General features: G+C 73.0%; 80 protein-coding genes (1 of these 80 running past the window's edge). 35 read left to right on the top strand and 45 right to left on the bottom strand.

Annotated features, from left to right (window positions below):
• Positions 1-198: 198 nt before the first annotated feature.
• The 3 genes from ACFYXE_RS35715 to ACFYXE_RS35705 all read right to left on the bottom strand — a co-directional run bounded on the left by ACFYXE_RS35715 (position 199) and on the right by ACFYXE_RS35705 (position 4,672).
• Positions 199-1,764, bottom strand: a complete 1,566-nt coding sequence (locus ACFYXE_RS35715; protein ID WP_389319882.1) for an APC family permease — start codon at positions 1,762-1,764, stop codon at positions 199-201.
• A 120-nt stretch (positions 1,765-1,884) separates the two neighbouring features.
• Positions 1,885-2,847, bottom strand: a complete 963-nt coding sequence (locus tag ACFYXE_RS35710; protein ID WP_389319879.1) for a hypothetical protein — start codon at positions 2,845-2,847, stop codon at positions 1,885-1,887.
• A gap of 169 nt (positions 2,848-3,016) precedes the next feature.
• Positions 3,017-4,672 (bottom strand): FAD-binding dehydrogenase, encoded by a 1,656-nt coding sequence (locus tag ACFYXE_RS35705; RefSeq protein ID WP_389319876.1) that lies wholly within the window; start codon positions 4,670-4,672, stop codon positions 3,017-3,019.
• A 235-nt stretch (positions 4,673-4,907) separates the two neighbouring features.
• Here ACFYXE_RS35705 and ACFYXE_RS35700 point away from each other — a divergent pair, with 235 nt between their 5' ends.
• The 6 genes from ACFYXE_RS35700 (at position 4,908) to ACFYXE_RS35675 (ending at position 8,673) form a co-directional block, all read left to right on the top strand.
• Complete coding sequence (locus ACFYXE_RS35700; RefSeq protein ID WP_389319873.1) at positions 4,908-5,801, top strand: DMT family transporter; 894 nt, start codon at positions 4,908-4,910, stop codon at positions 5,799-5,801.
• 132 nt (positions 5,802-5,933) lie between these two features.
• Complete coding sequence (locus ACFYXE_RS35695; RefSeq protein ID WP_361168238.1) at positions 5,934-6,587, top strand: TetR family transcriptional regulator; 654 nt, start codon at positions 5,934-5,936, stop codon at positions 6,585-6,587.
• Positions 6,584-7,354, top strand: a complete 771-nt coding sequence (locus ACFYXE_RS35690; RefSeq protein WP_389319870.1) for a glucose 1-dehydrogenase — start codon at positions 6,584-6,586, stop codon at positions 7,352-7,354. The genes ACFYXE_RS35695 and ACFYXE_RS35690 overlap by 4 nt, the downstream gene beginning before the upstream one ends.
• 49 nt (positions 7,355-7,403) lie before the next feature.
• On the top strand, positions 7,404-7,940 hold the full coding sequence (locus tag ACFYXE_RS35685) for an NUDIX hydrolase (protein ID WP_389319867.1): 537 nt from the start codon (positions 7,404-7,406) through the stop codon (positions 7,938-7,940).
• Positions 7,941-7,963: 23 nt separating this feature from the next.
• Positions 7,964-8,356 (top strand): YidH family protein, encoded by a 393-nt coding sequence (locus tag ACFYXE_RS35680; protein ID WP_389319864.1) that lies wholly within the window; start codon positions 7,964-7,966, stop codon positions 8,354-8,356.
• Positions 8,353-8,673 (top strand): DUF202 domain-containing protein, encoded by a 321-nt coding sequence (locus tag ACFYXE_RS35675; RefSeq protein ID WP_389319861.1) that lies wholly within the window; start codon positions 8,353-8,355, stop codon positions 8,671-8,673. Before ACFYXE_RS35680 ends, ACFYXE_RS35675 begins: the two co-directional genes overlap by 4 nt.
• A gap of 49 nt (positions 8,674-8,722) precedes the next feature.
• Here ACFYXE_RS35675 and ACFYXE_RS35670 read toward each other — a convergent pair whose 3' ends face one another.
• Positions 8,723-9,658: an NADP-dependent oxidoreductase gene (locus ACFYXE_RS35670; protein WP_389319858.1), complete on the bottom strand. Its 936-nt coding sequence runs from the start codon at positions 9,656-9,658 to the stop codon at positions 8,723-8,725.
• A 116-nt stretch (positions 9,659-9,774) separates the two neighbouring features.
• Here ACFYXE_RS35670 and ACFYXE_RS35665 point away from each other — a divergent pair, with 116 nt between their 5' ends.
• The 3 genes from ACFYXE_RS35665 (at position 9,775) to ACFYXE_RS35655 (ending at position 12,433) form a co-directional block, all read left to right on the top strand.
• Positions 9,775-10,071 carry a hypothetical protein gene (locus tag ACFYXE_RS35665; RefSeq protein WP_361168256.1) on the top strand — a complete coding sequence of 99 codons (297 nt, stop codon included), beginning with the start codon at positions 9,775-9,777 and terminating at the stop codon, positions 10,069-10,071.
• A gap of 88 nt (positions 10,072-10,159) precedes the next feature.
• Entirely contained in the window at positions 10,160-11,191 is a 1,032-nt protein-coding gene (locus ACFYXE_RS35660; protein WP_389319855.1) for a phosphotransferase family protein, read from the top strand.
• A gap of 9 nt (positions 11,192-11,200) precedes the next feature.
• On the top strand, positions 11,201-12,433 hold the full coding sequence (locus ACFYXE_RS35655; RefSeq protein WP_389319852.1) for an acyl-CoA dehydrogenase family protein: 1,233 nt from the start codon (positions 11,201-11,203) through the stop codon (positions 12,431-12,433).
• 46 nt (positions 12,434-12,479) lie between these two features.
• Here ACFYXE_RS35655 and ACFYXE_RS35650 read toward each other — a convergent pair whose 3' ends face one another.
• From ACFYXE_RS35650 to ACFYXE_RS35640, 3 genes are read right to left on the bottom strand one after another with little or no spacing between them, the layout of a single operon-like run.
• Entirely contained in the window at positions 12,480-13,073 is a 594-nt protein-coding gene (locus tag ACFYXE_RS35650) for a TetR/AcrR family transcriptional regulator (RefSeq protein ID WP_389319849.1), read from the bottom strand.
• Between the two features lie 21 nt (positions 13,074-13,094).
• A complete protein-coding gene (locus ACFYXE_RS35645; protein ID WP_389319846.1) occupies positions 13,095-14,777 on the bottom strand; it encodes a class I adenylate-forming enzyme family protein in 1,683 nt (560 codons plus the stop codon).
• On the bottom strand, positions 14,774-15,538 hold the full coding sequence (locus ACFYXE_RS35640) for an SDR family oxidoreductase (RefSeq protein WP_389319843.1): 765 nt from the start codon (positions 15,536-15,538) through the stop codon (positions 14,774-14,776). The genes ACFYXE_RS35645 and ACFYXE_RS35640 overlap by 4 nt, the downstream gene beginning before the upstream one ends.
• A 128-nt stretch (positions 15,539-15,666) precedes the next feature.
• Between ACFYXE_RS35640 and ACFYXE_RS35635 the strand changes: the two genes are divergently transcribed.
• Positions 15,667-16,923 (top strand): exo-beta-N-acetylmuramidase NamZ domain-containing protein, encoded by a 1,257-nt coding sequence (locus tag ACFYXE_RS35635; protein WP_389319840.1) that lies wholly within the window; start codon positions 15,667-15,669, stop codon positions 16,921-16,923.
• A gap of 8 nt (positions 16,924-16,931) precedes the next feature.
• On the opposite strand, the gene ACFYXE_RS35630 is transcribed toward ACFYXE_RS35635, so the two are convergent.
• Positions 16,932-17,633 carry an alpha/beta fold hydrolase gene (locus tag ACFYXE_RS35630; protein WP_389319837.1) on the bottom strand — a complete coding sequence of 234 codons (702 nt, stop codon included), beginning with the start codon at positions 17,631-17,633 and terminating at the stop codon, positions 16,932-16,934.
• 136 nt (positions 17,634-17,769) lie between these two features.
• Here ACFYXE_RS35630 and ACFYXE_RS35625 point away from each other — a divergent pair, with 136 nt between their 5' ends.
• Both ACFYXE_RS35625 and ACFYXE_RS35620 read left to right on the top strand, forming a co-directional pair.
• Positions 17,770-19,098, top strand: a complete 1,329-nt coding sequence (locus tag ACFYXE_RS35625; RefSeq protein WP_389319834.1) for an MFS transporter — start codon at positions 17,770-17,772, stop codon at positions 19,096-19,098.
• An 80-nt stretch (positions 19,099-19,178) separates the two neighbouring features.
• Positions 19,179-20,444: a serine-threonine protein kinase gene (locus tag ACFYXE_RS35620; protein ID WP_389319831.1), complete on the top strand. Its 1,266-nt coding sequence runs from the start codon at positions 19,179-19,181 to the stop codon at positions 20,442-20,444.
• A gap of 183 nt (positions 20,445-20,627) precedes the next feature.
• On the opposite strand, the gene ACFYXE_RS35615 is transcribed toward ACFYXE_RS35620, so the two are convergent.
• Positions 20,628-23,468, bottom strand: a complete 2,841-nt coding sequence (locus ACFYXE_RS35615) for a penicillin acylase family protein (protein ID WP_389319828.1) — start codon at positions 23,466-23,468, stop codon at positions 20,628-20,630.
• A gap of 315 nt (positions 23,469-23,783) precedes the next feature.
• On the opposite strand from ACFYXE_RS35615, the gene ACFYXE_RS35610 reads away from it, so the two are divergent.
• Positions 23,784-24,392, top strand: a complete 609-nt coding sequence (locus ACFYXE_RS35610; RefSeq protein ID WP_389319825.1) for a hypothetical protein — start codon at positions 23,784-23,786, stop codon at positions 24,390-24,392.
• A gap of 12 nt (positions 24,393-24,404) precedes the next feature.
• Here the strand turns inward: ACFYXE_RS35610 and ACFYXE_RS35605 are convergent, their stop codons facing one another.
• Together ACFYXE_RS35605 and soxR are read right to left on the bottom strand one after the other, a co-directional pair.
• A complete protein-coding gene (locus ACFYXE_RS35605) occupies positions 24,405-24,923 on the bottom strand; it encodes a hypothetical protein (protein WP_389319822.1) in 519 nt (172 codons plus the stop codon).
• 136 nt (positions 24,924-25,059) lie between these two features.
• Positions 25,060-25,530 (bottom strand): redox-sensitive transcriptional activator SoxR, encoded by a 471-nt coding sequence (gene soxR, locus ACFYXE_RS35600; RefSeq protein WP_389319819.1) that lies wholly within the window; start codon positions 25,528-25,530, stop codon positions 25,060-25,062.
• Positions 25,531-25,668: 138 nt separating this feature from the next.
• Between soxR and ACFYXE_RS35595 the strand changes: the two genes are divergently transcribed.
• Positions 25,669-26,133: a MaoC family dehydratase gene (locus ACFYXE_RS35595; protein ID WP_361168295.1), complete on the top strand. Its 465-nt coding sequence runs from the start codon at positions 25,669-25,671 to the stop codon at positions 26,131-26,133.
• Here the strand turns inward: ACFYXE_RS35595 and ACFYXE_RS35590 are convergent.
• From ACFYXE_RS35590 to ACFYXE_RS35580, 3 genes are all read right to left on the bottom strand, one after another.
• Complete coding sequence (locus ACFYXE_RS35590; protein ID WP_361168298.1) at positions 26,124-26,762, bottom strand: TetR/AcrR family transcriptional regulator; 639 nt, start codon at positions 26,760-26,762, stop codon at positions 26,124-26,126. The genes ACFYXE_RS35595 and ACFYXE_RS35590 overlap by 10 nt on opposite strands.
• A 101-nt stretch (positions 26,763-26,863) precedes the next feature.
• On the bottom strand, positions 26,864-27,151 hold the full coding sequence (locus ACFYXE_RS35585; RefSeq protein WP_361168301.1) for a YiaA/YiaB family inner membrane protein: 288 nt from the start codon (positions 27,149-27,151) through the stop codon (positions 26,864-26,866).
• 99 nt (positions 27,152-27,250) lie between these two features.
• Positions 27,251-28,402, bottom strand: a complete 1,152-nt coding sequence (locus tag ACFYXE_RS35580; protein ID WP_361168402.1) for an acyl-CoA dehydrogenase family protein — start codon at positions 28,400-28,402, stop codon at positions 27,251-27,253.
• A gap of 154 nt (positions 28,403-28,556) precedes the next feature.
• On the opposite strand from ACFYXE_RS35580, the gene ACFYXE_RS35575 reads away from it, so the two are divergent.
• Together ACFYXE_RS35575 and ACFYXE_RS35570 are read left to right on the top strand one after the other, a co-directional pair.
• The gene (locus ACFYXE_RS35575) at positions 28,557-29,204 is read left to right on the top strand and encodes a TetR/AcrR family transcriptional regulator (RefSeq protein WP_389319814.1); all 648 of its coding nucleotides are present in this window, start codon (positions 28,557-28,559) and stop codon (positions 29,202-29,204) included.
• Positions 29,205-29,247: 43 nt separating this feature from the next.
• On the top strand, positions 29,248-29,964 hold the full coding sequence (locus ACFYXE_RS35570) for an ArsR/SmtB family transcription factor (protein ID WP_389319811.1): 717 nt from the start codon (positions 29,248-29,250) through the stop codon (positions 29,962-29,964).
• On the opposite strand, the gene ACFYXE_RS35565 is transcribed toward ACFYXE_RS35570, so the two are convergent.
• Positions 29,954-30,529 carry a TetR/AcrR family transcriptional regulator gene (locus ACFYXE_RS35565; protein ID WP_389319808.1) on the bottom strand — a complete coding sequence of 192 codons (576 nt, stop codon included), beginning with the start codon at positions 30,527-30,529 and terminating at the stop codon, positions 29,954-29,956. The genes ACFYXE_RS35570 and ACFYXE_RS35565 overlap by 11 nt on opposite strands.
• A 69-nt stretch (positions 30,530-30,598) precedes the next feature.
• On the opposite strand from ACFYXE_RS35565, the gene ACFYXE_RS35560 reads away from it, so the two are divergent.
• The 3 genes from ACFYXE_RS35560 to ACFYXE_RS35550 all read left to right on the top strand — a co-directional run bounded on the left by ACFYXE_RS35560 (position 30,599) and on the right by ACFYXE_RS35550 (position 33,335).
• Positions 30,599-31,189 carry a dihydrofolate reductase family protein gene (locus ACFYXE_RS35560; protein WP_389319805.1) on the top strand — a complete coding sequence of 197 codons (591 nt, stop codon included), beginning with the start codon at positions 30,599-30,601 and terminating at the stop codon, positions 31,187-31,189.
• Between the two features lie 113 nt (positions 31,190-31,302).
• Positions 31,303-32,265 carry a DMT family transporter gene (locus tag ACFYXE_RS35555; RefSeq protein WP_389319802.1) on the top strand — a complete coding sequence of 321 codons (963 nt, stop codon included), beginning with the start codon at positions 31,303-31,305 and terminating at the stop codon, positions 32,263-32,265.
• A gap of 116 nt (positions 32,266-32,381) precedes the next feature.
• Positions 32,382-33,335, top strand: a complete 954-nt coding sequence (locus ACFYXE_RS35550) for an urea transporter (protein WP_389319799.1) — start codon at positions 32,382-32,384, stop codon at positions 33,333-33,335.
• A gap of 22 nt (positions 33,336-33,357) precedes the next feature.
• On the opposite strand, the gene ACFYXE_RS35545 is transcribed toward ACFYXE_RS35550, so the two are convergent.
• On the bottom strand, positions 33,358-34,437 hold the full coding sequence (locus ACFYXE_RS35545) for a zinc-binding dehydrogenase (RefSeq protein ID WP_389319901.1): 1,080 nt from the start codon (positions 34,435-34,437) through the stop codon (positions 33,358-33,360).
• A 47-nt stretch (positions 34,438-34,484) separates the two neighbouring features.
• Positions 34,485-35,873 (bottom strand): aldehyde dehydrogenase family protein, encoded by a 1,389-nt coding sequence (locus tag ACFYXE_RS35540; RefSeq protein WP_389319796.1) that lies wholly within the window; start codon positions 35,871-35,873, stop codon positions 34,485-34,487.
• Between the two features lie 582 nt (positions 35,874-36,455).
• Here ACFYXE_RS35540 and ACFYXE_RS35535 point away from each other — a divergent pair.
• Positions 36,456-37,673, top strand: a complete 1,218-nt coding sequence (locus ACFYXE_RS35535; RefSeq protein ID WP_389319793.1) for a S8 family peptidase — start codon at positions 36,456-36,458, stop codon at positions 37,671-37,673.
• Here the strand turns inward: ACFYXE_RS35535 and ACFYXE_RS35530 are convergent.
• The 3 genes from ACFYXE_RS35530 to ACFYXE_RS35520 form a co-directional block, all read right to left on the bottom strand.
• Positions 37,657-38,922: an MFS transporter gene (locus tag ACFYXE_RS35530; RefSeq protein ID WP_389319790.1), complete on the bottom strand. Its 1,266-nt coding sequence runs from the start codon at positions 38,920-38,922 to the stop codon at positions 37,657-37,659. The genes ACFYXE_RS35535 and ACFYXE_RS35530 overlap by 17 nt on opposite strands.
• Positions 38,922-40,376, bottom strand: coding sequence for a CitMHS family transporter (locus tag ACFYXE_RS35525; protein WP_389319787.1), 1,455 nt, complete (start codon positions 40,374-40,376; stop codon positions 38,922-38,924). Before ACFYXE_RS35525 ends, ACFYXE_RS35530 begins: the two co-directional genes overlap by 1 nt.
• 172 nt (positions 40,377-40,548) lie before the next feature.
• The gene (locus ACFYXE_RS35520) at positions 40,549-41,244 is read right to left on the bottom strand and encodes a TetR/AcrR family transcriptional regulator (protein WP_389319784.1); all 696 of its coding nucleotides are present in this window, start codon (positions 41,242-41,244) and stop codon (positions 40,549-40,551) included.
• A gap of 100 nt (positions 41,245-41,344) precedes the next feature.
• Here ACFYXE_RS35520 and hmgA point away from each other — a divergent pair, with 100 nt between their 5' ends.
• From hmgA to ACFYXE_RS35505, 3 genes are read left to right on the top strand one after another with little or no spacing between them, the layout of a single operon-like run.
• A complete protein-coding gene (gene hmgA, locus ACFYXE_RS35515; RefSeq protein WP_389319781.1) occupies positions 41,345-42,694 on the top strand; it encodes a homogentisate 1,2-dioxygenase in 1,350 nt (449 codons plus the stop codon).
• 12 nt (positions 42,695-42,706) lie between these two features.
• Positions 42,707-43,456 carry a GntR family transcriptional regulator gene (locus ACFYXE_RS35510; protein WP_361168337.1) on the top strand — a complete coding sequence of 250 codons (750 nt, stop codon included), beginning with the start codon at positions 42,707-42,709 and terminating at the stop codon, positions 43,454-43,456.
• Positions 43,457-43,492: 36 nt separating this feature from the next.
• Positions 43,493-44,698, top strand: coding sequence for a type ISP restriction/modification enzyme (locus ACFYXE_RS35505; RefSeq protein WP_389319777.1), 1,206 nt, complete (start codon positions 43,493-43,495; stop codon positions 44,696-44,698).
• 338 nt (positions 44,699-45,036) lie between these two features.
• Here ACFYXE_RS35505 and ACFYXE_RS35500 read toward each other — a convergent pair whose 3' ends face one another.
• Positions 45,037-45,306 carry a hypothetical protein gene (locus tag ACFYXE_RS35500; protein WP_361168343.1) on the bottom strand — a complete coding sequence of 90 codons (270 nt, stop codon included), beginning with the start codon at positions 45,304-45,306 and terminating at the stop codon, positions 45,037-45,039.
• Positions 45,307-45,706: 400 nt separating this feature from the next.
• Between ACFYXE_RS35500 and ACFYXE_RS35495 the strand changes: the two genes are divergently transcribed.
• Positions 45,707-47,386, top strand: coding sequence for a serine/threonine-protein kinase (locus ACFYXE_RS35495; protein ID WP_389319773.1), 1,680 nt, complete (start codon positions 45,707-45,709; stop codon positions 47,384-47,386).
• A gap of 18 nt (positions 47,387-47,404) precedes the next feature.
• On the opposite strand, the gene ACFYXE_RS35490 is transcribed toward ACFYXE_RS35495, so the two are convergent.
• The gene (locus ACFYXE_RS35490; protein WP_389319770.1) at positions 47,405-48,226 is read right to left on the bottom strand and encodes an SGNH/GDSL hydrolase family protein; all 822 of its coding nucleotides are present in this window, start codon (positions 48,224-48,226) and stop codon (positions 47,405-47,407) included.
• Positions 48,227-48,428: 202 nt separating this feature from the next.
• Here ACFYXE_RS35490 and ACFYXE_RS35485 point away from each other — a divergent pair, with 202 nt between their 5' ends.
• Positions 48,429-49,523, top strand: coding sequence for a DUF5925 domain-containing protein (locus tag ACFYXE_RS35485; RefSeq protein ID WP_389319767.1), 1,095 nt, complete (start codon positions 48,429-48,431; stop codon positions 49,521-49,523).
• Positions 49,524-49,631: 108 nt separating this feature from the next.
• Here the strand turns inward: ACFYXE_RS35485 and ACFYXE_RS35480 are convergent, their stop codons facing one another.
• Positions 49,632-50,012 (bottom strand): GntR family transcriptional regulator, encoded by a 381-nt coding sequence (locus ACFYXE_RS35480; RefSeq protein WP_389319764.1) that lies wholly within the window; start codon positions 50,010-50,012, stop codon positions 49,632-49,634.
• A gap of 145 nt (positions 50,013-50,157) precedes the next feature.
• On the opposite strand from ACFYXE_RS35480, the gene ACFYXE_RS35475 reads away from it, so the two are divergent.
• From ACFYXE_RS35475 to ACFYXE_RS35465, 3 genes are all read left to right on the top strand, one after another.
• The gene (locus tag ACFYXE_RS35475) at positions 50,158-51,099 is read left to right on the top strand and encodes a GNAT family N-acetyltransferase (RefSeq protein ID WP_389319761.1); all 942 of its coding nucleotides are present in this window, start codon (positions 50,158-50,160) and stop codon (positions 51,097-51,099) included.
• Positions 51,080-51,583 (top strand): DUF402 domain-containing protein, encoded by a 504-nt coding sequence (locus ACFYXE_RS35470; RefSeq protein ID WP_389319758.1) that lies wholly within the window; start codon positions 51,080-51,082, stop codon positions 51,581-51,583. The genes ACFYXE_RS35475 and ACFYXE_RS35470 overlap by 20 nt, the downstream gene beginning before the upstream one ends.
• Positions 51,584-51,699: 116 nt before the next feature.
• Positions 51,700-51,840 carry a hypothetical protein gene (locus ACFYXE_RS35465; protein ID WP_361168364.1) on the top strand — a complete coding sequence of 47 codons (141 nt, stop codon included), beginning with the start codon at positions 51,700-51,702 and terminating at the stop codon, positions 51,838-51,840.
• Positions 51,841-51,880: 40 nt separating this feature from the next.
• Here the strand turns inward: ACFYXE_RS35465 and ACFYXE_RS35460 are convergent, their stop codons facing one another.
• From ACFYXE_RS35460 to ACFYXE_RS35445, 4 genes are read right to left on the bottom strand one after another with little or no spacing between them, the layout of a single operon-like run.
• The gene (locus ACFYXE_RS35460) at positions 51,881-52,363 is read right to left on the bottom strand and encodes a GNAT family N-acetyltransferase (RefSeq protein WP_389319754.1); all 483 of its coding nucleotides are present in this window, start codon (positions 52,361-52,363) and stop codon (positions 51,881-51,883) included.
• The gene (locus tag ACFYXE_RS35455) at positions 52,360-53,868 is read right to left on the bottom strand and encodes a tripartite tricarboxylate transporter permease (RefSeq protein WP_389319751.1); all 1,509 of its coding nucleotides are present in this window, start codon (positions 53,866-53,868) and stop codon (positions 52,360-52,362) included. The genes ACFYXE_RS35460 and ACFYXE_RS35455 overlap by 4 nt, the downstream gene beginning before the upstream one ends.
• A 1-nt stretch (position 53,869) precedes the next feature.
• Positions 53,870-54,403, bottom strand: coding sequence for a tripartite tricarboxylate transporter TctB family protein (locus ACFYXE_RS35450; protein ID WP_389319748.1), 534 nt, complete (start codon positions 54,401-54,403; stop codon positions 53,870-53,872).
• A complete protein-coding gene (locus tag ACFYXE_RS35445; RefSeq protein WP_389319898.1) occupies positions 54,400-55,383 on the bottom strand; it encodes a Bug family tripartite tricarboxylate transporter substrate binding protein in 984 nt (327 codons plus the stop codon). The genes ACFYXE_RS35450 and ACFYXE_RS35445 overlap by 4 nt, the downstream gene beginning before the upstream one ends.
• A 131-nt stretch (positions 55,384-55,514) precedes the next feature.
• On the opposite strand from ACFYXE_RS35445, the gene ACFYXE_RS35440 reads away from it, so the two are divergent.
• Both ACFYXE_RS35440 and ACFYXE_RS35435 read left to right on the top strand, forming a co-directional pair.
• Positions 55,515-56,201: a response regulator gene (locus ACFYXE_RS35440; RefSeq protein WP_361168376.1), complete on the top strand. Its 687-nt coding sequence runs from the start codon at positions 55,515-55,517 to the stop codon at positions 56,199-56,201.
• A gap of 222 nt (positions 56,202-56,423) precedes the next feature.
• Positions 56,424-57,437, top strand: a complete 1,014-nt coding sequence (locus ACFYXE_RS35435) for a lytic polysaccharide monooxygenase (RefSeq protein WP_389319745.1) — start codon at positions 56,424-56,426, stop codon at positions 57,435-57,437.
• 76 nt (positions 57,438-57,513) lie between these two features.
• Here ACFYXE_RS35435 and ACFYXE_RS35430 read toward each other — a convergent pair whose 3' ends face one another.
• The 3 genes from ACFYXE_RS35430 to ACFYXE_RS35420 form a co-directional block, all read right to left on the bottom strand.
• Positions 57,514-58,386 carry an esterase/lipase family protein gene (locus ACFYXE_RS35430; RefSeq protein ID WP_389319742.1) on the bottom strand — a complete coding sequence of 291 codons (873 nt, stop codon included), beginning with the start codon at positions 58,384-58,386 and terminating at the stop codon, positions 57,514-57,516.
• 191 nt (positions 58,387-58,577) lie between these two features.
• Positions 58,578-59,585, bottom strand: coding sequence for a hypothetical protein (locus ACFYXE_RS35425; protein ID WP_389319739.1), 1,008 nt, complete (start codon positions 59,583-59,585; stop codon positions 58,578-58,580).
• Positions 59,582-63,046: a DNA polymerase III subunit alpha gene (locus tag ACFYXE_RS35420; protein ID WP_389319736.1), complete on the bottom strand. Its 3,465-nt coding sequence runs from the start codon at positions 63,044-63,046 to the stop codon at positions 59,582-59,584. The genes ACFYXE_RS35425 and ACFYXE_RS35420 overlap by 4 nt, the downstream gene beginning before the upstream one ends.
• Positions 63,047-63,211: 165 nt before the next feature.
• On the opposite strand from ACFYXE_RS35420, the gene ACFYXE_RS35415 reads away from it, so the two are divergent.
• The 3 genes from ACFYXE_RS35415 to ACFYXE_RS35405 are packed head-to-tail and all read left to right on the top strand — an operon-like array spanning position 63,212 to position 66,124.
• Positions 63,212-64,264 carry a DUF3533 domain-containing protein gene (locus ACFYXE_RS35415; protein ID WP_389319733.1) on the top strand — a complete coding sequence of 351 codons (1,053 nt, stop codon included), beginning with the start codon at positions 63,212-63,214 and terminating at the stop codon, positions 64,262-64,264.
• A complete protein-coding gene (locus tag ACFYXE_RS35410) occupies positions 64,261-64,923 on the top strand; it encodes an acetate uptake transporter (protein WP_361168393.1) in 663 nt (220 codons plus the stop codon). The genes ACFYXE_RS35415 and ACFYXE_RS35410 overlap by 4 nt, the downstream gene beginning before the upstream one ends.
• Before the next feature lie 52 nt (positions 64,924-64,975).
• Positions 64,976-66,124, top strand: coding sequence for an AAA family ATPase (locus ACFYXE_RS35405; protein ID WP_389319730.1), 1,149 nt, complete (start codon positions 64,976-64,978; stop codon positions 66,122-66,124).
• An 88-nt stretch (positions 66,125-66,212) separates the two neighbouring features.
• Here ACFYXE_RS35405 and adhE read toward each other — a convergent pair whose 3' ends face one another.
• From adhE to ACFYXE_RS35345, 12 genes are all read right to left on the bottom strand, one after another.
• Positions 66,213-68,825: a bifunctional acetaldehyde-CoA/alcohol dehydrogenase gene (gene adhE, locus ACFYXE_RS35400; RefSeq protein WP_389319727.1), complete on the bottom strand. Its 2,613-nt coding sequence runs from the start codon at positions 68,823-68,825 to the stop codon at positions 66,213-66,215.
• Positions 68,826-69,085: 260 nt separating this feature from the next.
• Positions 69,086-70,165, bottom strand: coding sequence for a S1 family peptidase (locus ACFYXE_RS35395; RefSeq protein ID WP_389319724.1), 1,080 nt, complete (start codon positions 70,163-70,165; stop codon positions 69,086-69,088).
• Between the two features lie 277 nt (positions 70,166-70,442).
• Complete coding sequence (locus tag ACFYXE_RS35390; RefSeq protein ID WP_389319721.1) at positions 70,443-71,309, bottom strand: slipin family protein; 867 nt, start codon at positions 71,307-71,309, stop codon at positions 70,443-70,445.
• 177 nt (positions 71,310-71,486) lie between these two features.
• A complete protein-coding gene (locus ACFYXE_RS35385; RefSeq protein ID WP_389319718.1) occupies positions 71,487-72,392 on the bottom strand; it encodes a S1 family peptidase in 906 nt (301 codons plus the stop codon).
• A 270-nt stretch (positions 72,393-72,662) separates the two neighbouring features.
• Positions 72,663-73,484, bottom strand: a complete 822-nt coding sequence (locus tag ACFYXE_RS35380) for a DUF1684 domain-containing protein (RefSeq protein ID WP_389319715.1) — start codon at positions 73,482-73,484, stop codon at positions 72,663-72,665.
• Positions 73,485-73,500: 16 nt separating this feature from the next.
• On the bottom strand, positions 73,501-74,805 hold the full coding sequence (locus ACFYXE_RS35375) for an NtaA/DmoA family FMN-dependent monooxygenase (RefSeq protein ID WP_389319712.1): 1,305 nt from the start codon (positions 74,803-74,805) through the stop codon (positions 73,501-73,503).
• Positions 74,802-75,890 carry an LLM class flavin-dependent oxidoreductase gene (locus ACFYXE_RS35370; protein ID WP_389319709.1) on the bottom strand — a complete coding sequence of 363 codons (1,089 nt, stop codon included), beginning with the start codon at positions 75,888-75,890 and terminating at the stop codon, positions 74,802-74,804. The genes ACFYXE_RS35375 and ACFYXE_RS35370 overlap by 4 nt, the downstream gene beginning before the upstream one ends.
• 66 nt (positions 75,891-75,956) lie before the next feature.
• Positions 75,957-76,931, bottom strand: coding sequence for an ABC transporter substrate-binding protein (locus ACFYXE_RS35365; RefSeq protein ID WP_389319707.1), 975 nt, complete (start codon positions 76,929-76,931; stop codon positions 75,957-75,959).
• Positions 76,932-76,941: 10 nt separating this feature from the next.
• A complete protein-coding gene (locus tag ACFYXE_RS35360; RefSeq protein WP_389319895.1) occupies positions 76,942-77,694 on the bottom strand; it encodes an amino acid ABC transporter ATP-binding protein in 753 nt (250 codons plus the stop codon).
• 59 nt (positions 77,695-77,753) lie between these two features.
• A complete protein-coding gene (locus ACFYXE_RS35355) occupies positions 77,754-78,650 on the bottom strand; it encodes an amino acid ABC transporter permease (RefSeq protein ID WP_389319705.1) in 897 nt (298 codons plus the stop codon).
• Positions 78,651-78,664: 14 nt separating this feature from the next.
• Positions 78,665-80,446, bottom strand: a complete 1,782-nt coding sequence (locus tag ACFYXE_RS35350; protein ID WP_389319703.1) for an FAD/NAD(P)-binding protein — start codon at positions 80,444-80,446, stop codon at positions 78,665-78,667.
• Positions 80,443-81,309 (bottom strand): amino acid ABC transporter permease, encoded by an 867-nt coding sequence (locus ACFYXE_RS35345; protein ID WP_389319701.1) that lies wholly within the window; start codon positions 81,307-81,309, stop codon positions 80,443-80,445. The genes ACFYXE_RS35350 and ACFYXE_RS35345 overlap by 4 nt, the downstream gene beginning before the upstream one ends.
• Before the next feature lie 532 nt (positions 81,310-81,841).
• On the opposite strand from ACFYXE_RS35345, the gene ACFYXE_RS35340 reads away from it, so the two are divergent.
• The gene (locus tag ACFYXE_RS35340; protein ID WP_389319699.1) at positions 81,842-82,801 is read left to right on the top strand and encodes an ABC transporter substrate-binding protein; all 960 of its coding nucleotides are present in this window, start codon (positions 81,842-81,844) and stop codon (positions 82,799-82,801) included.
• 32 nt (positions 82,802-82,833) lie between these two features.
• On the opposite strand, the gene ACFYXE_RS35335 is transcribed toward ACFYXE_RS35340, so the two are convergent.
• Positions 82,834-84,129 (bottom strand): DUF5685 family protein, encoded by a 1,296-nt coding sequence (locus ACFYXE_RS35335; RefSeq protein ID WP_389319697.1) that lies wholly within the window; start codon positions 84,127-84,129, stop codon positions 82,834-82,836.
• 291 nt (positions 84,130-84,420) lie between these two features.
• On the opposite strand from ACFYXE_RS35335, the gene ACFYXE_RS35330 reads away from it, so the two are divergent.
• Positions 84,421-84,870 carry a cell division protein SepF gene (locus ACFYXE_RS35330; RefSeq protein ID WP_389319695.1) on the top strand — a complete coding sequence of 150 codons (450 nt, stop codon included), beginning with the start codon at positions 84,421-84,423 and terminating at the stop codon, positions 84,868-84,870.
• A gap of 60 nt (positions 84,871-84,930) precedes the next feature.
• Here ACFYXE_RS35330 and ACFYXE_RS35325 read toward each other — a convergent pair whose 3' ends face one another.
• Positions 84,931-86,127: an acyl-CoA dehydrogenase family protein gene (locus ACFYXE_RS35325; RefSeq protein ID WP_389319693.1), complete on the bottom strand. Its 1,197-nt coding sequence runs from the start codon at positions 86,125-86,127 to the stop codon at positions 84,931-84,933.
• A gap of 120 nt (positions 86,128-86,247) precedes the next feature.
• Positions 86,248-87,767 carry the 3' portion of an MFS transporter gene (locus ACFYXE_RS35320; protein ID WP_389319691.1) on the bottom strand. Its footprint extends 142 nt past the window's final position, so the window shows 1,520 of its 1,662 coding nt (coding positions 143-1,662); its start codon lies off the right edge, out of view; it ends in the stop codon at positions 86,248-86,250.

Genomic DNA, 87,767 nt, shown 5'->3' with positions numbered 1-87,767 from the left:
CTTCTTCGGGGGGGGGGGGGGGGGGCGGGGCCCGGCTCCGGCCCTTCAAAACCTCCCCACCCCCAACCCCCGGGGGCGCCGGCGCGGCTCCCGCCGGGCGCGGCCTCCGCGTTCAAGCCCGTCCGGGCCCCCTCCAGCCCGTCCGGCGTTTGAGGACGAACCCGGCGAAGCCGGTGACAGACCGAGCCCCGTACACCGTCACGCCCCCGGCGAGCCCGACGCCTTCTCCAGCTGGAACGCCTCGTTCCCCAGCCCGATGCGGGCATGCGCCTCCGGGTTCCTGGAGCGCAGGAACGCCCCGTACAGCACGCCGACCGCCGCCGCCGCGAAGATGACGCCGGGCAGCACCCAGCTGAGCGTGGAGCCCTCGCCCGCGCCGACCAGCACGTCGAAGTCCTTGACGGTGTAGCCCGCGATCACGAGCAGGCCGACCGCGGCGAGCCCCGACGCGGCGATCCGCCAGGCCTGGGCGCGCGCGGCGCCGCGCCGGGCGAAGAAGACGATGACCGCGACGGAGGCCGTGGCCATCAGGAGGATCACGCCGAGCGCACCGATGTTGCCGCCCCAGGTGAACAGGTGCAGGACCGGCGCGGTCGGGTCGCCCGCCTTCCCGTCGTCGGCGACGGCGAAGCCCATGACGACCACGACCGAGATCACGGTCTGCAGCAGCGAGCCGGTGCCCGGGGCGCCGGTGGAGGTGTTGGTGCGGCCGAACGCGGCGGGCAGCAGCCGCTCCCGGCCCATCGCGAAGGCGTACCGCGCGACGACGTTGTGGAAGCTGAGGATCGCCGCGAACATGCCGGTCACGAAGAGCACGTGCAGGACGTCCGTGAAGGTCCCCCCGAGCCGGTCCTCGGTGAGGCCGAACAGAAGCCCGGCGCTCTGCTCCCGGGCCGCGGGGACGATGCCGGACGGCCCGGCCGCCACCGTGAGCGCCCACGAGCTGAGCGCGAAGAACACGGCCACGAAGCCCACCGCGAAGAACATGACGCGCGCGACGACGACCTGCGGCCTGCTGGTCTCCTCGGCGTACACCGGGGCCTGTTCGAAGCCGGTGAAGGCGGCGATGCAGAAGCACAGCGAGGTGGCCACGCCCGCGCCGGTGAGCGTGTCCGGGTTGAAGGCGTGCAGCGACAGGCCCTCCTTGGCCGGGTCGACGACCGCGGCGATGTCGAAGATGACGACCAGCGCGACCTCGATGAGCAGCAGCACGCCGAGCACGCGCGCGTTGAGGTCGATCTTCAGCCAGGCGAGGACCGCGACGACGGCGACGGCCACCAAGGCCGGGATCCACCAGGCGACCTCGACCTCGAAGTAGGTCTGCAGGAGCCCGGACACCTCGAAGCCGAGCAGCCCGTACAGGCCCGCCTGCAGGGCGCTGTAGGCGACGAGCGCGACCAGCGCGGCGCCCGCGCCCGCGGTGCCGCCGAGGCCGCGGGATATGTACGCGTAGAAGGCGCCGGCGTTGTGCACGTGCCGGCTCATCTCCGCGTATCCCAGGCTGAAGAGCGCGAGGACGACACCGAGGATGAGGAAGAGCAGCGGCTGGCCGACGATGCCCATCACGCCGAAGGTGGTGGGCATGACACCGGCGACGACCATGAGGGGGCCGGTCGCGGCGAGCACGGAGAGCAGCAGCCCCGCGGTGCCGAGCCGGCCGGCGCGCAGGGCGCGCTCCTGCCCCTTGTACGTGCTGATCCCGGTGTCACCCGTCGGCGCGCCGGAGGACCTGGTGCCGCTCGGTGTCGAACTTCCCGTCGCCATGGCGCGGTTGTCCTTTCGGAGGTACGGATCGGGGACGAAGTGTGAAGCGGTGAAGCGGTGAAGCGGGTGGATCTGAGGGGGGAGGGTGAGAGGGGGGAGAGGGGGGAGAAGGGGGAGGGCTCAGGCCGAGCCGAACGCGAGGGCCCGGGCCGCGGCGAACGCCTCGTACGGGTCCCGGTCCGGGTACGACCAGGGGGCCGGGGTGGCGTGCCGTCCGATGCGGTGGAAGAGCGCGGCGGCCTCGGCCGCCCGGCCCTCGCAGGACTTCGCGTGGGCCAGGAAGTTGAGGTCGACGTGGCAGCGCGGGTGGCCCGCCTCGCCGGGCGTCTCCCACTCCAGCCACCAGTCGAAGGCCGCCTTCATGACGCCGCGGGCCCGCCGTCCGACCCAGTGCAGGGAGGCCGCGGGGTCGACCGCCTCCAGGCCCGCGGCGGCGAGCACCCGGTAGCGCTCGGCGTGCGCGACGACCGGGAGCACGGCCAACGGTGAGTCGGCGGGCGCCTGTTCGGCGGCCCAGGACGCGAAGTCGTACACCTCGTGCATCGGGTCCTGCCCTGCGCCGGGGCGCCGTTCGGCGAGCCGGGCCACCATCAGGTGGTGGGCGTGGTGGTGTTCGGGGTGGCGGTGGCGGATCTCGTCGAAGAGGCGGACGACGTCCTCCTCGCGGCCCAGCGAACGCTCCAGGAGGAGCAGCGCGAGCCACGGGGTCGGGTCGGCGGGCACCCGCGCCGCCGCGTCCCGGCATCTCGCGCGCACCCGGTCCGAACGCTCCTTGCCGCGCAGCGCCTTGTGCACGGCGGCGAAGGCGAGCAGCACCTCCGCGTCGTGGCTCTCGGGCTCGGCGAGCCGCCAGTCGCGCGCCCACGCGGTCGTGGTGGGCTCCCGTCCGAGCACGTCGAAGCGGTGCCCCCTGCGGTCCCAGTCGTCGCCGGTGGCCGCGAGCAGCGCGCGGACCTCGGTCCAGCGGCCCTGCGCCAGGGCGGCTCGGGCGGTGACGAGTGCGGCGTCGTCGAGGGCGGCGTCGAAGGCGTGTCCCGCGGACTTCTTGCGGGAGCGGCCCAGTGGGGGCGGGGGTGGTGACACCGCGGGACGTCCTCCCCGGCGCGGCTTGCGTACGGATGATCACGCACAGCAAAGCGGTAGGCACCGCTCCACGTCAAGGCCGCGCGGTGTCCCGCTCTTCACCAACTCGTCGCACAATCTGCCGACTTCGCCCCTCACCTGGGATGACACCGCGTCACGGAGGCGGCGGTCAGCTCACGTCGCGGGCGGCGGCGCGGCCCGCGGCGCGCCCCGAGAAGAGGCAGCCGCCGAGGAAGGTGCCTTCGAGCGAGCGGTAGCCGTGCACTCCCCCGCCGCCGAATCCGGCGGCCTCCCCGGCCGCGTACACGCCCGGCAGCGGCGCGCCGCCCTCGGTCAGGACCCGGGAGGAGAGGTCGGTCTCCAGGCCGCCGAGGGTCTTGCGGGTCAGGATGTTGAGGCGCACGGCGATCAGCGGGCCGGCCTTCGGGTCGAGGACGCGGTGCGGGGCGGCGGCCCGGATGAGCCGGTCGCCGAGGAACTTGCGGGCCCCGCGGATGGCCGTGACCTGGAGGTCCTTGGTGAAGGGGTTGGCGATCTCCCGGTCGCGCGCGGCGAGGGTGCGGGCGAGCGCGGCCTCCTCGATGAGCGGCTTCTCGGTGAGCGCGTTCATGCCGCGCACGAGGGCGCCCAGGTCCTTCTCGACCACGAAGTCGACGCCGTGGTCCATGAACGCCTTGACCGGGCCCGGCACGTCGGCCCGCGCCCGGTCGATGACGCCGCGCACGGACTTGCCGGTCAGGTCGGGGTTCTGCTCGGACCCGCTGAGGGTGAACTCCTTGCCGATGATCCGCTGGTTGAGGACGAACCAGGTGTGGTCGTGACCGGTCTTCATGATGTGGTCGAGGGTGCCGAGGGTGTCGAAGCCGGGGAAGAGCGGCACGGGCAGCCGGTTGCCGCGTGCGTCGAGCCACAACGAGGAGGGGCCCGGCAGGATGCGGATGCCGTGCCGGTCCCAGATGGGGTTCCAGTTCTCGATGCCCTCGGTGTAGTGCCACATGCGGTCGCGGTTGATCAGGCGCGCCCCGGCGTCCTCGGCGATGCCGAGCATCTTGCCGTCCACGTGCGCGGGCACCCCGGAGATCATCTTCCGCGGCGGGGTGCCGAGCCGCTCGGGCCAGTTGGCGCGGACCAGGTCGTGGTTGCCGCCGATGCCGCCGGAGGTGACGATCACCGCCTGGGCACGCAGCTCGAAGGTCCCGGTCACCTCGCGGCTGCTGGCCCCGCCGCGCTCGACGGAGGACGCCTGGAGGACCTCGCCGGTGACCGTGTCGACGCTGCCCGCGCTGCGCGCGAGGCCCGTGACGCGGTGCCGGAAGCGCAGCTCGACCAGGCCGCGGGCCACCCCGGCGCGCACCCGGCGCACGAACGGCGCGAGCAGACCGGGGCCCGTCCCCCAGGTGATGTGGAAGCGCGGCACGGAGTTGCCGTGGCCCTGCGCGTCGTACCCGCCGCGCTCGGCCCAGCCGACCACGGGGAAGAACCGCACGCCCTGGCCGTGCAGCCAGGACCGCTTCTCACCGGCCGCGAAGTCCACGTACGCCTCGGCCCACTGGCGCGGCCAGTGGTCCTCCGGCCGGTCGAAGGCGGCCGTGCCCAGCCAGTCCTGGAGGGCGAGGGCGTGCGAGTCCTTGATCCGCAGCCGGCGCTGCTCCGGCGAGTCCACGAAGAAGAGCCCGCCGAAGGACCAGTGCGCCTGCCCGCCGATGGACTGCTCGGGCTCCTGGTCGACGAGGACGACCCGGCGGCCCGCGTCCACCAGCTCCGCGGTCGCCGCGAGTCCGGCCAGCCCCGCCCCGATCACGATCACATCTGCGTCGTACGCCATTGAGGTCGTCCTCCTCGACAAGGTCCCGCAAGGTTACCGGCGGGTCAGAACCCGGACAGGTCAGATCCTGGACAGCCGAGTGACGCACGTCAACCGGCAGCGGGGAGCAACCCCGTCGAGAGCGAGTGCGCGGGTGCGCGGGGGGACGGATGGCCGCTATCGTCGGCAAAGTCTCCTTTCTCCTCCGCCGGGGCCCGGCCCCGCACCCCCGCCCCCCCGTCTCCAGGTATGTGACGTGTCGGTTCTGGTCCTCGCCCTCGCCGTCGGTGCCGCCTGCTGCCTCGGCCTCGGCTTCGTCCTGCAGCAGAACGCGGCGCGGCAGGCCCCGCTGGGCGACTTCCTCTCGCCGCGGCTGCTGCTCGACCTGGTGCGGGTGCCGCGCTGGCTGGCCGGGATCGGCCTGATGGTGTGCGGGATGGCGCTCGGCGCGGTCGCCCTGGGCCGGGGCGAGGTCTCGCTCGTCGAACCGCTCCTCGCCACCAACCTCCTGTTCGCCCTGGCCCTGTCCCGTCACCAGACGAAGCAGCCGCTGGGTCGCCAGGGCTGGGCCGGGCTCGCGCTGCTCGCGGGCGGCGTCACGGCGTTCATCGTGGCGGGCGAGCCGCGCGGCGGCGACGCCGTGACCGACCCGGTCCGGCACTGGCTGATCATCGGCGTGATGGCGGGCACCGCGCTGCTCCTCGCGGCGTACGCGAAACGCTCCCCGCTCGGCTCCGGACCGGTGCTGCTCGCCCTCGCGGCCGGGCTGCTGTACGGCGTGCAGGACGCGCTGACGCGGGTGAGCGGACAGCGGTTCTCCGCGGGCGGCCTCGCCGAACTCCTCACGGGCTGGCAGCCGTACGGGGTGCTGGCGCTCGGCGTCGTCGGGCTGGTCCTGGTGCAGAGCGCCTTCGAGACGGCGCCCCTGCGGATGTCGCTGCCCGCCCTGACCGCCGCGCAGCCGCTGGCCGGGATCGCGTGCGGCGTCGGCTTCCTCGGCGACCGGCTGCGGACCGACACGGCGGCGCTCGCGTGGGAGGCGTCGGGGCTCGCGGCGATCGTGGCGGGGGTGGTGCTGCTCGGGCTGCACCCCGCGATGCCGGGCGCCGGGCACGGGCCGGGGCGGGAGCGGCTTCCGCTGCCGGGGTGACCCGGCGCCGGTCGCCGGCCTCATTGGCCTCACCGGCCTCACCGACGCCCCCTCCCACTCCCACTCCCCCCCCACACGCACGAGCTCGCTGAGCGCTCGCTTTTTAATAATGGTCGGCATTAGAATGAAGCCATGGCCAGAACATCGGGTCCCGAGACCCGGGAGAAGCTCATCCGGGCCGGCGAGGAGGTCTTCGCCGCCCAGGGCGTGGACGGCGCCCAGCTCAGGGACATCGTCCGGCTCGCGGGCCAGAGCAATCCGTCCGCCGTCCAGTACCACTTCGGCTCCCGCGGCGGCCTGCTCGACGCCGTGATGGCCGAGCGCCAGCGCCGCACCGAGCAGGTCCTCACCGCCGAGCTGGAGCGCGCCGGGGGCACCGCGGCCGACCTGCGCGGGCTGCTCACCGCCCTGATGAACGCCGAGGCCAGCGAGTTGCGCACCGAGCGCGGGCGACGCTGTCTGCGGATCTCCGCGCAGCTCAGCCACGAGAGCGGCGTGCGCACCCGCACCCCGCACCCCACCCTCGACGGCACCGTCTACTGGACGCTGATCGGGCGCGTGGAGGACCGCGTGGCCCGGCTGGCGCCCGGACTCCCCGAGCCGGTCCGCCTGGAGCGCCTCGACCTCGCGCTGACCATGGTCGGCGCCGCCCTGGGCGACCGCGCCCGCCAGTACCTGACCGGCGCCACCCCCCTGACCGGCGAGGACGTCTTCCTCGCGGATCTCGTCGAGACCACCGCAGCCCTGCTGCGGGCCCCGCAACCCACCCTTGGAGACCCCTCATGACCCAGCACGACCTCACCGGACGGACCGTCATCATCACCGGCGCCGCGCGCGGCCTCGGCGCGGAGGCCGCGCGCCAGGCGATCGCCGCGGGCGCCCACGTCGTCCTCACCGACGTCCTGGACGAGGAGGGCAGGGCCACCGCCGCCGAGCTCGGCGAGCGCGCCCGCTTCGCGCACCACGACGTGACGTCCGAGGAGGACTGGCAGCGCGTCACCGATCTCGCGGTCGCCGAGTTCGGGGCGGTCCACGGCCTGGTGAACAACGCCGGGATATCCACCGGCCAGTTCCTGGAGTCGGAGTCCGTCGAGCACTTCCGCAAGGTCCTCGACATCAACCTGACCGGCGTGTTCATCGGCATGAAGACCGTCGTGCCCGCCATGAAGGAGGCCGGCGGCGGCTCGATCGTCAACATCTCGTCCGCCGCGGGCCTGATGGGCCTCGCGCTCACCGCCGGGTACGGCGCCTCCAAGTGGGGCGTGCGCGGCCTGACCAAGATCGGCGCGGTGGAGCTCGGCACCGCCCGCATCCGGGTCAACTCCGTGCACCCCGGCATGACGTACACCCCGATGACCGCCCAGGTCGGCATCGAGAAGGGCGAGGGCAACTACCCCAACACCCCGATGGGCCGGGTGGGCGAGCCGCACGAGATCGCGGGCGCCATGGTCTTCCTGCTCTCGGACGCCGCGTCCTACGTGACCGGCGCGGAGCTCGCCGTCGACGGCGGCTGGACCGCGGGTCCCACGGTCAAGTACGTCATGGGGCAGTGACGGCGCCCCGCGCCGGGGTCGCGTGCGGCCGTGGGGTTGGATGGTCGCCATGAGCGATCCCGCGGCCGGACCGGCCGACCCCCGCGACGAGATCCTGGCCGTCGTCGACGAGCACGACCGGGTCGTCGGCGAGGCGCCGCGCGGCGAGGTCTACGCGCGGGGCCTGCGCCACCGCTGCGTGTTCATCGAGGTGCGGGACGCCCGGGGCCGGGTGTTCGTGCACCGCCGCACCCCGGTCAAGCTGGTCTTCCCCTCGCTGTACGACATGTTCGTGGGCGGTGTGGTCGGGGCGGGCGAGTCGTGCGACGACGCGGCCCTGCGCGAGGCGCAGGAGGAGCTGGGCGTCGAGGGACTGCCGCGCCCCACACCGCTGTTCACGTTCCTCTACGACGACGGCGCCGGGCACTCCTGGTGGTCCCACGTCTACGAGGTGCGCTGCGACCTGCCGGTGGACCCGCAGGCCGAGGAGGTCGCCTGGCACGCCTTCGTCACCGACGAGGAGCTCGCGCGGCGGCTCGACACGTGGGAGTGGGTGCCGGACGGGCTCGCCGCCCACCACCGGCTGAGGGCGTTCCGCGCGGGCTGATCACCACGGCTTATGGTGCGGACGTGAGCAACTTCGTACAGAGCCTGCGGCTGTGGTTCGCCCCCGGGCGCGTCCGCGAGGAGGGCGACACCCCCGACTACCGCTTCTCCCTCGCCAACGAGCGGACCTTCCTGGCCTGGCTGCGCACCGCCCTCGCGCTCATCGGGGGCGGCTTCGCCGTCGACCAGTTCCTGCCGGACCTGCGCTGGGGATGGCGGATCGGACTCGCGCTCGCGCTGCTCGGCGCGGGCGTGCTGAGCTCGCTGCGCGCGGTCAACCACTGGGTGCGCTGCGAACGCGCGATGCGGCGCGGCGACGACCTGCCGGCCAGCCGCTTCCCCGCGGTGCTGAGCCTCGCGGTCGCGGTGGTGGCGCTCGCCATGGTCGTGGTCGTGCTCTTCGGGTGGGAGGGATGACGCGGGCCGGGGAGGGGGTCCGCGACCCGGGGCTCCAGCCGGAGCGGACCCGGCTCGCGTGGCGGCGTACGACGCTCTCCTGCACGGTCGCCGCGGTCCTCGCGGCGCGCGCCGTGCTGCACGGCGGGGCGAGCACGACCGGGCTGCTCGCCGGCGCCCTGTGCCTGCTGCTCTGGCTCGGCTTCCTCGCGGTCGCGCACCGCAGGATGGTCGCCCTGACCGCGGCCAGGCCCCGGCCGCTGACGGTGCGGGGCGCGCGGACGGCGGCGCTGTGCACGCTGGCGCTCGCGGTGTGCGCCGCGGCGATGGTGTTCTGAGCGGCGCCCGGGTCAGTCCGCCCAGAGGGTGTGCTGAGCCGCGCCCGGGTCAGTCCGCCCAGTCGACGGTCACGACGATCTTGCCCCGGGTGCGGCCCTCCGCGCTCAGCCGGTGCGCGTCGTCCGCCCGCTCCAGCGGGAACGTCGCGTCGACGTGGACGGTCACGACGTCCTGCTCGGCGAGCTCGGCCAGGCGCCGCAGGTCGGTCGCGTCGGGGCGTACGAAGCAGTAGTGGCCGCCCAGGCCGATCACCCCGCCGTCCGCGATGGACGCGAGACGGCCGCCCGGCGCGAGGAGTTCGACGGAAGCCTTCAGCGCGTCGCCGCCGACCGTGTCGAAGGCGGCGTCGACCCCCTCGGGGGCGAGCGCGCGGACCCGGTCCACGAGCCCGTCCCCGTAGGTGACCGGCTCGGCGCCGAGCTCCCGGAGGAAGGCGTGGTTGCGCTCGCTCGCGGTGCCGATGACGCGGGCGCCCGCGTGCCGGGCGAGCTGCACCGCGATCGAGCCGACACCGCCGGCCGCCGCGTGCACGAGGACGACGTCGCCCTCGGTCACCGCCAGCGCCTGCGTGACGACCTGGTAGGCGGTGAGCCCGGCGAGCGGCAGCCCCGCGGCCTCCTCGAAGCCGAGGTTGCGCGGCTTGCGGGCCAGGGTGCGCACCGGCGCCGCCACGTACTCGGCGAAGGTGCCGCGCGAGAGGAAGTCCTCGCGGACGTACCCGATGACCTCGTCCCCGACGGCGAACTCCGGGACGGCGGCGCCCGGCTGGACCACCACACCGGCCACGTCCCAGCCCGGGATCACCGGGAAGACCGGGTCGAGCGCGCCGTCGAGGTATCCCTCGCGGCACTTCCAGTCGACGGGGTTCACGGCGGCGGCCCGCACCTTCACCAGGACGGAGTCGGGCCCGACCTTGGGGTCGCGCACCTCCCCGTACTCGAGGACTTCGGGTCCGCCGTAACTGCGGTAGCTGATCGCCTTCATCACGGTCGCCTTCGCGGAGGTCGGGGCATCGACGACAAGGGTCCCATAACGCCGATAACGGGGCATCGGGGGCTAGCCTGAGAGGGTCAGCCCCCACGTCACGGAAGGTGTGCGTCATGACCGCGCTCCACCACGAACACCCGGTGCACGACCACGTCCACGGCCCGGCCTGCGGCCACCCCGAGGTGCCGCACGGCGACCACGTCGACTACGCGCACGACGGACACCTGCACCGTCTGCACACCGACCACTACGACGAGTGCGAGCCCAGCGGCCACACCACGCACCAGGGCCACGACCACCGGCACGGCGACGGCTGCGGGCACGACGCCGTCACGCACGGCGACCACGTGGACTACCTGCACGACGGGCACCGGCACGCGGAGCACGACGGCCACTGGGACGACCACTGAGCACCGGGCACGGCAGCCTCTGGACGGCATACCGACTGGTCGGCATCATGGGGTGACACGTCACCACCACGCCGATCAGGAGCGACCGATGAGCTCAGTCCACCCACCGGGCCTCGACCTCGACCAGGTGCGCGGCCACCTCGACCGCGAGCGGCCCGGCCTGGTCGGCGGGCCGCTGTCGGCCCGGCTCATCGAGGGCGGCCGGTCCAACCTCACCTACGCGGTCACCGACGGCGTCTCGCGGTGGGTGGTCCGGCGGCCCCCGCTGGGCCATGTGCTGGCCACCGCGCACGACATGAAGCGCGAGCACCGGGTCATCGAGGCCCTGCACCGCACCGACGTCCCGGTGCCCGCGCCCGTCCTGCTCTGCGAGGACGAGGCCGTGCTCGGCGCGCCGTTCTACGTGATGGAGTTCGTCGACGGGACGCCGTACCGCACCGCGCAGGAGCTCGCCCCGCTCGGCCCCGAGCGCACCCGCGCCGCGGTGCTCGGGCTCGTCGACACCCTGGTCGACCTGCACGCCGTCGACCCCGTCGCGGCAGGGCTCGGCGACTTCGGACGCCCCGAGGGCTTCCTCGACCGGCAGCTGCGCCGCTGGGGCAAGCAGCTGGACGCGTCCCGCAACCGCGAGCTCCCCGGCATCGACGAGCTGCACGCCGCCCTCGGGCGGGCGCTGCCCGCCTCCCCCGCCGCCACCGTCGTGCACGGCGACTACCGCCTGGACAACGTCCTGATCGGCGACGACGACCGGATCAAGGCCATTCTCGACTGGGAGATGTCCACGCTCGGCGATCCCCTCACCGACCTGGGCCTGCTCGTGATGTACAGCGCGAAGCTGGAGGTGCCCGACTCCCCCGTCAGCACCACCGCGGGCGCGCCGGGCCACCCCGACCCGGCCGAGCTGATCGAGCGGTACGCGGCCCGCTCAGGGCGCGACGTGTCGGCCGTCTCCTGGTACACGGCGTTCGCCTGGTTCAAGCTCGCCGTGATCCTGGAGGGCATCCACTACCGCTACACGCTCGGGCAGACCGTCGGCGCGGGATTCGACCGGATCGGCGAGCTGGTGCCCGTCTTCATCGAGCACGGCCGCCGCACGCTCCAGGCACGGCAGGAAGGCTGACCCGGCGTCATGGACTTCGCATTCGACGCGCGCACCGAAGAGCTGCGCGAGAAGCTGCTCGCCTTCATGGACACGCACGTGTACCCGGCCGAGGCGGTCGCCGACGAGCAGCGCGCCGCACTCGCCTCGCCGTGGGACACCCCGGCCGTGGTCGAGGAGCTGAAGGCCGAGGCCCGCAGGCAGGGCCTGTGGAACCTGTTCTTCGTGGACCACCACGGCGGGCCGGGCACCGGGCCCGGCGCGGGGCTCACCAACCTCCAGTACGCGCCGCTCGCCGAGATCACCGGCCGCTCCCCGCAGCTCGCGCCCACCGCTCTGAACTGCGCGGCGCCCGACACCGGCAACATGGAGCTGCTCGCGCAGTTCGGCACCGACGAGCAGCGCAAGCGGTGGCTGGAGCCGCTGCTCGCCGGTGAGATCCGCTCGGCCTTCGCGATGACCGAGCCGGAGGTGGCCTCCTCGGACGCCACGAACATCACCACGCGCATCGAGCGGGAGGGCGACGAGTACGTCGTCTCCGGCCGCAAGTGGTACATCTCCGGGGCGATGAACCCGGACTGCGCCGTCTTCATCGTGATGGGCAAGACCGATCCGGACGGCGCCGACATCCGCCGCCAGCAGTCCATGGTGCTGGTCCCCCGCGACACCCCCGGGGTCGAGGTCCGGCGCGCCATGCGGGTGTACGGGTACGAGGACCACTACCACGGCGGGCACGCCGAGGTGGTCCTCGACCGGGTCCGGGTCCCCGTCGCGAACCTCGTCGGCGAGGAGGGCGGCGGCTTCGCCATCGCCCAGGCGCGGCTGGGCCCCGGCCGCATCCACCACTGCATGCGGCTGATCGGCATGGCCGAGCGGGCCATCGAGCTGATGTGCCGGCGCGCGGTCGCGCGTACCGCGTTCGGCAAGCCGCTGGCGCGGCAGGGCGTCGTGCAGGAGTGGATCGCGGACGCCCGGGTCGCCGTGGAGCAGCTGCGGCTGCTCGTCCTCAAGACGGCCTGGCTGATGGACACGGTCGGCAACAAGGGGGCGCACACGGAGATCCAGTCGATCAAGATCGCGACTCCGCGCGCGGTGGTCGACATCCTCGACAAGGCGGTGCAGCTGCACGGCGCGGGCGGGGTGAGCCAGGACTTCCCGCTGGCGGAGCTGTGGGCGGCGGCGCGCACGCTGAGACTGGCCGACGGGCCCGACGAAGTGCATCAGCGGTCCCTGGCCCGGCGGGAGCTGAAGAGGTACCTGTAGCCGCGGGTGTGCCGTGGCTCGGTGGGCCGTCCCCCGCGCCCCCGGCTCAGGGTCTGAGCGCCCGCAGCAGCAGGTCCGCGAGGTGGTCGGCCAGTTGCCGGGGGGTCAGGGGGCCGTCGGGGCGGTACCAGGTGGACAGGTGGTGGACCGAGCCGAAGTGGTAGTCGACCACCAGGTCCGCCGGGGTCGCCGTGGAGAAGACGCCGGACTCCTGGCCCTCCTCGATCAGCGCCCGGAAGCGCTCGTGGTAGCGGCGGCGCTCGGCGCGGACCTGCTTGTTCTTCTCCGGCCCCAGGTGGTGCATGGAGCGGAAGAAGATCGACGCGTCGTCGAGGTTGTCGATGATGGTGACCACGACGTCCGCGGCCGCGTCGCGGACCCGGTCGGCGACCGGCGCGTCGGCGTCCGCGATGGCGTCAAGACGCTCCTGCTGGACGCGCAGCAGCCGGGCGTAGACCTCGTGCAGGAGGTCGTCCTTGGAGCCGAAGTAGTGGTACAGGGCGCCCTTGGTGACCCCGGCGGCCTCCACGATCTCCTGCACCGACGTCCGGTCGTAGCCCTGGTCGGCGAAGAGCCGGGTGGCGGCGGCCAGCAGCCGCTGCGGGACGGGCGTGCCGTCACCGTCCGTCGTTCGGGCCACTGCCGCCACCTGCCTTTCGCGTCACTTGCTGTCACGGGTGCGGGAACGCAGTTCCCGCCGGAGGATCTTCCCACTTGTCGTCTTCGGCAACTCCGCGAGGACCTCGACGTCGCGCGGGTACTTGTACGCGGCGAGCCGCTCCTTGCAGTACGCGGTCAGCTCGTCGGGCCCGGTGTCGCTGCCGGGACGCAGGCTGACGTAGGCCTTGACGGTCTCCCCGCGGTAGCTGTCGGGGATGCCGACGACGGCCGCCTCGCGCACGGCGGGGTGGGTGTAGAGGACGTCCTCGACCTCGCGCGGCCACACCTTGAAGCCGGACGCGTTGATCATGTCCTTCTTGCGGTCGACGACATAGAGCCAGCCGGCCGTGTCCATGAACCCGATGTCGCCGGTGCGCAGTTCGCCGCCGGGGAAGGTCTCGGCGGTGGCCTCGGGCCGCCGCCAGTAGCCGGGCACCACCTGCGGTCCGCCGACGACGATCTCGCCCTGCTCGCCGAACGGCACCTCCTCGCCCCGGTCGTCCAGGATGCGTACGACCGTCTCGGGACCCGGGACGCCGACGGCGAGGGTGCCCGAGACCGGGTCGACCGGTGCTTCCTGGCCCGGGGGCACGGAGGCACAGGGGGCGGTGCACTCGGTGAGGCCGTAGCCGTTGTGGAGGTAGGGGCCGAAGGACGCGCGGAACTGCTCCACGAGCGCCGGGGGCAGCGGCGCGCCGCCCGAGGAGATCATCACGAAGGAGTCGAAGTGCGCGCGGGTCACCGACGGGTGGGCGGCGAGCGCCATGAAGGCCGTGGAGGGGCCCACCGTGTAGGCGGGGCGGTGCTCGGCGAAGGCGTCGAGGACCACTCCGGCCTCGAAGCGGTAGGCGAGCGCGAGGGTGCCCGCGTTGGCGACGCACGCGGCGATCTGGGCGACCATGCCGGTGATGTGGAAGAGCGGCGCCATGGCGAAGTAGCAGGAGCCCTCGGGGATTCCGGAGCCAGTGCGCTGGCGTTCGGCGTTGTAGGTGATGTTGCCGTGGGTGTTCATGGCGCCCTTGGGGGTGCCGCTGGTGCCCGAGGTGTAGCTGATCAGCGCGATGTCGGACGGGCCCGGTTCGCGGTCGGCGGGGGCGGGCAGGCCCCGGCGGGCGACGGCCACCAGGTCGTCGGCGTCGTCGGCGGGGGCGGCGCGCCCGAAGTCGAGGACCCGGCGGTCGTCGCGGGACTGCAGGTCCAGCTGACAGGCGGTCAGGACGGTGCCGACGGGCGAGCCCGCCGCCGCGTCGCGCAGATAGGCCTCCCAGGCGCGGTCGGCGCAGATCAGGGCGCTCACCCCGGCGTCGGCGAGGACATGGCCGACCTCGGCCGCCTTGTACATCGGGTTGACGGGGACGACCGTCGCGCCCGCCTTCCACGCGCCGAGCAGCGCGAGCACGAAGTGCGGGGTGTTCTGCAGGAGGATCGCGACGCGGTCGCCGCGGGCGATGCCGCGGGCGGCCAGGTGCCCGGCGACGGAGTCGCTGAGCGCGTCGGTCTCGCGGTAGGTCAGGCGTCCGTCGAAGTAGGCGAGCGCGGTGTGTTCCGGGGCGCGGGCGACGGCGTCGCGGAAGGCGTGGACCACGGAGGGGGCGGGCCGCACGGGGGCGCGCTGGACGTCGCTGAGGCGGCCGAGCCAGGGCTTGGCGGCGTACCGGGACCCGGTGGGGAAGGGGGTGCTCACCGCTCGGTCTCCTCCCACTTCTGCTGGAGGTGGTTCATGCCCGTGAGCCACTTGTCGGGGGTGGCGGCGCGGGCCTGGTAGTACGCGGCGACCTCGGGGTGCGGCAGGATCAGGAAGTCGTCGCGCGCGATGCCGGTGAAGAGTGCTTCGGCCACGTCGTCCGGCTCGATCGCAGTGGGGGTGAGCACGAGGTCGCCCGCGGTGCCGGTGGCGGCGAGCATGTCGGTGCGCACGCCCTGCGGGCAGATCGCGTGGACCTTGATCCCGCGGTGCCGGTAGGTGAGCGAGAGCCACTCGGCGAAGGCGTACGCGCCGTGCTTGGTGACGCTGTAGGGCGCGGCGCCGATCATCGTGAGCAGGCCGGCCGCGGAGACGGTGGAGACGAAGCGGCCGCCGCCGCGCTCCAGCCAGTCGGGCAGCAGCGCGTGGGCCGCCCGCACGTGCGCCATCACGTTGACGTCCCAGGCCGCGGCCCAGACCTCCTCGGGCGCGGCCTCGCTGCCGCCGGAGCCGAGCCCCGCGTTGGCGCAGTACACGTCGACGGTGCCGCCGAGGGCCTCGCGGGCCTCGGGCACGATCACGGACGCGTCGCCCGGCACGGCGATGCCGCCCACCTCGTCGGCGACGGCCGCGGCCTTGGCGCCGTCCAGGTCGTTGACCACGACGCGCGCCCCTTCGGCGGCGAACCGGCGGGCGAGCGCGGCCCCGATCCCGCCTCCCGCGCCGGTGACGACGACTCCCTTGTCCTGCAGGGTCTCCACGAGTGTTCTCCTTCGGCCTGCGGCTCGGCTTCGCTGGCAGACTAACCAGTCGGTATGTCGTGGCGAAAGGGGGGCGTGCGGGCCGGGTTCGTTCGTGCGGCGGGCCGCGGGCGCTAGCGTGCGGGGCCATGAACCTCTCCAGGCGAGGGCTCCTCGCCGCGACCGCGGGCACCGCGATGGTCCCGCCCGGCACGGCGTCGGGCACCCCGCTCCCGGACGCGCCCGCGCCCGCCGCGCCCCGGCTGCGCACCGGCTTCGAGCGGCTGGCGGCCGACGGCTACGCGCCCCTGGCGGGACAGCGGATCGGCGTGATCACCAACCCCACCGGCGTGACCCGCGACGCCCGCCACATCGTGGACGTGCTGCACGCCGACCCGCGGGTGGACGTGGCCGCGGTCTTCGGCCCCGAGCACGGCTTCCGCGGCACCGCGCAGGCGGGCGGCTCCGAGGGGCGGCACGACGACCCGGCGACCGGACTGCCCGTGTACGACACGTACGGCAGGAGCGGCAAGGAGCTCGCGGACGTCTTCGCGGGGTCGGGCGCGGACACGCTGGTCTTCGACATCCAGGACGTGGGCGCCCGCTTCTACACGTACATCTGGACGCTGTACGACTGCATGGTGGCCGCGCGGCGCGCCGGGCAGCGGCTGGTGGTGCTCGACCGGCCGAATCCGGTGACCGGCCGGGAGGCCTACGGGCCGGTCCTGCGGCGGAAGTTCGCGAGCTTCGTGGGGCGCGAGCCGATCGCGCAGGCGCACGGGATGACGGTCGCGGAGCTGGCGCTGCTGTTCAACGGGGAGTTCCTGGAGCACCCCGTCGAGCTCGCGACGGTCCTGATGACGGGGTGGCGGCGCGGCGACTTCTTCGACGCGTCGGGGCTGCCGTGGGTGCCGCCGAGCCCGAACATGCCGACGCCCGACACCGCCCTGGTCTACCCGGGCACCTGCCTGTTCGAGGGCACGAACCTCTCCGAGGGGCGCGGCACCGCCCGCCCCTTCGAGCTGCTCGGCGCGGCGGGCGTCGACCGGCGGTGGGCCGCGGCCCTCGGCGAACTCGGTCTGCCCGGCGTGCACTTCAGGGAGGCGTACTTCTCCCCCACCTTCTCCAAGTTCTCCGGGAAGACCGTCGGCGGGGTGCAACTGCACGTGCACGACCGGGAGTCGTACGACCCGGTGCGCACCGGCGTCGCGCTGCTGGTCACGGCGAAGCAGGTGTGGAGCGGCTTCGCCTGGCGCCCCGACCACTGGATCGACAAGCTGACGGGCTCGCCCCTGGTGCGCACCTCGATCGACGCGGGCGCCGGGACGGACGAGGTGACGGCCGCCTGGCAGGACGACCTCGACCGCTTCCGCGGGGTTCGGCGCCGGTATCTGCGCTACGCATAGGCCACGGCCTAGGCCGTACTTCGTACGCTCGCGTGCAGGATGTGGGCCAGTTCGTGGGGCTGGGAGAACATCGGCCAGTGGCCGGTGTCCATCTCGACGAGGCGCCAGCGGTCGCTCTTGAGCAGTTCGGCGGCGTCGTCCGAGGGTTCGTCGCCGTCGAGCAGGCACTTGATGTACGTGGCGGGCAGTTCGCCGAGGGGGCGGGCGAGGACCGCGGGCCCGGTGAGGGTGGCGCCGGGGTGCGGGGTCGAGCCGCCGGCGATCCGGGCGATCTGCTCGCTGTCCAGCCCCTGCCCGTCGAAGTCGGCCGCGTTCAGCGACCAGTCGCCGCCGTCCTCGGCGAGCCGGGCCCGGAAGGCCGGTTCGCCCTGCCACCACAGGGAGGCGAAGGACTCGCCGTCCACCGGGACGGCGGCGTCCACGAACACGACGCGGGCGAGCCGGTCGCCGAGCCGCTCGGCCGCCTGGCCCACGGGGATGCCCGCGTAGCTGTGCCCGACGAGGACGACGTCGCGCAGGCCCAGGCGCTCGACCTCGTCCACGACGTCCCGGACGTGGGTCTCCTGGTCGGCCGGGAGGTGCTGTTTGTCGGCGAGGCCGGAGAGGGTCAGCGGGTGGGCGCCGTGCCCGGCGGCCCGCAGTTCGGCGGCCACGTCCTCCCATACCCAGGAGCCGAGCCACGCGCCTGCCACCAGTATGAATTCCGCCATGCCGCAGAACCTACACGCGCCGGCCGCGGTGGGGCAGCCCCCGCGGAAGGGGCCGCGGAGGGGCCACATCTCAGTGGTCGAGACGAGCCGTCCCGGGTATTGACTGCCCCCTACACGCACCAAGAGAGTGCCGGTCGTGCACAGCGACGCGACAGCAATCGAGAAGCGGCAGGTCCGGGACGTCCAGGGCGCCGACGGCAGCCCGGAGAGCCTGCGCCGGGTGGCGGTGGCCTCCTTCATCGGGACGGCCATCGAGTTCTACGACTTCTACATCTACGGCACGGCCGCCGCCCTGGTCCTGAACGAGGCGTTCTTCCCCACCCTCGACCCGGTCAACGCCACCCTCGCCTCGTTCTCCACCTACGCGGTGGCGTTCGCGGCCCGGCCCATCGGCTCGGTGGTCTTCGGGCACTTCGGCGACCGCGTGGGCCGCAAGTCCGTCCTGGTGGCCTCGCTGCTCCTGATGGGGCTCTCCACCGCCCTCGTCGGGCTGCTGCCCGGCTACGGCACGTGGGGCATCTGGGCGCCGGCGCTGCTCATCCTGCTGCGCTTCCTCCAGGGCATCGGGCTCGGCGGCGAGTGGGGCGGGGCCGCGCTGCTCGCGGTGGAGCACGCGCCGAGCAGGAAGCGCGGACTGTACGCGGCCTTCCCCCAACTCGGCCCGTCCGTCGGGTTCTTCGCGGCCACCGGCGTCTTCTGGCTGCTCTCGGCCGTCCTGAGCGACGACGCGTTCCGCTCGTGGGGCTGGCGCGTGCCGTTCCTGCTCTCCTTCCTGCTCGTCGCCGTCGGCCTGTTCGTCCGGCTCAGGATCAGCGAGACGCCGGTCTTCGCCGAGGTCATGGCGGCGCAGGAGGCCAGCAAGGTGCCCACGCTGGACGTGCTGCGCCGCCATCCCCGCGAACTGCTCCTCGGCGCGGGCGGCATGGTCGTCGCCTACGGCCTCTTCTACACGGCCACGACCTACTGCCTCTCCTACGCCACCGGCACCCTGCACATCTCCCGCGACACCATGCTCGGCCTGTCCCTGGTGGCCTGTCTCTTCCTCGCGGCCGGGACCTGGCTCGCCGCGACACGCTCCGACGCGGCGGGGCGGCGCAGGCTGGTGCTGGCCGGGGCGGGGCTCGCGGTCGTGTGGGGCCTCGTCCTCTTCCCGCTCCTGGACACCGAGCAGCCGGTGCTCGTCGCCCTCGCCATCGGCGGCGCGCTGTTCTGCATGGGCGTCGTCTACGGCCCGATGGGCGCGTATCTGCCCGAGCTGTTCGGCACGAGCGTGCGCTACTCGGGAGCCTCGCTCGCGTACAACCTGGGCGGTGTGCTCGGCGGTGCCGTCTCGCCGCTGGTGGCGACCCGGCTGCAGGCGGCCTTCGGGTCCTCGTCCGTCGGCTGGTACGTGAGTGCGATGGCGGTCGTCTCCCTGCTCTGCGTGCTCGCGCTGCCGGAGACCCGGGAGCGCGACCTCGTCTGAGGGGTGTGCGGGCCGGGTCGCGCGATCCGGGTGGTGCGCGACGTCTGGCCAGGTGGGCAGGACCGCAGGACCATACCGGCGTGGAGCCCTACTGGGAATTGACCTTCGACGCCGACGGCGACGTCGACACCACCCAGCGCGCGGAGCTGCTGGCCGGCGCGGAACACGAACGCGTCACCGATCTGCTCGTCTTCGCGCACGGCTGGAACAACGAGAAGAAGGACGCCAGGAAGCTGTACCGGCGGTTCTTCACCCCGTGCCGGGACCTCGCGGGGCCGGGCGTGCGCCTGGGCTACGTCGGGGTGCTGTGGCCCGCCATCCGCTTCCCCGACGAACCGATCCCCGACTTCGACCCGTCCGCCGCCCCCGTCCCCGCCACGCCGCCGGGCGAGCCCGCGCTCGACGCGGCGACCCGGCAGGCGCTCGACCGCGCCTTCCCCGACCACGCGGAGACCCTCGACCGGATCGCCGCGCTGCTCGCCGAGCGGTCCCGGGTGCCCTCGCAGGTCTACGAGTTCGGCCGGCAGGTGCGCGAGCTGGTCTCGCTGCGCGAGACGCACCCGGCGCGCCACTTCGGCCAGGACACCGGCGCGGGCGAGCCCGCCATGCTCACCGACGACGCGGTCCAGGTGTGCGAGCTCTTCGCCGCCGCCCGCGCGGACACCGGCGAGCCCGCCCTGCTGGGCGAGATCCGCGAGCGGCTGTGGGACGGCGCCCACGAGCTGCTGCGGCAGGGCACGTACTACGCGATGAAGCGGCGGGCGGGCGCGGTGGGCCAGCTGGGCCTCGGGCCCGCGATCGGGCTGCTGGCCGCCGACGTGCCGGCCATCAGGGTGCACCTCATCGGCCACAGTTTCGGCGCCCGCCTCGTCTCGTACGCGTTGCGCGGGATGCCCGCGGACGTGCGGGCGGTGAAGTCGGTGACGCTGCTCCAAGGAGCCTTCTCGCACTACACGTTCGCCGAGCGGCTGCCCCACGACACGTCGCGGGGCGGTGCCCTGCACGGCGTGCAGGACCGGGTCGACGGGCCGCTGGTCTCCTGCTACTCGCGCTTCGACGACGCGCTGGGCAAGCTCTACCCGCTGGCGTCGAAGCTGGCCGGTGACTCCTCCAGCTTCCTGAACCTGTGGGAGCGGTGGGGCGCCATCGGCTACAACGGCGTGCGGTCGGTGCCGCGCACCCGGCGCATCGAGCTGGGCCAGAAGATCCCGGCCAAGGGCTGTGTGAGCGTCGACGTGGCGTCGGTGGTGCGGCGGGGCGGTCCGCCGGCCGGCGCGCACAGCGACGTGTGCCACCAGGAGCTGGCGCGCGTGGTGTTCGCCGCGGGACGGATCGCGCTCGCCTGACGGAAGAGGGCGGGCGCGGACCGGCGGCGGCCCGGACCCCCGCACCGGGGATCCGGGCCGCCGCCACTCGCGGAATGACGGACTGACGGACCGAGGGACGAACTGACGGACCGGCAAACTGACGGACCGGCAGACCGGCAGACCGGCGGACCGGCGGACCGGCAGACCGACCGCCGTGCGCGGCTACGGGCGGTGCCGCGGGAACTCCACGACCTGCTGGTAGGTCGGGCGGTTCTGCCACTGGATCGGCTTGTGCGTGATGCCGCCGAGCGCCCGGTGGATGACCGCGTCGGCACACCACTGGTCGCCCGCCTTGCACGCGTCGTCACCGGGGTAGACCTCGGTGGCCGGCTTGGCGACGGCCTGCGCGAGCGTGCCGAGCAGGGCGTCGCGGCAGGCGTCCAGCTTGCCGCCGCCGCAGTAGGCGTCGCCCAGCCCGCCCCGCACGGGCTCGCCGAGGACCGTGCGCAGGTCCTTGTCGGCGTAGCCCCACCAGCCGTACTGGAAGGCCGATCCGGCGTGCGCCCCGGTGGGCCCGTGCCCGGCCGACGGCGACTCGTCGGTGGCGAGCTGCGCGGTGAGGGCCTCGTACAGGTCCTTGCCGAGGCCCGGCTTGAACTCGGCCTCGACGAGCAGCGGCCACCAGGCGTCCATGACACGCACGGCGTCGGGGTGGGCGTACGCCTTGGACCCCGCCGACGTCTGGTTGCGCTGGGCACCCGCCTTGCGCCAGGCCTCCAACTGCTGGACGGCCTTGGCCAGTTGCGGGTCGGTGATCGGCTTGCTGCGCAGCACCTTGAGGAGCTCGGGCAGCACCTGTTCGCCGCGCAGGTCGGTCACGGCGGCCTCGGACATGGCCCGGGTGAGCGAGGCGCGGGTGACGCCGCCCTCCTCGGTGAGCTTCTTGACCCGCCCGTCGAGCAGGTCGCCGCGGTGCACGGCGCTCAGGCCGAAGCCCGCCGTGCTGAAGTCCTTGGCCTGCTTGTTGTTCCAGGAGATGTAGTAGTCCTGGTTGACGGACTGCGGGTGCTCGGCGGGCGGTGTCTGCGCCGAGGTGTTGTCGGCCGGGTCGAAGTCCTGCCACTCGTAGTCGGGTCGGGCCTCGACGGGCAGCGCGGGGTCGACGCCGTCGGCGCGCTCGGGGTTGGCACCGCTGTTGTAGTACGCGGTGTCGCGGGAGTCGGCGTAGAACCAGTTGAAGGCGTAGCTGATGTTCTGCGCGGCCTTCTTGAACGTCGCGGCGTCCTTGACGTACGTCGGGTCGTTCAGCATCTGGAAGCCGATGATCGAGTCGGCCTCGTGGCGGTAGGTGGAGCGCAGCGAGACATAGGCGACGGGCTTTCCGTCGGCCTGCGCGCGGTGCGTGACGATGCCGTACTTGGTGCGGAAGACCTGCATGCGGTAGGAGCCCGCGGCGGTGGAGTCGGCGAGCGTGGGCTTCCAGGCGTTCTTGCGCTCCAGCTTCTCCATCGGCGTGCAGGTGCCGTGGTAGAGGTAGCCGGCCGACTGCTTGGTGGGCGTGCCGCCGCCCGGCTCGCAGAGCTCGACGGCGTAGGTGTCGGTGATGTCCTGCCCCGCGGAGGTCGCCGACCAGGCGTAGTCCTGGCCGCGGCCCAGCTGGATGTACATGCCGACGCCCGCGAAGGAGACGCCGCGTGCGCTGATGCCCGGGCCCTGGAGTTCCTGCTGCATGAGGAGCTGGGGCGCGAAGTAGCCGGTCTGCGGTCCGAAGACGGCGACGGGGTTGCCGCTCGCGGTGTGCTTGCCGGAGACGACCAGCGCGTTGGACATGCCCTTCTTGTGGCCGTCCTGGCGGAAGAGGTCGGAGGGCAGCACGCCCTTGTCGTACATGCCCTGCAGCGGCTTGAGCTTCTTGGGCGCCCGCACCGGGTCCTTGGCGCCGCTCTTCGCGCCGCCCTCGCGGTCGTAGACGAGTTGCTCGCGCTCGACGGAGCCGGGGTCGGGCAGTGCGGTGCCGCGCGCCTTGTCGGGTTTGCCCGCGTACGGGAAGCTCGTGCCGTCGTGGATGGTCTGGACGGCCTCGGGGTCGTTGCGGGCGCGGAAGGCCTCCCAGACCTCGGTGCCCTTCTCGACGCCGTACTTCTCCTGGGACTTCAGGAGCGAGAGGGCGGACTCGACCTCTCCGCCGCCGCCGTTGCCGAAGAGCCCGCCGACCACGGAGGCCAGCGCGATCATGTCAGTGATCTTGAACGGCTCTATCTCGCCGATGTTGGTGATCGCGTCGATCTTGCCGGTCAGGACGTACTCACCGGGGAAGTAGCGGCCGTTCTTGGACTTCACGCGGTACGCGTTGAGCCCGTCGATGTAGGCCTGCGCGTCCTCCATGGCCTGCTTGCCGCGCTCGCCCTGCGTGGACCTGATGTACTCGACCTGCTTCTCCAGGTCCTGCTCGGTGTACGGGGCCTGCGGCCAGAACTGCTGCTCCAGGCCCTGGTTGGCGAGTGCGCCGCCCGCGAACGAGGTCAGCTGGCCGCGCCCGATGTGCCGGAACAGGTCGATGAGCCAGAGCCGGTCCTGCCCGGCGGCGAAGCCCGCGCCGAACTCGGTGCCGTAGCGCGTGGTGCCCTTGATGTGCGGGACGCCGTACTTCTTGTCCCGGGTGATCGTCACGTCGTCCCGCGGCTTGGTCACGGAGTCGACCTGGTCGCCGGGCACCCCGAAGGAGGCGTCGTTGAAGAACTCGGTGAGCCGGTCGTCGGTGAGCGAGGGGTAGCCCGAGGAGAGGGCGTCGTAGGGGCCCAACTGGTCGTCGGCGTGCTTGGGTTGGGTGCCGAGCAGCCGGTGGGCGAGGATCTCGGCGAGCGTCGCGCCGCCGTTCGCGCCGGGCGGCAGGACGTCCGCGCACTGGCCCGCGCAGTAGTCGTCGGCCGCCGCGGACCGCTCCGCGGCGACGGGGTCCCGCGGGGCGGCGGCCACCCCTGGCAGGGGCGCGAGCAGGGAGGCGCCGAGCGCGAGCGCCGCCCCCGCGGTGAGTGTTCTGAGCCTGACGTTGCGTCGTCGCATGGGTGCTCCTCCGGGGGTCTGCGGAAGGCCGATGCGGCGGAGGCTACTGGCGGGTTGGCCAACTCGAAAGATGAACATGCGTCGCCTTTTCCGAATCACCACAACGCGCCCCCCTTGTGTCTGCATCACCCCAGATCAGTGGGGCAGGCGGAAAAAGGTCACGCGATGAGGGAGCCGAATCGCGTGTCGATACGTCTACTCGGCGACGTCGTCGCGCACGCGACGGACCACGACGGATCCGTCCGGGCCGCGGCGCCGGCGAAAAACGGAACACGGGTACCAGTACGGAAGTACGTGTGACGGAGGTGCAGGGCGATGGCCGGATTCCGGAGTCTCGCGAGACAGGTGCGTGATCCGCAGAGCGATCTGGCACTGCGGCGGTACTCGCTGCGCAAGTGCCTGGAGAGGTTCGCCCCCTACGGCCACCGGGCGACCTGGGACCACCTGTGCTCGCGGGCGGGTTTCGCGCCCGAGGACAGGTCTCCCGACCCGGCGCGGCTGGTGGCGGCGCTGAACGAACTGGAGGCGGCGCGGGCGGTCTGGCTCGCGTACGAGGCGGGCTTCGCGGAGCGCCGCCGCAAGGAGAAGCACGACGGGCTCAGGCGCCCGGGCAGCATCGACGACTGGCACCGCTGCACCTGGGGCGGCTGCGGGGTGGCCTGGTGCGACGACCCCGACGTGCATCCCGACGAACCCCTCGCCGAGGCGCTGCGCCGCCTCATCGCGGCGCTGGAGCGGGAGCCGGGCACGGCCTGCCCCGTCTGTGCGGACACCACCCTGGTGTGGAAGCACGGCCTGGCGCACGAGCCGTCGTCGGGAGCGGTCTGCACGGGCTGCGGCATCGTCGTGCCCGACCCCGTCCTCACCTCGGACGCGGTGGCCCAGGCGCAGGCGAGGCGGCTGAGGCCCCTGGTGTCCGCGTAACGGGCCGGGCCGTCAGGGGGTGAGCACACCCGTGTGGATGGCCAACTTGAACTGGGCGTGGATCAGCGGCGTGGTGAGCTTCACGTCTCCCGCGCCGCGTGCCGAGACCTTCACGCCCAGGGGCGTGCCCGGGTGCACGAACATCTGCCAGAGGTAGGTGCGGTACTGCCCGCCTCCGGTCGGCGCGGAGTCGTTCGTCGCCGTGGAGTCGTAACCGGTCGCCAGGTTCAGCGGATCGCGGACGTAGCGCGCGCGGACCTCCTTCGCGCGCGCGTCGGGCTCCCAGAAGACCATCGCCGAGAGCACGCCCCAGCCCTCGTGGCTGGGCCAGATCAGGCCCGAGCGGGCGTCGGGGAACTTCGAGGGCTTGGTGGCGCCCTTCCCCGGGTCGTGCATGTGCCACACGTCGTACGACTCGTCATCCGTGCCGTACGGGAAGCGCAGCAGGTGATAGCCGTCGCTGTCGTACTTGACGGACTGCTTTCCGTGCCGCGCCGCGTCCCACAGCAGTGAACAGATGGCGACAGACATCGGCCTCGCCCCCGATCGGAGTCCTCGCGCCGAGGCGTCCGCGCGTGCCGGACGCTTCCTTATGCAGAACACACGTTGGTACGTCTCGGGTGGTTGCGGCCAGACCCGGCACAGAGAAATTACCGCGGGCCGCCCCTCAGGCGCGGCGGGGCCCCCGGTCCACCAGGAGGCGGGACCCGCTGTGCCGCTCCCCGAAGACGTCGTCGGGGTTGGAGAGCACGCAGGTGTCCAGGGACAGGCAGCCGCAGCCGATGCAGTCGGTGAGGTGGTCGCGCAGCCGGCCGAGCTGCTTGATGCGCTTGTCCAGCTCGGAACGCCAGCCCTCCGAGAGGCGCGCCCAGTCCTCGCGGGTGGGCGTGCGCTCCTCGGGGAGCGAGTCGAGGGCCTCGCGGATCGTGGAGAGCGGGATGCCCACGCGCTGGGAGGCGCGGACGAAGGCGACGCGGCGCAGCGTGTCCCGGTGGTAGCGGCGCTGGTTGCCCGCGGTCCTGCGGCTGGTGATCAGGCCCTTGGACTCGTAGAAGTGCAGGGCGGACACGGCGACGCCGCTGCGGTCGGCCAGCTGGCCGACGGTGAGTTCGTGGACCTTCTCCGGAATCTGGGGCACGCCCCAAACCTACTGGCTGGTCCGTTGACACGCGTCGGCACACCCAGCATGCTGAGCAAGCGCTTAGTCCGCGTACGTGCCGCGGGGTGCCGTCCGGGCGCCGGGCACGTTTCTGCATACGTCTAGGAGGCCAGGGACATGGCGGAGCCGAGGATCTTCACGTCGCCCGAGGAACTGCGTGCCGGAGTCGGCGAGCAGCTCGGGTACAGCGACTGGCTGGAGATCGACCAGAAGCGGATCGACCTCTTCGCCGACGCCACGGGCGACCACCAGTGGATCCACGTGGACGCGGAGAAGGCCGCGCAGGGCCCCTTCGGCACGACCATCGCGCACGGCTATCTGACGCTGTCCCTGCTGCCGAGCCTGGTGCCCCAGACGATGCGCGTCGAGGGCATGAAGATGGGCATCAACTACGGCACGGACAAGGTCCGTTTCCCCTCCCCCGTGCCGGTCGGCTCGCGGCTGCGTGCGACCGCCGTGCTCACGGACGTCACGCCGACCAAGGACGGCGGGGTCCAGGTGACGGCCAAGGTCACCGTGGAGCGCGAGGGCGGCGACAAGCCGGCGTGCGTGGCGGAGTCGGTGTCCCGCTACTACTTCTGAGCACCGGCGGGCCGCGCGCCCACCATCCGCAGCACGAGGTCGGCGTAGAGCGCGCCGACCTCGTCGGGCGTCCGGTGCCCCGCGGCGTTGAACCAGCGGGCCACGTCGATGCAGAGCGAGAGCACGGCGAGCGTGGTGCCCGGCACGTCGGGGACGTCGAACTCCCCCGCCCGCACCCCGTCGTTGATGATGTCCCGCACGGCCGCGTCCGACTTGCGGCGCAGCGCGACGATCTCCGTGCGGTGCTCCTCGCCGAGCGCGTCCAGCTCGTACTGCACCACCCGCGCGGTCATGTGGTGGGCGGCGTGCCAGCCGACGAAGGAGCGCACCGCCGCCGCGAGCCGCTCGGCCGGGCCGCCCCCGCCGTCCGCCGCGGTCCGCAGGATCGTCAGGGCCTTGTCGTGGCCGATCCGGCTGATCCGGTGGAGCAGCTCTTCCTTGGTCTTGTAGTGGATGTAGAGCGCGGCGGGGCTCATGCCCGCGCGGCCCGCGATGTCGCGGGTCGTCGTCGCGTGATAGCCGCGCTCGGCGAAGGCCTCGACGGCGGCGACCAGCAGCCGCCTGGCCGCGTCGGGGCTGACCTCGCCCCACGGCTGCTCCTCGACGCCGGTCTCCTCCGCCGCACCCATGCCCACTCCTTCGTGCCTGCCCCGGTCTGCCGGGAGGGACACCATACCCCTGTCGGTGAGCAAGCGCTTAGGGCTGTCGGCCGGGGCGGCGGAGCGGGCGGTCAGGGCTTGGCGTAGGGGTCGTGCTGGGTGAGCAGCCGGTCCACGCGCGCCTGGTCGACCCTGCTGACGATCTGCTCGACGTCCTGCCGGTCCCTGATCACCTTGGCGAGGGTGAACGCGGAGGTCGTCAGGTAGAGCACCGAGATGGCCAGGAAGCCCCGCACCCAGGCGGAGGCGTCGAGATAGCCGATGCCCACGGTCACCGCGCCGAGGGCGACGGCGAACGAGGCGATGGCCTGGCCGTAGAAGGCGGCCGTGGTCTGCTGCTTGACGGGAGGCTCGGTCATGCAGGCAGCATCGGGCCACGGCGGCCCGGGACGCATCCGCTCGCGTACTCAGCCGCGTACTCAGGCCGCGCCGCCGCCCGCATCGCGGACCGCTGCCCCTCAGAAGGCCGAGACCCCGGTCAGCGCGCGGCCGATGACGAGCTTCTGGATCTGGCTGGTGCCTTCGTAGAGGGTCATCACCCGGGCGTCGCGCAGCAGTTTGCCCACCGGGTACTCGTCGATGTAGCCGTAGCCGCCGAAGACCTGGAGGGCGTTGTTGGCGGCGCGCACCGCGGCCTCCGAGGCGAACAGCTTGGCGGTGGAGGACTCGGTGGCGAAGGGCTTGCCGCGGTCGATGAGATCGGCGACCCGCCAGGTCAGCAGGCGCGCGGCGTCCACGTCGACCGCGATGTCGCTGAGCAGTTCCTGCACCAGCTGGTGGTGGGCGATGGTCTTCCCGAACTGCTCGCGCTCGGTCGCGTACGTCACCGCCGCGTCCAGGGCGGCCCGGGCGATGCCCACACACCCCGCGGCGACCGACATCCGGCCCTTGGCGAGGGCCGACATCGCGACGGAGAAGCCCTTGCCCTCGGGCGCCAGCATGGCCGACGCGGGCACCCGCACGTCCTCCAGGACGAGCTCGGCGGTGGCCTGGCCGCGCAGACCGAGCTTGCCGTGCAGGGTGCGGCGGGAGAGCCCGGGGGTGTCGGCCGGCACGAGGAAGGCCGACACGCCCTTGTGGCCGGGGGCGTCCCCGGTGCGCGCGAAGAGGAGGACGACGTCGGCCCAGGTGCCGTTCGTGATGAACATCTTGGTGCCGTTGACCACGTACGCGTCGCCGTCCCGCACCGCCCGGGTCGCGAGGCTGCCCGCGTCGGATCCGGTGCCCGGTTCGGTGAGGCCGAAGCAGCCGACGTACGCGCCGGAGGTGAGGCCCGGCAGCCACTGCCGCTTCTGCTCCTCGGTGCCCCAGGACGCGATGGTCTTGGCGACCAGGCCGAGCGAGACGGAGACGATGCCGCGCACGGACGAGTCGCCGCGGCCGAGCTCCTCGGTCACCAGGCAGTACGCGAGGTGGTCGCCGCCCGAGCCGCCGTACTCCTCGTCGATGGTCAGGCCCAGGAAGCCGACCTCGCCGAGCTTCTTCACGACGGCCCGGTCGACGCTCTCGGCGCGGTCCCAGGCGACGGCGTGCGGGGTGATCTCGCGGGCCACGAAGTCCTCGGCGAGGCGGCGGACGGCGACCTGCTCGTCGCTGAGCTCCAGGTTCATCGCGGGCACCTCTTCACGTCGGGACTTCACGTCGGGTCTTCACGGTCGGGCACGGTCGGGCACGGTCGGGTCGTGGTCGACGGCGGCGACCGGGTCGCGGCCGGGATTTAAATTAGCACTGCTAGTTTGTGGTGGCAGCCCTACTATGTGCCGCATGGCCCGACCGCGCAAGCCCCTCCTCAGCAGAGAACGCATCGTCGGCACGGCGCGCGCGCTCGTGGACTCCGAGGGACTCGCGGCCGTCTCCACCCGCCGCCTCGCCGCCGAGCTGGGCGTCAGCGGGCCGTCCCTCTACAACCACTTCCGCACCAAGGACGAGATCCTGGAGGCGGTCGCGGACTCGGTGAGCGCGCAGGTCGACCTGTCGATGTTCGACCCGGCCGACGGGCGCGACTGGCGCACGGCCCTGTACGACTGGGCCCTCTCCTACCGGGCCGCGCTCACCCTGCACCCGAACATCGTGCCGGTGCTGGCCGGTGGTCCCGGCCGCCGCCCGGCCGGACTGCGGCTCGCGGACGCGGTGTTCGGGGCCATGGTCGAGGCGGGCTGGCCGGCCGCGCAGGCCACCTCGATCGGCGCGCTGATGCGGTACTTCATCATGGGCTCCGCGCTCGGCTCGTTCGCCGGCGGCTTCGTGGACGACGAGGCGGCGTACGACCCGGCCGACTACCCGCACCTGGGCCAGGCCCACCTGCTCGCCGACCGCCAGGAGGTCATCGACGAGCGGGCCTTCGAGACGGGGCTGCGGGCCCTGCTGGACGGCCTGGTTCTGCAGTACGAACAGGTCGTGGCCCGCGCCTGACGGTTCGGCGTACGCCGAAGCGTCACAGGACCATCCTGGTGGCATGACATCCCGCCGCACGCAGAATCCCCTCGCCCCCGCCCTCGCCTCCCTCGCCGGGCTCTTCGCGGACGAGACCCGGGCGGTGTGCCTGCTCGCGCTGCTCGACGGGCGGGCCTGGACGGCCGGCGAGCTCGCCCGGCACGCGGGGGTCGCCCCGTCGACCGCCAGCGAGCACCTGGGCCGTCTCGTGGCGGGCGGGCTGCTCGCCGAGGAGCGGCAGGGTCGGCACCGCTATGTGCGGCTCGCCGACGCGCGGGTCGCCCAGCTCGTCGAGGACCTCGCCGCCCACGCGGCGCCCGGGGCGCGGGTGCGGCCCCGCACGCTGCGCGAGGCCGGCGCGGCGGGGGCGATGGCGCGGGGGCGCACCTGCTACGACCACCTGGCCGGGCGGCTCGGCATCGCGATCACCGGGGCGATGACGGACCGGGGCCTGCTGCGGCAGGACACCGGGTTCGCGCTGACCGACCGGGGAACGCGGTGGTTCGCCGCGTCGGGCATCGACCTGCCGCGCGGCGGGCGCAGGCCGCTGGCCCGGTCCTGCGTGGACTGGACGGAGCGCAAGCCGCACCTGGCCGGGGTCGCGGGGGCGGCGCTGTGCCGCCACGCGCTGGCCGCCGGCTGGTGCGAGCGGATCGGGACGGAGCGCGCGGTGCGGGTCACCCCGGCGGGGGCCCGGGCCTTCGCCGCGCATCTCGGCATCCAGGACCTCACGGTGTGACGAGCCGCTCCACCGCCGCGACCACGAGCGCGTCCCGCTCCTCCGCCGAGAGCACGTCCGGCAGGGTGAGCTGTTCGACGATGAGCCAATTGAAGGCCAGGTAGAGCAGCTTGACGGCCATCAGGTCGCCCGGCAGCCCGGACTCCTCGTGGTAGGCGAGATTGGCGTCGAGGTCGGCGCGGACGCGCTCGGTGAGGACGGCGCGCAGCTCCGGGCGCCGGGTCGCCTCCAGGCGCAGTTCGAGCAGGGCCAGATAGCCCGTACGGAAGCCGCTGACCCGCCCGACGACCTCGCGCATCAGCGCGAGGTAGCTCTCCTTGTCGGGCCGGGCGGCCCGCTGCCGCTCGATGACCTCCGGTTCGGGCGTGAGCCGTTCGTAGACCCGGGCGCCCGCCTGGGTCAGCAGGTCGTCGCGGTTGCCGAAGTAGTTGGACGCCGTGCCGCCCGGCACCCCGGCCGCCGCGTCCACCGCCCGGAAGGTCAGCCCGCGGGCCCCGTCCCGCGCGAGCACCTCGATGGCGCCGTCGACCAGGGCCGCGCGCCGACCGTCGTTCCTGCGCACCATTGACACCACTCCATCTGAAGTACTACGTTCCAACCACTACAGAGAGAGTACTACAGGGGGAGTTACCACTTGCGCAAGCTCGTGTACTACATCGGCGCCTCGATCGACGGTCGTATCGCGGGCCCCGGGGGCGAGTTCGACTTCTACCCCGTGGGCGACGAGGAGCAGGCCGCGGCCTACGCCGCGTGGGTCAACGCGCGCTATCCCGAGACGGTCCCCACCGCCCTGCGTCCGCACGTCGGCCTCGCGGACGCGGCCAACCAGCGGTTCGACACGGTCGTGATGGGCCACGGGACCTACCGCCAGGCGCTCGCCCACGGCACCCCGTCGCCGTACGCGCACCTGCGCCAGTACGTCCTGTCGCGCACGCCCGGCGCCGCCCCCGACCCGGCGGTGACCGTGACCGGCGGCGACCCGCTCGCGCTGGTCCGCGAGCTCAAGCGGCAGCCCGGGCAGGACATCTGGCTGTGCGGCGGCGGGCAGGTGGCGGCCGCGCTGCTGCCGGAGCTGGACGAGCTCGTCATCAAGAGCTACCCCGTGGTCGCGGGCGCCGGAATCCCGGTCTTCGACGGGACGTTCGACCCCACGCGCTTCCGCGTCACCGCGCGCGAGTCCTTTCCCAACGACGTGACGATGACGTGGTTCGAGGCGGTGCGGTGACCGACGACCGGGGCGACCACCGGGGCAGGGGCGGGCGATGATTCCGTGAGCGCCGGGGCCGGGGCGGCAATAATGCGGTGAGCGCCGAAGTGTTCGCGCTCTAGCCTCGGCGCATGTCCTCCTCTCACCCCGCCGCCCCGGCCACCGCCCCCGCGCCCCGAGGCGCCCGCCGCCCCGAGCTGCTCGCCGCGGCCGCCGCCACCTTCACCGTCGTCATGTGGGCCTCCGCCTTCGTGTCCATCCGCAGCGCGGGGGCCGCCTTCTCCCCCGGCGCGCTCGCCCTCGGACGGCTCCTCGCCGGGGCCCTGACGCTCGGGGCCATCTGCGCCGTCCGCAGAGAAGGGCTGCCGCCACGGGCCGCCTGGCCGGGGATCGCCGTGTCGGGACTGCTCTGGTTCGGGGTGTACATGGTCGTCCTCAACTGGGGCGAACAGCAGGTCGACGCGGGCACCGCCGCACTCCTGGTGAACATCGGACCGATCCTCGTGGCGCTGCTCGGCTCCCGGCTGCTCGGCGACCCGCTGCCGCCGCGCCTGGTGGCGGGCATGGCGGTGTCGTTCGCCGGTGCCGTCGCCGTCGGGTTCTCGATGTCCGGCGAGGGCCGCGCGTCCGTGCTCGGCGTGGCCCTCTGCCTGATCGCGGCCGTGGGGTACGCCGCCGGGGTCGTCGCCCAGAAGCCCGCGCTCGGCCACGCGAGCGCCCTGCAGGTGACGACGTTCGGCTGCCTGGTGGGCGCCGTCCTGTGCCTGCCGTTCGCGGGACAGCTGGTGGACGAGCTGGGCCACGCACCGGCCTCCGCGACGCTCAACATGGTCTACCTGGGCGTCTTTCCGACCGCGCTGGCCTTCACCACCTGGGCGTACGCGCTGGCCCGCACGACCGCGAGCCGCATGGGCGCGACGACCTACGCCGTGCCCGCGCTGGTCGTCGTGATGTCCTGGCTCGCGCTCGACGAAGTGCCGGGCGCGGTCACCCTGGGCGGCGGCGCGCTCTGCCTCGCGGGCGTCGCGGTGGCGCGTTCCCGCCCCCGCACCCGGCCCGCGGCCACCCCTGAGGCCACGATCCGGACAAAGTAGCTGTACTCTGCAGCCGTCCTGTCGGACGAAACAGGTTCGTAACACGGGGGGTGGCCGTGGGGTACGCGACGGATGCACGGGACGCCGGGGGGCCGGCCGGGAGTACGGGACGGGCCGTGGGGCCGCCCCGCGCCCGGCTGTTCGCCACGCAGGTACTGCGCGGGCAGGGGCAGGTGACCTTCCTGCCGAACGCCGCGACGGGCGCCCTCTTCTGCCTCGCGCTCTTCGCGGCCGGCTGGGAGTACGGGCTCTACGGGCTCGCGGGCACCGCCGTGGGCACGGCCACCGCGTGGCTCCTCGGCGCCGAGCGCGAGCGGCTGGCGACCGGCCTCGAAGGGTTCAACGCCTGCCTGACGGCGCTCAGTTGCGCGGTCCTGCTCGGTGCGGAGCACCTGTCGACGGCGCTGCTCGCGGGCGCGGGCTGCGTGGTCGTGACGGTGGTGACCGCCGCGGCCGTGCGGCTGTTCGGCTCCTGGGGCCTGCCGTCGCTCACCCTGCCGTTCTGCCTCACCGCCTCCGCGACGGCGCTCACGGCACCGGGCTTCCAGCGGATCTGGCACCGGGGCGACGGGCTCGCCGCGCTCACCCGGCCCGCGGCGGGGCCCACCGCGCTCGAACCCGCCGACCTGGCACGGGGGTTCTTCGCCGGCTTCGGCCAGATCTTCCTGATGCCCCAGTGGTACGTGGGCGCGCTGCTGCTCTGCGGGCTGCTCGTCGCCGGCCGCCGCGCGGCCGCCGTCGCCTGCCTCGGCAACCTGACGGGCATCGCCACCGCATGGGCCCTCGGCGCCCCCGCCGCGCGGATCGCCGACGGCACGATGGGATACAACTCCGTCCTGGTGGCCCTCGCGCTGTGCGGCGTCTTCCTGCCCGCGCGGGCCGCGACCCTCGCGTACGCGCTCGTGGGCGCCGCCGTCGCGACCGCGCTCGGCCCCGCGGTGTCCGCGCTCTTCGCGCCGTCCGGCGGACACGCCTTCACCTGGCCGTTCGTCGTGACGACGCTGGTGTTCCTGGGGGCGGCCAAGTCCTTTCCGCGGCTCACCGGGCCGATGCCCGCGGCCGGGACGTGAGGCCCCGGCCGCCGCATTCCGGTCAGAAGGCGACCAGCGCCCGTCCCCCCTTGCCCGCGATCATGTTCTCGAAGGCGGCGGGGATGTCGTCCAGGCCGATCCGGTCGGTCACCAGGGCGCCCAGGTCCAGGCGTCCGGCGCGCACGTGCGCGGCGAGCACGGGCAGGTCCGCCGCGGGGTCGGCGTTGCCGTACACGCAGCCCGCGAGGGTCCTGCCCCAGTGGAAGAGCTCCAGGGCGTTGAAGGTGACCTGCTGGTCCTTGCCGCCGATGCCGACCACGGTGGTGCGCCCGCCGCGCCGCGTCGACTCCCAGGCCGTACGGATCGTCACCGCGCGGCCCACGCACTCCACGGCCACGTCGACGCCCTGGCCGCCGGTGAGGCCGCGGATCTCGCGGGCGGTCGCCTCCGAGGCGACGACGTAGTCCGTGGCACCGGCCGAGCGGGCCAGCTCCTCCTTCTCGGCGGAGACGTCCACCGCGACGATCCGCGCCGCGCCCGCGATCCGGGCCGCCTGCAGCGTGGCGAGGCCGACCCCGCCGACCCCGAAGACGGCGACCGACTCGCCCGCGCGGACCCGCGCCGCGTGGTGCACGGCGCCGTACCCGGTCAGCACGGCGCAGCCGAGCAGCGCGGCGTCGGCGAGCGGGACGCCGTCGGGGACCGGCAGCACGCAGGCGCCCGCGACGACCGTCTCCTCGGCGAACGCGGCGACGTTCAGACCGGGGTGCAGGTCGGTGCCGTCGGCCCGGCGGGCGTAGACGTCGCCCGCGCCCGCGAGGGCGTTGGCGCACAGCCACACCTCGCCGAGCGAGCAGGCGTGACAGTTTCCGCAGGAGGGCGCCCAGTTCAGGACGACGCCGTCGCCGGGCGCGACGTGCGTGACGCCCGCCCCGACGGAGACGACGGTGCCCGCGCCCTCGTGGCCGAGGACGGCGGGCACCGGCACCCGCATCGTGCCGTTGGACAGGGACAGGTCGGAGTGGCAGACCCCGGCTGCGGCGAGGCGCACCCGGACCTGGCCGGGGCCGGGCTCGGGCAGCTCGATCTCGGCGATCTCCAGCGGGGAGCCGACGGCGGGGAGGATGGCGGCGCGGACCACGTTCACGTACTCCTTGGCGGGGGTGGGCGGGCGCGGGGCCCGGCGGGTCAGAACTGCAGGGACTTGGTCTGGAGGTACTCGGTCAGACCGTGCGCGCCCAGCTCGCGGCCGACGCCGGACTGCTTGTAGCCGCCGAAGGGGGCGAGCGGGTTGAAGCTGCCGCCGTTGATGTCGACCTGTCCGGTGTCCATGCGGCGGGCGAACGCCACCGCCTCCGCGTCGTCGGCCGCCCAGACGGCGCCCGCGAGCCCGTAGACGGTGCCGTTGGCGATGCGCAGGGCGTCGTCCTCGTCCGCGTACCGGATGATCGAGACGACCGGGCCGAAGATCTCCTCCTGCGCGACGGTCATCTCCGGGGTGACGTCGGCGAGGACGGTCGGGCGGACGAAGTAGCCCTTGTCCTGGGGCGCTTCGGGGCCGCCCGCCACGATCCGGGCGCCCTCCTCGACGCCCTTCTCGATGTAGCCGCGCACCCGCGCCTGCTGCTTGGCGTTGACGACGGGGCCGATGCGGGAGCCGTACTTGGCGGCGGCGGCCGCGGCGAGCTCGACCGCCTCGTCGTAGCGGTCGGTGTGCACGAGCATGCGGGTCCAGGCGCTGCACGTCTGGCCGGAGTTGGACATCACGTTGGCGACGCCCGCCTTGACGGCCCTGGCGAGGTCGGCGCCCGGCAGGATGACGTTGGCGGACTTGCCGCCGAGCTCCAGGGCCACGCGCTTGACGGCCGCGCCCGCGGCGGCGCCGATCCGCCGCCCGACCGCGGTGGAACCGGTGAAGGAGACCAGGTCGACGCCCTCGTGCTCGGCGAGGGCCTGGCCCGCGACCGGTCCGAGGCCGGTGACCAGGTTGAACACACCTGCGGGCACGCCCGCCTCGTGCACCGCCTCGGCGAAGAGCTGGGCGGTCAGCGGGGTGTCCTCGGCGGGCTTGAGCACGACCGTGCAGCCCGCGGCGAGCGCCGGGGCCACCTTGTTGACGATCTGGTGCAGGGGGTAGTTCCAGGGCGTGATCGCGCCGACGACGCCGACCGGCTCCAGGTAGACGGTGGAGTTGCCCACCTTCTCCTGGAAGGGATGGGTCGCGGCGAGCTCCGCGTACGAACCCGCCACCAGGATCGGCACGCCGGCGTGCACGGCCTCGGAGAACGGCAGCGGGGAGCCGAGCTCGGCGGTGACGGTCTCGGCGATCTCGTCCTTCCGGGCGACGAGCCGGTCGCGCAGGGCGCCGATCAGGGCGGCGCGTGCGGCGGGCGGGGTCGCGGCCCAGCCGGGCAGCGCGGCGCGGGCGGCGCGGACCGCCGTGTCGATGTCGGCCGCGGTGCCCGCGGGGACCCGGCCGACGGGCCGCTCGTCGGCCGGGTCGAGGACCGTGATGGTGTCGGTGCCCGCAGCCGGGCGCCAGGCACCGTCGATGTACATCCCGTCGTGGGCCTTCATCGCATTCCTCCAGAGAGTCGTCCGCGCTACAAACTAGCGCTGATAGTTTTCGGGCACCAGGGGGTGCCGGGGAGTGCCACGGGGTGCCGGGGGGCGCCATGGGGTGCCGGGGGGCGCCATGGGCGGACAGAGGACGCCATGGGGTGCCAGAGGACACCGGGACGCCTCGGCCGACCGGCGACCTCGGCGGGCCTTCCCCGGATACCCCCGACCGGCGACCTCGGCGACCCTTCCCCCGGGACACCCCGACCGGCGACCTCGGCGGGCCTCCCCGGGCACCCCCGGCCACCGGCCACCGGCCGCGGCGGGCCCCCGGACACCCCCGGCCGACACACTCCCGTCGCCGCCCCGGCCCGTTATCCGGACACACCCCCCGCATTCACCCGCACTCGATGTCAGCCTCATGACAGACGCATGACAAGGCCCCAACTCCCTTGATCCAGGCCCGCGTTGCGACCACGCTACTCATTGCGACGGGAGCGGCACGCACCGCTCCCATCTGTGTGTGCGAGCCCGCGCACACCCCCCACAGTCGCGTCGCCCGACCACGGGCACGCCGCCTATGAGGAGGACTCCCTCGTAATGGCCACGCTCCGCAGCAAGAAGACCGTGATCGCCGCCGCGATCTCGACCGCCACCGCCGCCGCCGTCATCGGTGCGGTCACCACCCTGCCCGCCCAGGCCGCCGCCCCCGCCGAGGGCCACATCATCGCGGCGGACTCCGCCGACGCGGTGCGGGGCAGCTACCTCGTCACGCTGAAGGACGGCTCCGGCCTCAAGGCCGCCACGGGCCAGGGCAAGGCACTCATAGCCGAGTACGGCGGCTCGGTGCAGAAGACCTTCAAGTCCGCGCTCAACGGCTACTCGGCGAAGCTGACCGAGGCGCAGGCCAAGCGCCTCGCGGCCGATCCCGCGGTCGCCTCGGTCGAGCAGAACCAGAGACTCCGGGCCGACGCGACGCAGTCCAACGCCCCCTGGGGCCTGGACCGCATCGACCAGCCGAAGCTGCCGCTGTCCGGCACCTACACCTACCCGGACAGCGCCGGTTCCGGTGTCACCGCGTACGTCATCGACACCGGCGTGCGCATCACGCACTCCGAGATCAGTGGCCGCGCGGTGAACGGCTACGACGCCGTGGACGGCGACAACACCGCCCAGGACGGCAACGGCCACGGCACGCACGTCGCCACGACCATCGCGGGCAAGACGTACGGCGTCGCCAAGAAGGCCAAGATCGTCGCGGTCCGCGTGCTCGACAACAACGGCTCCGGCACCACCGCCGGTGTCGTCGCGGGCATCGACTGGGTGACCAGCAACCACGCGGCGGGCGCCCCGGCCGTGGCCAACCTGTCGCTCGGCGGCGGTGCTTCCACCACGCTGGACAACGCGGTGAAGAAGTCCATCGCCGACGGCGTCACCTACGCGGTCGCGGCGGGCAACGCCAACACCAACGCGGGCAACACCTCGCCCGCACGGGTGCCCGCGGCCATCACGGTCGGCGCCACCAGCAACACCGACGCCCGCGCCAGCTTCTCCAACTACGGCTCGATCCTCGACCTGTTCGCGCCCGGCGTGAACATCACGGCGGGCTGGAACACCAGCGACACGGCGACCAACACCATCTCCGGCACGTCGATGGCGACCCCGCACGTCGCCGGCGCGGCGGCGGTCTACTTGGCGGGCCACACCTCGGCCACGCCCGCGCAGGTCTCCACGGCGCTGGTGAACGGTGCCACGCCGAACGTCGTGACCGGCCCCGGTTCGGGTTCGCCGAACAAGCTGCTCAGGATCGTCCCGTAACACCGCGCGGCTGACGGTCGGTTCGCCGGCCGGAGCCGTGTGCGGGTCCCCGGAGGCTGCCGGCGCCTCCGGGGACCTCGCGCGTGCCGCCCCGTACACCGAGCGCCGCCGCGACCAGCAGCAGCCCGCCCAGCATCACGAACGGCGCGGCCACCCCGGCGGCCCCGGCGACCAGACCGGCGGAGGCGGGCGCGGCGACCTGCCCGAGGCGGTTGCCGGTCAGCCGCAGCGCCAGCGCCGTCGAGCGGGCGCCGTCGGGCGCCGCTTGCACGACGGTCGTCATGGACAGCGGCTGGCCCACCCCCAGGCAGAAGCCCAGCGCGCCCAGCATCAGGGCGAGCCCCCACACCGGCACCGGCAGCGCCAGGCCCGCGCAGAGCAGCCCGCCGAGCAGACAGGTGGCGGCCAGCAGCGCGGCCCTGCCGAGCAGCCGGATCATCGGCGTCATCACCAGGCGGCAGGCGATGGTGGCCGCCGCCCGCAGCGAGAGCAGCAGCCCGACGGTGGCGGGCGCGATGCCCCGGTGCTCGCCGACCACCGGCAGGTACGCGGTGAGGATGTCCGTCGCGGAGAGCACGGCGAGGCTGATGAAGATGCCCGCGGGCACGCCCCGGGTGCGCAGGATGCCGAGGACCGGCACCCGTTCGGCGCGCCGCGGCGCGGCCGTCGGCCGCCGGTGCTCGATGCGCCACAGCGAGGCGAGGGAGACCGCCGCGACGGCCGCGGAGACGAGCAGCGCGAGGGCGCTGGTGCGGCCCGTGTCGGCGCCGATCAGCGCGCCCGCGGCGATCGGGCCGATGAGCTGGCCGAGCGAGGCGCCGATGGTGAAGTGGCCGAAGTTGCGGTCCTGTTCGGCGGGTGCGGACTGCCGGGCGACGATCGACTGCGCGCCGATCACGAAGCAGAGGTGGCCGAGCCCCATCAGCCCGCTCCAGGCGGCCAGGGAGCCCAGGCCGCCCGCCGTGCCGCTCAGCGCGCAGCCGCCGAGGATCAGGACGACGCCGAGGGGCAGCAGCGGGGCGCACCGCCCGTGGTCGGTCCTGCGCCCCAGCGGCACGGCGGCGAAGAGCGGGAGCAGGGCGTAGACGCCCGCGATGACGCCGATGGCCCGCTCGTCGGCGCCCAGCGAGAGGGCCCGGTAGGAGACGGCGGGCCGCGCCATCGACACCGCCCCCTGCGCGAAGCCGAAGGCGATGACGAGGCGCAGCAGCCAGCCCCGGCCACCGGGCCCTGATGACGCGTCGGGCATCAGATGATGCCGAAGAGGATTCCGGCGCCCAGCACCACGAGCGAGGTGAGCACGGCCCACTTGACGGTGAACCTGGTGTGGTCGCCGAACTCGACCTTGGCCATGCCGACCAGCACGTACACGGCGGGCACCAGCGGGCTCGACATGTGCAGGGCCTGGCCCGCGATGGAGGCGCGGGCGATCTCCAGGGTGCCCACGCCGTGCGCCTGGCCCGCCTCGGCGAGGACCGGCAGGACGCCGAAGTAGAAGCCGTCGTTGGACATGAAGTAGGTGAGCGGGATGGAGAGCAGGCCGGTCACCAGGCCCATGTGCGGGCCCATGCCGTCCGGGATGGCGTCGACGAGCCAGTCGGCCATGTGGTCGACCATGCCGGTGCCCTGCAGGACGCCGGTGAAGACGGCGGCGGCGAAGACCATGCCGGTGACGTTGAGGACGTTCTCCGCGTGCGCGCCGATCCGGGCCTTCTGGTCGGGCATGTGCGGGAAGTTGACGGTCAGGGCGAGCGCGGCGCCGAGGAGGAAGAGGACCGGGATCGGCAGCCACTCCATGATCATGGCGGTGAGCAGCAGGACGGTGAGGGCCGCGTTGAACCAGTAGAGCTTGGGGCGCAGCGTGGCGCGGTGCGGGTCGAGGCCCTGGAAGCCGTCGTCGTCCGCGTCCCCGTCCGCGTCGGCAGCGGTGCCGTCCGTGCCGGTCGTGTCGGCTGAACCGGTGCCCGCGCCCGGGCCGCCGGTGGTCCCGCCGGTGCTCTTCGTGAGCGAGGTGCGGCCGTCGCCGCCCGCGCCGACCAGGACCGTCTCCTCGGCCGTCTCCTTCTGCAGGACCTCGTCGAGGGAGAGGATGCCGAGCCGCTTGCGCTCGCGCAGGCCCAGGGCGTACGAGAGGAGGAACACGGCGACCAGGCCCATGGCGAGCGCCGGGATCATCGGGACGAAGATGTCGGCGGCGTCGACCTTCAGCGCGGTCGCGGCGCGGGCCGTCGGGCCGCCCCAGGGCAGCGTGTTCATGACGCCGTTGGCGGTGGCGGCGACGCCCGTCATCACGACCAGGCTCATCTTGAGGCGCTTGTAGAGCGGATACATCGCCGAGACGGTGATCATGAAGGTCGTGGAGCCGTCGCCGTCGAGGGAGACGATGGCGGCGAGCACGGCGGTGCCGATGACGATGCGCACCGGGTCCGCCTTGCAGAAGCGCAGGATGCCCCGGACGATCGGATCGAAGAGGCCGACGTCGATCATGACGCCGAAGTAGACGATGGCGAACATGAGCATGGCCGCCGTGGGCGCGAGATTGCCGATGCCGTCGAGGACGTAGTCCCCGAGATGGGCTCCCTTTCCTACGAACACGCAGAAGAGCGCGGGGATCAGCACCAGTGCCGCGATCGGCGACATCTTCTTCATCATGATCAGCACCAGGAAGGTGGCGATCATGACGAATCCGAGGATTGTCAGCATGGGGGCTACCTCACGTTCACCATCGAACTGCCACCAGGTCTGGCGGTCCGGATGACGTTAGGACTCGTGATCCGGCGTTAACAAGATGTTGACGCGCGAGCAATAAGCGCAAAACTCCTGGTCACAGGCAGGTGACGACTCCGGTGCGGCGCCGGCGGCACACCGGTGCCGTTCAGTCGAGGGACCGGGCGAAGTACGCGTGCAGAAGGGTGCGCGCCTCGTCGACGAGGGCCGCGTCGCCCGCCGGGTCGGCGCGGAACGCCAGCTGCAGGACGGCGTCGACCGCCTCCACGCCGACCAGGATCGTGCGGCGCAGGGCCGCGTCCAGCGGACGGCTGAGGTGTCCCGCGAGGACGGCGGCCACCCGCTCGGCCACCTGCGAGTTGGCGTCGGGCATCGCGTCGGGCGCCGAGGGGATGCCGAAGTCGACGAGGCCGAAGCCGGGGACGGTCCGCATCATCGCGAGGTACTCGTCGAAGGCGGCGTCGACGGCCCCGCGCCAGTCGCCGCTGCCGACGCCGGCGACCCGGGCGGCCACGCGCTCCGCGTAGAGGTCGAGGTTGCGGTGGGCGAGGGCGTCGGCGAGGGCGCGCTTGTTGCCGAAGAAGCGGTAGACCGAGCCGATCGGGACGCCCGCGCGCTGGGCCACGGCGCGGGTGGTGAGGCCCTCGTAGCCGACCTCGTCCAGGACGGCGGCGCAGGCGTCGAGGATCCGGGTCAGCCGCTCGGCGCTGCGCTCCTGTACGGGGACGCGGCGCAGGGAGGCCGGGGGCCGGGGGTCCCTGGACCGCTCGGGTCGGCCCGCGGGCCGGTCGGCGGGCTCGTCCGGGCGGTCCGCGGGGTCCTGGGGCGGGTTCGGGTGGCGCATCCCGGGAGAGTAGAGCACCGCTCACATTCCTGGCTTCCTCTTGCGGAAGGAAAACGTGAATCCTACGGTGTTCCATAGGAATCATGACGAGGGAGCGGTGATGAGCGGGGACCACGCAGGCAACGCGGGCCGGACGGACGCGAGCGACGCACGGAAGACCGCCGAGGGGCTGTCCTACCTCTCCGGCTTCGGCAACGAACACAGCTCCGAGGCGGTGCCCGGCGCCCTGCCGCACGGCCGCAACGCCCCCCAGCGCGCACCCCTCGGGCTGTACGCCGAGCAGCTGAGCGGCTCGGCCTTCACCGAGCCCCGCGCCCACAACCGCCGCTCCTGGCTCTACCGCATCCGCCCCTCGGCGGCGCACCCGCGGTTCACGCGCGTCGACAACGGCGCCCTGCGCACGGCCCCCTTCACCGAGTCGGTGCCGGACCCGAACCGGCTGCGCTGGAACCCGCTCCCCGAGCCGGCGCCCGGCACCGACTTCCTGGCGGGCCTGTGGACGCTGGGGGGCAACGGCGACGCGACCCAGCGCACCGGCATGGGCATTCACCTCTACCACGCCAACTCCTCGATGCGGGAACGGGTGTTCAGCGACGCCGACGGCGAACTGCTCGTCGTGCCCGAGCACGGCGGGCTGCTCCTGCGCACCGAGTTCGGCCTGCTGCACGCGGAGCCCGGCGAGGTCGCACTGATCCCGCGCGGTGTCCGCTTCCGCGTGGAGCTGCTCGACGCGAGCGCGCGCGGGTACGTGTGCGAGAACTACGGCGCGCCCTTCCAGCTCCCCGACCTCGGCCCGATCGGCGCCAACGGCCTGGCGAACGCACGGGACTTCAGGGCACCGGTCGCCGCGTACGAGGACGTCGAGGGCCCGGTGGAGGTGGTGAACAAGTTCTGCGGCAACCTGTGGCGCGCGACGTACGACCACTCCCCGCTCGACGTCGTCGCCTGGCACGGCAACCACGTCCCGTACGTGTACGACCTGCACCGCTTCAACGTGATCGGCTCGATCAGCTACGACCACCCGGATCCCTCGATCTTCACGGTGCTCACCTCGCCGTCCGACACCCCGGGCCTCGCGGGCGTCGACTTCGTGGTGTTCGCGCCGCGCTGGCTGGTGGGCGAGGACACCTTCCGGCCGCCGTACTTCCACCGGAACGTGATGAGCGAGTACATGGGCCTGATCGACGGCGCGTACGACGCCAAGGCGGAGGGCTTCGTGCCGGGCGGCGGCTCGCTGCACAACATGATGTCCGCGCACGGCCCCGACCGCGAGACGTTCGAGAAGGCCTCGGCCGCCGAGCTGAAGCCGCAGAAGATCGATGACGGACTCGCCTTCATGTTCGAGACGCGCTGGCCGGTGACGGCCACCGGGCAGGCGGCGACCGCGTCCCACCTGCAGCGCGGCTACGACGACGTGTGGCAGGGTCTGGAGCGCCACTTCCGTAACTGATGCGGAGAGACCGTGACCGCTTTCGCCCCGGACTCGATCGTCCTGAACCGGAAACTGCCGCTCTGGTATCAGGTGTCGCAGTCCCTGCGCGCCTCGATACTGGGGCGCGCGCCGGACGCCCCGCTCCGGCTGCCCACCGAGGAGCAGCTGGCGGGGCACTACGGCGTGAGCGTGCTCACCATGCGCCAGGCGCTCAAGGAGCTGGAGGACGAGGGCCTGATCACCCGCCACCGGCGGCGCGGCACCTTCATCGAGCCGAGCGCGCACCGCGGCTCCCCGGTGCGGCTGCTGGGCTCGGTCGACGCGATCGTGGCCCAGCAGTCGGGCATGACCACCGAGCTCCTCGACCACGGGGTGACGGCGCCGCCCGCCGAACTCGCCGCCCACTTCCCCGGCGCGGCCGAGGTGGCGACGTACCACCGGCTGCGCAGCGACGAGAAGACCGGCGAGCCGACCAACCACGCCCGCAACTTCGTGCGGCCCGAGCTCGCCGCCCGCATCGACCCGGACGACCTCGCGCGCTGGCCGATGACGAAGGTCCTGCGCGACGTGGTGGGGATGCGCATCAGCCGGATCACCGACACCGTCGAGGCCACCCTCGCCGACCCGGAGACGGCCCGGCTCCTCCAAGTGCCGCTGCTCAGCCCGATCCTGCACTACACCGGCGTCACCTACGACGAGGAGGGCCGCACGCTGGACGTGGCCCGCATCCACTACCGCGGGGACCGCTTCTCCTTCTCCGTCACGCTCGACGCGACGTGACGGCGGCGTGTCCGCCCGCCGCGGTCCCGTCGTACGATGCCGGGCGTGACGCACGACGAAGCGCCGCTGCTCGCGGACCTCATGCCGTGGTCCGTCGCACCGCTCCGGCCGGGCCGCGGGTGGCCGATGGGACCGGACGCCGCCTCGCTGAAGGCCCGTTGGGACGCGCTGGTGCGCGCCGAGGGACCGGCCCGCGAGGCGCTGTTCCGTCCCACCCGCACCCGCACCCTGCACACCGCCGTCGCCCAGCTCCCCGGACATCCGGGCCGCACGGGACGGCTGGCCAGGGAGAGCGGTCCCTGCCCCGAGCCGGTGCGGGTGCTGCACGGCCCCTTCGACGAGCAGTGGCTGATCCCCGACCACCGCCTCCTGGACGTCGCCCGCCCCGAGCTGTGGCGGGTCGCGGGCGAGGGCCAGGTCTTCGCCGTCGAGCAGGGGCACGTCCCCGGGGCGCGGGGCCCCGCCGTCCTGGCCTCGGGGGTGCTGCCGGACGGGCGGTCACCGGCCGGACGGCCGGGACGCGTCCGCCCGCTGTTCCGCCGCCCCGGCGGCCTGGAGCCCAATGTGGCACCGGGGCTGCTGGCCCATCTGTCGGGCGTGCTCGGGCAGCAGGTCACCGCGCGTGACCTGCTCGCCTGGGTGCTCGCCGCGGGCACCGGGTCGGCGGCGGGCTGCCGGGTGCCGCTGACCGCGGACGCCGGCGTCTGGGCGCGGGGCCTGGCACTGGGGCAGCGGCTGCTCTGGCTGCAGCTGCGCGGCGACGGCGAGCGCCCCAAGCTGCCCGGCGGCCGCAGGCCGTACGTCCGGGCCCCGCTGCCCGCCCGGCCCGCCGCCCTGGCCTACGACGCCGACGAGGAGGTCCTGCGGGTCGGCGAGGAGGGCGTCGTCTCGCCGGTGGCGCGGCAGGCCTGGGAGTACGAGGTGAGCGGCGTGCGCGTCGTCGAGCGCTGGTTCGCGCTGCGCACGGAGGCGGCCGAGGCGGGGACGCTGGAGGCGATCCGGCCCGGCGCGTGGACCCGGGCATGGACGTCCGAGCTGCTCGAACTGGTGACGGTGCTCGCGCTGCTCGCGGAACTGCGCCCGGAGCAGGCCGGGTTGACGGCGTCCCTCGACGCCGCCGCCCTCACCGCGGGGGACCTGCGCCGGGCGGGTGTCCTGCCGGTGCCGGACACGGCCCGGCGGCCCGCGTCGGTCCTCGACCATCACGAAGAGGGGCCGGACGGGCAGTTCGCCCTGCTGTAGCGACCCTGTGGTGACGGGGAGTGACCTGTGGGTGCGCGACGGCGTCTCAAGAGGGGCGCGGTGGTACGCACGCGGGGCGGGGGCTTTCGTGCGCCGTGGCGCGGCGATCCGCGCCGAGCCCGCACCGACCCGGGGAGTGAGGGCGCGAGGGCCCGGCGGTCGGTGCGGTCTGGCCGAATTCCTGCGGCGCTTTACGGCTGGTTCCAGCCCCTGGCCGTGTCAACGGGTGGGCGGGACAAGGGTGTTGCCGGGGGGTGGTGACGGGACGACGGAGGGAGCGGGGTGGCTGGGAAAGATCCGCCGCGGAGCGGCGGTTCCGTCCCGGGGGCCACCCGCGGTCAGCGTCCGCCGAACAGCGAGCGCCGCAGCCTGCGCAGCGGCGCGAAGAGCGAGACTCGCCTCACTCGGGCACCCCTGCTGCTGCGGGCGTGCGCGGCGTCACGCGAGGTCAGCTCACGCATCAGCAACGTCGCCTCGTGCGACTCGCGCTGCGGGACGGCGGGGCCGCCCAGCACCGAGAGATGGCGGTCGAGGCGCGAGCTGCTCGCGCTGCTGCCACACGTGATCGCAGGGACACGCGCCCTGCTGCGCACTGTTATCTGTTCCATGTCACTCCCCACCCGTACGAGGGCACCCGGCCCAGGGCAGGTTAACCCTATCGCCCCATGGTGACACTCGTGTATCCCGGTCACAGGATTCACCTACCCCGCAAGGAGGTTGACGATTACTCTCCGAATCCAACTGATTCCAGGGCGAGTTGGACATACCCCGACAGAGGCCCCTCTGGGCCCGCCGCCGGGCCCCACGGGGGCCGTGGACGCCCGTGGACGCCCGTGGAGCCGCCCCCGCCCCCTGACGGGCAGGTCACCGGCACCGGCGTGGGGTATCTCACGTGCGGATTCCGGCGCGCCCCCCGGGCGCCGCCCGCCCCGGATCGTGGATTGCTGCTCAAGGGGGCCGCAACAGCGCTCGGTTGAGCTACTTTTGGGAAGAATCGCACCGCTGCGGATGGGGGCGCCCGTGAGCCAGCCAGAGCGCGTGATCGCCGGGCGCTACCGCCTCCTTGCGCCGTTGGGCGAAGGCGGGATGGGCACCGTGTGGCGGGCCCGTGACGAGGTGCTCGGGCGCGAGGTCGCCGTCAAGGAGGTGCGCGCCCCCGCCGGACTGCCCGCGGGCGAGGTCGACCGGCTGTACGCCCGCCTGGAGCGCGAGGCCTGGGCCGCCGCCCGTATCCCGCACCGGAACGTGGTCACGGTCTACGACGTGGCGCACGAGGGCGGCCGGCCGTGGATCGTCATGGAGCTGGTGCGCGGCCTGTCGCTGTCCGACGTCCTGGAGGCCGAGGGGGCGCTGCCGCCGCAGCGGGCCGCCCACATCGGCGCCGAGGTGCTCGCCGCCCTGCGCGCCGCCCACGACGCCGGGGTCCTGCACCGCGACGTCAAGCCGGGCAACGTCCTGATCGCCAACGACGGCCGCGTCGTGCTGACCGACTTCGGCATCGCCGTCGTCGAGGGCAGCTCGGCGCTCACCATGACCGGCGAGGTCGTCGGGTCGCCCGAGTTCCTCGCCCCGGAGCGGGCGCTGGGGCACCCGGCCGGGCCCGCGTCCGACCTGTGGTCGCTCGGCGTCCTGCTGTACGCGGCGGTGGAGGGCAGCTCGCCGTTCCGCCAGGACACCCCGCTGAGCACCCTGCGGGCGGTCGTGGACGAGGCGCTGCCGCCCGCCCGCGGCGCCGGGCCGCTCGCCCCGGTCGTCGAGGGGCTGCTGCGCAAGGACCCGGCGGAGCGGATGTCCGCCGCCGACGCGGAGCGCGACCTGCGGACCGTCGCGGCGGGCGGCACCCCGCGCACCGGGACGCCCCTGCCCTCCATGCCGACGACCACGGCCCGGCGCCCCTCGCTCGGACCGACACCGCCCGCCCCCTTCCCCGTCCCCCCGCCACCGCAGGGGCAGCAGCACCAGCCCTACGGGACCACCACGGCCACCACGCCGGCCCGGCCGGAGCGCTCGCGCCGCGCGGCCTTCGTCCTGGTCGCCGGCCTCGTCGCGCTGGCGCTCGCCCTGGGCGGGATCACGTACGCCCTGGTCAACAGGGACGACGACGGGGGCAAGGGTGACGACGGCGGGAGTTCGCAGGGCGGGAGCCCCGCCGCGTCGGGCGGCTCGGAGGATTCCACGTCGGCCGACGCCACGGACGAGGGCGACGGCGGCTCGGCCGGCGAGAAGGGCGACGGGAGCGGCAAGGGAAGCGGGAAGGGCGACGGGAACAGCGGGAGCGGCGGGGGAAAGACCACCCGGCCCGCCCAGTCCGTGCGGGTGCACGTGTCCGCCGCCCACACGCAGTACGAGGGCGCCTGCCCGCCGGCGGCGGGTCAGGCGCCCTCGTTCACCGCGACGTTCACGGTGGGACGCGTCCCCGCCACCGTCGAGTACCGCTGGGTCACGCGGTCCGGTGAACCGGGCGAGCCGGGCTGGAAGACGCTGTCCTTCCCCGCCGGGGGTGCCGGGACGCGGCAGGTCAACCACGTCGAGACGGCGTACGACGAGGGGGGCGGGACGTACGAGAACTCGATCAGCGTCGAGGTGCGCGCTCCGGTGAAGGCCACCTCGAACGCGGTCGCGTACACGGTCACCTGCGAGCAGGAGACCCCGACGGGCGGGGCCTCCTCCTACGCGCCGAACTCGTAGCGGGGGCCGGGGCGGGGGTCAGGCCGCCGCGGTGAAGACCGGGAGGTAGCCGCCGGACTGCCCCGCGGCGGTGGGGTGGTAGGACTCGCCGATGTTGGTCCAGTTGACGCTGTGCAGCCAGGCGTTGCCCGAGCAGATCTCGTGCCCGGTGAACGCGGACGTGACGTCGCCGAACGTGAAGCCGTGGTCCGCGGCCCGCTTGGCGGTGGCCGTGTTCAGGTAGTCGGAGGCGGAGTTGATGGCGGACCGCTCGCGCTCGGAGAGGCCGGCCAGGCAGCTGCCGCCCAGCTTGTAGAAGCGGGGGTAGCCGAGCACGACGACGTGGGCCGAGGGGGCCCGGGCGCTGATCGCGTCGTACACCCGGTCGAGGTTGCCGGGGAGCGTGGAGTCGACGTAGGCGCGCGCCTGGTTGATGCGGGCCAGACAGTTGCTCTCGGACTGCAGGACACAGGTCGTCATGACGTCGGCGAAGCCCGCGTCGTTGCCGCCGATGGAGATCGAGACGAGACCGGTTCCGGAGCCGAGCGGGCCCAGCTGGTTCGCCAGGACATCACCCGTACGAGCACCCGAGCACGCGACGAAGTTGAAGCTTGAGGGTGAGTGGGCGGCTGCCCACAGGGCGGGGTAGGCGCGGGTGCTGCGCTTGCAGTTGCCGCTGCCGCCGTCGTAACTGCCCGCGCCGACACCCGAGGAGTAGGAGTCGCCGAGGGCCACATAGCCCGTTGCCGCGGCCCGCTGGTCGGCCGCCGGGGCCGCGTGCGCCGCCGCTGCCCCGGTGAGGGCGAGGACGAGGGCGAGGAGGAGCGAGGACATGTATGCCGTGATGCGGGACAATTTCATGGAACCTCCCTTAGCAGGATTGCTGCCTCGACCGTGGTAGCACGCACCCCGGGCCGCCGATAGTGTTCATGTCAATAAGTTCCTCAACAATCCCCTCTCCCGTAGAGGGAGTTCGCTCCTCCCTCCGGAGCCGCGGCGGGACAAAGGGGGCGCACTGCGGAAACCGGATGCACGACGGCGGGTACTGGCGGATCATGGCGGCATGTCTGCGAACCCACAGGACGCCCTGCCGATCCGGCTCAACGTCGACGACAGCGACTCCCCCGCGGATGTCGTGGACGCGCTCTTCCTCGGCCGCTTCGCCACCGGCGAGCAGCCCTTCTCGCACAGTGCGAACATCGAGCGGGTCAAGTCGGGTTCCACGCTGCTGCCGCCCGGGGCGACGGTGCTGCGCGCGGCGCGCGACGACGACCGCAGCGCGACGCTCGCCGAGGGCGACGGCTGGACGCTGCTGGTCTCCCGCTGGAACCGCGGCGCGGACGTCACGGTGACGGCCACCACCGCCGAGCTCGCCGAGAAGGTCCTGAAGCAGGCCACGGACGACGCGCAGGACGAGCCCGAGCCCCAGCCGGAGAACGTGACCATGGGCTTCTGGTACGTCTCCCCGCGCCGCGGCCCGCACCGCACCACCCGGCAGATCTCGGCCGGCACGTGGGACGAGGTGCGCCCCAACTACACGGGGCCGGTGGCCGACGCGATGGACTCGCTGATGAAGACCACGCCGGAGGACATCTCGGGACGGCTGCTCCTGCTGCACGGCCCGCCGGGCACGGGCAAGACGTCGGCGCTGCGGACGCTGGCGCGGTCGTGGCGGGACTGGTGCCAGGTGGACTGCGTGCTGGACCCGGAGCGGCTGTTCGGGGACGTCGGCTATCTGATGGACATCGCGATCGGCGAGGACGACGGGACGGCGAAGGGCCGCTGGCGGCTGCTGCTCCTGGAGGACTGCGACGAGCTGATCCGCGGCGAGGCCAAGCACACGGCGGGCCAGGCACTCTCACGGCTGCTCAACCTGACGGACGGCCTGCTGGGCCAGGGGCGCAACGTCCTGGTGGGCGTCACGACCAACGAGGACCTGGAGCGCCTGCACCCCGCGGTGGTCCGCCCCGGCCGCTGTCTGGCCCGTATCGAGGTCGGCCCGCTGACCCGCCCGGAGGCGGTGGAGTGGCTCGGCACGGAGGAGGGCGTGGGCCGCGAGGGCGCGACCCTGGCGGAGCTCTTCGCCCTCCGCCGCGGCACGAGCCCCACGTCGGTCCCGGACCAGCGGGAGGGCGCGGACGCGGGCCTGTATCTGTAGACGGCTCCCTGTTCGCCCCCCTGGACACCGAGGGGCGAACGGGAGCCTCACGACCAGCCACGCGACGCCGCGTCCGCGCCCGAACCCGCCCGGGCTGCCACCCGGCCGCTAGCGGGAACTCCCGTACACCGCCCGCAAGGCGTCCCGCGCCGCGGCAAGCGCCTCCTCCTGCGAGAGGCCGAGCCGCCGGGCCCGCTCGGCGAAGCCCCGCGCCTCCGCCGACACGGCCCGCGCCGCCGCGTCGCCCGCCGCGGCGACGAACGTCCCGTTGCGGCCCCGCGTCTCGATGACGCCGTCCCCCTCCAGGGCCCGGTACGCCTTGGCCACGGTGTTGGCCGCGAGGCCGAGCGACTCGGCGAGCCCCCGCACGGTGGGCAGCTTGTAGCCCGCCGGCAGCGCCCCCGACCGCGCCTGCTCGGCGATCTGCGCCCGCACCTGCTCGTACGGCGCGTCGCCCGCGCCCCCATCGATGTCGATCTTCAAGGTCACGGGGTGATTCTCCCGCACGACCCGCCCCGCCGCGCCCGGCCGCACGCATCGGGCGCACACCCCACGGAGCGGTGGGGCCGGTCCCGCGGGGCACCGCGGAAAATGGGAGGCGGCACGGCGCGGCCCGCGCGTAGCGTGCGGCCCCATGACAGTGATCGTCCGAGCCCTGCGCACCGACGGGCCGTCCGCCGCGGCGGACGACGCGGGCTTCGCCGCCGTACGCCGTGCCTGTGTCCCCGCCATGCTGGCCACCTCCGCATCGGTCGCCTTCGACCGCGCGCACGCCCATCCGGACTCCGGCTACCGGCAGTTGATCGCCGAGACCGACGGCGGCGAGATCATCGGCACGGCCCAGGTCGGCCTCGCCCACGACAGCCCGGAGCCGGGGCAGGGGTTCGCCAACGTCTACGTCCGTCCGGAGCGGCTCGGCCGGGGCGCGGGGACGCTGCTCCTGCGCACGGCGGAGGAGTACCTGGCGGACGCGGGCGTGCGGACCGTGTACACGTGGGTGCTCGACACGCCCGCCGACCTCGCCTTCGCGGCCCGGCACGGCTACGCGGCGCGGCGCAGCGCGCACTTCCTGCGCCTGGACCTGGCGCACGGCGCGCTGCCGCCCCGCCAGGCGCCGCCCGCCGGGGTGGAGCTGGTCAGCGGCGCGGTGTACGCGGACGACGCACGCCCGCTCTTCGCCCTCGACGCGGAGACGGTCGCGGACGAACCGAGCGACGTGGCGGCGGAGTTCACGGACTACGGGCACTGGCTCGCCGAGACCTGGCGGCATCCGCTGGTCAGCCAGGAGCTGACGACCGTGGCGCTGGTGGACGGCACCCCGGCGGCGTTCAGCCTGGCCCGCACGGACGGCGCGGGCCGCTACGCCTCCGGGATGACGGGCACCGCGCGCGCCCACCGCGGCCGCGGCCTGGCCAAGCTCGCCAAGAACGACTCCCTGCACCGGGCCCGCGCGGCCGGCTGCACGGACGCCTTCACGGGCAACGACGCCGGCAACGGACCGATGCTGGCCATCAACAAGTGGTTCGGCTACGAGATCTGTGGAACGGAGGTACGCCATGCCCGCACTCTCGACTGACCCGGCGGCATCGGCGGACACCCTGGACGTCGCCCTGGTGAAGGCGGGCCGCACCAAGATCCGCTACCCCGCCCGGCTGCTCCACGACGACGGCACCCGCGTCACCGTGCGGGCCCCCTGGGCGGCCCCGCACGTGCGCGACTTCGGTTTCGTCCGCTTCGAGCCGGGCGACGTCTTCACCGAGCACTACTGGCGCGACCGCTGGTACGCGATCAAGGAGGTGTACGCCGCGGACGGCACCCTCAAGGGCTGGTACTGCGACGTGACCCGCCCCGCGGTGCGCTCCGGCCCCCTCCTCACGGTGGAGGATCTGGACCTGGACCTGTGGTGCTCGGCGGACCGCGCGACGGTGCTGCGCCTGGACGAGGACGAGTTCGCGCGGAGCGGTCTGCCGACGGGCGACCCGGCCGCGGCGCGGGCGGCGGTGCGCGCCCTGGACGAGCTGGAGGCGATGGCCGAGGGCCCCGGTTTCGACCTGGCCTGAGCCCGCGGCGCACGTCCGGCATCCGGCCCTCGATCAGAAACCGCGCTCGAACAGGTCTACCCCGGGCCGGAATTGGACATCAGGAAGGCAGGGCGCCGGGAGTCAGGGAGGCCGTCATGCGGCGAGTGACCACACACAAGACCGTGAGCAAGTCGGTGAGTCGTCGGGTGCGGGAGCGGCAGGAGGCGGAGGTCGCGCCGCGGGAGAGGCCCGAGGTCCGCAAGGACGTCCAGCGGACGTGGTGGCCGGACGGGTGAGCGCGGCCCGGGCGGTCGGCCCGCGGGCGACGGCACGCCGTCAGCCGTTGCCCGGGTCCGCCAGCCGCTTGCGGTAGTGCACGCGGTCGTAGGGCCCGTCCACGCGCCGCTCGACGACCTCGTAGCCGAGGCGCGGATAGATCTTCTGGTTCTCCCGCATCAGGGCGTTGGTGTAGAGCTGGATCTCGATGAGTCCGAGTGCCCGCGCGTGGGTCTCCGCGAAGGCGAGCAGGCGGCGTCCCACCCCCTGCCCCGCCGCGTCGGGGTGGACGGCGACGGACTGCAGCAGGAGGCGGCCCTCGTAGGGGCGCGGCACGAGCACCAGGAGCCCCACCACGGGATCCCCGGTGACGAAGACGAACCCCGCCGCCACGTCGGCCGCGTGATCGGCCTCCATCGGGGCGGGGACGACGCCGATGCGGTCGATGTAGTGGCGGTACGCGGCGTCCGTGACCGCACGGACGGCGGGCACGTCGGCTGCGGTGGCGGGACGGACGGCGGCGGGGCCCTCGGGTGTGGTCATGCCTCTACGTCTACGCCACGTCGCCTCACCCGCACCACCGCCTTCCGCACCAGGGGCCACGCCACGATCAGGACGATGAGGCCGTAGACCGTCAGGGAGAACGGCGTGTCGACCAGGCCCCGGACGCTGCCGTCGCTGATCTGCAGGGCGCGCCGCAGCTGCTGTTCGGCGTTGGGGCCGAGGATGACGCCGATGACGGCGGGCAGCACGGGCAGTCCGTAGCGCCGCATGCCGAACCCGATCAGGCCGATGACGAGCAGGATCACGAGGTCGAGCGGTTCGCCGCCGACCGCGTAGGCGCCGACCGCGGCGAAGAAGAGGATGCCGGCGTACAGGTAGGGCCGCGGGATGCGCAGCAGCTTGGCCCAGAGCGGGGCGAGCGGCAGGTTCAGCGCGAGCAGGAGCACCATGCCGACGAACAGCGAGGCGATGAGGCCCCACACGAGGTCCGCCTCGCGCTCGAAGAGCAGGGGCCCGGGCTGGATGCCGTACTGCTGGAAGGCGGCGAGCATCACGGCGGCGACGGCGGTCGTGGGCAGGCCGAGCGTCAGCATGGAGACGAGGGTGCCCGCGGCGGAGGCGGACGAGGCCGACTCGGGGCCCGCCACCCCTTCGATGGCGCCCTTGCCCCACTCGTCCTTGTGCCGGGACAGGCGCTTCTCGGTGACGTAGGAGAGGAAGGTGGGGATCTCCGCGCCGCCCGCGGGGATCGCGCCGAAGGGGAAGCCGATGAGGGGGCCGCGCAGCCAGGACTTCCAGGTGCGCTTGAGGTCCTTCCTCTCCAGCCAGGGGCGGCCCACCGGGATCGCCTGTCCGCCGGTGCGGCGCAGGTGTGCGGCGACCCACAGGGCCTCGCCGATCGCGAAGAGGCCCACCGCGACGATCACCACGTCCACGCCGTCGGCGAGTTGGAGCGAGCCGAACGTGAGCCGCTGCTGGCCGGTCATCTGGTCCAGGCCGACCAGGCCGATGGTGAGGCCGATCAGCAGGGAGGCGAGGCCGCGGATGCGGGAGGAGCCGAGCACGGAGGTCACCGCGATGAACGCGAGGACCATGATGGCGAAGTAGTCGGGCGCGCCGATGTCGACGGCGAGGTCGGCGACGGTCGGCGCGAGCGCCACCAGGAGCAGCGTGCCGATCATGCCGCCCGCGAAGTGGCCGATGGCGGCGGCCGCGAGGGCCTGTGCGCCGCGCCCCGCCCTGGCCATCGGATGGCCTTCCATGGCGGCGACGACGGCGGCGCTCTCGCCCGGGGTGTTGAGCAGGATCGAGGTGGTCGAGCCGCCGAACATCGCGCCGTAGTAGATGCCCGCGAACATGATGAAGGCGCCGGTCGGTTCGAGTCCGTAGGTCACCGGGAGGAGCAGGGCGACGGCCATGGCGGGGCCGATGCCGGGCAGCACGCCGATCGCGGTGCCGAGCAGCACGCCGACGGCGGCCCACAGGAGGTTGACCGGGGTGAGGGCCGTGCCGAATCCGTCCATCAAGGAGTTGAAGGCGTTCATGTCACAGCACTCCCATCAGGGGGCCACCCGGCAGGGGCACGCCGAGCAGGTTGTTGAAGACTTCGTACGTGACGACGGAGAGCACGGCGGCGATGAGCGGATCGCGGTCGAGGTGGCGGCTGCCGAGGGCGTAGGCGGAGCCCCAGAAGAGCAGGGCGCCGGTGACCGGGAAGCCGAGCGGTTCGATGAGGACGGCGGTGGCGAGGAAGACGCCGGCGAGCAGCAGCACGGTGCGCCAGTCGGCGGGTTCGGACAGGTCGATGTCCTCGCCGCCCTCGGCCTCGCCGCGGCCGCCGCGCAGCACGTCGACGGCGAGCAGGACGGCGACGACGAGCAGCCCGATGCCGACGGCGACCGGTACGGTTTTGGGACCGATCGGGCCGCGCTGGGCGATCTCGACGTCCATGGTGAGCGCGTCGGTGAGGACGAGCGCGCCGAGGGCGAGGAGCAGGACGCACACGCCCAGTTCGGAGTGTTCGCGCAGCCAGGAGCGGCGCGCGGGCCCCTCCCGCTCCGGCAGTCCGGTGGCGGTCACAGTCCCAGCTCCTTCAGTACGGAGACGACGCGTCGGTCCTGGGCGGCCAGGAAGTCGCCGAACGCGTCGCCGGTGAGGAAGGCGTCGTCCCAGCCGTTGGTCCTGAGGGACTTCCGCCACTCGGGCGAGGCGTGCAGTTTCCTGATCAGGCCGGTGAGCTTGGTGCGCTCGGCGTCGCTGAGGCCGGGCGGGGCGACGATGCCGCGCCAGTTGGTGAAGTCCACGTCGTAGCCGGACTCCTTGAGGGTGGGCCCGGGAAGGCCCTTGACCCGCTTCGTCCCGGTGACGGCGAGCAGCCGCAGCTCGCCGGACTTGATCTGGTCGAGGTACTCGCCGACGCCGGAGACGCCGAAGGCGACCTTGCTGCCGAGGATCGAGGCGAGGAGTTCGCCGCCGCCGTCGAAGGGCACGTAGTTGACCTGCTCCGGTTCGATGCCCGCGGCGCGCGCCATCAGCATCGGGGCGAGGTGGTCGGGCCCGCCGGGCGAGGAGCCGCCGCCCACGGGCACCTTGCCGGGGTTCTCCTTCCAGGCGTCGACGAGCTGCCCGATGGTCTTGTACGGGGAGTTCTTGGCGACCACGACGACGTCCGGCTCCTCGGTGAGCCGGGCGATCGGGGTGGTGTCGGCCAGGGTCTTCGGGGAGTGGTTGGAGCGGGCGGCGCCGACGACGCCGAGGCCCATGGACATGGCGAGCTTGCCGTTGCCGTGCTCGCCGACGAGCCGGGTCAGGCCGACGGTGCCGCCCGCGCCGGGCAGGTTGAACACCTCGATGTTGTGGGTGAGTCCGGCGTCCTCGGCGTTCTTCGCGGCGGTGCGGGCGGTGATGTCGTAGCCGCCGCCGGGCGTGTTGGGCACCATGAGGCGCAGGCCGGGGATCTGGGTGCCGGTGTCGGCGCCGCTGCCCGCGGTGAGCAGCGGCGGCGCGACGAGCACGAGGAGGGCGGCCCCGAGCAGGGCGAGGGGGGTGCGCAGGCGCACGTGTGCCACCACCTGTCGGTTCGTGGTCGGGTGTGAGGTGGCCCACATGTTGCCTCCGCGCCGACGGCCTGTCTCTCTTCCGGAATCAACGGACGTTGTGGTCGTTGTGGTCGCGCCCATAGCCTGCGGCGATGACAAGGGTGCTGGTCGTGGACGACGACTTCATGGTCGCCAAGCTGCACAGTCGGTACGTGGCCGCGGTGGACGGCTTCAGCGTGGTCGGGGTCGCCCACAGCGGCGCCGACGCGGTCGGCGCGGTGGAGCGGCTGCGCCCCGATCTCGTCCTCCTGGACGTGTATCTGCCCGACATGGACGGAATCGCCGTGCTGCGCGAGCTGCGGGCGGCCGAGGAGCGCGACCCGGCGCGGGAGCCGGTGGACGCCCTGTTCATCACGGCCGCGCGGGACGCGGAGGTGGTGCGGGCGGCGCTGCGGGCGGGCGCCCTGCACTATCTGATCAAACCCTTCGACCAGGCCGCGCTGCACGAGCAGTTGCGGCACGTGGCGGCGCTGCGGGCCCGCCTCGACGGTCTGCGGGAGGCCCGCCAGGAGGACGTCGACCAGCTCTTCGGCACCCGCCCGCCCGGCTCGCGTGAGCTTCCCAAGGGCCTTGCGGCGCACACCGCGGAGCTGGTGGAGCAGACCCTGCGCGGCCACCCGGGCGGCCTGTCGGCCTCGGAGTGCGCGCGGGCGGGCGCGCTGTCCCGGGTGAGCGCACGCCGCTATCTGGAGTTCTTCGTGGACACCCGGCGGGCCGAGGTGACGCTGCGGTACGGCGGGACGGGGCGGCCGGAGCGTCGGTACCGCTGGGTGGGATGAGGGCAATCCGGGCACGACCTGAGCGGAGCCCGAAGGCTCCCTTAACCGCACCATAAGGATCTCCATTTACCGCGCTCAGCAGGGGATTTCGCGGATTTCAGGGGCTAGTTTTCTGGTCGCCGGGGCGATGACGAACCGTCGGTGCCGGCGCGATCGGGGGCCGTACCGCCCGTTCGCCGTCGCCCCGTGTCCCCCCTGAACCGCCGTTTGAGGAGAACCCCCATGACCGCACGTCGCAAGGTCGCCGCGCTCGCCGCCGTCGGCGTCGCCCCGCTCGCCCTGACCGCCCTGTCGGCCGCTCCGGCCGCCGCGCACGGGTCGATGACGGACCCGGTCAGCCGGGTGTCGGCCTGCTTCCAGGAGGGCCCGGAGTCGCCGAAGTCGGCCGCCTGCAAGGCCGCCGTCTCGGCCAGCGGTGTGCAGGCCTTCTACGACTGGAACGCCGTGAACATCGCCAACGCGGCGGGCAAGTCGAAGGAGATCATCCCCGACGGGAAGCTGTGCAGCGCGGGCAACGACAAGTACAAGGGCCTCGACCTGCCGCGCGCCGACTGGCCGTCGAGCAAGCTGTCCGCGGGCAACCACACCTTCCGCTACAAGGGCACCGCCCCGCACAAGGGCTCCTTCGAGCTGTACATCACGAAGGACTCGTACGACCCGTCGAAGCCCCTGAAGTGGTCGGACCTGGAGGAGAAGCCGTTCGTGAACGTGGCCGACCCGAAGATGGAGAACGGCGACTACGTCTTCGACGGCAAGATCCCCGCCCGCGAGGGCCGTCACCTGATCTACTCGGTGTGGCAGCGCTCGGACTCCCCCGAGGCGTTCTACACCTGCTCCGACGTGGTCTTCGGCCAGGACAGCGGCGGCTCCGGCGCGCCCGCCCCGGCCGCCTCCGCCCCGTCCGAGCAGGAGATCGCGGCGGGCGCCGACAAGTCCTCCGTCGAGCACCACGGGCACGGCGACGCCGACGCCCGCACCGGCGCCGAGGCCACCGGGGCCGCGCCCGCCGAGAAGCCGCAGGCCGGTGCGGAGCCGCAGACCGGCGACAACCGGCCCGAGGTGAACGGCGGCGCCGAGAAGCCGGTCACCACGGCGGACGACAACCTCGCCGAGACCGGTGGCGACAGCACCACTCCGTACATCGCGATCGGCGGCGCCGCCACCCTCGCGGTCGGTGCCGCGGCGATGTTCGCGACGACGCGCCGCCGTGCGGCGACGGGCCGCCACGGCCGCTGAAGCAGCCGGTAGTCAGCAGTCGGCGAAGGGCCGTGCTCCCCCGGCGGGGGGAGCACGGCCCTTCATGCCGTCGCGGCTACGACAGGCACGTGCTCGGGGTCGCGTGCGCCGGGTCGAGGGCGTTGGCCACCTCGTGGTGGGCGACGCGGTCCAGGATCCCGATGGCGACGTGCTCCGACAGGTCGACGGGGCACAGGTCCTGGACGGTCACGTTGCGCACGCCGGGGCCGTCGAGGAACTGGGTGCGGTACGGGGTGACCACCTCGTCGTACCGGGTGGCGATGACGGTGTAGCGCACGCCGGGCACGGTGTCGCCGCCCGCGTTGAGCTTGGTCAGGAAGGGCGATCCGGCGATCTGGTCGGCGAGGGCCGGGGTGTTGGTGGTCAGCAGGTCCTCGATGCCCGGGAAGTACGGCAGCAGCCTGGTGAGGCCCAGCAGGGTGGTGCCGTGGTTGTCGGGGGCGAGGCCGACCAGGGCGTTCACCTTGGCGGCGCCGCCGAGGAACTTGAGGTAGTAGCGGGGCATCATGCCGCCCTGCGAGTGGCCGACGAGGTCCGCCTTCTTCGCGCCCGTCGAGGCGAGCACCTTGTCGACGAAGGTGTCGAGCTGTTCGGCCGACTTGTCGATGGGGCCGAGTCCGTTGAAGAACGGCACGCCCGTCAACTGGCCGTAGTCCAGGGAGTAGACGCAGTAGCCGCGCTTGACGAGGTAGGGCGCGAGGACGAGCCAGTTGTCGACGGAGTTGCCGAACGTGCCGTGCACGAGGACGACCGGGCGGGGGTGCGCGGCGGACGGCTTGCAGCTGTAGTCGTTCCAGCCACTCGCCGTCGAGGCGGTCGAGGCGGTCGTCCCGTCGGCCGCGGCGGTGGCGGCGGGCGCGAGGGTGACGGCGCCCGTGACGAGCAGGGCGGCCGCGAGCGCACGCAGCGCTCGTCTCCAGGGCAGCATCGTGTGATCTCCTTGCGGCTCAAGGGAGGTGCGATGACGGAGCGCCCGTGATCCGGATCACCAGGATGTTGCGTACACGACAAGCTACGCGCGAGTAGTGGAAGAGTGAAGTTACGCGTCGGTAAAAGTTCCAGCGATCACTGGCACTGTCGCTGTCGCTGTCGCTGTCACGGTCACGGTCACGGTCACGGTCACGCCGCCAGCGTCCCCGGGACGATCGCGCCCGGCCCGAACTTCTCCCTGGCCCGGTCGGCGACCTCCTCGATGCGGCGCGCCCGCTCGTCCACCGGGTCGAACGTCAACTGGTGGGCGGCGCCTTCGGCGGGGCCGATGCCCTCGGCGCGCAGGGACACCGCGCGCACCCGGGCCCGCTGCAGACCCAGCGCCTCGTACATGCGGTAGGCGGCCTCGGTCAGCGCGGTGGAGTGGGCGGTCGGCTCGGGCAGGGTCCTGGTGCGGACGGTGGTGCTGCGGTCCGCGTACCGCACGGTGAGGGTCAGCGTGCGGCACACCTGGCCCTCGTCGCGCATCCTCGCGCCCAGTTCCCCGGCGCCGGAGAGCAGCGCGCGGCGGTGCCGGAAGGGGTCCAACTCGTCGCGGGAGAAGGGGCGTTCGACGGCGAGCGAGCGGGCGGCGGCGTTCGGGGTGACCCGGGCGCGGTCGATGCCCCGCGCCTTCTCGCCCAGCTCGCGGCCCGCCCGGGCCCCGACGAGCCGCTGCAGGGTGGACAGCGGTGCGGCGCCGACCTTGCCGAGGGAGTCGAGGCCGTACTCGCACAGGGTGCGGGCGGTGGCCCGGCCGATGCCGGGCAGCTCGCCGACCGACCGCTCGGCGAGGAACTCCCGTACGCCGTCCGGCCCTTCGGGCACCACGCGGGTGGTACCGGGCCGGGCGCCGCGCGCCGCCATCCGCGCCAGCATCGGCCCGGGTCCGGCGCCGATCGCGCACTCCACCCCGTACAGCGCGAGCGCCCGCACCCGGATCAGCGCGGCCAGTTCGGCGGCGCCGCGCCGGAAGTACCGCCGCGCGCCGCGGACGTCCACGAGCGCGGCGTCCGGCGGGAGCGCCTCGACCTGCGGGGTGAACGCGCCGAGCAGGTCGAGGAGCCGGGGCAGATCCGCCTCCCGCGCGGGCGTCAGCAGGAACCGCACGTAGAGCGTGTCCGCTCCCGCGCCGTCCGCCTCCGCTCCCGCGCTCATCCCGCACTCCCCTGGCTCTGGTGCCACAGCTTCCTGCCGCCCGCGCCCGCGGGCCCCTCGCCCGCCGGGCGGAGGTCCGCCCAGGGGTGCATCTCGTAGCCCGTGGCCATGCGGATGCGGCGGCCGCCCGCCGGGTCCCGTGCCGCCTCCGCCCCCTCGGCGGCGGGCCCGGGACCCGGCTCCGCCAGGCGCCGCGCCACCGCGTCGAGGCCACCCTCCTCGCGCACCTCCACCAGGTCCGCGAGGTTCCACGCCGCCTCGCCCACCACGCTGAGGCTGCGCGGTCCGCGGCGCTGCACCACGCCGCGCACGAGCAGCAGCCAGGAGTGGAAGACGGTGTGCGCGCACCGCTCGTGGGCGTCGTCGAAGAAGGCCAGGTCGACCAGGCCCGTGCCGTCGTCCAGGGTGGTGAAGATGACGCGCTTGCCGGAGCGGATCGGCGGGGTCTGCGTGGCCGCCTTGGCGCCCGCGACCAGGACGGTCGCGCCGTGCTCGGCCTCGCGCAGGCGCCGGGCGCCGAGCACGCCGAGCTCTTCGAGGAAGGCGCGGTGATCGCCCATGAGGTGGCGCGAGGAGTCCATGCCGAGGACGCCGAGTTCGGCGCTGAGCCGCTCCGCGTCGTCCAGGTCGGGCAGGCCCGCGGGGGCCGTCCTGCGCCCGCCGGCCAGCGGCAGTTGGGCACCGGCGGCGCCCCGCGCCCCGCGCCGCAGCTCGGCCAGGTGGAGCTGCAGGTCGCGGCGGTTGGCGCCGAACGCGTCGAGCGCGCCGACCTGGGCGAGCCGCTGGGCGACCGGTTTGGACGGCCTGGCCCGCTCCCAGAAGTCGACGAGCGAGGCGTAGGGTCGCCCGTCGGCGATCCGCGCGGCCTCGGCCTCGCTGATGCCGTGCACGTCGCGGAGCGCGAGCCGCAGCCCCCAGACCTCCCGGGCCGCGGACGGACGACCCCCCTCGTCGGACACCAGTTCGATGCAGTGGTCGACCGCGGACCGGTTCACGTCCAGCGGAAGGATGGGCACCCCGCGCCGCCGCGCGTCCGCGAGCAGCAGCCGCTTCGGGTACATGCCGGGGTCGTGCGTGAGCAACCCCGCGTAGAAGGCGGCCGGGTGATGGGCCTTCAGCCAGGCGGACTGGTACGTCGGCACGGCGAAGGCCACCGCGTGCGCCTTGCAGAAGCCGTACGAGCCGAAGGCCTCGACGATCTCCCAGGTGCGGCCGATCGTCTCCGCGTCGTACCCCCCGGCCGCCGCCTGCTGCGCGAACCAGAAGCGGATCCGGCCCTGCGCCTCGGGGTCGGAGAGCCCGCGCCGCACCCGGTCGGCCTCGTCGCGCCCGCAGCCGGTCATGATGTCCACGATCTCGATGATCTGCTCGTGGAAGACGACGACGCCGTAGGTGTCCTTCAGCGGCTCCGCGAGATCGGGGTGCGGGTAGCGGACGGGGGCGCGGCCGTGCCGGGCCTCGATGAAGGGCCGCACCATGTCGGCGGCGACCGGCCCCGGACGGAACAGCGAGATGTCGACCACCAGGTCGTGGAAGGTCTCGGGCTGCAGCCGCCCGACCAGGTCCCGCTGGCCGGGCGACTCGATCTGGAAGCAGCCCAGCGTCTCGGCGGACTTGATGAGCCGGTACGTCGCCGGGTCGCCGGGCGGCACCGCGTCGATGTCCACCGGGTCGCCCGTGGCCCGCTCGACCTCGGCCGCCGCGTGCGCCATCGCCGACTGCATCCGCACGCCGAGCACGTCCAGCTTGAGCAGGCCGAGGTCCTCGACGTCCTCCTTGTCGAACTGCGACATCGGGAAGCCCTCGCCGCTGGTCGGCACCACGGGCGTACGGGCGAGCAGCGAGGCGTCGGAGAGCAGCACCCCGCACGGGTGCATGGCGACGCCGCGGGGCAGCGCGTCGAGCGCCTCGACCAGCTCCCACAGCCGGCCGTGGTCGCCCGACTCGGCGGCGATCCCGCGCAGTTCCGGCAGTTCCGCCATCGCGGCGCGGGCGTCGCGGGCACGGATGTGCGGGAAGGCCTTGGCGATGCGGTCGATGTCGGCCGGGTCCATGGACAGGGCGGCGCCGACGTCGCGCACGGCGTGCCGCACCCGGTAGGTCTCGGGCATGGCCACCGTCGCGACCCGCTCGGTGCCGAAGCGGCCGATGATCGAGCGGTAGACCTCGAGGCGGCGGGCCGACTCGACGTCGATGTCGATGTCCGGCAGGACGTGCCGGCGCTTGGACAGGAACCGCTCCATGAGCAGCCCGTGCTCGACGGGGTCGGCGTGCGCGATGCCGATGAGGTGGTTGACCAGGGATCCGGCGCCGGAGCCGCGCGCCGCGACCCGGATGCCCATGTCCCGTACGTCGTCGACGACTTGGGCCACGGTCAGGAAGTAGGAGGCGTAGCCGTGGTGGTCGATGATGTCCAGCTCGTGGTGCATCCGCTCCCAGTACGCGCGCCGGGAGTCGTAGCCGCGGCGCACCATGCCGGCCGCCGCCCGGGAGGCGAGCACGCGCTGTGCGGTGCGGCGCCCGGCGCCGACCAGGTGCGGCTCGGGGAAGCGCACGGACCCGATGCCGATGTCGTCCTCGGCGTCGACGAGGCACGCGTCGGCGACCGCCCGGGTCTGTTCGAGCAGGTGGTGGGCGGTGTCGCGGCGGAAGCCCGCGGCCTCGACGACGCGCTCGGCCACCCGGAACATGCCGTCCGCGCCCTTGAGCCACCGTTCGCCGCCGTCGAGCTCCTTGGTCGGGTCGACGGGGACGAGGCGGCGGGCGGCGTCCAGGACGTCGGCGACGGGGCCCTGCCCGGGGTCGGCGTAGCGCACGGCGTTGCTCAGGACGGGGCGGACGCCCTGTTCGGCGGCGAAGCCGACGGTGCGGGCGGCCAGGCGCAGCGAGCCCGGCCCGGTGCCCTCGCGGCCGTGCCAGACGGACTCCAGGCGCAGCGCGTCGCCGTACCGCTCGCGCCAGGGGACGAGCAGGCGGGCGGCGCGGTCGGGGCGTCCGGCGGCGAGCGCGCGGCCCACGTCGGAGGCGGGGCCGAGCAACACGGTCAGGCCGTCGCCGTGGTTCTCCGGCCAGGGCAGCACGGGCTGCCCCTCGCCGGCGCGGTGGGCGGCGGTGACCAGCCGGCACAGGGCGGCCCAGCCGGTGGCGCCGTCCCGGGCGAGGAAGGTCGCGCGCGGGGTCGACTCGTCGATGAAGGCACCGCCGCGCACCGGGGCCCGCCGCCGCTCCCCCGCGGCCGGGGCGGGCGCGCCCACCGCGAGCTCGGTCCCGAACAGCGGCCGCACCCCGGCCCCGGCGCAGGCCTTGGCGAACCGGACGGCGCCCGCGAGGGTGTCGCGGTCGGTGAGGGCGAGGGCGTCCATGCCCCGCTCGGCGGCGCGTTCGGCGAGCCGCTCGGGGTGCGAGGCGCCGTAGCGCAGGGAGAACCCGGAGACGGTGTGCAGATGCGTGAAACCCGGCACACGCACCTCCTGAAATCCTGAACCGATCCGGCCTCATGTCCCCTCTCCTTCCACCATAGACCAAGTTTCGAACGCGTGTACGAAACCCGTTCGGGGGCGGTCCCCCGTCGTCCGTTCGGCCCATCCCACCTGCGCAAACGCCCCCGGACCCGGAGCGTTGGGGGCATGAGGTTCGCCGACGAATTGAAGAGCGCCGTCACCCCGCGAGCAGCCCTGCTCGTCATCGGCGTACTCGCCCTGCAGCTGCTGTTCATCGCCTCCTACGTGGGCGCGCTGCACAACCCGAAACCGACGGACGTGCCCTTCGGGGTGGTCGCCCCCGGCCCCGCGGCCGAGCAGACCAGGGACCAGCTGAAGAAGCTCCCCGGCGAACCGCTCGACCCCCGCGTGGTCGAGAGCGAGGGCCTCGCCCGGCACCAGATCCTGAACCGCGACATCGACGGCGCCCTGATCGTCGACCCGCGCGGCACCACCGACACCCTGCTGGTCGCCTCCGGCGGCGGCACCGCCCTCTCCCGGACGCTCACCGAGCTGGCCACCGAGGTCGACGCGGAGCAGAAGCGCACGGTCAAGACCGTCGACGTGGCGGCCGCCTCGAACCAGGACTTCAACGGCCTGTCGTCGTTCTACCTGGTCGTCGGCTGGTGCGTCGGCGGCTACCTGTGCGCCTCGATCCTCGCCATCAGCGCGGGCTCCCGCGCCGCGAACGTGCCCCGCGCGGTCATCAGGCTCGGCACCATGGCGCTCTACTCGATCGTCGGCGGACTCGGCGGCGCCCTCATCATCGGGCCGATCCTCGGCGCCCTGCCCGGCAGCATCATGGGCCTGTGGGGCCTCGGCGCCCTGGTGATCTTCGGGGTCGGCGCGATCACCCTCGCCCTGCAGTCGCTCACCGGCATCGTGGGCATCGGCCTGGCCGTCCTCCTGGTCGTCATCGCGGGCAACCCGAGCGCGGGCGGCGCCTTCCCGCTGCCGATGCTGCCGCCCTTCTGGGAGGCGATCGGTCCCTGGCTGCCGCCGGGCGCCGGCACCTGGGTGGCCCGCTCCATCGCGTACTTCGAGGGCAACGCGGTCACCAAGCCGCTGCTGATCCTGTCCGGCTGGGCGGTCCTCGGCGTCGTCGTCACGCTCGCCCTGTCCGCCCGCCGCAGGACGCCGCACAACGGCGCGATCGACCTCAGCGGCACCAGCTACGGCAGCAGCAGGAGCGTCGGGTGAACTTCCCGCACCGTTCGGGCCCCGCCGCCCAGGCGGTCTCCGTCAAGCGGATGGAGCCCACCGCACAGGCCCAGCTGGGACCGCTCGGGCTCACCGGCTTCATCGTCGTCACCATGATCGCCACCGGCATCGACGCGGGCATCTTCCCCGAGAAGCTGCTGCACTCGGTCGTGCCGCTGGTCGGCTTCTTCATCGGCGGACTCGCCCAGCTCCTGGCCGGGCTCTTCCAGGCGCAGCGCGGCGACACCTGGCACGCCACGGTCTTCGGCGGCTTCGGGCTCTTCTGGATGGCGAAGTCCCTGATGCTGCTCTGGGTGCTGCCCGGCCTCGACCCGTCGCTGCGCGGCGACACCATGGGGCTGTTCACCCTGCCGTGGGTGTTCGTGGTCTTCGTCCTGTGGCTCGCCAGCTTCCGCATCCATCTGGCGCTGCTGCTCACCTTCACCTGCGTGCTGGTCGTCTTCATCGCGATGACCTGCAACGGCTTCACCGGGGCCGTCGGCTGGAACCGGGTCGCGGGCTGGTCCGGGCTCGGCGCGAGCGCCGGGGCGCTGTACCTGCTCGCGGGCCAGGTGATGGCGTCCACCTGGGGGCGCCCGGTGCTGCCGATGGGCCGCTTCCTCGCCCCGGACGCCCCGGACGTCCGCCCGGAGACGTGAGAGCCCCGCCGCCGGGACCGCATTGTCGGACCCGGATGCGAGGCTCGACCGCATGATCCGCACACTCGCCGTCGAGAACTACCGCTCCCTGCGCACCCTGACCGTCCCGCTGGACCGGCTGAACGTGGTGACGGGGGCGAACGGCACCGGCAAGTCCAGCCTGTACCGCGCCCTGCGCCTGCTCGCCGACTCCGCCACGGGCGGCGCGGTCGCGGCCCTGGCCCGCGAGGGCGGGCTGCCCTCCGCGCTCTGGGCGGGCGAGCGCAGGGCGGAGCCCGCCGGCCTGAGGCTGGGCTTCGCCGGCGACGAATTCGGGTACGCGGTCGACTTCGGCCTCCCCCAGTCCAGCGGCGCGGGCCCGGGCGGCGCGCCCTCCCTGTTCGCGCTCGACCCCGAGATCAAGCGCGAGTCCACCTGGGCCGGTCCCGTCCTGAGGCCCGCCGCGCTGCTCTGCGACCGCGCGGGCCCGGCCGTGCGCACCCGCACCGCCGACGGCGGCTGGCACCGCTCCCAGGGCATCCGCCCGTACGACAGCATGCTCAGCGAGTTCGCCGACCCGCAGCTGGCGCCGGACCTGCTCAGGCTGCGCGAGCTGATCCGCTCCTGGCGGTTCTACGACCATGTGCGCACCGACGCGGACGCGCCCGCCCGTGCCGCCCGGATCGGCACCCGCACCCCCGTCCTCGCCCACGACGGCGCGGACCTCGCCGCCGCCCTGCAGACCATCCGCGAGATCGGTGACGACCTGGCGCTCGACGCGGCGGTGGACGACGCCTTCCCGGGCAGCCGGGTCCGTGTCGTCGCGAACGGCGGGCGGTTCGAGCTCCAGCTGCGCCAGCGCGGGCTGCTGCGCCCGCTGGGCCCCGCCGAGCTGTCCGACGGCACGCTGCGCTACCTGCTGTGGGCCGCGGCCCTGCTCACCCCGCGCCCGCCCGCGCTCCTGGTCCTGAACGAACCGGAGACGAGCCTGCACCCGGACCTGCTGCGCCCGCTGGCCGACCTGATCGTCGCCGCGACGAAGGACACCCAGATCGTCCTGGTGACCCACGCCCGCCCGCTCGCCGAGGCGGTCGCCGAGGGCGCGGCCCGGCACCGCGTCGACGTGAACTCGATAGAGCTGGTCAAGGAGTCGGGCCGCACGACGGTGGCGGGCCGCGAAAGCCTCCTGGACGAGCCCCTCTGGTACTGGCCCAGACGCTGAGACGCCCCTGGTGCGCCCCGTCGGGGGCGCACCAGGGGCGCGGGGAACCGCACGCTCGGCCGCACACGGCCGCGGCCGGGGCTCCGGGTCAGGCGGGCACGCCCGCACCGTCCCCGTAGTACGCCTGCCGCATCAGCGTCTCCATCTCGGAGAGCATCGGCATCCGCGGGTTGGCGGGCGCGCACTGGTCGGCGTACGCGTTCATCGCCTGCTGCGGCAGAGCCTCCAGGAAGGCCGCCTCGTCCACGCCCTCCTCCCGGAAGGACGCGGGGATCCCGCACTTGGCGCGCAGTTCCTCCACCGCACGGGCATAGGACTCCACTCCCTCCTCGGGCGTCGCGGCCGGCAGGCCCAGCATCCGGGCGATCTCCTGGAAGCGCTCCGGGGCCCGGTAGACCTCCGCCTTCGGCCAGGGCGTCGCCTTGCCGGAGACGGTGCCGTTGTGCCGGATGACGTGCGGCAGGAGGAGCGCGTTGGTGCGGCCGTGGGCGACGTGGAAGGTGTTGCCGAGGGTGTGCGCCATGGCGTGCACCAGGCCGAGGAAGGCGTTGGCGAAGGCCATGCCCGCGACCGTCGAGGCGTTGTGCATCCGCTCGCGCGCCTCGGGGTCGTTCGCCCCGTTCACCACGCACCGCTCCAGGTTCTCGAAGATGAGCTTGATGGCCTGGAGGCAGAGGCCGTCGGTGTAGTCGTTGGAGTAGGCGGAGACGTACGCCTCGGTGGCGTGGGTCAGCGCGTCGAAGCCGGAGTCGGCGGTGACGGTCGCCGGGAGCTTCATCGGCAGCACCGGGTCGACGATCGCGACGTTCGGGGTGAGCGCGTAGTCGGCGAGGGGGTACTTCTGGGCGGCCTTCGGGTCGGAGATGACCGCGAACGGAGTGACCTCCGAGCCGGTGCCCGAGGTGGTCGGGACGGCCACCATCTGGGCCTTCTTGCCGAGTCCGGGGAACTTGAAGGCGCGCTTGCGGATGTCGAAGAACTTCTCCTTGGTGTCCGCGAACTCGATCTCCGGGTGCTCGTACATCAGCCACATGATCTTGGCCGCGTCCATCGGCGAGCCGCCGCCGAGCGCGATGATCGTGTCCGGCTGGAACTCCCGCATCGTCGCGGCGCCGGCCTGCACCGTCGACAGCTCCGGGTTGGGCTCGACGTTGTCGATGACCTGGACGGTGACGGGCTCGGGGCGGGCCGCGAGGATGTCGGTCACACGGGCGACGAAGCCGAGCGTCGACATGGTCTTGTCCGTCACGATCGACACCCGCCGGATGCCGTCCATCTCACCGAGGTAGCGCAGCGCGTTGCGCTCGAAGTAGATCTTCGGCGGGACCTTGAACCACTGCATGTTGTTGTTGCGCCGTCCGATCCGCTTGACGTTGATCAGGTTGACCGCGGTGACGTTGTTGGACACCGAGTTGTGTCCGTACGAGCCGCAGCCGAGGGTGAGCGAGGGGAGGAAGGAGTTGTAGACGTCGCCGATGCCGCCGAAGGTGGAGGGCGCGTTGACGATGACGCGGATCGCCTTGACGCGCTTGCCGAACTCCTCGGCGAGCTCCTCGTCCTCGGTGTGGATGGCGGCGCTGTGCCCGAGGCCGTGGAACTCGACCATCTGGGCGGAGAGTTCGAGGCCGTGCTCGGTGGTGTCGGCCTTCAGGGCGGCCAGGATCGGGGAGAGCTTCTCGCGGGTGAGCGGCTCGCCCTCGCCGACCTCCGCGCACTCGGCGACGATGACCATCGTGCCCTCGGGCACGGAGAACCCGGCCTGTTCGGCGATCCACTGCGGGGACCTGCCGACGACGTCCGCGTTCAGCTTGGCGCCCGCGCAGTTGTTGGCGAAGGCGGTGGTGCCGAAGACGAACTCCTCCAGCTTGGTCTTCTCGGCCGCCGTGACGACGTACGCGCCGAGCCGCTCGAACTCCGCGAGGCCCTCGTCGTAGATCTCCTTGTCGAGGATCACGGCCTGCTCGGAGGCGCAGATCATGCCGTTGTCGAACGCCTTGGAGAGCACGATGTCGTGCACGGCCCGGCGCAGCTTGCCGCTGCGCGTGACGTACGCGGGTACGTTGCCCGCGCCCACGCCGAGCGCGGGCTTGCCGCACGAGTAGGCGGCCTTGACCATCGCGTTGCCGCCGGTGGCGAGGATCGTGGAGACGCCCTCGTGGTTCATGAGCAGGCCGGTGGCCTCCATGGAGGGCTCCTCGACCCACTGCACGCAGTCCGCGGGCGCGCCCGCCTCGATCGCCGCGTCCCGCACGACGCGGGCGGCCTCCACGGAGCAGCGCTGGGCGCTGGGGTGGAAGGCGAAGACGATCGGGTTGCGGGTCTTCAGGGCGATGAGGGCCTTGAAGACCGTGGTCGACGTCGGGTTGGTCACCGGGGTCATCGCGCAGACCACGCCGACGGGTTCGGCGATCTCGGTGACGCCGTTCAGCTCGTCGCGGGAGATGACGCCCGCGGTCTTCAGGCCGCGCATCGAGTTGACGACGTGCTCACAGGCGAAGAGGTTCTTGACGGCCTTGTCCTCGAAGAGGCCGCGGCCGGTCTCCTCGACCGCCTGCCGGGCCAGCTCCCCGTGCCGGCTCAGCGCGGCGAGGGAGGCCTTCTTGACGATGTGGTCGACCTGCTCCTGGTCGTACGACGCGAACCGGTCGAGCGCCGTGAGCGCCCGCTGGACCAGTCCGTCCACCATCTCCTTGGCCTGCATGGCAGGTACTCCTTCGTCGAGACCTTTTCTCTACTCCCTCAATTCGACACCTTTTCGCGTCGCTCGCAGGGCGGAAAAGGGCCTCACCCACCGGGCAGAAGGTCCCATGCACGCTCGCACGCCCTCCCGAACAGGCCACCTGACCTGCAATGACATCGCGGGACTTAGGACCCTTGAGCGCTTGTGAAAGTTTTCACAAGTTTTTCGGAAAAGCCGCGCCCCCGCTTTTGCGGGGGCGCGGGATAAAGCCGGGTGCGGACTCAGCCGATTTCCGCTCCGTAGGCCGACAGGGCCTCCGGCACCGGCTGGAAGAAGGTCTCGCCGCCCGAGGAGCAGTCACCGCTGCCGCCCGAGGTGAGACCCAGCGCCGTGTCGCCGGCGAAGAGCGCGCCGCCGCTGTCGCCGGGCTCGGCGCACACGGTGGTCTGGATCAGGCCGTCGACCTGGCCCTCCTGGTAGTTCACCGTGGCGTTGAGCGCGGTGACCTCACCGTCGTGCACCTGGGTGGTGCTGCCGCTGCGCGTCACCTTCTGGCCGACCGTGGCGTCCCCGGCCTTGCTGATCGCCTGGGTGCCGCCGTAGAGGTTGACCTCGCTGGGGTGCGGGGTGTCGGCCGTGTACTTGACCAGGGCGTAGTCGTTGCCCGGGAAGCTGGACTCCTCCGTGGCGCCGATCTCCTGGCCGCCCTGCGAGTCCGACCAGCTCTTGACCGCGTTGCCGCAGTGCCCGGCCGTCAGGAAGTAGGGCTGGCCGCCCTTGACGACGTTGAAGCCGAGCGAGCAGCGCGAGCCGCTCCCCCAGATCGCGTCGCCGCCCGCGATGAAGGCCTTGTACTCGCCCTTGCTCCGCTTGAGCTCGGCCTTGCCGTCCAGGCTCTTCACGATCGAGCCGACCTTGTCGAGCGCGGCGCCCTTGACCGTGCGGTCCGCGGTGACGACGACCGTGTTCGTGGCCGGGTCCATCGCCCACGAGGTGCCGGGCACGGCCGCCTTGTCGTCGAGCGTCGCGCGGGCGCTCTTCAGCTCGGCCAGTGAGTTCTCGACGATTCTCGCCTTGCCGCCGGCCGACTCGACCGCTTCGGCCGCGCTCTTGTCCAGCACGTTCACGACGAGGGCCTTGGCCTTCGCGTCGTAGTACGTGCCCGCCGCGTCCGCTCCCAGGTCCTTGGTCAGCGTCGAGGCGAGCTTTCCGGCCTTCGCGACCGAGAGGGTGTCCGGCGTGGGGGCCGGGGAGTTCTCACTGGCGTTCGCAGTCTGGAAGGTGATTCCCGCGGCGACCAGCGCGGCGATGCCCGCGCCCGCCACGGCGGCACGCCGCTTGGGTATGCGTCGGTGCTTCAAAACTCACGACCTCCTGTGGGGGGAACGACCCGTCCGGCGTGGGGGCCTGACGGGCCGCAAGGCTTGTGCGACACGGAGTTGCACGCTGAAGAAGCCGTGTCCATGCCATGTGGCCTCGCCCACTATCCCGACGCCCTCACGTCGCACACAAGGTCTACTTCCGGACGGGCGCCCGGCGACGGCCGGGTGGGCAGGCCGTGTCGGACGGCGCGTTTACCACCACGTCGGTTCCCGTTGCAAACACCGCGCGCGAGGGACGATCGTCAGCCTGTGAGGACTAGTCCTGTCCTGTTTTCGCCCCTGGGGCCGGAGCCGGTTCTCCGCCTTCCGCGTTCCCCGCTCCGGAATCCGGCGCCACCGCGGGCTGTTGCTGTTGCGGCAGCGCCTGCTGGGCGCGCTCCAGGAAGCGCAGGAGTTCGACGGGGAAGGGCAGCACGAGGGTGGAGTTCTTCTCGGCGGCGACGGCCACGACGGTCTGCAGCAGCCGGAGTTGGAGAGCGGCCGGTTCCTCCGCCATTTCGTGGGCGGCCTCGGCGAGCTTCTTGGAGGCCTGCAGTTCGGCGTCGGCGTTGATGACCCGGGCCCGCCGCTCGCGGTCGGCCTCGGCCTGGCGGGCCATCGAGCGCTTCATGGTCTCCGGCAGGGACACGTCCTTGATCTCGACCCGGTCGATCTGCACGCCCCAGCCGATCGCCGGGGAATCGATCATCAGCTCAAGGCCCTGGTTCAACTGCTCACGGTTGGACAGCAGATCGTCCAGGTCGCTCTTGCCGATGATGGACCGCAAGGACGTCTGCGCCATCTGCGACACCGCGAACCGGTAGTCCTCCACCTGGACGACGGCCTCCGCCGCGTCGACCACCTTGAAGTAGATGACCGCGTCCACCCGGACCGTGACATTGTCCCGCGTGATGCCGTCCTGCGCGGGCACCGGCATCGTCACGATCTGCATGTTGACCTTGCGGAGCCGGTCCACGAACGGCACGACCATCGTGAACCCCGGTCCCCGCACGCCGTGCTGAAGCTTTCCCAGGCGCAGGACCACGCCCCGCTCGTACTGCTTGATCACACGCGCCGCCGCCATCGCGTACACCACCGCGACCGACCCGACGGTCGCTCCCGCCGCCACCAGCTCCTCGACCATGCCGGCCCCCCAGGGTCCGAATTGGGCGTATCGGTCGTTCCCTTCGAAGGTAACGCCGCGCCGGACACAAAGGGAGAGCCGGGCACAACCCGGACACCGAGGAAAAGAGTGACGGGAGACAGGGGTGAGCCCCCGCCCGGTGTCCGGACGGGGGCTCGCCCACTGCTGGCCGCGGAATCAGAAGACGTTCACGTTGTACGCGCGCAGCGCCTCCGTGACCGGCTGGAAGAAGGTCGTGCCGCCGGACGAGCAGTTGCCGCTGCCGCCGGAGGTCAGACCCAGCGCCGTGGAACCCGCGTACAGCGGGCCGCCGCTGTCGCCGGGCTCGGCGCAGACCGTGGTCTTGATCATGCCGTAGACCACGTCGCCGCCACCGTAGTTGACGGTCTGGTTGAGCGCGGTGACCCGGCCGGTGTGCGTGCCGGTGGTGGAACCGCGCCGGGTGACGTTCTGCCCGACGGTCGGGTCGGCGGCGGTGGTGATGTCCTGGCTGCCCACCGTGCCGGACTTGGTGACCGAGTTGTTGGTGTAGCGCACGATGCCGTAGTCGTTGGTCGGGAAGCTCGAACCCGACGTGGTGCCGAGCACGGTGGTCTTCGCCGAGTTCGCCCACCAGGTCGTCGCGCCGTCGGTGCAGTGACCGGCGGTCAGGAAGTAGTAGGTGCCCGCGCTGTTGCGCACGTTGAAGCCCAGCGAACAGCGCCAGCTGGTCGCGTAGATCGCGTCGCCGCCGGATATGTACTTCTTGAACGTGCCCGGTGTGCGCTCGATCTTCAGGGCGCCGGCGTTGGACCCGGCCGCGTCCTTGAGCTTGGCTATCTCGGCCTTGGAGACGGTGCTGTCGGCGGTGACGACGACCTGCTTCGTCTTCGCGTCGACACCCCAGGCGGTGCCCGCGACGTCGGCGCCGAGCACGGCGTCACTGGCCTGTTCCAGCTGCGAGGCGCTGAAGGTCGACGCGCCGTCCTGCGCGCTGGCCGCGGGGACGGCGAGCGCTCCGGCCGCCACGAGTCCGGTGGCCACGGCCAGCAGACGGTGGTGTCTCGCCGTGCCACTGCGGGGGGTGGTGCGCTTGTTCCTCACGTAGTTCCTCCCGAGGGAAGTCAGTGGGTCCTTGTGGGTTGAGGACCCGTGAGGCGCAGCCAAAGAGCAAGCCCGGATTCCGGATAGCCGTGCTCCTGACAAGCGCTGCTCGGGAGTATTGAGGGGTGCGCACGAGCCGCACAAGGGCGCCTTTCGGCCGCCGACCGATACACGTCGACCGGCCCCGGTGGGTCCCGTACCTCTCGTACGCCACCGGGGCTCGGCCCGTCGGCGACCGCTTGGGGGCCGCCGCCGTACCGTCTCGGGCCGTCAGACGTCCGAGCGGTCGCGAAGGTTCCGCTCGCCCGCCGCGATCTCGCCGGCCAGGGTGTTCCCGGGCGGCGGGAAGGGGCACAGGAAGTGGTCGGCGAAGGCGCACGGGGGCAGCAGCGCGCGGTTGAAGTCGACGGTGACCCGGCCGTCGGCGTCGGGGGCGGCGGGCCGCAGGAAGCGGAAGCGGTAGCTGGACGTTCCGCTGGTGGCGTCCGCGAAGACGGCCCAGAGCGAGCCGTCGCCCTCCACGCTCACCTGGAGGGTGTGCTCGACTCCCCCGAGGCGGAAGGAGAGTTCCCCGCCGAGGCCGAGGCCGCGCTCCGTGCCGTCCGCGTTGCCGACGGTGACCGTGCGGTCCTCGGCGTAGGGCACGAAGCGGCCGGGCACGGACCACCGCTCGTCGTACGCGGTGGCGTCGATGCCACCGAAGGCGCGCCGGGCGGCGGCGTCCGGGTCGAAGTCGCGTACCGCCCAGAGGCCTTCGCGCCGCAGGACGACGAACCGCCGCCCGCCGCGGCCCACCCGGGCGGCCGCGACCGGGCCCGCGTCGGTGTCCAGGCGGACCTCGCCGGTCAGCGGCCCGCCGTCGAGGGTGAGGCCGTCCTCGGGGCCCGCGGTCAGCACGACCGCGTCCGGCGTCGCGGTCCAGCGCCCCGGGATTCCCGGCAGGCTCCCCTCCGGGTGGTCGGCGAGCCAGTGGGTGCCGGTGAGCGAGAGCGGCCCGTAGGGGGCCGACACCGTCTCCGTGCGCTGCTCGTGCCAGTGCTTCCAGTCCTGTGCCGCGTCCGTGGTCCCCGCGGCGGCGTGCTCGGTGCTCATGGTGGTTGATCCTTTCCTACGGGCCTACGGGCTCGCGCAGCCCGAGATGGGAGCGCAGCGTGGCCCCCTGGTATTCCGTGCGGTACGCGCCGCGCTCCTGGAGCAGCGGCACGACCTGGTCGACGAAGTCGTCGAGCCCGCCGGGCGTCAGGTGCGGCACGAGTATGAAGCCGTCGGCGGCGTCGGTGCGCACCGCCTCCGTCAGGTCGGCGGCGACCGAATCGGCGGTGCCGATGAACGACTGGCGGGCGGTGGTCTCGATGACGGTCTGGCGGATGGAGAGTCCCTTGGCCTCGGACAGGGCCCGCCACTTCGCGGCGACGGCGAAGGGGTCGGCGATCCGCACCCGGCCCTGGACCAGGCCGGAGTCCGGGACGGGGTCGATGTCGGGCAGCGGCCCGTCCGGGTCGTACGCGGAGAGGTCCACGCCCCACACCTGTTCGAGGGCGAGGATCGCGTTCTGCGGGGAGACCTGCGCGCGGCGGATCTCGGTGGCCTTCTCCTGCGCCTCGGCCGCGGTGTCGCCGAGGACGTAGGTGACCCCGGGCATGATCTTCAGGTCCTCGGGCCGCCGCCCGTACGCGGCGAGGCGGCCCTTCACGTCGGCGTAGAAGGCCCGTCCCGCCTCCGGGGTGCCGTGCCGCGTGAAGATCACGTCGGCGGCGGACGCGGCGAACTCGCGCCCCTCCGAGGAGTCGCCCGCCTGGATGACGACGGGGTGGCCCTGCGGCGAGCGCGGCACGGTGAACTCGCCCTCGACGGAGAAGTGCTGCCCGTGGTGGGCGAAGGGCCGCCGGCGTCCGTCGGGCGTCCAGGAGTCCCACAGCTCGCGCGCCGTCGCGAGGAACTCGGCGGCGCGGGTGTACCGGTACCGGTCGGCCCGGTCGAGGTAGCCGCCGCGCCGGAAGTTCTCGCCGGTGAAGGCGTCCGAGGTGGTGACCACGTTCCAGGCGGCGCGGCCCGCGCTGAGGTGGTCGAGGGAGGCGAACCTGCGGGCCAGTTCGTAGGGCTCGTTGAAGGTCGCGTTCACCGTGCCCGCGAGGCCCAGGCGCTCGGTGACGGCGGCGAGCGCGGTCAGGACGGTGAGCGACTCGGGCCGTCCGACCACGTCGAGGTCGTGGATGCGTCCGTTGTGCTCGCGCAGCCGCAGGCCCTCGGCGAGGAAGAAAAAGTCGAAGAGGCCGCGCTCGGCGGTGCGGGCGAGGGCCGCGAAGGACGAGAAGTCGATGTGCGAGCCGGACCGGGGGTCCGACCAGACGGTGGTGCTGTTGACGCCCGGGAAGTGGGCGGCCAGGTGCACCTGTTTGGGTCGCTGTGTCATGAGGGCTCCCCCGCGAGCGCGGCGTGACGGTTGACGGGCCGGGCGAGCCCCAGGTGCTCGCGGAGCGTGCTGCCCGGGTAGAAGGTGCGGAACAGGCCGCGGTGCTGGAGCAGCGCGACGGTGCCGTTGACGAGCCGCTCCAGGTCACGGCGCGGTTCGACGGGCGTGAGGTGGAAGCCGTCGACGGCGCCCGCGCGGTGCCAGTCGGCGATGAGCTCGGCGAGGTCGACGGGCCCGCCCCGGTAGGAGGGCCCCTCGGCGGTGGGCAGCGGCCCGCCCCCGTGCCCGGGTTCCGCCGCGTGCTCACCGCCGCCGAGGTCGACGACCAGAGCGGCGAACACGCGCAGCGTCCGCGGGTCGCGCCCGGACCGTGCGGCCAGGGCCCGCAGTTCGGCGCGTGCGGCGTCGGCGCGCTCGGCCGACGCGGCCCGGACGAGGGCGACGTCGGCGTGCCGGGCCGCGGTCCCGCGGGCCTCCGGCGCGGTGGCGTCGACGACGCGTACCGGGTGGCCCTGCGGCGGTCTCGGCACGATGGAGGGGCCGCGCACCGAGAAGCCGCGCCCGCGGAAGTCGACGTAGTGCAGCTTGTCCCGGTCGATGAAGCGGCCGGTCGCCACGTCCCGTATCTCCGCGTCGTCCTCCCAGCTGTCCCAGAGCCGGGCGGCGACGTCGGCGACCTCGCCGGCCTCGTCCCACAGCCGGTCCAGGGGCGCGGCGCCGCGCCGCCCGAAGAGGCGGGCCTCGGCCTCGGTCGCCGACACGTCGAGGGCCCAGCCGGCCCGGCCGTGGCTGACCCAGTCGAGGGTGGCCACGGAGGCCTGGACGTGGAACGGCTCGGTGTGCGTGGTCGTGACGGTCGGCACGAGCCCGACGCGTCCGGTGCGGGGCGCGATCGAGGCGGCCACCGCGAGCGCGTCGAGCCCGGGGCGCGCGAAGGAGTCCGTGAGGGTCACGAAGTCCAGCGAGCCGCGTTCGGCGAGCAGCGCGAGCTCGGCGTAGGAGTCGGCCGGGGAGCTCGCGGGGGGCGCGGTCTGGTCGATGGCCGCGGCGAGGTGGAGGGGTCCGCGGCCGATGGGTCCGGTCATCAGCAAACCTTTCCGGGGCCGCGCGCCGCCGGGACGGCGTGCGGCCCCAACGGTGGGGGTACGGCGCTACGGCTTCGGCAGGCCCGGCGGGTTGATCCGGGAGGTCTTGACGGCCTCGCTGGACAGTCCCCAGCGCTTCAGCACCTTGGCGTAACTGCCGTCCTTGATCACGTGGTTGAGCGCGGCGGCGTAGGCGTCGACGAGGCCGCTGTCCTTCTTCGTGGTGGCGGCGATCTCTCCCTGGAGCGCGTCGCCGGCGCCCGAGAGCCGGCCGACGATCTTCGTCTGGCCGGCCGAGGCGACGTGGTAGGCGGCCGACGGGTTGGGGCCGAGGTAGGCGTCGATGCGGCCGGACTGCAGCGCCAGGTAGTAGTCGGAGTCCTTCTGGAAGTACTTGATGTCGACCGGCTTGCGCCCGGCCTTCTCGTTCTGCTTGCTCCAGTCGACGAGGATCTTCTCCTGGTTGGTGCCGGAGGAGACCGCGATCGACTTGCCCGCCACGTCGGCGGGCCCGTCGACCTTCCAGTCGACGTCCTTCTTCGCCTCGAAGGCGATGTTGTCGAGGCGGTAGGTGGCGAAGTCGTACTTCTCCTTGCGCTCCTCGGTCACCGTGACGTTGCCGAAGACGCCGTCGAACTTCCCGCTGTCCAGGCCGACGAAGAGGTTCTCCCAGGAGACCTGCTCGAAGGCGGGCTTCAGGCCGAGGGTGTCGGCGACGAGGACCGCGAGGTCGACCTCGGAGCCGATGCGGGTCTTGTCGTCGGTGGCGTAGAAGCCGAGGGGCGCGGTCGAGTCGGCGCCGCCGCCGAGCCGCAGCGTGCCGCGGGCGCGCACCTTCGCGGGGACGAGCGCGGCGATGGAGCCGACCTTCTTGCCGCGTACCCGGTGCTGGTCGGGGCCGATGTTGATGCTGCCGACCTTCTTGGTGCCGGGCCTGCCGCCGCCGGTCGCGGCGTCGCTGTCCCCGCCGCAGGCGCTGAGCAGCGGCGCGGCGGTCAGCAGGGCGAGGGCGGCGGCGAGGGCGGTGCGTCGGGAGTGCATGCGGTGGCTCCTAGAGGACCTTGGAGAGGAAGGCGCGCGTGCGGTCGTGCCGCGGCCTGTCGAGTACGTCGGCGGGGGTGCCCTGCTCCACGACCCGGCCGTCGTCCATGAAGACGACGGTGTCGGCCACCTCACGGGCGAAGCCGATCTCGTGGGTGACGACGATCATCGTGGTGCCCTGCCGGGCCAGGTCCTTGATGACGTCGAGGACCTCGCCGACCAGTTCGGGGTCGAGGGCCGAGGTCGGCTCGTCGAAGAGGAGCAGCTTCGGCTCCAGGGCGAGGGCGCGGGCGATCGCGACGCGCTGCTGCTGGCCGCCGGAGAGCTGGCGGGGGTAGGCGCCCGCCTTGTCGTCGAGTCCGACCCGGGCGAGCAGCTCGCGGGCCGACGCCTCCGCCGCGGCGCGCGGCCGCTTGAGGGCGGAGACCGGCGCCTCGACGACGTTCTCCAGGACGGTGAGGTGGGGAAAGAGGTTGAAGTTCTGGAAGACGAAGCCGATCCGGGTGCGCTGCTTGAGCACCTCGCGCTCGCGCAGCTCGTACAGCTTGTCCCCGGAGCGCCGGTAGCCGACGAGCGCCCCGTCGACGCTGACCCAGCCCGCGTCCACCTTCTCCAGGTGGTTGATGGTGCGCAGCAGCGTCGACTTGCCGGACCCGGACGGGCCGAGGACGACGGTGACCTCGCCCTTGCCGACCTGGAGGTCGACGCCCTTGAGCACCTCCAGGGAGCCGAACGACTTGTGCACGGACCGCAGTTCGACCATGGGCGGGCCGGGTGTGCCGGGTGACGTGCTGGCGGACACGGCGTCCGCGGCCTGCGCGCTCATCGCGTGGCCCCTTTCGAGAAGTGACGTTCGACGTAGTGCTGGAGGACGGAGAGCGCGCTGGTCAGGAGGATGTACCAGACGGTGGCGACCATCAGGAGCGGCACGACTCGGCCGTTGCGGCCGTAGATGACCTGCACCTGGTAGAAGAGCTCGCCGATCGCCATCACGGAGACGATGGAGGTGCCCTTGAAGAGGGAGATGATCTCGTTGGCGGCGTTGGGCAGGATCGACCGCATCGCCTGGGGCAGGACGATCCTGCGCAGCTGCCGCAGCCGCGGGATGCCGAGCGCGGCCGCCGCCTCCAACTGGCCGCTGTCGACGGCGAGTACGCCCGCGCGCACGATCTCGGCCGCGTAGGCGGCCTGGTGCAGGGCGAGGCCGAGGACGGCGGCGCTCATCGCGCCGACGAGCCCCATGGTGTCGAAGGAGAAGAAGCCGGGCCCGAAGGGGATGCCGAACTGCAGCTCCTTGTAGAGGTAGGCGAGGTTGAACCAGAACAGCAGTTGCACGATGAGCGGGATCGAACGGAACGCCCAGATGTAGGCGAAGGCCACCGACTTCAGGAAGGGGCTCGCGGAGAGCCGCATGAAGGCGAGGACCACGCCGAGGGCGAAGCCGATCGCCGTGCCGTAGAAGGTCAGCTGGAGGGTGACCCAGACCGCCTTGAGGATGACGTCGGCGGTGAAGAACTCGGCGAACACCTCCCATTCCCAGGCGGAGTTGGTGACGAGGCCGTGCGCGAACTGCACGAGCAGGACGGCGGTCGCGGCGACGGCGGCCCACCGCCAGGGGTGGCGGACGGGCACGACCCTGAGCGCCGCGTAGTCGTCGTCGGGTGGCGCGGCGGCGGGGTCGCCCTTGCTCAGGGGTGGGTCACTGGTCAGGGAAGACATGGGTTCCTCGGGGCTCAGGCCGTGCGCAGGAAGTCGAGTACGGCGCGTGCGGTGGCGTCGTTCTGGCGGAAGGTGGGGCTGTTGGTGCGCGGCCGGGTGAAGGCGCCGGCGCCGCGCGCGTCGGTGTGCGGCCCGAGCGCGAAGCGGCGTGGGTGCGGGGTGCCGCCGCCGTCGAGGATCCGCCCGTCGGCGGGGTCGACGGCGAGCAGGCCCGCCGCGGTCGACGCGGCCCCTTCGGCGTGCAGGGCGCGCAGCAGCGGGTCGCGGGTGCGGGCGAGGGTGGGCTGGGGCAGCCGCGCCTCGACGAGGGCGCGGGCCTCGGTGACCTGGCCGGGCAGGGTGGGGCTGTGCGCGCGGAACACCCCGTCCTCGGCGCGCACCTGGACGTCGGCGCCGAGGAACCGCACGACGCCGGCGCGCGAGAGGGCGAGCAGCTGGCGCAGCCGGGGGCCGGGCGGGCCGGACGCGAGGTAGCTGAAGAAGCCGTGCCACCAGGTGCCGACGTCGCCGAGCCGCACCAATTGGCCGTAGACGGACAGGAGTCCGAGGAAGACGGCGAGGTCGGTGCTGTGGGCGGGGTCGTGCCGGCGGGCGAGGTCGTCGGCGATGTGGCCGCGCAGTCCGTCCTGCAGCGCCTCGTAGGAGGTGTGGCGCACTCCGGCCAGGGGGTGGTCGAGGGCGGTGAGGTCGATCCGGTCGGCGGGGTCGGGGACGGCGGAGGCGACGAGGGCGTCGAGCGCGGGGCTGCCGGGTTCGCAGGCCTCGTACTTCTCGTCGAAGTCGGTCCAGGCGATCCGGGTGCGTTCGGGGTGGGCGGTGAACAGGCGGTGGTAGTGGGCGAAGCCGAGTTCCTTCTCGACGAGCGGCCAGACGTCCCGGCGGAAGTCGGGGCCGCCGGGCAGCGCGAGGAGGGCGTCGATCTGGGCCGGGCCCAGGTGGCGGGGCAGCGGGGGCCGTTCGCCGGTCCAGTCGTAGCCGATCTTCGAGTGGTACGGGACGCCGCGCCGGGAGCCGACGTACAGGACGGGCTCGCGGCCCGAGGGCAGATAGGTGTCGCCCTCGTACCGGCCGCCGCGGCCCTCGGTGAGCAGCACCATGAGGTCGACGAAGGCGAGGCCGAAGCCGCGCACGAGCACGGGGGCGCCGGGCGCGAGCCGGGACAGGTCGCTGTCGGCGGTGAAGTCGGGCGGCAGGTGCACGAGCCCGTTCCGCTCGGCGTAGGCGGCCAACTCCGTCTGTTCCTCGTCGAGTTCGGCGTCCAGATGCCCCTGGGCGAGGATGACGAGGTCGGCGGTGAGGGGCGTGGCGGCGCCTTCGAGGACGACGCTCTGGAGGGTGTCGCGCCCACCGGTGACGCGCAGCGCCCGGCGCGCGTGGTGGTGGACGACGACGCCCTCGGGCAGGGCGGCGACGGCCTTCTCGTACACCCAGCGCATATAGGCGCTCTGCTCGCGGCGGCCGAGGAAGTCCCGGCCGTCGCGCCCGGACCACTCGTGCAGGGCGGGCCCCGGCAGCACCGGGCCCGTCACCTCCACGGTGTCGTCGGTGAACATCGTGACGTCCTGGGCCTGGGAGTTCATCCAGAGCAGCGGCGACTGGTCGTGCCGCCAGATGCGGCCGCCGCCCGGCGGGTAGGGGTCGACGAGGTGGATGTCGAGGCCGCGCACCGCGCCGTCCCGGGAACTCCCGTACAGGTCGGGTGCGTTGGCGGCGATGCGCTCCAGGATCCCGGTGGCGCGCGGTCCCGCGCCGACGATCACCAGGGACGGGCGGGGCGGTGCCCCGGCCGGGCTCATCGGGCACGCTCCGAGCCGCGCGCGTAGTGCCGCTCGACGTAGTACTGGCCGACGCTGAGCACCGAGGTGACCACGACGTACCAGAGGGTGGCGACCATGAGGAGCGGGATGACCTGGTAGGTGCGGTGGTAGACGAGCTGCACGGAGTAGAGCAGGTCCTGCACGGCGATGACGGAGACGATCGAGGTGCCCTTGAGGGTGCCGATCAGCATGTTCCCCGCGGGCGGCACGATGGACCGCATGGCCTGCGGCAGCACGATCCGGCGCAGCCTGCGCCACCGTCCGAGGCCGAGCGACTGGGCGGCCTCGACCTGCCCGCGGTCGACGGAGAGGATGCCGCCGCGCACCACTTCGGCGGCGTAGGCGGCCTCGTGCAGGGTCAGTCCGACGACGGCGATGGTGACGGGCCCGAGCAGGTTCACCGTCTTCACGCCGAACAGCTCGGGGTACAGGGCGCCGATGTTGAACCAGAAGAGCAGCTGGACCAGGATCGGCATCGACCGGAAGAACCAGACGTAGCCCCAGCCGACGGATCGCAGCACGGGGTTGGCGGAGAGCCTGGCCACGGCGAGCAGGGTGCCGAGCGCGAAGCCGAGCACCATGACGAGGGCGGTCAGCCAGAGCGTGAGCCAGAGGCCGCGCAGCACGGACGCCGTGGTGAAGTAGTCGGCGACCACGTCCCATTGGAACGCCTCATTGCGGACGACGGAGGTGGCGGCGAGCGCGAGCAGGACCAGGACGGCGACGGCCGCCGTCCACTGGCCCACGCGGGGCCGGGGCACGATGCGCGGCACGGCCTCGACGTCGACGGGATCCGGGGGCGTAGGGGTGCTCGCGATGTTCGCGAGGGTGTCGGAAGACATGCGGAAGGCTCCGTGGATACAGGAGATCGAACACGGGTGGCGCCTTCACATGGACCGAGCCCCTCAGCACGCTCCGTTCCCGACAGTACGGTGCGGCTCACGTGCGCTGTCAAGGCTGTCCAGGATGTGAGCCCTACGTCTCACGGCAGTTGACGCGGAAACGGATGCCTGTTCCACTTGGCCCATGCATCCGCAGCAGTGGCTGGTCACGCGCTCCCACATCGACTTCGGTCGAGTGTGGTCGGCGTCTTGTTGATGTCCTCCTGAGCCGACCCCCTGCGCCTTTCGCACTCCTGATCTCCTGAGCCCGCCCGGTGTCCGCCGGGTCGGCTCCCCGTGCCCGGGCCGGCTCCGTGCGTTCCTCGCGCCCTCCGCGCTCTTCCCGTACGACGGCCGTGCACCCGCACGCCGTTGCCCTCGCCTTCACACGCGCACTCCGCCGCCCCGTCCTTCGCGGGCGACGGCCCCTCCCCTCGTACTCCCCTCGTACGACCGCTTCGCCCTGCCCTGCCGAGCTGGAGACCGTCACGCCATGAGCACGCCCCTGCCCTCCCGCCGCCTGCCCGCGGCCTTCGCCCTGATCACCGTCGCCGCGCTCGCCCTGACCGCCTGCGGTTCCGGCGACGCCGCGGACACCGCGGGCGGCGCCGCCCCCGCGGGCAAGAACGCCGAGATCCCCACCACCGACGTGGTCGCGAAGGTCGGGAAGGACCCGGCGGCGGCCCGTCTGCTGCCCGCCGACGTGCGCGAGCGGGGCACCTTGTCCCTCGCCTCCGCGGTCGGCGGCACCCCGCCCGGCGCGCTCTACCTGGAGGACGGCAAGACCGTCGTCGGCCAGGACATCGACTTCGCGGACGCCGTGGCCAAGGTGCTCGGCCTCCGCCTCAAGCGCGAGGCCGCGAGCTTCGAGGCGATCCTGCCCGCCCTGGGCAGCGGGAAGTACGACCTGGGCACGGGCAACTTCGGCGTGACCGACGAGCGCCGCAGGACCATCGACTTCGTCACGTACATCAACGACGGGCAGGGCTTCGCCGTCCGCAAGGACAGCAAGCTGACGAAGGTCACCGACTTCGAGCAGCTGTGCGGCCTGAACGTGGCGACCGGCGCGGGCACCACCTTCGAGGTGACGCTCCAGGACAACAAGCACGTCTGCGCGGACGCGGGCAAGAAGCCCTACAGCGTGAAGACCTACGCGGAGCAGGGCGCGATCTGGGCCGCGCTGCAGCAGGGCCGCGCCGACGTGGTGATGTCCACGATCAACGGGCTGCGGTACGCCGTGAAGCAGCAGGAGGGCCTGAAGTTCCTCGGCGAGTACCACCGGCTCGACGTCGGCTTCGCCTTCAAGAAGCACACGAAGCTGGCGCCCGCGTTCCGGGCGGCGGTCGACCGCCTGATCAAGGACGGCACCTACGACCGCATCCTGAAGAAGTGGGGCACGCAGGGCTCGGCGATCGAGAAGTCACAGATCTCGCCCCCGGAGATCAAGGACTAGGGCCCCGGGCCCGGGCCTCCGGACGACGGCCCCTAGCCCCCGCAGTCGCAGCAGGAACAGCAGTCGCAGCAGTCACCGCATCCGCCGTCGCAGTTGCAGTCGTTGCAGCAGCCCTCGCGCCGCTTGCGCGACCAGGCGCCCTCGTAGTGGTCCGCGCAGCACACCTTGCAGGTGCAGCAGAGACCGACGGCGACGGCGCACCCGGCCCAGAAGCCGCGCCTGCCGGGCTTCGGGGGCGGCGGGTCGAAGGCGGGCCCGCCGCCGAAGCCGACCGGACCACCGGGCCCGCCCGGCCCGCCGGGCACACCGCCTCCGTACGGGTTGCCTCCCCCGTACGGATTCTGCGGGCCGTACGGACCACCGGAGGGGTGTCCGTACGGCCCGCCCTGCCGCGGCGCGCCGTGACCGGCCCCCTGCGGCGGCCCGAAGGCCCCGCCCTGATGCGCCGTCACCTGGTGCCGGTGGGCGCACCCGTCGGTCCCGAAGGCCCGGTCGATCGAGGTGCCCAGCTCGTGCGCGAGCAGCAGGTGGGCCAGCTTGCCGTCGGTGAACTCGGTGTCGCGCAGGGCGAGCCGGACGCCGTGCAGCGCGTCGTCGGCCAGGCGGCGGGCCTCGGCCAGGGAGGTGCCGGTGGCGGTGAGCGGGTTCCAGGCGCCCGACGCGGCGTCGGCGTGCCGGTCCTCCACGGCGTCGAGCAGGTGGGCGAGGCGGCCGAAGAGGCGGCCCGCCTCGGCGAGCGGGGCCACGTTGCCGGGCCGCCCGGCCAGCACCGCGGTGTGCGCGAAGGCCGCGGCGGTCGCCGTCTCGGTCGGCTCGGTGACCGCGAGCAGCGAGGTGCCGGGCCCGGCCAAGGACTCGACGCCGGCCTGCCGTTCGACGGCGTCCACCAGGACCGCCGTGTCGAAGCCCAGGTCGGCGCCGGTGCGTGCGCCCGCCCGGTCCCAGGTGCGGGCCACCCGGCGGGCGGCGGCGGCCACCGGCCTGCGCGCCAGGAGCCCGTCGCCGTCGACGACATGGTCACGGACCTTGGCGGAGGCGAGGACCAGCGAGACGGCCGCGGCGAGCCGTGCGCCCTCGCCCCGGGCCACGGAGGCGGTCCGCATGCCGCGCAGCGGACAGGGCCCCGCGGTGCGCCGCCACCCCGTGGACCGCTCGGCCTGAGCCTCCGTCAGAACCGAGACGATGAGCCCGTCGTAGTTGGTCACGACCCGGGCGAACTGGCCGTGGTCCCCGCGCAGCGCGAGGCAGAGCCCGCACAGGTGCGCCATCCACTGGGTCCTGAGCCCCTCACCCAGGCGATGACTGCAGGGCCTGACGATTCCGAACAAGACGACTCCCCCGAGAGGCCCGGATCCGATCAACTCCGGCATCGTAGCGAGCACCTCGTTCACCCGTACGCACCGCCCGTCACCCATACGCCGTGAAGAATCATATTTCACTCACTGTCAGCAGCCGTACACAGCACGACCCTTGGAGCACAACGCACATCGGCGTGTTGACTGTGCACCAGTACCGTCACGAAAACCCCGCGCGGCGACTATCCACTTGGCGCATCATCCGCATCATGGACGACGATAGGAATGCGGAACTCAGGGAAACCGCTGCGAGAGGAGGCGTCCATGGGATCGGTGCGCAAGGCGAGTGCCTGGCTTGGCCTCGTCGACGACAACAACGACGAGCGTTACTACGACGACGGCTACGACGACGACCGGACTGAGGGGCCCGACCAGTCGGAGGCCTGGGTCACCGACCCGCGGGTGCGGGTGGCGACCGAGTCCGCCGAGGAGGGGGGCCGCCGGATCGGGACCGTGACCCCGGACAGCTTCCGGGACGCACGCGGCATCGGTGAGCTCTTCCGGGACGGCGTCCCGGTCATCATGAACCTCACGTCCATGGAGCCCACCGACGCCAAGCGCGTGGTCGACTTCGCGGCGGGCCTCACCTTCGGCCTGCGCGGTTCGATCGAGCGGGTGGCGACGCGGGTCTTCCTGCTCACGCCCGCGAACACCCAGATCGTGAACGGCGAGCCCGGAAGCCGCCCGTCGGACGGCTTCTTCAACCAGAGCTAGGGCAGGGTCGCTCACCGGAGCCCTGGCCGGTCACCGGAGCACCGGCCACCGGAGCACCGGTCACCGGAAGGCGTCGAGACCGGTGAGCGCCTTGCCCAGCACCAGCTGATGCATCTCCACGGTGCCCTCGTAGGTGAGCACCGACTCCAAGTTCGTCGCGTGCCGCATGACGGGGTACTCCAGCGAGATCCCGTTCGCGCCCAGGATGGTCCTGGCGGTGCGGCAGATCTCGATCGCTTCGCGGGTGTTGTTGAGCTTGCCGAAGCTGATCTGCTCGGGACGGAGCCTGCCCGCGTCCAGGCGCCGGCCCAGATGGTGGGCGAGCAGGATGCCCTTGTGCAGCTCGACCGCCATGTCGGCGAGCTTGGCCTGCGTGAGCTGGAAGCCGCCGATGGGGCGGCCGAACTGCTCGCGCGTCTTCGCGTACCGCACGGCCGCCTCGAAGGAGGAGCGGGCCGCGCCCATGGCACCCCAGACGATGCCGTAGCGCGCGTGGGACAGACAGCTCAGCGGGCCCTTGAGGCCGACGACCTCGGGCAGCACGGCGTCGGCGGGCAGCCGCACCTCGTCGAGGACCAGCTCGCTGGTGACGCTCGCGCGCAGCGACCACTTGTGCCGGATCTCCGGCGCGGAGAAGCCGGGGGCGTCGGTCGGCACGACGAATCCCCTGACGCCCTCGTCGGTCTGCGCCCAGACGACGGCGACCCCGGCCACCGAGCCGTTGGTGATCCACATCTTGCGGCCGGTCAGCACCCAGTCCGTGCCGTCCTTCTTGGCGTGCGTCCGCATCGACCCCGGGTCGGAGCCGATGTCGGGCTCGGTCAGGCCGAAGCAGCCGATGGTCCCGCCCGCGGCCATGCCCGGCAGCCAGCGCTGCTTCTGCTCCTCGGAGCCGAAGCGGTGGATGGCGTACATGGCGAGGGAGCCCTGCACGGAGACGAGCGAGCGGATGCCGGAGTCGGCGGCCTCCAGCTCCAGACAGGCCAGGCCGTACTGGACGGCGGTGGCGCCCGCGCAGCCGTAGCCCTCCAGGGACATTCCGAGGGCCCCGATGGAGCCGAGCTCACGGGCCAGCTCCCGGATGCCGGGCAGCTCGCCCCGCTCGTACCAGTCGGCGATGTGCGGCATGACCCGGTCGGTCGCCCAGGTGCGGACGGTGTCCCGGATCGCGAGGTCCTCGGGGTCGAGGAGGTCGTCGACGCCGAGCGGGTCGGCGGGGTCGAAGGGCGGCAGCGGGCTGCGGTCACGTGCGGACATGCGGGCCTCCGGCACAGAAAACTAGCGCTGATAGTTACCAACAACTCGCGCCGACGTTACGACGAGCCCTCCCCCACGTCCAGCACGCCCGGCACGCGGTGCCCGGCCGGGCCGAGGAGCTCACGCGTCGACGGACGAGCCGGCCCGCATCCCCGCGGTGTCCCGGGGGCCGGGAACCCCCGCGGCCCCCCGCTCCGGCGAAGCAGGGGCAGACGCCGAGGCGGAGGCAGCGGTCCCACAGTCCATCCCCCGCGGCAGCTTCAGCGCCGCCACCGCCCCGACCAGCAAGAGCCCCGCGCTGACCAGCAGGGTCACATGCAGCCCGTGCACGAAGGAGTCCCGTGCCGCGGCCCGCAGGGCGGCCCCGGCCCCGCCGTCGAGCCGCGCGGCGACCTCGTACGCCTCCCCTAGCGAGTGCCCCGCCGCAGCGCTCTGCGCGGCGGACACCCCCGGTACGGAGGAGAGTCCCGGCGCGTACGCCGCGTTCATGACGCTGCCGAGCAGCGCGATGCCGATGCCCGCGCCGAGCTGGTAGGACGTCTCTCCGATCGCGGCCGCCCCGCCCGCCTGCGCCGGCGGCGCCTCGCTGAGCATCGACTCGTACGCCCCGAAGAGCGTCGTCTCCAGGCCGAAGCCGAGCAGGACGAAGCCGACCAGGAGCAGCACGTCGTTGGCGTGCGCGCCCATGCCGGTGAGCAGGACGACGGCCAGGGCGGTGAGGCAGAACCCGGCGCAGACCATGGTCCGCGGCCCGAGGCCGCCGAGCATCTTGGACCCGGCGAGCCCCGCGGCCATCGCCGCGACGGTCAGCGGCAGCAGCCGCAGTCCCGTCTCCAGCGGCGACAGGCCGAGCACCAGCTGCAGGTACTGCGCGGCGATGAGCTCCAGGCCGACGAGGGCGAGCATGGCCAGGACGATGCAGCCGACCGACGTGCTGAAGGCGGGCCTGGCGAACATCGACAGGTCGACCAGGGGGTGCTTGCGCCGCCGCTGTCTGCGGACGAAGCCGACGAGCAGGGCGCCGCCCAGGGCGACGGAGAGCAGGGTGGTCAGGCCGAAGGGGTCCTCGCCGCCGCCGAGCCGCTTCACCCCGAGCACGAGGCCGAAGAGCCCGGCCGCGGCCATCAGCGCGCCGACCACGTCCCACGGCCCGTTCCTGTCCCCGGTGGACTCGGGCAGCAGCCAGCGCCCGACGGGCAGGCTGACCAGCATCAGCGGGATGTTTATGAGGAAGACCGAGCCCCACCAGAAGTGCTCGAGGAGGAACCCGCCGAGCAGCGGTCCGACGGCCGCGCCGACGGCGGCCACCGCGCTCCACAGCCCGATGGCGACGGCCCGCTCGCGCCGGTCGGGGAAGACCTGGCGCAGGATCGACAGCGTCGCCGGCATGATCATCGCGCCGCCGACGCCGAGCAGCGCCCGGGCGGCGATCAGGACCTGCGCGTTGTCGGCGAGAGCCGCGACGGCGGAGGCGACGCCGAAGAGGGCGTAGCCGAGCAGCAGGACGCGTCTGCGGCCGACGCGGTCGCCGAGCGTGCCGAAGAGGATGAGGAGCGAGGCGCAGACCAGCGGGTAGATGTCGACGATCCACAGCAGCTCGATCGCGCCGGGCCTGAGGTCCTCGGTGACCGCGGGCACCG

This window comes from Streptomyces sp. NPDC002564, assembly GCF_042889645.1.
Classification (GTDB): Bacteria; Actinomycetota; Actinomycetes; order Streptomycetales; family Streptomycetaceae; genus Streptomyces.
Note: the sequence above shows the minus strand (reverse complement) of the source record. Positions and strands in the feature narration are given on the sequence as shown.

What these genes read in the sequence shown, in the direction of transcription:
- ACFYXE_RS35705 (WP_389319876.1), bottom strand. Translation starts at nt 4,672, where the DNA reads ATGGCGTACGACGCAGATGTGATCGTGATCGGGGCGGGGCTGGCCGGA.
- ACFYXE_RS35325 (WP_389319693.1), bottom strand. Translation starts at nt 86,127, where the DNA reads ATGTCCGCACGTGACCGCAGCCCGCTGCCGCCCTTCGACCCCGCCGAC.
- ACFYXE_RS35675 (WP_389319861.1), top strand. Translation starts at nt 8,353, where the DNA reads ATGACGCGGGCCGGGGAGGGGGTCCGCGACCCGGGGCTCCAGCCGGAG.
- ACFYXE_RS35660 (WP_389319855.1), top strand. Translation starts at nt 10,160, where the DNA reads ATGAGCTCAGTCCACCCACCGGGCCTCGACCTCGACCAGGTGCGCGGC.
- ACFYXE_RS35530 (WP_389319790.1), bottom strand. Translation starts at nt 38,922, where the DNA reads ATGCCCGACGCGTCATCAGGGCCCGGTGGCCGGGGCTGGCTGCTGCGC.
- hmgA (WP_389319781.1), top strand. Translation starts at nt 41,345, where the DNA reads ATGAGCGGGGACCACGCAGGCAACGCGGGCCGGACGGACGCGAGCGAC.
- ACFYXE_RS35570 (WP_389319811.1), top strand. Translation starts at nt 29,248, where the DNA reads ATGACATCCCGCCGCACGCAGAATCCCCTCGCCCCCGCCCTCGCCTCC.
- ACFYXE_RS35390 (WP_389319721.1), bottom strand. Translation starts at nt 71,309, where the DNA reads ATGGTCGAGGAGCTGGTGGCGGCGGGAGCGACCGTCGGGTCGGTCGCG.
- ACFYXE_RS35665 (WP_361168256.1), top strand. Translation starts at nt 9,775, where the DNA reads ATGACCGCGCTCCACCACGAACACCCGGTGCACGACCACGTCCACGGC.
- ACFYXE_RS35555 (WP_389319802.1), top strand. Translation starts at nt 31,303, where the DNA reads ATGTCCTCCTCTCACCCCGCCGCCCCGGCCACCGCCCCCGCGCCCCGA.
- ACFYXE_RS35465 (WP_361168364.1), top strand. Translation starts at nt 51,700, where the DNA reads ATGCGGCGAGTGACCACACACAAGACCGTGAGCAAGTCGGTGAGTCGT.
- ACFYXE_RS35405 (WP_389319730.1), top strand. Translation starts at nt 64,976, where the DNA reads ATGATCCGCACACTCGCCGTCGAGAACTACCGCTCCCTGCGCACCCTG.
- ACFYXE_RS35425 (WP_389319739.1), bottom strand. Translation starts at nt 59,585, where the DNA reads ATGAGCGCGGGAGCGGAGGCGGACGGCGCGGGAGCGGACACGCTCTAC.
- ACFYXE_RS35475 (WP_389319761.1), top strand. Translation starts at nt 50,158, where the DNA reads ATGACAGTGATCGTCCGAGCCCTGCGCACCGACGGGCCGTCCGCCGCG.
- ACFYXE_RS35635 (WP_389319840.1), top strand. Translation starts at nt 15,667, where the DNA reads ATGAACCTCTCCAGGCGAGGGCTCCTCGCCGCGACCGCGGGCACCGCG.
- ACFYXE_RS35655 (WP_389319852.1), top strand. Translation starts at nt 11,201, where the DNA reads ATGGACTTCGCATTCGACGCGCGCACCGAAGAGCTGCGCGAGAAGCTG.
- ACFYXE_RS35565 (WP_389319808.1), bottom strand. Translation starts at nt 30,529, where the DNA reads ATGGTGCGCAGGAACGACGGTCGGCGCGCGGCCCTGGTCGACGGCGCC.
- ACFYXE_RS35350 (WP_389319703.1), bottom strand. Translation starts at nt 80,446, where the DNA reads ATGAGCCCGGCCGGGGCACCGCCCCGCCCGTCCCTGGTGATCGTCGGC.
- ACFYXE_RS35365 (WP_389319707.1), bottom strand. Translation starts at nt 76,931, where the DNA reads ATGCACTCCCGACGCACCGCCCTCGCCGCCGCCCTCGCCCTGCTGACC.
- ACFYXE_RS35330 (WP_389319695.1), top strand. Translation starts at nt 84,421, where the DNA reads ATGGGATCGGTGCGCAAGGCGAGTGCCTGGCTTGGCCTCGTCGACGAC.
- ACFYXE_RS35460 (WP_389319754.1), bottom strand. Translation starts at nt 52,363, where the DNA reads ATGACCACACCCGAGGGCCCCGCCGCCGTCCGTCCCGCCACCGCAGCC.
- ACFYXE_RS35360 (WP_389319895.1), bottom strand. Translation starts at nt 77,694, where the DNA reads ATGGTCGAACTGCGGTCCGTGCACAAGTCGTTCGGCTCCCTGGAGGTG.
- ACFYXE_RS35505 (WP_389319777.1), top strand. Translation starts at nt 43,493, where the DNA reads ATGCCGGGCGTGACGCACGACGAAGCGCCGCTGCTCGCGGACCTCATG.
- ACFYXE_RS35605 (WP_389319822.1), bottom strand. Translation starts at nt 24,923, where the DNA reads ATGTCTGTCGCCATCTGTTCACTGCTGTGGGACGCGGCGCGGCACGGA.
- ACFYXE_RS35685 (WP_389319867.1), top strand. Translation starts at nt 7,404, where the DNA reads ATGAGCGATCCCGCGGCCGGACCGGCCGACCCCCGCGACGAGATCCTG.
- ACFYXE_RS35370 (WP_389319709.1), bottom strand. Translation starts at nt 75,890, where the DNA reads ATGACCGGACCCATCGGCCGCGGACCCCTCCACCTCGCCGCGGCCATC.
- ACFYXE_RS35440 (WP_361168376.1), top strand. Translation starts at nt 55,515, where the DNA reads ATGACAAGGGTGCTGGTCGTGGACGACGACTTCATGGTCGCCAAGCTG.
- ACFYXE_RS35380 (WP_389319715.1), bottom strand. Translation starts at nt 73,484, where the DNA reads ATGAGCACCGAGCACGCCGCCGCGGGGACCACGGACGCGGCACAGGAC.
- ACFYXE_RS35575 (WP_389319814.1), top strand. Translation starts at nt 28,557, where the DNA reads ATGGCCCGACCGCGCAAGCCCCTCCTCAGCAGAGAACGCATCGTCGGC.
- ACFYXE_RS35715 (WP_389319882.1), bottom strand. Translation starts at nt 1,764, where the DNA reads ATGGCGACGGGAAGTTCGACACCGAGCGGCACCAGGTCCTCCGGCGCG.
- ACFYXE_RS35595 (WP_361168295.1), top strand. Translation starts at nt 25,669, where the DNA reads ATGGCGGAGCCGAGGATCTTCACGTCGCCCGAGGAACTGCGTGCCGGA.
- ACFYXE_RS35520 (WP_389319784.1), bottom strand. Translation starts at nt 41,244, where the DNA reads ATGCGCCACCCGAACCCGCCCCAGGACCCCGCGGACCGCCCGGACGAG.
- ACFYXE_RS35430 (WP_389319742.1), bottom strand. Translation starts at nt 58,386, where the DNA reads ATGCTGCCCTGGAGACGAGCGCTGCGTGCGCTCGCGGCCGCCCTGCTC.
- ACFYXE_RS35470 (WP_389319758.1), top strand. Translation starts at nt 51,080, where the DNA reads ATGCCCGCACTCTCGACTGACCCGGCGGCATCGGCGGACACCCTGGAC.
- ACFYXE_RS35500 (WP_361168343.1), bottom strand. Translation starts at nt 45,306, where the DNA reads ATGGAACAGATAACAGTGCGCAGCAGGGCGCGTGTCCCTGCGATCACG.
- ACFYXE_RS35495 (WP_389319773.1), top strand. Translation starts at nt 45,707, where the DNA reads ATGGGGGCGCCCGTGAGCCAGCCAGAGCGCGTGATCGCCGGGCGCTAC.
- ACFYXE_RS35535 (WP_389319793.1), top strand. Translation starts at nt 36,456, where the DNA reads ATGGCCACGCTCCGCAGCAAGAAGACCGTGATCGCCGCCGCGATCTCG.
- adhE (WP_389319727.1), bottom strand. Translation starts at nt 68,825, where the DNA reads ATGCAGGCCAAGGAGATGGTGGACGGACTGGTCCAGCGGGCGCTCACG.
- ACFYXE_RS35580 (WP_361168402.1), bottom strand. Translation starts at nt 28,402, where the DNA reads ATGAACCTGGAGCTCAGCGACGAGCAGGTCGCCGTCCGCCGCCTCGCC.
- ACFYXE_RS35540 (WP_389319796.1), bottom strand. Translation starts at nt 35,873, where the DNA reads ATGAAGGCCCACGACGGGATGTACATCGACGGTGCCTGGCGCCCGGCT.
- ACFYXE_RS35525 (WP_389319787.1), bottom strand. Translation starts at nt 40,376, where the DNA reads ATGCTGACAATCCTCGGATTCGTCATGATCGCCACCTTCCTGGTGCTG.
- ACFYXE_RS35490 (WP_389319770.1), bottom strand. Translation starts at nt 48,226, where the DNA reads ATGAAATTGTCCCGCATCACGGCATACATGTCCTCGCTCCTCCTCGCC.
- ACFYXE_RS35345 (WP_389319701.1), bottom strand. Translation starts at nt 81,309, where the DNA reads ATGTCTTCCGACACCCTCGCGAACATCGCGAGCACCCCTACGCCCCCG.
- ACFYXE_RS35485 (WP_389319767.1), top strand. Translation starts at nt 48,429, where the DNA reads ATGTCTGCGAACCCACAGGACGCCCTGCCGATCCGGCTCAACGTCGAC.
- ACFYXE_RS35670 (WP_389319858.1), bottom strand. Translation starts at nt 9,658, where the DNA reads ATGAAGGCGATCAGCTACCGCAGTTACGGCGGACCCGAAGTCCTCGAG.
- ACFYXE_RS35355 (WP_389319705.1), bottom strand. Translation starts at nt 78,650, where the DNA reads ATGTCTTCCCTGACCAGTGACCCACCCCTGAGCAAGGGCGACCCCGCC.
- ACFYXE_RS35615 (WP_389319828.1), bottom strand. Translation starts at nt 23,468, where the DNA reads ATGCGACGACGCAACGTCAGGCTCAGAACACTCACCGCGGGGGCGGCG.
- ACFYXE_RS35590 (WP_361168298.1), bottom strand. Translation starts at nt 26,762, where the DNA reads ATGGGTGCGGCGGAGGAGACCGGCGTCGAGGAGCAGCCGTGGGGCGAG.
- ACFYXE_RS35690 (WP_389319870.1), top strand. Translation starts at nt 6,584, where the DNA reads ATGACCCAGCACGACCTCACCGGACGGACCGTCATCATCACCGGCGCC.
- ACFYXE_RS35375 (WP_389319712.1), bottom strand. Translation starts at nt 74,805, where the DNA reads ATGACACAGCGACCCAAACAGGTGCACCTGGCCGCCCACTTCCCGGGC.
- ACFYXE_RS35610 (WP_389319825.1), top strand. Translation starts at nt 23,784, where the DNA reads ATGGCCGGATTCCGGAGTCTCGCGAGACAGGTGCGTGATCCGCAGAGC.
- ACFYXE_RS35695 (WP_361168238.1), top strand. Translation starts at nt 5,934, where the DNA reads ATGGCCAGAACATCGGGTCCCGAGACCCGGGAGAAGCTCATCCGGGCC.
- ACFYXE_RS35435 (WP_389319745.1), top strand. Translation starts at nt 56,424, where the DNA reads ATGACCGCACGTCGCAAGGTCGCCGCGCTCGCCGCCGTCGGCGTCGCC.
- ACFYXE_RS35630 (WP_389319837.1), bottom strand. Translation starts at nt 17,633, where the DNA reads ATGGCGGAATTCATACTGGTGGCAGGCGCGTGGCTCGGCTCCTGGGTA.
- ACFYXE_RS35455 (WP_389319751.1), bottom strand. Translation starts at nt 53,868, where the DNA reads ATGAACGCCTTCAACTCCTTGATGGACGGATTCGGCACGGCCCTCACC.
- ACFYXE_RS35340 (WP_389319699.1), top strand. Translation starts at nt 81,842, where the DNA reads ATGAGCACGCCCCTGCCCTCCCGCCGCCTGCCCGCGGCCTTCGCCCTG.
- ACFYXE_RS35585 (WP_361168301.1), bottom strand. Translation starts at nt 27,151, where the DNA reads ATGACCGAGCCTCCCGTCAAGCAGCAGACCACGGCCGCCTTCTACGGC.
- ACFYXE_RS35415 (WP_389319733.1), top strand. Translation starts at nt 63,212, where the DNA reads ATGAGGTTCGCCGACGAATTGAAGAGCGCCGTCACCCCGCGAGCAGCC.